The sequence below is a fragment of the Kitasatospora papulosa genome, assembly GCF_000717245.1.
In the GTDB taxonomy this organism is placed as follows: domain Bacteria; phylum Actinomycetota; class Actinomycetes; order Streptomycetales; family Streptomycetaceae; genus Streptomyces; species Streptomyces papulosus.
In genome coordinates this window covers 1-113421 of the sequence record NZ_JNYQ01000008.1, presented here as the reverse complement: position 1 = coordinate 113421, position 113421 = coordinate 1, and the positions used below count along the sequence as shown (strand labels likewise).

Genomic DNA, 113421 nt, shown 5'->3' with positions numbered 1-113421 from the left:
GCTCGCTCGAACGGTCGCAGGCGCGTGCCACCGCTGTCGTCGACCTGCTGGAGGTGCCGCCCGGCGGCACCGTCCTGGTCGTCGGCGTCGTGAACTCGCTCCTGTACGAACTGCGTTCGCGCGGCCTCACCGTCGTTCCCTGCGACCTGAAGGGAGGCACCACCGACTGGGGGGAGCCCATCGGCACGGACGCCCTGCAGGAGATCGAACGCTGCGACGCGGTGCTGGCCTCCGGCATGACCCTGGGCAACGGGACCTTCGACGCGCTGCGCGGGAGCGCCCTGAGGCACCGTAAGCCCCTCGTCATGTTCGCCCAGACCGGCAGCGCGGTGCTGCCCCGGTTCCTGGGCGCAGGTGTATCCGCGGTGTGCGCCGAGCCGTACCCCTTCTTCTGGCTCGACGGCGGACCCGGCACCATCCACCGCTACCGCGCGGGCGACAGCGGTCACGGCACCGTCCACCGCGGCCGCCCGGACGACGGAGGCACCTCGTGACCACGGCATCCCTGCCCGCTCTCGCCCCCAACCGTGAGCTCCTCGCACTCATCGGCCGCACCCCGCTCGCCAGGATCACCACCGGACTTCCGCTGTCCCACCCGGGCTTCTGGGCCAAGCTCGAAGGACATGCCGTCGGCGGCATGAAGGCACGGGCCGCCGTGTCCATGCTCCTCGGCGCCGAGGAGCGAGGTGAACTCCTCCCCGGCGCGCCGGTGGTGGAATCGACCTCCGGCACGCTCGGCATAGGCCTCGCGTTCGCCGGCCAGGCCCTCGGACACCCCGTCGTCCTCGTCGGCGACAGCGAACTGGAGCCCTCGATGCGACAGTTGCTCCGCTCCTACGGAGCGCGCCTCGAACTCGTGGACCGTCCCAAGGCGAACGGCGGATGGCAAGGAGCCCGCCTCGACAGGCTGCACGACCTCCTGGCCCGGCTGCCCGGGGCGTACTGGCCCGACCAGTACAACAACCCCGACAACACGGCGGGTTACGCCTCACTCGCGGCCGAACTGGCCGGCCGGCTCGCCCATCTCGACATCCTCGTGTGCAGCGTCGGCACGGGAGGGCACAGCGCCGGGATCGCCGCGCCCCTGCGACGGCACTGGCCGGGACTGCGGCTCATCGCGGTCGACTCCACCGGCTCCACCATCTTCGGGCAGACCGCGGCGCCCCGGCTGATGCGCGGCCTCGGCAGCAGCATCCATCCGCGCAACGTCGCCTACGACGCGTTCGACGAGGTCCACTGGATCGGCCCCGCCGAGGCCGCCGACGCCTGCCGGCGGCTCGCCCGCGGGAACTTCGTCAGCGGCGGCTGGAGCACCGGGGCCGTCGCCCGCGTGGCCGCCTGGGCCGCCCGCACCCACCCCGGTGCCGCCGTCGCCACCGTCTTCCCCGACGGACCCCACCGCTACCTCGGCAGCGTCTACGACGACGACTTCATGACCGCCCATCGACTGGACCCGGACCTCGCGGCCGTCCGTCCCGTCGACGTACGGCACCCGCGTGTCCCGCACTCCGGAGGCTGGACCAGGTGCACCACCGTCACCGATCCGCTGGCGGACAGCATGGAGAGGCAGCCGTGAAACTGACCCAGCACACCGTGCGGCTCACCCTCACCGAGCCGCTGCGCATCTCGCGATCGACGATGACGGCCCGCGACGCCGTATGCCTCACCCTCGAACACGACGGGTCGAGCGGCCACGGGGAGGCTGTCACCAGCCACTTCTACGGCCTCGACACCCCCACCCTGCAGCGCCTCGCCGTCCGGACCGGTGAGCGGCTCGCCCGCTTCGCCGACCCGGAGACCGCCCTGCACGCCCTGCGCGCCGGCGAACTCGACGAGCCCGGCACCCCCGCCGCGATGACCGCCGCCACCGAATCGGCGCTCCTCGACCTCGTCGGGAAGCGCACCGCCACCCCCGTGCACCGCATCCTCGGGGCCGCGGCTGCGCCGAGGACCGCCACCGCCCGGACGATCTCCCTCACCTCCCCGGGGGTAGCGGCCGCCCAGGCCCGCGCACTGTCGCGCGCCGGGTTCTCCGTCATCAAGATCAAGGCAGGGGACCGGGACCACGCGACCGATCTCGACCGGGTGCGCGCCGTCCGCGCCGCCGCCCCGGCGGCCCGGCTCCTCCTCGACCCCAACGGGGCCTGGTCGGAGGCCCGGGCACGCGCGCTCCTGCCCCGGTTCGCCGAACTGGGCGTCGAAGCGGTGGAACAGCCGCTGGCCCCCGGAGACCCGGAAGCACTCGCCCGGCTCGCCGCCCGCTCGCCCGTGCCCGTCATCGCGGACGAGGACGCGGTCACCTACGAGGACGCGCGCCGGCTCGCCGGACGCGTCCACGGCATCAACGTCAAACTCGCCAAATGCGGAGGCGTCCACGCGGCCCTGCGTATCGCCGTCCTGCTCGAAGGCAGTGGCACAGACCTGATGCTGGGCTGCCTGACCGCCAGCACCCTGGGCATCGCCCCCGCCGTCCACCTCGGCGACCGCGCCCGCTGGACCGATCTCGACGGCCACCTCCTGCTGGCCCACGACCCCTGGGCCGGCATCGGAGGCGCCGACGGGTTCGTCGCGGCCGCCGAACGGCCGGGTCTCGGCGTCCACCCCCGCTCCGAAGCCCGGATCGGGAGCGCGGCCCCATGAACACATGGAACGAGATCCGCGGATTCCCGCTCGCCATCCGCCTGCTGCTCGTCAACCAGCTCGGTGTCAACACCGGCTTCTACCTGCTCGTCCCCTACCTCGCCACCCACCTCGGCGACGACCTCGGGATGTCGGCGGCCGTCGTCGGGATCGTCCTCGGCGTACGCAACCTGAGCCAGCAGGGACTCTTCCTCATAGGCGGCTCCGCCGCCGACCGGCTCGGCGCCCGCGGCGTCATCATCGCCGGCTGCGCGATACGCACCGTCGGCTTCGCCCTCTTCGCGCTCGGCGACGGTCTGCTCGTGCTGCTCGCCGCCTCCGTACTCAGCGGCCTCGCGGGCGCCCTGTTCAATCCCGCCGTCCGCACCTACCTCGCCCAGGAGGCGGGCGAACGCAGAGCCGAGGCGTTCGCCCTGTTCAACGTCTTCGCGACGACCGGCGCGCTCATCGGCCCCCTGCTGGGAAGCGCCCTGCTCCTCGTCGACTTCCGGGCCTCCGCACTCACCGCCGCCGGGATCTTCGCGCTGCTCACCGTCGCCCAGGCTCTGGTGCTCCCCGCCCGGCAGGTCCCACCGGCCACCGGCAGCGTCACCGCCGACTGGCGCGAGGCGGTCGGCAACCGCGCCTTCCTCGCCTTCGCGCTGGCCATGGTCGGCATGTTCACCCTCGAGAACCAGCTCTACCTCCTGCTCCCGGCCGGCGCACGGCACGCCACCGGGTGGGACGGCGCCGCCGGACTCGTCTTCCTGGTCGGGACGATCGCGGGCATCGCCTTCCAGCTGCGGATCACCCGCGCTCTGTCGCGACGCGGAACGCGAGGGCGCTGGATCGCCGCCGGACTGGTGCTGATGGGGCTGGCCTTCGTCCCGCCGATGCTCGTCGCCGGTACCGGTACACCCCCGGACGGGCCCCTCGACGCCACCCTGCGCGCCCTGCCCGTGCTGGCCGGAGCACTCCAGCTCCACCTGGGAGTGATGGTGGCTCAGCCGTTCGTCATGGAGCTGATCCCGGGCTTCGGGCGCAAGGAGCTGACAGGCACGTACTTCGGGATCTTCTACGCCGTCTCCGGCATCGCCGCGGCCGTCGGGAACGCGGCCGTCGGCCGGGCCATGGACGCCGCACCGGGCGGGGGAGGCAGCCCCGCCGCCCTGCTCCCCTGGGCCTGCTGCCTGGCGGCCGGACTCGTCTCGGCGGGCGCGGTGACCTGGCTGCACCGCAACGGCACCCTGCCCACGACACGTCCCGTCCCCGTGGCGGTGGCGGCATGAGGGACCGCACCGGAAACCTGCTCACCGACCACCCGGAGCTGTACGAGGCCAGGTTCCCCGACCCCGAACACCTCGCGGGGCGGTGGGCGCAGGACGTCCTGTGCCGCCACGCCGCCGGCCCCACCGTCCTCGACCTGGGCTGCGGAACCGGCCGGGACGCCGCCTGGCTCCACCGTGCGGGGCGCAGGGTCACCGCCGCCGACCTCTCCGGGACCATGCTCGCCCACGCCCGCGCACACCACCCGGGACCGGCGTACGTGACGGCCGATCTCAGCCGGTTCGATTTCGGTCAGCGGGTCTTCGACGCCGTGGTGTGCCTGGACAGTTCGCTGCTCTACTGCCACACCAACGAACAGCTCGACGGATTCCTGAGGTCCTGCCGCCGCACCCTGGTGCCCGGCGGGCTGCTGGTCGCGGAGATGCGCAACGGCGCGTACTTCCTCGGCCGGGACGAACCCCCGGCCGCGCCGTCCACGGCCCGCTTCACCTGGCACGGCACGACGTACCGCTCGACCACCGCACTGCGCGTCGACCGGGCCGCCCAGCTCCTGCGGCGCACCCGGAGCTGGACCGCCGACGACGGCAGCCCGCCCGTCGTGGAGCACTCCGCGTGGCGGCTGCTCCTGCCCCAGGAACTGCGCCACTTCCTCGCCGTCCACGGCTTCGACGTCCTCGCCCTGCACGACGGACCCGGCCCGCGCACCGAACCCGCCTGGCAGCCGGGCGCCGGAACCGGGGACACCGCCGACGGCGACCGGCTCCACCTCGTCGCCAGGAAATCCACCGGGAACCCGGCCCGGACGCCCGCCGGCGACCCGGCACACCCAGCAACAGGAGAACGACCATGACCGAATCGGCCGACAGACACGATCGCTTCCCCGGCCTGCGCAGACGCGGCTTCCTCGCAGCGGCCGGCGGAGCGGCCGGCTTCGGCGCCCTCGCGCTCGCCGGATGTTCCGGGCCCGAGGCCACCGGATCCGCGGCGGGCAAGGGGGACGGCACCCCCCGGCGCGGCGGACGGGTGCGCGCCGCCTTCGCCGGAGGCGGCGCGAGCGAGACGCTCGACCCGCATCTGGGCAACCTCTTCGCCGACGCCGCCCGGAGCAAGGCGCTGTTCGACAAGCTCGCCGACTACGGCGCCGACCTCGCAGCCGTGCCACGCCTCGCCGAGGCATGGGAGCCGAACGCCGGCCTCGACCGCTGGAACGTCACGCTGCGACAGGCGCAGTTCCACGACGGGAAGCCGGTGACGGCCGCCGACGTCCTGTACAGCTACCGCCGCATCGCCGACCCCGACAAGGCGTACCGGGCCCGCGCCTCCCTGGAACCCATCGACCTCCGGGCGAGCCGTGCGACCGGGGAGCGGACCGTCGAGTTCGTGCTGAAGCGGCCGACCGCCGAATTCCCCAACGTGATGGCCGCCTTCGGCACCTACATCGTGCAGGACGACGCCACCGGCTTCGACCGTGCGCCGATCGGCTCCGGCCCCTTCCGGTTCGTCTCCTTCGCACCCGGACGCTCCACCGTGCTACGCCGCCACGACGCCCACTGGGACGGCGCCCCCCACCTGGACGAGCTCGAATTCGTCGTCGCCAACGAGGAGTCCGCCCGGATCAACGCCCTCCTCGGCGGACAGGTCGAGTACGCGCACGAACTCAACCCCGCCACCGGGCGCGCCCACGAGAAGTCGGGCGGCATCACGATCGTCCGGCTCCGCAACAGCGCCATGCAGGCCTTCGCCATGAAGACCGATCGCCCGCCCTTCGACGACCCCCGGGTCCGCGAGGCGTTCTTCCTCCTCGCCGACCGCGAGGAACTCGTGAAAGGCGCCCTCTCCGGCGCGGGAGAGACGGGCAACGACCTCTTCGGAAAGGGATACGAGTACTACGCCGACGAACTCCCGCAGCGTGAACAGGACATCGACCGCGCCCGCCACCTCCTCCGGAAGGCCGGTGCGGAGAAGCTGAGGGTCACACTCGACACCTCGGCCGTCGCCGCCGGATTCACCGAGGCCGCCGGGATCTTCCGCGACCAGGCGGCACGCGCCGGGGTCACCGTCGACGTACGGATGGGCAGCAAGGACTCCTACTGGAAGGACATCCTCGACTCCGGCACCCTGTGCTGCTACCGGTCCGGAGCCATGCCCATCGAGTCCCACATCTCCCAGCGGCTGCTCACCGACTCCACCACCAACGCCACCAAATGGCAGGACAAGAACTTCGACGCCCTCTACCGGCAGGCCCAGTCCACCCGCGACCGTACGGCACGGGCCGCGCTCTACACCCGTATGCAGCGACGACTGCACGCCGAAGGAGGCTTCCTGGTCTGGGGATTCGGCGACTGGATCCTCGGCACCGCCTCCTCCCTGCGGGGCGTCGCCCGGGAGGCACCCGCCAACACCCTGGACTGGGCGCGCTTCGACAAGGTCTGGCTGGCGTGAACGCACTGCGCTCCTGGATCGCCCGGCGGCTGCTCCTCGGCGTCCTGCAGACCGCGGCCGTCGTGCTGCTGGTCTTCGGGCTCACCGAGGCGCTGCCGGGCGACGCCGCGGTGGCCTTCGCCGGTGACCAGCCCGACCCGCAGCGCATCGCGGCCGTACGCGAGGCGATGGGACTGGACCGCCCCGCCCACGAGCGGCTGACCGACTGGGTCGTGGGGCTGCTGCACGGCGACTTCGGGACCTCGCTCACCTCGGGGCGGCCGGTGGCCGGATTCCTCGCCGACGGCTTCGGCCCGACCCTGCTCCTCGCCACCCTCACGGTCCTGATCCTGGTTCCCGTGTCGGTGGGCCTCGGCGTACTCGCCGCCCGGCACGAGGGCCGCCTCACCGACCGGCTGATCAGCTCCGCCACCCTCGGCGTCTACGCCGTGCCGGAATTCGCCCTCGGAGTGCTCCTGGTGAGCGTCCTCGCGCTGCGTCTCGGCTGGCTGCCGCCGACCGCCGTGGGGTACGGCACCGATCTGCTCGCCCACCCCGCCGCGCTCGTCCTGCCCGTCCTGGTCCTGCTCGCCCGGCCCGTCTGCTCGCTCGCGCGGCTGGTCAGGGCGGGCATGATCGACGCGCTCGCCGCCCCCTGGACCGCCCATGCCCGGCGGTACGGAATCCCCGGGGCCCGCATCCGCTACGGACACGCCCTGCCCAACGCCCTCGCCCCCGCCACCCAGCAGCTCGCCCGCACCATCGACTGGCTGCTGTGCGGCGTCATCGTCGTGGAGGCCCTCTACGTGATCCCCGGACTCGGCACCGTCCTGATGAACGCCGTCGCCGACCGCGACATCCCCGTCGTCCAGGGGCTCGCGGTGGTCTTCGGTGTCGCCACCGTCCTGCTCAACCTCGGTGCCGACCTCGTCACCCACCGGCTCGCACCACGCTCGGGGGCCGCGGCATGAAGCGACTGGGCGGATACGGCCCCGGGGCCGCCGTCGTCGCCGTCCCGCTCGGCATCGCCCTGGCCGGCCCTCTCCTGGTGGGGGAGCCCACGGCCCGCGCCGCCTCCTTCACCCTCGACGCCGGCCACCGGCTCGGCACGGACTTCGTCGGACGGGACGTCGTGCAGCAGGTGCTGCTCGGTGGACGGCCCGTGGTGCTCGTCGCCCTGGCCGCCACCGTGCTCGTGTACCTCGTGGCCCTGCCGGTCGGGCTGGCCTGCGCGCTCACCCACCGCAGATGGCTGGAGGAGGTGCTGATGCGCCCCCTGGACGTGCTGCTCGCCGTCCCCTCGCTCCTGATGATCCTGCTGGTGGCCGCCGCCTTCCCGCCGGGGAAGGCGGGACTCGCGCTGCTGGTGGCCTTCGTCTCCGCCCCGGACGCGACCCGGATCGTGCGCGCGGCAGCCGCGGAGGCGGCGTCCCGTCCCGCGGTCGAGGCGCTGCGCATGCAGGGCGAGAGCTGGTGGCGCCTCGCCGTCGGATACGTGGGCCGGTCCATCCTGCGCACCCTGGCCGCCGACGCCGGAATCCGGCTGACCGGGGTGCTCTACCTGGTGGCCACCGCGGCCTTCCTGGGCATCGGGGTCGCCCCCGACGCAGCCGACTGGGCCGTCATGGTGGACCGCAACCGCACCGGGCTGATCGTCCAGCCCTGGGCGGTGGTCGTTCCGGCCCTGCTCATCGTCGCGCTGACCATGGGCGGCAACCTGCTCGTCGACGCCGCCATGGAACGCCGTACACCGGTCCGGAAAGGGCGCCGTACATGAAGGAGAACCCCGTGATCGCCGCCGTCACCGGACTGACGGTCGAGGTCGACGGCCGCGCACTCGTCGACCGGGTCTCGCTCCGCATCCGCCCCGGCACCGTGACCGCCCTGGTCGGCGCCTCCGGCAGCGGCAAGACCACGACCGGCCTCGCCCTGCTCGGCGCGTTCCCGGCGGGCGCGCGCGTGACGGGCGAGGTGACCGTACACGGCACCCGCGTCGGACACGTCCCACAGCACCCCGCCGCCGTCCTCAACCCCGCCCGCCGGGCCGGGGCCCTCCTGCGCGACATGGCGCGGCAGCAGGTGCGTGACCTGCCCCGGTCCCGGCGCCGCGCCGCAGCCCGGCAGCGCGTCGCGCGGGCACTCGCCGACGCCCAGCTCGACGACGCCGGAAAGCTGCTGAGCCGGTACCCGCACCAACTCTCCGGAGGCCAGCAGCAGCGCCTCGTCCTGGCCCAGGCCCTGCTCCTCGGCGCCGGGATCATCGTGGCCGACGAACCCACCACCGGACAGGACGCCCTGACCACACGTCGGATCGTCGAGCAACTCGCGGCCGTGGCGGGGCGGGGCATCGCCGTACTGCTGCTCAGCCACGACCTCGACGTGGTACGGGCGCTGGCCGACGAGGTGCTCGTGATGCGCGGCGGCCGTGTGGTGGAACAGGGACCGGCGTACCGGGTCCTGGACGCGCCCGCAGACCCGTGGACCAAGGAACTCCTCGCCGAACCGCGCACCCTGCCGTACGCGGATTCCGGGCAGGCCGGTACCGAACTGCTCACCGTCGAAGGACTCACCGCGCGTCACCGGACCGGCGGCGCCCGCGTCCCGGTGCTGAGCGTCGACCGGCTCACCCTCCGCAGCGGTGAATGCCTGGCCCTCGTCGGGCGCTCGGGCAGCGGCAAGACCACCCTCGGGCGCTGTCTCGCCGGCCTCCACCGTGATCACACCGGGCGGATCACGCTCGACGGCACGGAACTGCCACGCAGCCTGCGGGACCGCAGCCGTGCGCAGCTCGCCGCCGTGCAGTACGTCTTCCAGGACGCCCGGGCGGCCTTCGACGAGCACCGGCCTGTCCTGGACCAGGTGGCCCGTACGGCGGTGCGCCTGCGCGGCGCCGAACCCCGGGAGGCGGTCGCCCGGGCCCGGCGGGTACTGACGGACCTCGGGCTGGCCGGGGAACTCGTCCGCAGGCGGCCCGGCCTCCTGTCCGGCGGCGAACTCCAGCGCGCGGCCCTGGCCAGAGCGCTCCTCGCAGAGCCCCGGGTCATCGTCTGCGACGAGATCACCTGCGGGCTCGACCCGGTCACCAGGCGCTCCCTGCTGAACCTGCTGGGCGCACTGATGAGCCGTCAGGACGCACCCGCCGTCGTACTGATCACGCACGACCTCGACACCGCCGCGCCGGCCGACAGGGTGGCAGTGCTGGACGGCGGCGCGGTGGTCGAGGAGGGCACGAGCGAACAGATCCTGAACGCTCCCCGCCACCCGTTCACGGTCGCGCTGGTCGGTGCGTCGGGAAGGAGGGGAGCCGCAGTACGCCGCTGACGCGGAATCCGGACCGCCCGTCCGGACGTACACTCGCCCCATGGGTCACACCGGCGTCCTGGGCGAGTGGGTGCGCCAGGCCACCTCCGGTGCGCCGGTGAGCTGCCGCATCGTCCTGGACGGACACGGCTGACGGCCCTGGGTGAGGGCGTCCCCGTCCGCCGATGATGCCTGCTCCGCCTCTCCGCCGTCCTTCCACGCCTCACGCGGTCACGGCGCCCACCGCTTGTACACCGCACACGCCCGACTTCACCACCGCTGCTTCGGCGCACTGCCGTCGCGGCGTTCCGGCGACGGCCGTACCAAGGCTCGAGCCACCCTCGAAGGGACCACCTTGAAGCTGAGCGAGCTGCTGGCCGGACAGAACCATCACATCCGCCAGGGAGACCCGGAGAAGGCGCTCATCACCGCCGGAACGGCCTTCGATGCGGACCGGGTGGTGCCGGGGTCGCTCTTCATCGCGGTGCCCGGACACTTGGAGGGCGGCCCCGGCGCGGTCGCCCCCGCCCTCGCGCGGGGCGCGGCCGCGGTCGTCGTCGAGGACGGCTGTGTGGTGCCCACGGCGGCGGGGGACGTCTGTGTCGTACAGGTCCCGGACGCCCGGCGCACGGCCGCCGTGGCCGCCTCCCGCTATTTCGGCGAGCCAGGGCGACGGATGGACATGGTGGCGATCACGGGCACGAACGGAAAGACCTCCGTCTCGTACATGGTCGAGTCCGCGCTGCGGATCTCCGAGGGAGCGAGGGCGGGGGTCATCGGCACCGCCGGGAGCCGTATCGGCGACGAGCTGATCCCGATGCCCCGGTCGGTGCTGAGCACCCCGGAATCGCCCGACCTGCAGTACCTGCTGGGGTACATGCGCGACCGTGGGGTGGGCACCGTCGTGCTGGAGGCCACGTCCATGGGGTTGCTGACGCACCGGATCGACAGGACCTTCATCGACGTGGGGGTCTTCACCAATCTGAGTCAGGACCACCTGGACGACCACGGCACGATGGAGAACTACCGGGACGCCAAACTCCGGCTCTTCCAAGGGCTGTGCGAGCACGCCGTGGTCAATGCCGACGATCCGGTGGGTGCGCGTATCGGCGCGATGATGCCCGGAGCGGTGACCACGTACGCCCTGGACGCCGAGGCCGACTTCCGCGCCACCGACCTGACCGCTGACGCCTCGGGCACCCGCTTCACGCTGCACCACCAAGGCCGCAAGTACCCTGCGGCGATTCCCACCCCCGGCCGTTTCTCCGTGTCCAACGCGCTGGCCGCGATGGCGGCCTGCCACACCCTCGGGCACGACCTCGCGGGGCTTGTCTCCGCCCTCGGACGGATGCCGCAGATCCCGGGCAGGTTCGAACGTCTCACGACCGTCGGGGGAACCTCGGTGATCGTGGACTACGCACACTCACCGGACTCGCTGGAGAAGGTGCTCGGCGCCGTCCGCGGCTTCGCCCGCTCCGCGGTCGTCACCGTCTTCGGCTGCGGCGGCGACAGGGACACCACCAAACGAACCGACATGGGGAGGATCGCAGGGACGCACTCCGACCTGGTGGTGCTGACCTCGGACAATCCGCGGACCGAGGACCCGGAAGTCATCATGGACCAGGTCGTCCCCGGTATCGAGGCGACCGGCACCCCGTACGAACGCTTCACCGACCGCCGCACGGCCATCGAGTTCGCCCTGTCGGCCGCCGGCCCGGACGACATCGTCCTGATCGCAGGCAAGGGCAGCGAGCCCTACCAGATCGTCGGCGACGTGCTGCTGCCCTTCAGCGACGTGGCCACCGTGCGGGACCTCGCCGACATCCGGGTGGCCGCCACCCGGTCCTCCCCGGCGCCGGCGAAGGTGTTCCCCTCCCCAACAGGGCTGCCGCCGCAGCGCTGACGGGAAGGCGGAGGTGTGGACGGAGCCGCCCGTCACTCCGGCCACGGCGACTCGAGAACGGTGCGTACGAAGTCCCCGCGCTCGAAGCCGGGAACGTAGTGCTGGAGCACGTCGGCCTTGACGTTGCCGAAGGTCGTCTCCGGCTTCGGGCGGATTCCCTCCGTGAAGGAGGCGAGGATCCGCCGCTTGAAGTCCGGCCGTGGATGCAGCGCGACGACCGCCGCGCGGTCCGCGTCGGAGATGTCACCGTAGCCGATGCCGAGGACGTCGTACTCCACACCGGCCGTCACCAGCGCCACCTCGGGTTCCATGAACGCCGGGATGCCCGGGGTGGTGTGCAGGGCGATGGCGGTCCACACCCGCCGCACGCCGTCCTCCGGCACCCCGCGGGCCCGCAGGAAGCCGCGCGCCTCGTCCGCGCTGTCCACCTCGAAGCGCCGTCCGCTGGACCGGAAGCGCTCGCCGAGCCCGAGATCATGGAACAGGGCGCCGACGTAGAGGAGTTCGGGGTCGAAGGACAGATCCCGTCGATGCCCCTGCAGAGCGCCGAAGAGGAAGACCCGGCGGGAGTGGTGGTACACGAGGTCGTCGGTCGTGTCCCGTACGAGCTCGGTCGCCTCGACCGCGAGCTTCGTGTCCGGTACGCGCACGCCTGCCGCAGCGGACGGATCGGCTGCCATGGTGTCACCCAGCTTTCTGTACGACGGATCGCGGCGGGGACGCCCAGGATCCGTGTACGCAGGCCCCGTGCGACGGCCGACAGGCCGCACGTCCCCCGACTGACGCACATCCGACTCACAACAGAGGTGCGTCGATCGCCGCGACACGGGTGTTGGCGGGTGCTGCCCGACGGGTGCGAGGCTGGATCCGCGTCCCGGACAGGGGCGGAACGGGGGAAAATGAAGATGAACGTGTTCACGACGGCGGCCGGAGCGGTCGCCGGGCGACGCGCCGTCCGGGATCCGGGAGTCGTCGTCCTGCGCGGAATCCCCTACGCGGCGCCGCCCTTCGGCGCGGACAGGTTCCGCGCCCCGCGGCCTGCCGCGCCCTGGAACGGAGTCCGCGACTGCGCTTCGTTCGGGGCCGTCGCCCCCCAGTCGGCCGAGCTTCCCGGCGCGCCTGTCTGGTCACCGGGCGACGAGGACGTCCTGAGCCTCAACGTCTGGACCCCGGACGGCGACGGCGGGAGGCTCCCCGTGCTCGTGTGGATCCACGGCGGCGCCTACGTCTTCGGTTCCTCCGCACAGCCCGACTTCGACGGGACGTTCCTGGCCGGTCACGGAGTCGTGGTCGTCACCCTCAACTACCGCCTCGGCTTCGAGGGATTCGGCCACGTCCCGACCGCGGACGGGGAGGAAGCCCGGCCGGACAACCGTGGACTGCTCGACCAGATCGCCGCGCTCCGGTGGGTGCGCGACAACATCGCCGCGTTCGGCGGCGATCCCGGCCGGGTCACGGTGGCGGGACAGTCCTCCGGAGCGACCTCGGTTGCCTGCCTCATGGCGATGGGCGCGGCGCGCGGCCTGTTCCGCCGCGCCCTCGTCCACAGCGCCGTGAACGCCTGCGCCACCCCGGAGTCCGCCGCCCGCACCACGGCGGAGGTCGCCGCGGCCGCCGGTGTCCCCGCCACGTACGCCGGGCTGGCCTCGGCCTCCCCGAAGGCCCTCGTCGAGGCTTCGGACCGGGTCGCCGAGGGCTACAGGCGGGACCCCGGGTCGGGGCACCGCCACTACGATCCGGCGATCTACGGACCGGTGGCGGGCGTGGCAGGACTGCCGGCCGACCCGCTGACGGCGTGTGTGGCGGGAGTGTCCCGCGAGGTGGACCTGATGGTCTGCCACACCGCGGAGGAGTACTGGCTGCTGGACGCCGTGGGCAGCTGTGCGAAGGTCACCACGGAGCAGCAACTCACCGCGTTCGCCGCCGACCACCGCCTCCCGCGCTCCCTGCCGGCCGACTACCGCGCGCTGATGCCCGGGGCATCCGTGAACGAGATCTACCTGGCCGTGTACGGGGACCTGATGTTCGGGGAGTACAGCAGCAGGCTGGCCGAGTCCCACGCGCGGGCGGGAGGGCGTGCGTACCTCGCCCGCTTCGTCCGCCGGCGCGACGGGCACGGGGCGCCTCTCAGGGCCTGGCACTGCGCAGACATCCCGTTCGCCTTCGGCACCCTGGACGACGAGAACGTCCGTTTCCTCGTCGGGGGGAATCCGGGCGCCGCCGACCGTGAACTCGCCGGGCGCATGGCGCAGGCCTGGGCGGACTTCGCCGCCACCGGCGATCCCGGCTGGCAGCCGATTGGATCCGTCACCGGTGATGCCGTACGGATCTGGGACACCTCCCCGGAGAGCGGCGGCAGCGGGTGGGACGACTTCCGGGAGCCGTGGCGAGCGGCCGGGCTTCCGCTGCGGGCCCCCTGACCTCACCGAGAGGGCCGACGCGCACCTGCCCGTTCGCGGGACCGCACGGGTGGCACGGGCGGATCGACGGACGCACGGCGGGGCAGCCGCGGGATGTCATTGGCATGGACCTGCCCGTCGAACTGGACTACAGTCCGTGGCGGCACTTCTGAGAGCGCTCTCAGACGGCTTTCGGATGCTTCCTGTTCCACCCCCACGATGCTGGAACAACACGAAGGGGCACTCCCTTGAGACATACGACGATGGTGCGGACCGGTCTGTCCGCACTGCTCATCATCGGCACCTGGGCGACCGCCGGCTTCACCCAGGCGACGGCGGCCGACTCCCGTTCCTCCGCCGAACCCCAGGCGTCGGCCGGGATCATCACGGCCATGCAGCGCGACCTCGGGCTGACGAAGAGCCAGGCCGAGGCTCGGCTCACCGCCGAGAAGAAGGCGACGGCCCTGGAGGGAACCGCGCGGAGCGCGGCCGGTGCCTCGTACGGCGGCTCCTGGTTCGACGCGAGCAGCGGCAGGCTGACGGTCGCCGTCACCGACGATGCCAAGGCGGGTGTCGTCCGGGCGGCCGGCGCGCAGGTCCGCGTCGTCGAGCACACGGCGCGGGAGCTCGACGCCGTGAAGAACCGGCTGGACGCACTCACCGCGCCCAGTGGCGTGAGCAGCTGGCACGTCGACCCCCGGGCGAACAGTGTCGTCGTGACCGTGGTCGCCTCCGAACAAGGTGACAACGATGTCCGGTCCTTCGTCGCCAAGGCGCGCGAGGCCGGCCCGGTCACGGTCGAGCAGACCTCCGAGGCGGCTCGGACGTTCGCCGCGGGAACGGTCGGCGGCGACCCGTACTACACCGGCAACGTCCGCTGCTCCATAGGCTTCTCGGTCCACGGCGGCTTCGTCACGGCGGGCCACTGCGGCCAGGCGGGCGGAGCGGTCAGGGGCTGGGACGGATCGGCCATCGGCAACTTCCAGGGATCGTCCTTCCCCGACAACGACTACGCCTGGGTGAACGTGGGCAGCGGCTGGTGGACCGTCCCCGTGGTCCTCGGCTGGGGCACCGTCTCCGACCAGCTGGTCCGTGGCTCGAACGAGGCCCCGATCGGCGCGTCGATCTGCCGCTCCGGCTCCACCACCCACTGGCACTGCGGAAACGTCCTCGCCAAGAACGAGACCGTCAACTACAGCCAGGGCGCCGTCCGTCAGATGACCAAGACCAGCGTCTGCGCCGAAGGGGGCGACTCCGGCGGTTCGTTCATCAGCGGCGACCAGGCCCAGGGTGTGACCTCGGGAGGCTGGGGCAACTGCAGCAGCGGCGGTGAGACCTGGTACCAGCCCATCAACGAGATCCTCAACCGCTACGGGCTGACTCTCCACACGGCCTGACACGCGACTCCGCCGGCCGCTACGGTCCGGCGGGCAGCCGACCGGGTCTGCTGCGGCAGCAGGGTGGCCCCCTGCCGCAGCAGGCCTCGGCCGAATTCGACACCGGCCCTGCCGCAGGCGGCGGGGCCGGACGGGCTTCACCCCCTCCCGCCGCGCTCGCCACCCCCCCATCGGGCCGGGGCACCCCGACGCAGGCGGCCCGGGTGATCGCCGAGCCCGTTCGCGCGCTGATGCCGCCACGGGAAAGCCCCGCCGATCCGCTCCTTGCAGGTCCGCCCGCGGCGACCGCGTGTGTGACAGGTCCGTCCACTGCGAGCGCGTGTGCGACAGGGCCGTCCACGGTCACTCCGCGCACGGCGAGGGTCATGTGGTGCGGATCCGCATCACCGGCCACCTGTGAGCCGCCGGTCTCTTACCCCCACCACGTGTCTGCGTTCCTTCCGTGCCCGGGCGGCGATGCCACCCCCGCACCGCCCTCGGACAGTGATCCCTTCCCAGGCCCTGCCGTGCGCACCGGCCTCCGGCGGTCTCGAGTCACCTGGGTGAGGGGCGCCGCAGGGCCAACTGCCCGTGCAGCGGCCGCCGTTCACGAACTATTGACATGTTCTCGGCGGCGGCGTAACACTGACAGCACGTGGGAGAGCGCTCTCCCAATGTTCCGTACGACGCACCGTCCAGCTCCACTCTCCCCCCACCGCGCACCCGATGTGCGCGGGCGCAGAGCGGCATGGAGGTCCGCATGGCCGAAAGAATCAGCAGATCCACCCTGGTGTCCGCCCTGGTCGTCATCGCCGCACTGGCCCTGGTGGTCACGGGGTTCACGGCGATCACCCGTGCCGGTGCCCCGGCAGAGGCGGTGCCCGGGGCCGGCGCACCCGCCCAGGTCTCGCGCGTCATGCAGGGGGCGCAGCACACGCAAGGTCACGCCGTGGCGGCCGCCCCTGTCCCCTCGGGGGACGACCCCGACGGTGACGGGTACATCCCCGCGATCCCGCCGGTCACCGGGGTGCAGCCGTCCACCGAGATCCCGCCCCACCGGTACTTCCACGAGTTCCAGGCGAACTGCTCGGTCGACCACACCGGATCGGTCGACCCGATCGTCTACCCGGGCCAGACCGGCAAGTCGCACCACCACACGTTCATGGGGAACGACACCACGGACGAGAACAGCACCACCGCGTCGCTCGGTGCGGGAGGCACCGCCTGCAAGGCTCCCGGTGACCTGTCCGCGTACTGGATGCCGACCCTGTACAAGGGCGACCAGGAGGTGCGCCCGGTCGGCCCGCAGACCATCTACTACAAGGCAGGTGTCACCGACTACCGGACCGTGCGGCCGTTCCCGAAGGGGCTGCGCTTCGTCGTCGGAAGCCCGACGCAGACCGCCGCGGAGTTCCGCGACCATCCCGGCACGGTCGAGGGGTACGAGTGCGGCGAGAGCTACCACAACTACGAGTTCCCGGCGACGTGTCCGACCAGTCGGGACACCCAGCTCAACCTCCGTATGCAGGCTCCCAGTTGCTGGGACGGCAAGCATCTGGACACCCCTGACCACAAGGCCCACATGGCCTATCCGATCGTCATGGGTGCGAACCAGGACGTCTGCCCGGCCAGTCACCCCGTCGCGCTGCCGATGATCGAGTTCAAGATGGCCTGGCCGGTCAACGGAGACATGTCGCAGGTGAGGCTGGCCAGCGGCACGGGCCACTCCTTCCACTACGACTTCTTCAACGCCTGGGACGGCGCCACGCTGGACGCGATGGTCGGCCACTGCATCGTGGGCGGCCTCCAGTGCGACGCCCGGGGCTACGACCAGAACAACCCCGGCGAGGGTGCCGCTCTGGACGAGAACTACGAACTGCCCTGACCGTCACCGCTCTCCCTCATGGGTGAACCGCGCCCATGAGGGAGAGCGCTCTCCCATTCACTCCCCCCACGAGGAGCTGTCACCCTCATGAAACTGCCACGTCTCACCCCCTCGGCCCGCGGCCGCAGACGCACGACGGCGCGCCTCGCCGTCGCCGCGCTCGTCGCCGCCGGAGCGGCCACCCTCCCCGTGCCCGCCGCGCAAGCGGCCGGAAGCGTGGTGAAGGTCGAAGGATCACAGGGGGCTTGGAAACTGACCGTCGACGGAGCGCCGTACACGGTGAAGGGCCTGACCTGGGGGCCGGCCGTGGCCGACGCCGGGACGTACATGCCCGACGTCAGGTCGATGGGCGTCAACACCATCCGGACCTGGGGCACCGACGCCACCACCAAACCCCTGCTGGACAGCGCGGCAGGCCAGGGCATCAAGGTCATCGCCGGTTTCTGGCTCCAGCCGGGCGGCGGACCCGGCAGCGGCGGGTGTGTGAACTACCTGACGGACACCCAGTACAAGAACGACATGCTGGCCGAGTTCCCCAAATGGGTGGAGACCTACAAGGACCACCCCGGCGTCCTCATGTGGAACGTGGGCAACGAGTCCGTGCTCGGGCTGCAGAACTGCTACAGCGGTGACGCCCTGGAGCAGCAGCGCGACGCGTACACGACCTTCGTCAACGACATCGCCGAGAAGATCCACGCCGTCGACCGGAACCACCCGGTGACCTCGACCGACGCCTGGACCGGAGCCTGGCCGTACTACAAGAAGAACGCGCCGGACCTCGACCTGTACGCGGTGAACTCCTACGGCGCCGTCTGCGACATCCGGAAGACGTGGCAGGACGGAGGGTTCGACAAGCCCTACATCGTGACCGAGGGCGGTCCGGCCGGCGAGTGGGAGGTACCCGACGACGCCAACGGCGTGCCGGACGAGCCCACCGATCTCGCCAAGGCCGACGGCTACAGCCGGGCCTGGCAGTGCGTCACGGGGCACACGGGGGTCGCGCTCGGCGCCACCCTGTTCCACTACGGCACGGAGTACGACTTCGGCGGTGTCTGGTTCAACCTGCTCCCGGCGGGCCAGAAGCGGCTCGCGTACTACGCCGTGAAGAAGGCGTACGGAGCCGGAACCTCCGGGGACAACACCCCGCCCGTGATCACCGGTATGACGGTGGACGACGCCTCGGCCGTCCAGGCGGGCAGGCCCTTCACCGTGAAGGCGTCGGTCTCCGACCCCGACGGTGACCGGATCACGCACCAGATGCTGCTCGGCAGCAAGTACGTGGACGGCAGCGGGCAGCTCGACGACGTGCGGTTCACGGACAAGGGCAACGGCACCTTCGAGGTCACCGCTCCCGACCGGCTCGGTGTGTGGAAGGTCTATCTCAAGAGTTCGGACGGCAAGGGCAACGTAGGCATCGAGACCACGTCCTTCAAGGTCGTGCCGCCGAAGGTCGGAGGCACGAACCTGGCGGCGGGCAAGCCGGCCGCCGCGTCCACCTCCCAGCCGGGCGGCACCGGCTGCCCGTGCCCCGCGGGCAAGGCGGTCGACGGTTCCTTCGACACCCGCTGGGCCAGCGACTGGTCCGACCGGCAGTGGATCCAGGTGGATCTCGGGACGAGGACCGCGTTCGACCACGTGCAGCTCGCCTGGGAGACCGCGTACGCCAAGGGCTACACCGTGCAGACCTCGGACAACGGCCAGGACTGGAGGACGGTCCACACGGTCACCGAGGGCAACGGAGGCATCGACGACATCGACGTGACGGGCGAAGCGCGCTACGTACGGGTCGACGCCTCCGTGCGCGGCACCCCCTGGGGCTACTCGCTCTACGAGTTCGGTGTCTACCGGCGCTGACCGGCGCTGAACCCGCCGCACCGTCCCACACCCCGCCGCCGGTGCGGCAGGACGGTCCGGGGTGGGGCCACGGGCCCCGTGGCCCCACCCCGGACTTCTTCACGGGCCGCGCACCCGCTCCCGGCCGACGCCTGACGGCGGGAGTCCGTCACCGTGCCGAGGGCGCCGTTCCGCCGTCGTGGAGCGCCGCCGTCACCCGGAACACGGCGTCCTGGGGCGCGCGGACCGCCAGCGTCGTTCCGGCCGTGGACCCGCGGACGGAACCCTCCAGCTCCAGGCGCTTCACGGCGCGGCTCCCCGCGGCGAGCACGTACCAGGCGCCGGCGGGCGACCTCCAGTGGGTACCGGCGACGACGTGCTGGCCGAACCGGCTGCACAGCGCGCTGTTGCGGCGGTCGGCCACCACCTCGGCCCGTGCGGAGGGGGAGACGGCGGGCGGCACGAACTGCACGAGGACCCGGCCCGGGCCGCGCCAGGTGTCCGCCCGGGTGCACACCCAGTCCGCGGTGGCACGGGTGCCGGGCAGCGGCTGTACCGCGAAGTGCCAGTTGTTGACCGCCCGGACCCCCGATCGCCGCAGGTCCCGCAGTGAACACGCCGTGCGGGCCCAGCCCACCAGGGCGTCGGCACCCGTCGCCTCGCGTGGCTGGCGGGCCGGTGCGCCGGAGCCGGGCGCCGGTGTCTGGGTGAGGTGCACCGGTGCGAGGTCGCCGAGATCCGTGACGAGGAACGCGTGCTTCTCCACGATCTTCTCCGACGACCGCAGCTGCATCGCGGGCCAGCTCCCGCATCCGCCGCCCTCCGCCGGACGGGGCACCGCAGCGGTGACACCGTCACCGTCCACGTCGAGCGGCCGTGCGGGGGAATCGGGTGCGAGCAGGTCCCTCGTCGCCGACTCCGCGACCCAGGGCGCCAGGAGATATCTGGCCGACGCCGCGGTCCGGCTGACGGCGAGCGCCGCCGCGGTGGTGACGTCCGCGCCGTCGGCCCGTGCGAAGTCCAGGGCGGGGGCGCTCCTTCCCGACAAGGTCTCGGTGTACCGGACGACGCGTACCCCGCCGTCGTGGAACAGCACCACGGCCCTTCCGTCCAGGTCGCCCGCGAACAGCAGTTGAGGGGGCTGGGCAGGGGCCACGACCGCGGTGCCGGGAGTGCGGGTGACGGTGACGTCCGGCCGGGGAGCGGCCCAGGTGTCCAGCGCCCGCCGCAGGAGCTCACGGTCGTCGAGCCGGCCGCCCCGTGACGGCCAGGCGCTGAAGTCCACGCGTGAGGTGTCCGCCCACTGCTCCGCGGACGTCCGCACCAGCGCCGTGGGATCGAGGGCCCCGCCCGGTACCGCCACACTCCGGGCGGCGGCGCGTGACGCGACGTCGTCGGAGTCCGCGCCGGCCGTGAGGGCCAGTCCGCCGGCCACGGTGAGGAGCGCCAGCGTGGCCGCCCCCGCCCGTACCCGGTGCCGGCGGCGCAGCAGATCGCCGGGGCGCGTCTGCACCGTGCAGGGATCGAACTCGCCCGACCCCAGCATGCGCCGGACCCGTTCGTGGTCGCTCCCGGCCACCCTGGCCGCGGCCCGCACGGCGTCGTCCGGATCCCGCACGCCGGCGTCGGCGAGCAGCGCCTGCGCGGCCTCGGGGGACAGCGACTCCAGCAGACGCAGACCCAACGCCGCCCGGACCGGTGCCCGGACGTCGGCCAGGGCCCGGTCCAGGGCGAATTCGTCCATGCCGCCGGCACGCGGGAAGAGCCTGAGGCCTCGTACGACCGGCATCGAGGGGAGCAGTGCCGCCGGTGCGGGCACCCTCCCCGGCCACCAGCGGGGCCTGTGCCCGTACGCCAGCGCGGAGCGCACGACCCGCAGTCTGACCGCGGCGTACGCGGGTGTGCGGGTGCTGTCGTTCGTGCCGCCCCCGGAGCGCGGAGCGGGGATGCCCTCCGTGCCCGGTCCCGGCGCGGGGCGGGCCCTGCCGTGCAGGGCGCGCTGTACCGCGGTGTGGGCCGCGAGCACCCTGCGGTGCCGGCCCAGGCTCGGCGGAAGGGCGAGGTAGGCCAGGCGCACGAGGCGCGGATAGTGCTCGACGAGTGCCGCCTCGGCCTCCTTCACACCGAGGCGCGCGCCGGGGCCGAGGGGGCGGAGCGGCGGGGGATGGAGCGGCATGTGCTGGTGCCTTCCGGGCCGTGGGCGGAGAACCTTCACCCCGGCAAACGAGCCAATCGTGTGACGGTCACATCGGACGTGTCACCCGCACCGCTCGTCGTCGTGGCCCCGCTCCGTCCGGAGCGGGGCGCCTGCTACTCAGGAGGCCCCTCCGGCCCTTCGTCACCCGAGCTCAGCTCCTCCGCGCGCAGCGCCAGGTCCTGCAGCACGTCGGACGAACTCACGTCCTGCTGACCGGAGTCGTGGATCTGCGCGAGCGCGATGAAGGCCAGTGTGAACGCTCCGACCAGCTGTTCGACGGCGCCGCCGACCTCGCGTCCCACCAGGGCGGCCATCTCCTCGACGGTGGCGTCGGAGGGGATGGCGATGTGCGGCATCGTCTCGTTGAGCAGGGTCGTCACCATGTTCCCGCCCACGTCCGGGTCGACGCCCTCGCTGTCACCCTCGGCGTGCCGCTGCATCTCGCCGGCCTCCGTGAGGATGCCGATCACTCGCTTGAGGACTTCGCTCTGCTCCATACGGTGAGCATAAGCGCCGGGCCCGCCCCGCTTGATCGCCCTCCTGCGGTGCGCCGGGCGGCGGACGCTCCCCGGCACGGCGGCCGGTGCCGCCGTGCCGGGGAGCGCTCCGGGGCCGTCACCCGGGACCTCCGGCACGGCTCCCTCGATCCGGTACGCGGCGGTGGCCACCCCCAGGTGAAGTTCCGGGGGAGAGCGCCGAGATCGTTCACCGGCCGCCTTTCCGTAGCGGTCACTTGACGGCTCCCGCGGTGAGCCCGGCGACGAGATAGCGCTGCAGCAGCAGGAATCCCGCCACGACGGGCACGCTGACGACGAGCGAGGCGGCCATGGCCTGGTTCCAGTACACGTCGTTCTGGGTGGCGTAGCCCTGGAGGCCCACGGCGAGGGTGCGGGTGGCGTCGTTCGTCATCACGGAGGCGAACAGCACCTCGCCCCAGGCCGTCATGAAGGCGTACACGGAGACGGCCACGATTCCCGGCACGGCGGCCGGGACGACCACCCGGAACAGCGCGCGCAGCGGGCCGCAGCCGTCCACCATGGCGGCCTCGTCCAGGTCCCTCGGGATGGAGTCGAAATAGCCGATCAGCATCCAGATGGAGAAGGGCAGCGAGAACGTCAGATACGTGAGGATCAGTCCGCCGCGGGAGCCGTAGAGGGCGACCCCCGTGCTGTTGCCGATGTTGACGAAGATCAGGAACAGCGGAAGGAGGAAGAGGATCCCGGGGAACATCTGCGTGGAGAGGACCGTGACGGTGAAGACGCGCTTGCCGCGGAAGCCGTAGCGGCTCACGGCGTAGGCCGCGAACACCGCGATCACCACCGAGCACACCGTCGCCGCCCCCGCCACGATCAGGGAGTTCACGAAATACCTGGCGAGCGGGACGGTGTCCCAGATGTCGACGTACGGCTGGACCGTGAGGCCGCGGGGGATCCACCGGAACTTCCCCGACACGTCCTGGAGCGGTTTGAGGGAGCTGCTGATCATCACGTAGACCGGCAGCAGGACGAAGCCCGCGAGGAGAGTCAGGACCACGCGCCGGGTCCACAGGAAGGACCGTGGTGCGGCCATCGGGGACCGGCCGGCTCGGCGGCCGTCGCGGCTAGGCATGGGAGCCCTTCCTTCCTCGGGACGTGAGGAACAGGTAGACGGCGGTCACGACGAGGAGGAACAGCAGCAGGAGCACGGACATCGCCGAACCGGTGCCGAAGTTCCAGGTGACGAAGGACGACTGGTAGATGTGGATCGAGATGAGGTCCGCGCCCGCGGGAGCCGCCTTGCCGAACAGCACGTACGGCGTGTTGAAGTCGTTGAACGTCCACAGGAACAGGACCAGCACGAGGACCTGGTTGACGGGCCGCAGGGAGGGCATCGTGATCCTGCGGATCTGCTGCCAGACGCCCGCGCCGTCGATGGCGGCGGCCTCGTACAGCTCGCGCGGGATGTTCTGCAGCGCGGCCATCAGCATGAGGAAGGCGAACGGCCAGCCCTTCCAGACCGAGACGACGATGAGCGCGTAGATGCTGTTGTCGCCGATCAGCCAGAAGGACGGCTGGTCCGTGATGCCCAGTTGGTCGTGCAGGACGTGGTTCACCAGCCCGTTGTCCCGCTGGAACATGAAGGCCCAGGTGATGACGGCGGCGTAGACCGGCAGGGCGTACGGGACGAGGAAGAGCGTGCGCAGGAAGCCCCTGCCGCGGAAGCTCTCCTGCAGCATGATCGCCGCTGTGACGCCGAACAGCCATGCCAGGCCGACGGCGAAGAACGTGAAGACGCAGGTGACGAAGAAGGAGTGGAGCAGGGCCTCACCGATCGGCGCGTCGAAGTCGACGGCGATCTCGTAGTTCTCCAGGCCCGTCCAGGGGGCGGCACCCCAGTTGCCGATGAAGAACTGTGTGAGCTGACGGAAGCTCATCACGATGCCGACGACCATCGGGATCAGGTGGATGAGGAGTTCGAGCAGGACGGCGGGGAGGAGCAGGAGATAGGGCAGTCCGCCGCGGCGGATCCGGTCGGGGATGCGCGGTATCCCGCGGCGCGCACCCCCGCTGCCCCGGGTCGTACCCCTGGCCTGCTTGCCGGTCCCGGGGTCCGTGGTCACGGTGGCGGTCATGGACGGAGCCTCAACTCTGCATCGTCTGCTGGGCCTTTTCGAGGCGCGCCTTGACCGATTCGGTGGTGACGGGGCTGCCGGCCGCGGCGTCCGCGAACAGTTCCTTCACCGCGGTTCCCACCGCGGTCTCGAACTGCGACTCGTTCGGCACCTGGGGGAGCGGAGCGGCACTGGTGGCGAGGGTGTCGCGCAGGACCTTCAGCTCGGGCGCCGCGAACGCGGGATCCGACTGCGCGGCCTTGACGGGCGGGATCGAGCCGTAGGTCTTGCAGAGGATCTTCTGCTCGGCGTCGCTCGTCATGAACTTCACGAACTTCTTCGCACCGTCGATGTTCCTGGTGTTCCTGAACACCGCCATGTTGATCCCGGCCACCATGGAGTTGGTCTGCTTGCCCGCGCCCGGCGCGCCGGCGGGCACGGGGACGGGGGCGACGCCCCAGTCCTCCGGCTCCATGCCCTGGGCGGCGAACGTGGTGGCGGCGGCCTGCCACAGGACCATCGCGGTCCGGCCCTTGGCGAAGTCCGTCAGGGACTGGTTCCGGGCGTACTCGGCGTTGCCCGGAGCGATGATCCTGTCCTTGGCCATGAAGTCGACGTACTGCTTCACGGCGGCGACGGCTCCGTCCGAGGTGAAGTCCGCCTTGCCCTGCTCGTCGAAGAAGTCAGCGCCGTGCTGCTGCCCCAGGACGAACGTCTGGTGGATGTTGTTGGAGAGGTTGGAACCCTCGGCGCCCAGGGCCCACTTGCCGTCCTTGGACAGCTTCCTGCCGTCCTCGACGAGCTGGTCCCAGGTGGCGGGCGGGGCGGTGATGCCCGCGTCGGCGAACATCTTCTTGTTGTAGTAGAGGGCGTACGAGAGCGAGTAGAGGGGCACCGCGGCGGGCGGCTCGCCCTCCTTGCCCGCGGAGGCCACCGCCGAGTCGATGAAGCGGTCCCGGCCGCCGATCGCCTCGAAGTTCTCGTCGTCCCAGGGGAGCAGCGCCCCCGTGGACTGGAGCGAGGCCGACCAGGTGTTGCCGATGTTCAGCACGTCCGGGCCCTGACCCGAGGTGGTGGCTGCGAGGATCCGGTTCAGCAGATCGGCCCAGGGGACGACCTCCAGCTTCACCTTGATCCCGGTCTCCTTCTCGAACTTCTTCAGCTCGGGGGTGAGGATCTTCTTGTCGGCCTCGATGCTCGGGCCCTGGTTGGACGCCCAGTAGGTCAGCGTCTTCGGGGACTCGTTGCTCCCGCCGTCCGACGACGTACCGCCGCCGCAGGCGGTGACACCGGCGACGACGGACACGGCGAGGGTGATCGCTGCTGCGGCTCTGAGGTGGCGCATGAAAGGTGGCCCCTTTCCGGGGAGGGCGCGGTTCGGGATCCGAACGCCCCTTCCGTTCTTAATTTAAGATGTGATTTAAGAGGTGAAGAAAGTGCGCGTCAAGAGCCGGGGCCGGGGTATGTTGCCGGGACGAAGGGAGCAACATGGCTGAGCGCAGCAGGCGGACCGTGCGTGACCTGCGGAGGGGCAATCGGGCGCGGGTATTGCAACGGTTGTATTTCGACGGCCCGCTGAGCCGTCAGGAGCTGGGGCCCGCCACCGGGCTGAGTTCGGGATCCATCAGCAACGTGGTCGCCGAGCTGGCCTCGGAGGGGCTCCTGGAGGAGGCCGGCGTCGTCGACTCCGACGGAGGGCGCCCCCGCACCCTGCTGCGGATCGCCCCGGGCGGCGGGCTGTTCGTGGGCATCGACATCGGCGAGACCCGGGTCCGGGTCGAGCTGTTCGACCTCTCCCTGACGGAGCTCGCGCGCACCGACCGGCTGCTGGCCCAGCACGGGTACGACGTCGAGCGCATCGTCGGTCATGTCCGCTCGGGGGTCTCCGACGTCCTGCGCGACGCGGGCGCCGACCCGCGCATGCTGCTCGGCATCGGGATCGGGGTGCCCGGCATCATCGAACGCGACGCGCCGGAGGCCGTCGGCGGCCCGGGTGCGGTCGTGCACGGTCAGACCATCGGATGGAGCGCCGTTCCCTTCGAACGGCTGCTCCGGGAGGCGGTGCAGATCCCGCCGGAGGTGCCGTTCTTCATCGACAACGGTGCGAAGACGCTGGGACAGGCCGAGATGTGGTTCGGCGGCGGCCGCGGCGCCGGAGCGGCGGCCGTCGCCCTGATCGGTTCCGGTGTGGGGGCGAGTGTGAGCCGGGGGGACATCCTCGACGAGGACCTCTCGAACGCGGCCCTGGAGTGGGGGCACACCACGGTCCAGCTGCGGGGCCGCCGGTGCCGCTGCGGTTCCATAGGGTGCCTGGAGGCGTACGCCGGCGCGGAGGCGATGCGGGAACGCTGGCACGAGGCCGGGGGCCCGTTGCCTCCGGACGCCGACGACGAGACCGCCCTCGCCGCACTGCTCGCGGCGGCGTATCCGGGGCCCGGGGGCGCCGCACCGGACCCGGTGGCCGTCGCGATCCTGGACGAGACGGCGGAGTGCCTGGGAGCGGCCCTGGCCGATCTGGTCAACCTCTTCCTGCCCGAACGCATCCTGCTCGGCGGCTGGGCCGGCCTGCTGATCGGCCCGCACCTGCTCCCGCAGATCCGCCGGTACGCCCAGGAGTACGCCCTCGAGCACGCGGTCGCCCGTACCACCATCGGCCTGGGGCATCTGGGCCCTGACGCGGTGACGGTGGGCGCCGCGACCCTGCCGCTGTCCGACTTCCTGGCGCGCGGCGGCACACGGCCCGCGCCGACGGTGCGGCCGGGCGCCGGGGTGGCGTCGGCCCGTGCGGCGGCACCGGTGCGGGGCCGCTCCGCAGCAGGCTGAGGGGGCGGGTCCCGAACGTCCTCCGCCCCCGTGCTTCGTGCGTGGGAGGGGCCCGGCGGCCGGTCTCCCGGCCTACGCGGAATCCCGGACGATCAGCACCGGTTCGAAGACGACCGACGTCACCGGCCGGTCCGGTGCGGCGAGCCGGTCCAGCAGGAGTCCGGTCATCTCCGCCGCCATGTCCTCCACCGGCTGTCGCACCGTGGTGAGCGGCGGCCGGCAGGCCGACGCGGCACTGCTGTCGTCGAAGCCGATCACGGCCACGTCCTCCGGCACCCGCCTGCCGTGCTCCCGCAGCACGTGGCAGGCTCCGGTCGCCATCAGATCGTTCGCTGCGAACACCCCGTCCAGACCCGGGTGTTCGGCGAGCAGCCGTTCCATGGCGATCTCCCCGCTCTCCTGTGTGAACCCCCCCTCGACGACGGGCGGCTCGGATGCCCCCTGCTGCGCCAAGGCCTCCTGGAAACCCGCCAGCCGCTCCTGCCCGGCGGCCACGTCCAGCGGTCCCGCGATGGTGGCGATCCGCCGGCAGCCGCGTGCCAGCAGGTGCTCCGCGGCCAGCCGGGCGCCGTCCCGGTGCGCGAGGTCGACGTAACTGATCCCGACCGGCCGGGCCGGGCGCGCGTACAGCACGGCGGCCAGGCCCGCCTCCGTGACCAGCCGCGGCAGCGGATCCTCCGCGTGCGTCGACACGATCAGCGCCCCGTCCGCGCTGCCCTGCCGCAGATACTCCACCACCTCCTCGCGTGCCCGCGACGTCTCGGCGAACATCAGCACCGGGTGCATCCCGCGCGGCCGCAGGGAGTCGACCACCCCGGTGACGACCCGGCCGAAGAACGGGTCCGCGAAGACCTGGGCGGTGAAGGATCCCCGCCCCGCGGCCCCCTCGTCGTCCGGCTCGGCTCCCGCGCCCGACACCACCAGGGCGACGGCGTCCGTGCGCCGGGTGACCAGGGAGCGGGCCGCGCGGTTGGGCGCGTAGCCGGTGACGGAGACCGCTCGTCGCACGGCTTCCTGGATCGCGGGGTCGACGTTGCGTACCCCGTTGACGACGCGGGAGACCGTGGCGCGCGAGACGCCGGCCGTCCGTGCCACGTCCTCCAGGGTGGGGGCCGTGCCCGCCGGTCGCAGAGCATCCGTCATGAGCGCATTTATAGCATCGGACGGACGCCGGGATAGAGCGCTCTCCTGCTCGCCCCGCCGTCGCCTTCCGCGGCCGTCCGTACGGTTCGCGCGCCGGGGCGCACGCTCGGCAGGCGCAGACTGTTACTTGTCATCACCCGCTGTGTGCCCATAAGTTGACGGCTTGTGACGTGTCCTACAGCCAGTGGGGGAGCCTGAAGATGGCCGCGACCGGACGGCACCGCAGATACCAGCCCAGCCGGATCAACCGTGCCTCGCTCACGGTGACGGCGGGAGGCGCGGGCATCGCGCTCCCGCTCCTCACCGCGGCCTCGGCGGGGGCCGCCACGACCGATGTGTGGGAGAAGGTCGCCGCCTGCGAATCGACCGGGAACTGGCACATCAACACGGGCAACGGCTATTACGGAGGCCTGCAGTTCACCCGGTCCACCTGGGCCGCCTACGGGGGCACGGCCTACGCCGCCCGGGCGGATCTCGCGACCAAGGACCAGCAGATAGCCGTGGCCGAGAAGGTTCTCGAAGGGCAGGGCCCGGGAGCCTGGCCGACGTGCTCCGTGAGGGCCGGACTGGAGCAGGGCGACGACGCCCCCGGCCTGGCCCCGCAGTCGAAGCGTCAGGTGGCCGTCGACGGGGGGAAGGACAAGGCCCCGGAGTCCGGGCCCGCGGCGAGGACCGCCCGTGACGGCGCGACGGTGAAGGCGTCACCCACCGCCGTGCCCGGCGCACGTGAGTCGTACACCGTCGCGCGCGGCGACTCGCTCTCCGGGATCGCGTCCGCCGAGCGGGTGCGGGGCGGCTGGCAGCGGCTGTACGCGGCCAACCGCACCGTGGTGGGGAGCGACCCCGATCTCATCATCCCGGGACAGCGGCTGAGCCTCGACGGCGCCGGAACGCCGTCGACCGCGGCGGACCGGAAGGCCACCCCCAGGAGTACCGCCCCCGAAGCCGCGGGGAAGAAGGCGCCGAAGGCCGCAGAAAGGGCCCGGCCCGCCACCCCCAAGCCCGCTCCCGAGGCGACGGAGAAGACGAGGCGCGCCGCCGAAAAGAAGGCGTCCAAGCCGCGGTCCGGCTTCACCGCACCCGTGTCGGCCGGCACCGGGACCCCGTACCACCAGGCCGGTTCATGGTCCAGCGGCTACCACACGGGCGTCGACTTCCCGGTGCCCACCGGCACCTCGGTCAAGGCCGTCGCGTCCGGCAAGGTGGTCTCGGCAGGCTGGGCCGGCGCCTACGGCTACGAGGTCGTCGTGCGCCACGACGACGGCAGGTACAGCCAGTACGCGCACCTCTCCTCGCTGCACGTGCGCGCGGGGCAGCAGGTCGGCACCGGCCAGCGGATCGCACGCTCCGGATCCACCGGCAACAGCACCGGTCCGCACCTTCACTTCGAGATCCGTACCGGCCCTGGCTACGGCTCCGACATCGACCCCCTGGCCTACCTCAGGGCAGGCGGCGTCAGCGTCTGAACGTTCCCCGCCCGGCCCTCTAAGTCACCCCGGCGGGCCGGGCCGGAGGCGGCCTGCCGACCGTCGAACTCGACCCGCCCGCCGCCGTGGTCCAACGGCAGGGTCAACGGGAGGGAGAGTGCCGTCGGAGCCGGGAACGGGTCCGGCAGCACCGCCGCCCCCTGGGGAACCACCGGCTTCGCCGGCTCGGGCAGCACCACCGCCCGAGACCCGTCGGCGTCCCCGGCAGGCGCGTCGACGTGTTCCTCCGTCCTCCGTCCCCCGGACCCCGTTCCCCTCTGCGCGTTCCGCTCGGCCCCCACGCGCTCCGTGGTCAGCAGCACCAGCCCCGCCGCCGCCAGCGCGCCGCAGCCGAGGGCGATCAGGGTGCCCGTCGTCCCGAAGCGGAACCGCTCGCCGAACATGGTCAGACCCACGGCCGCCGCGACGACCGGGTTGACCACCGTGACCGTCGCGAGCGGAGCCGTCAGCCCGGCGCCCCGGTACGCGGCCTGCGAGAGCAGCAGCCCCGCGGCGGCGAGCCCCGCGATCACCAGGAGGGTCGGCAGCCCGGAGGTCACCGAGCCGGAGGTCCACTCCACCGCCACCGTCTTCGTGAACACCGACGCCATGCCGAAGGCGATACCGGCGCCGGTGGCCAGCACCACGCTGCGCAGCATCGGCCGGTGGAACCCCTTGGCGAGGACCAGCAGGACCAGCACGGCACCGGCCGTCCCGGTCGCGAGCGCGAACTGCTCCGGGCCGGCCAGCGTGTGGGAGCCCGTGCTCCCCGTGAGAGCGAGCAGCCCGGCCAGCCCGACGGTGGCCATCACCGCGCCACGCCACGCCGTGCGCCCGGCCCGGCGGTGGACGAAGAGCGCGGCCATCGGCAGGGCGAAGACGATCGTCAGAGCTCCGAGGGGCTGTACGAGGCTGAGAGGCCCGTACGCCAGCGCCACCACGTGCAGCACCGCCCCCACGCCGTTGAGCGCCACCGCGACCCACCAGGCTCCGTTGCGCAGCGGAGCGTACGGGCGGCTGTCGCCGGCCGCGGCCACTCGCTCCTGGACGATCGCGCCCGCCGCGTAGGCGACGGCGGAGACCAGGGAGAGCAGCACGGAAAACGCGAGGGAACTCATGTACACCACGATGTCCCGTCGGAGCCGCCGAGTCGTCGTCCCTGAGGCGGCGATTCGGCGTACTGCTCCAGTAGTACGTCGATCACTCCGGGGTCCTCCTCTCGACGGTAGTCCTCCTGGCCCGAGGGCTCAGAAGTTCGCCGGGGGAGGTCGCACGCTGCCACCGGTCGACCGCGCCAGGTGTCCGGAAGGGCTCGCTACGGGCGGGTGCCGCCGGATCGGAGGAGAGACGTGGGGGACGTTGCTCAGGTGCTGAGCATGAACTCGGCGCGGATGCGCTTGCCGACCGGCACCCGCTCCGCCGTGAGCCGGTCGCAGAGAGCGACGACGATCTCCATGCCGTGGCCGCCGAGGCGCGCAGGGTCAGGGGAGTAGAGCACGGGGAGTGCCGTGCTGCTGTCGTACACGGTGACGCTGATGCGGCGCGCGTCGCCTTCGAGCTCCAGCAGGTACGGGCCGTGGCTGTAACGGTCCGCGTTGGTGACCAGCTCGCTCACCGCCAGCATCAGATCGCTGCGGGTGTTCTCGCCGAGCTCCGCGAGCCACTCGGCCACCAGCCGGGCGAGGAAGCGGTCGGCGAGCGCGCGGGCCTGCGCGATGCATCCGGGCTCGCCGTCGAACACCTCGGCAGCGAGCAGTACCTCCGTGGACGGGGGCACCTGTACGGGGCCGTCCGGCCGTGAGATGGCCTGTTCGTTCATGTGCTCCAGCCAGGGCGCCGCAGGGGAGGTCAAGGACCTCTTCTCGCCGTTCGTCTACCCGTGTCGAGAGATCCCACTCCGGGGGATCCTTTCAGATCTTACGCACGCCGGGGCAGCCGGACCACGCTGACGAAGAAGTCGTCGATCTGGCGCACCGCGCCGATGAACTGTTCCAGGTCCACCGGCTTGGTGACATAGGCGTTGGCGTGCAGTTTGTAGCTCCGCAGGATGTCCTCCTCGGCCGAGGACGTGGTGAGGACGACCACCGGGATCAAGGCCAGCTCGGGGTCGGTCTTGATCCGCTCGAGCACCTGCCGGCCGTCGTACCTCGGCAGGTTCAGGTCGAGGAGCACCAGGTCCGGGCGCGGAGCCTCGGTGTACTCACCCTGGCGGTAGAGGAAGTCGAGTGCCTCCTGCCCGTCACGCACCACGTGGAGGGTGTTGCGGATCTTGTTGTCCTCGAAGGCCTCACGGGTCATCAGCTCGTCGCCGGGGTCGTCCTCGACCAGCAGGACCTCGATGGGCTTGACGGCGTCGTTCACGGGGTGTCTCCCGACCGGGGGGTGAGCGCGGCGGGGGCGAGCAGCTCCGCCGTGGTGTGTGTGGGCGCCTCAGGAAGGACAGGCAGGGTGAAGTGAATCAGTGTGCCCTCCGGAGGCTTCGGGTCCAGCCAGATCCGGCCACCGTGGAACTCGATGATCTTGCGGCAGAGGGACAGTCCGATTCCGGTTCCCTCGTACTCGTCGCGGGCGTGCAGGCGCTGGAAGATGATGAACACCTTGTCGGCGAATTCCGGAGCGATCCCGATACCGTTGTCGGCGACCGTCAGATGCCAGACGTCGCCCTCCCGGACACACCCGACGGTGATCCGGCACGGCACGTCGGGCCTGCGGAACTTGACCGCGTTCCCGACGAGGTTCTGCCACACCATGGTGAGGGACGTCGAATCGCCCAGCAATTCCGGCAGCGGCTGCTCACGGACGACGACGACTCCGGACTCCTCGACGGCGAGGGTGAGGTTGGTCAGGGCCCGGTCCAGGGACGCGTCGAGATCCACGGGCTTCCAGCTCTGCTGGACCCGTCCCACCCGGGAGAAGGTCAGCAGGTCGTTGATGAGCACCTGCATCCGCTTGGCGCCGTCGACCGCGAAGTCGATGTACTGCCTGCCCCGGTCGTCCAGTTCCGCGCTGTACCGCTTCTCCAGCAGCTGGCAGAAGGAGGCGACCTTCCGGAGCGGTTCCTGGAGGTCGTGCGACGCCACGTAGGCGAACTGCTCCAGCTCGGAGTTGGACCGGCGCAGCTCCGTGGTCTGCTCGGCCAGCAGCGTCTCGCGCTCCTGGGACTCGGCGAGCTCGGCCACCAGACGGCTGCGCATGGCTTCGGCCGCCTCGGACACCGCCCGGACGTCCGACGGGCCCCGGACGTCGATCTTCTCGGTGAAGGCGCCCGCCCGCACCCTGTCCGAAGCGGCGGTCAGGGCGCCGAGGGGCCGGCCCACCACGCGGTGCAGCAGAAGGCTCAGCGACACCACGGCCAGCACGAAGCCGACCACCAGGGCGACGAGCACCCAGTCGCGCGTGGTGCGCGTGTCGCCCAGTTCCGCGCGTGCGGTGTCACGCGCGTCGTCCAGGTGGCTCTGCTGGGCGTTGTACAGCGCCCGCAGGGAGTCGAAGTCCGCCTTGCTCCGCATGATCGGGGCGGAGGTGGCCGCGGTGGGCCCGTTCTCCCGCACGGCGGCGATCAGCGGCTCGGCCCGCAGGGTCCGCCACTGCTGCGCGGCCCGCTCGATCCGTTCCACGTCCCCGGCGTACGGCTGCTCGTCACCGGTCAGCGAGCGCAGCCGGGCCAGCCGCTCCCGCTCGGCGCGCATGCCCTCCTCGTAGGGCTCCAGGAACGTGGTGTCACCGGTGAGCGCGTAACCCCGCACCCCGGTCTCCTGGTCGAGGAGCGAGTTCTGCAGCTGGAACGACGCGGAGCGGGCGGGCTGGATGTGGTCCACGAGCTCGGTGGTGCGGTCGGAGATACGTGAGAGGACGAGCCCGCCCACCACGAGGCAGCCGCAGACCACCACGACGAAGCCGGCCAGGATCAGATGGACCCAGTTCTGCACCGACAGTCCGGCTATCGGCCGCCCGGACGCGGGTTCCTCGGTGCTCATGCGTTCGCCTTCCAGCCCAGATGAAGTACGGCGACGTCGTCGGCCAGACCGCCGTACGGTGAAGCGCTCTCGGTGGCCTCGGCGACCAGCGCGTCGACGAACGCGCGGGGCTCCAGAGCGCCGTACCTGCCGGCCATGGCGAGCAGGCCGTCCTCGCCCAGCCGGGAAGTGGGCCCCGTGCGCCCCTCGAACAGGCCGTCGGTGAACAGGACGAGCTCGCTGCCGGGGGAGAGCTCCAGCTCCGTGATCGTCCACCGGCCGGCCCCGGGCAGCAGTCCGAGGGCCATCCCGGCCTCGGGCTCCACCCACCCGACGTCCTTGCCGCGTCTCAGCAGCAGTCCGGGGTGCCCGGCCCGGGCGACGAACACCCGGTCCCTGTCCGGAGGGAAGACGAGCGTCGTGACGGTGGCGAAGACATGGGGATCGGACCGCTCGGCGACGAGTATCTTCTCCAGCAGCCCGATCTTCTCGCGCTGCGAGACACCGGTGAGTACGGCCGTGCGCCACGCGACCCGGAGACAGACCCCCAGGGCCGCCTCCGCGGCCCCGTGCCCCGACACGTCACCGATCACCGCGTGGACGGCGCCGTCCGAGGTCTGCACCACGTCGTAGAAGTCGCCGCTCAGGAGCCCGTGCGCGCGTCCTGCCTCGTAGCGCGCGGCCACCAGGAAGCTGTTGTCCAGCAGCAGCGGGATCGGCAGCAGGGCCCGCTCCAGGCGGGCGTTCTCCTGGGCGATCAGCTGACCGGCGCGCATGGCCGCCGCCGACCGCTCGGCGTGCTTGCGCTGGAGGGCGTACCGGACCGCGCGGCCCAGCACCTCGGGGTCGATCCGCCCCTTGACCAGGTAGTCCTGGGCGCCCTGCGCCACCGCGGACAGCCCGGTCTGGGACTCGTCGAGACCCGTCAGGACGATGACGGCCGCGTCAGGGGCCGACTCGACGAGCTGGCGGACGGCGTCGAGGCCGTGGACATCGGGGAGATGCAGATCCAGCAGGACGCAGACCGGGGTGCGGCAGCCGAGCAGGAACCGCCGGGCCTCCGCCATCGTCTTGCACCACGTGAGCGGGGCGTCGAGCTCGCTGTCGGAGAGCATCTCCTCGACCAGCAGTGCGTCCCCCGCGTCGTCCTCGACGAGGAGCAGGGTCGCGTCGACGTCCCAGACGGACGCGTCGACGTCCGGCAGCCCCTGCTGTTCGGGAATCACGCCGGGCCGTACACGCGCAGAGGTGCCCAACGGTGACTCGCTCACTCTCCACTCCCTCGTCCGGACGGCACAGGAAAACCCACGGCCGTATCGGCAGGAAGCATATGTGACGGAGGCCCGGCACTGGGCCGGGCCTCCGTCGTTCCGATCGTGGGCCGAGGGATCAGGCCTCGACGCTCATTCCCGCGCGCAGCCGCTGCACGATCCGGCTGAGCAGACGCGACACGTGCATCTGGGAGACGCCCAGCTCAGCACCGATCTGCGCCTGCGTCATCTCCTGGCCGAAGCGCATGCGGACGATCTTGCGCTCGCGGTCGTCCAGCTGCCGCAGCAGCGGGGCCAGCGTGTGCAGGTTCTCGACGCTCTCCATCCCGGGGTCGTCCTCGCCCAGCAGATCGGCGTAGGCGCGCTGTTCACTGCCCGAATCGCTGTCGGCGTTCGGGGTGTCCAGGGATCCCGCGGAGTAGCCGTTGGCGGCGACGAGACCCTCGATGATCTCCTCCTCCGGAAGATCGAGGTGCGCGGCGAGCTCCGCGACCGTCGGGTCGCGGTCGAGCTTCGTCGACAGCTGCTCCTTGGCCTTGGCCAGCTCGACCCGCAGCTCCTGCAGGCGTCGCGGCACGTGCACGGACCAGGTCGTGTCACGGAAGAACCGCTTGATCTCGCCGACGATGTACGGCACCGCGAAGGTGGCGAACTCGACCTCGCGCGACAGGTCGAAGCGGTCGATGGCCTTGATCAGGCCGATCGTGCCCACCTGGATGATGTCCTCGGTGTCGTCACCGCCCCGGTTGCGGAACCGCGAGGCGGCGAAGCGCACCAGGGAGAGATTCATCTCGATCAGGGTGTTGCGCGCGTACTGGTACTCGTGGGTCCCCTCCTCGAGGACCTGGAGCTTGTCGAAGAAGATCTTCGACATGGCCCGGGCGTCCTGGGGAGCCACCTTGCCGGCGTCCTCGATCCACGGAAGCGCGGCGGTGTCGGCAACCGTGCCCGCCTCGTGGTGCCGCGTCGCCGCCGCGCCGATCGCCTCGGTGGTTCGCACTGACGTCGTCATGGTGTCGCCCTCCCTGGACTCCGCTTGAGTGACGGGCGCATGCCCCGACATCCGGAAGTAATGCCTGCCGATGCGGAAAATCTTTCAGGAGACACGCGATTGGACCGGACGGAGGCGGTGATCATGACGTTCCGTGCGCGATCGGGTACTCCTGGTGGTGCCCCGGGGTGAGGGTGTGACTCCCGCCTCGTTCGGGGCACCCGTGTGTTCCGAAGCGGAGGAGGGGCCATGAGCGACACCGGTACGGCGGGCGGGCGTACGGTCACGACCAGGATCCCGGCACGGCTGGACCGGCTGCCCTGGTCGCGCTGGCACTGGATGATCGTGATCGGCCTGGGCACGGTCTGGATCCTCGACGGACTCGAGGTCACGGTCGTCGGCAACATCGCCAGCCGGCTCTCCGAGGACGGCAGCGGACTCGCGATCACCGACGCGCAGGTCACCGGTATCGCCGCCGCGCTGTACGTGGCGGGAGCCTGCTCCGGCGCACTGGTCTTCGGCTGGCTCACCGACCGCTTCGGGCGCAAGAAGCTCTTCCTGATCACCCTCGCGGTCTATCTCGCCGCGACCGCGCTCACCGCGATCTCCTTCTCCGCGTGGTGGTTCTTCCTCTTCCGCTTCCTGACGGGCTTCGGGATCGGCGGGGAGTACGCGGCGATCAACTCGGCCATCGACGAGCTCATCCCCAGCAAGTACCGGGGCCGCGTCGACCTGATCATCAACGGGAGCTTCTGGCTGGGCGCCGTCGCCGGTTCCCTGCTCTCGGTCCTCGCGCTGAACACCGACATCTTCCCCAAGGACATCGGCTGGCGGCTGACCTTCGCCCTGGGCGTCGTCCTCGGACTCGTCATCCTGCTGGTGCGCCGGCACGTGCCGGAGAGCCCTCGCTGGATGTTCATCCACGGACACGACGAAGCGGCGGAGAAGCTCGTCGACGGGGTGGAGCGCGAAGTGGAGGCGGAGACCGGGAGCACCCTGCCTCCCGCCGAGCCCGCCATCACCGTGCGGCAGCGCACGAGTGTCGGGTTCGGGCTGATCGCCCGGACCGTCTTCCGCTCCTATCCGAAACGGGCCGTCCTCGGGATCGCCCTCTTCATCGGCCAGGCGTTCCTCTACAACGCCATCACCTTCGGCTTCGGCTCGATCCTGGTGACGTTCTTCGACGTCTCCAGCGGCTACTACTTCGCCGTCATCGCGTTCTGCAACTTCCTCGGGCCGCTTTTCCTGGGCCGCCTCTTCGACACGGTCGGGCGCAAACCGATGATCGCCGGGACGTACATCCTGTCCGGCCTTCTCCTCTTCGGCACCGCCTGGCTGTTCGGCGTCGGCTCGCTGACCGCCGTCACCATGACCGGGTGCTGGTGCCTGGTCCTCTTCGTCGCCTCCGCGGGCGCCAGCTCCGCCTACCTGACGGTCAGCGAGATCTTCCCGATGGAGACCCGGGCGATGGCGATCGCGTTCTTCTACGCCGTCGGAACCGCGGCGGGCGGCATCACCGGTCCGCTGGTCTTCGCGAGCCTGACGTCGAGCGGGGTGGTCGGTGACACCGTCCTGGCGTTCTGCATCGGAGCGGGCCTCATGGTGGCCGCGGGCCTCGTCGCCGTCTTCTTCGCGGTGGCGGCCGAGCAGAAGTCGCTGGAGGACATCGCGACCCCCCTCTCGGTCAGCGGAAGCGGGGAATGACGGCCGAAAGGAGCAACGCCCGACTCGTGGCAGACTTGACCGGGGCGTTCGGCCCGTGCGCGCCTGCCCTCACCGGCTCCCGGCCGGATCACTCCCCACCGACCCCGGCAGCGGCACGAGTGACAGAGGAACGGCAATGACGGTGACAGAGGACAGCCAGGAGTTCGCTCCCGGCGTCGTGGAGTTCGGCCCCGGTATCGACCCGGAGCGGCTTGCCGTCTGCCTGAGCGTGCTCGACGAGCTGGACACCATCGACGTCGACCACCCGGACGCCATCACGGTGCGCCGGGCCACCGCCGGCATCTACCGCACCGTGAAACAGCGTCGCCGCCAGGAACGCCGGGCCTCCAAGACCGCCCACGACAAGGCCGTCACCGAAGCCACGGCGACCGGCTCCGCCGAGCGCATCGACGACGAGACACAGGGGGTCCTCCCGTCCTCCTCGGCCACCGCCGAGATCGCGGGCATACTCCAGCGGCCCAGGTCCTGCTACATCTGCAAGACCCGGTACGTCGAGGTGGACGCGTTCTACCACCAGCTCTGCCAGCCGTGCGCCAAGGAGAACCGCAGCCGCCGCGACGCGCGCACGGACCTCACCGGACGCCGCGCCCTGCTCACCGGCGGCCGCGCGAAGATCGGCATGTACATCGCGCTGCGGCTGCTGCGCGACGGCGCGCACACCACGATCACCACCCGCTTCCCCAACGACGCCATCCGCCGCTTCAAGGCGATGGCGGACAGCGACGAGTGGATCCACCGGCTGAAGATCGTCGGCATCGACCTCCGTGACCCCGCCCAGGTCGTCGCCCTCGCCGACTCGGTCGCCGCCGAGGGCCCCCTGGACATCCTCATCAACAACGCCGCGCAGACCGTCCGCCGCTCCCCGCAGGCCTACAGCGAGCTGGTCGCCGCCGAGTCCGCCGCGCTGCCGTCGGGAGAGCTGCCCGCGGCCGAGGTGATCGGCACGTTCGGCAGCGGCACCGTCGACCGCGTCGCCGCTCTGCCCGCGGCCCGCAAGGAGGGCGAGGGCCTCAGCGCGCAGGACGTCACGGGTCTGGCCCTGGTGACCGGGTCCGCCTCGCCGGCCCGCATCGCCGCGGGCACCGCGATCGACGCCGGCGGCCTGGTCCCCGACCTGCACGACACGAACAGCTGGATCCAGACCGTGGAGGAGGTCGAGCCGATCGAGCTCCTCGAGGTCCAGCTCTGCAACTCCACCGCGCCCTTCATCCTCATCAGCCGGCTCCGCCCGGCGATGGCGGCGGCCGCGGGGCGCGCCTACGTGGTCAACGTCTCAGCGATGGAGGGGGTGTTCGGCCGCGGCTACAAGGGCGCGGGACACCCGCACACCAACATGGCCAAGGCCGCGCTGAACATGCTGACGCGGACCAGTGCCCAGGAGATGTTCGAGAAGGACCGCATCCTCATGACGGCCGTCGACACCGGCTGGATCACCGACGAGCGGCCCCACCCGGACAAGATGCGTCTCGCGGAGGAGGGTTTCCACGCCCCCCTCGACCTCGTCGACGGGGCGGCCCGGGTCTACGACCCGATCGTGCGCGGCGAGCAGGGCGAGGATCTGTACGGCTGCTTCCTGAAGGATTACGCCCCCGCCGGCTGGTGAGCCCGTCCGGCCACCCGTCGCCGGTCCCACCCGCACCACCCGCCACCTGCGATGACAGAAGTCACGACGGCGGCCCCGCACGACGGGGGCCGCCGTCCTCCTGTTGGCTGAAAGTGACCCAGGCCACACGTTCTGTCGAGCGGGACGGCGCTCATTTGGTTACTCTGATGGGAACGGACGCCACCAAGGAATCCACGAAGCTTCCTCGGCCGTCCTGGGACAGGTCTGTAAGCATTCCGCCGTCCCACCCCGTACCGGCGCCACCGCGACCGAACTGTTTCTGCCCCTGCCCCGCAGAGGGCGGTCGACACGGTTCCCACAGCCGCAGCGTCGCCACCGCCCCGGGGTTACGCGACGCAAAGGAGTCCGCGGTGACACCTGAAATGACGAAGACCGAGACGCGCCCGGCCGAACCGGCCGCAGAACGCGGCCGTCGGCCCGAGAAGCTCCGGAACATCGAGGTCTGGGCCAGGTCGGCACCGATCAGGCTGGCCGGCTACGAGGACGATCTGGCCGAGCCCCACATCCTGCCCGGGATCGACTGACCGTCCCACCGCTTCCCGCAGCGCCTCGGTCCTGCCCCCGCCCTCGGACGGGGGCAGGAACATGTCCGGCCCCACCGGGACCTCACCGGCGGTCGTCCCCCTCGCGCGGGGGCGGCCGCAGCGGCACCGGCCGGGCCACCGGCCTCATGAAGTCGCGTACGTAGGTCCGGTCCCACCAGCATCCGGTCTCCCGCAGCTCCCGCAGGTCCGTGAACCGGTAGCGGAAGACCCGTGCCCGGATGTGCGCGGGCGGGCCCCCGGGGAACGGATCGTGCCGAAGGAGGCGCAGGGTGTCGCGGTCCCCGCGGAGCAGCCGTTCCACGAACGGGCCGAACCAGGACCTGGCGTAGGCGGGCGAGAGCGCCGCGAACCACATCATCCAGTCCAGCCGCAGATGGTACGGAGCGAACTGGCGCGGCAGCCGGCGCGGATCGCCCGGCTTGCCGCGGAAGCCGTACTCGAGCCAGCGGGTCCCCTCGTGGATCACCGCCTCGTCGGTGCCCTCGACCACGACCTCCAGCCGCACCCTGCTGATGCTCCCGAACGCGCCGTAGGTGTTGACCAGGTGCAACGGATCGAAGGACCGGTTCATCACCTGGCGCCGGGAGACCAGATTGCGCGCCGGACGGTAGCTGAGGCCGAGCACGAGGGCGGTGACGGCGATGACCACCACCTCGTACCAGAGAGGTGCGTCCGGCTGTGCGGGCGCGGGGCCCGTGAGCGGTGACCAGTCGACGGCGGCCAGGGCGAGGACGATGGTCAGCCAGTTCAGCCAGGCGAAGTTTCCCGACAGCACGAGCCACAGCTGCGTCACCACCATGAGCCCGGCCGCGGCGCTCGCCACGGGCTGCGGGGTGAACAGCAGGAACGGCACGACGAGCTGGGTGACGTGGTTGGCGGCCACCTCCACCCGGTGCACCGGCCGCGGAAGCCGGTGGAAGAACCAGCTCAGCGGCCCCGGCATCGGCTGTGTCTCGTGGTGGAACTCCAGGCAGGTCAGCTTCCGCCAGCACTCGTCCCCCCGGATCTTGATGAGGCCGGCGCCGAACTCCACCCTGAACAGCAGCCAGCGCAGCAGCCACAGCACGAGCACCGGGGCGGCCGTGTCGGCGTTGCCCAGAAAGACGGCGAGGAAGCCCGTCTCCAGCAGCAGCGACTCCCAGCCGAAGCCGTACCAGACCTGTCCGACCTGCACGATCGACAGGTACAGCACCCACGGAACCGCCCACAGGACCATCGCCGCGCCCAGGGGAAGACGGGCGTCCAGGCCGGCCAGGAGGGCGACCGACACCGCCGCGCCCGTCCAGGCGGCCAGCGCGAAGAAGCGGTCCGAGTAGTGCAGCCGGAACAGGCCGGGCGCGCCCCGCCACGAGGTCCGGCGCAGGAGGTCGGGCACCGGGAGCATGCCCCGGGAACCGATCAGCGCCCGGAACTGGAGCGCCGCGGCGACGAACGCGACCAGGTACACGGCGGCCAGTGAGCGCTGGAAGACGAGCCTGCTCAGCCAGTAGCCGTCTGCGGTGAACCACTCCACCGTCCCCAGTATCCGGTGCGCCGCCCGGGTCAGGCGGCCGACACGATGCGGCGCAGCACCTTTCCGAGCCGGCGCGCGTACCAGTGCTGGGCGAGCGGCACGAGAGGGCCCGCCAGGCGTGCGTACCAGCAGGCCGGCCGGGAGAACGCCGTCACGGTGAACCAGACCGTTCCGTCGTCCGCGAGCTCCACGACGAAGCTTTCCTCGCCGCGCTCGGGGTGCCGCGCCCGGGTGCCGTAGGCGAACCCGATGCGGTCGTTCTCGTAGGCCGTCCAGACGATCTCGCAGAGGGCGCGGACGCGGAGCCGCCCGACGCCCGCCGACACCTCGACGGCGACTCGGGGTTCCGCCCTCGGTGCGGAGGACTTCACGCCCGCCCCGGCCGCGCGGTGCATGCGCCACTCGGTGACGGCGGCGCCCGCCGCCTCGAACTGCGCCCTTCCCCGGCCGACCGCGGCACGGTGGTGGAGGTGGTTGTAGCCCTCCGGGAGGGGGCCCAGCCGGGTGGCGCCGACCTCGGGGTACGTCAGGGTGCTCATGCGGTTGTGCCTTCCGTTCGGGTCAGGTCCTGGAGGCGGCGGCGTGCGAGCAGCGCGCAGAGCGCGAAGCCGAGCGCGTTGCCGAGCCCGTGCGTGGCCGCCATCCAGGTCAGGGTGGGGTGGGGCAGTCCGGTGGCCTCGCCGAGAGCCCAGCTCAGCGCGAGCACCATGGTCGCCGCCAGCACTCCGGCCGAGACGGCGAGCAGCAGACGGGTGACGCGGTCCGGTCCGGCGACGCGCACGGTGCGCCAGGTCAGGAGGGCGACCGTCCACATCCCGGCGGTGAGTACGACCGCACCGGCCAGCTCGGTCCGCTCGCCGGTGAAGTAGCCGACGAGGACGAGCAGGGTGCCCAGCGGCACGCTCAGGGCGGCGAACCGGCCCGCCGGGCCGTCCTGCGCACGGCAGACGAGGCCGGCGACGAGGGCGGCGGCGAAGCCGGCGAAGTGGAAGTGGGGGACGGTCAGCGCCAGGATCCCGAGCTCGAACCCGAACAGCTCGTGGCCAAAACGCTCGGCGACGAGCGCGAGCGCGGCGACCGACGGGGTGACCAGCGCGGTGAGCACCGCGGCCTCCGCCGGACGCGCGCTGCGGAGACGGGCCAGCCGCCGCGGCGCGTGCGAGGCGAGGAGCAGGGTCCCTGCCGCGTAGCAGAGGGCGAGTGCGGTGGCGGCGTCTCCGCGGGGCAGCCACAGGGAGACGGCGCCCGGCACCGCGAAGAGCGGCCACAGCCGTCGTACGCGGTCGAGTGCGGGGTCCTGGACGAGTCCCAGACCCAGCGGAACGATCACCAGCATGCCCAGCATCACGATCGACCCGACCAGTACGGACATCGCGCCCACCCCTGCCCTCGCCTAGGGACCCCCGTCGAATTGAACATGTTCAATTCATGTTGTGGCCAGCATAGGCGGCTCCTCGAGCGCGTTCAAGGAGCTGGTTCGGTCGAGGAATCGGACAAATAATGGCAGAGTGGCGCACATGGATGACCGGGTAGCGGGTTCCCTGTCACTCCCGGACGACTGGCCCGCCCACCCGGACCTGAGTCTCGCCCTGAACCGAATGGGCAGCTTCGACTGGGATCTGGACAGCGGGCTCATGCACATGGACGAGCCCGCCCTCGAGGTGTTCGACCTGCGCCCGGAGGAGTACGACGGTCACCCGGCGACCCTCTCCCTGCGGGTCCCCGCCGACGAGGCGATCCGGCTGGACGGCATGGTCTCGCAGGCGCTCAAGAGCGGCCGCAGCAACTACGGCGCGTACTTCCGCAGGTCACGGCGGGACGGCTCCCTCTGCTGGACCCACACCCAGGGGTTCATCCGCCGCGACGGCACCGGGCGGCCGCGCCGCATCATCGGGATCATCCGTGACGCCACCCAGGAACTGGCCGAGTCCACCGCCCGCCGCACCGTCGACGAGGAGCGCCGGCGCCGCACCAGCCTGGTCGAGGGCACCACGGCTGCCCTCGCCCACGCCCGTACGGTCGAGGACGTCACGGAGGTGCTGAAGAGCTCCAGGGGCCTGGCCAACCTCGGTGCCACCAGTCTCGTCATGGGGCTGCTGGAGTCGGGGCGCATCCATCTGGTGGCGGACGGTCCCGAGGGGGCGTTCGTGCAGGGCACCCGCTACACCCGGACGGACGAGCCCTATCCGATGAGTGAGGTGATCCGTACGCTCACGCCACGGTTCATCGAGACGCCCGAGGACTTCGCGACGTCGTACCCCCTGCTGTGGCCGCACATCAGTCACCTCGGTATCACCGCCGCCGCCTACATGCCACTCATCGCCCAGGCCCGGCCGATCGGCGCGCTCGGGCTCCTGTACGGCAACAAGGCGGGCTTCACCGGTGACGAGCGCAACCTCCTGGTGGCTCTCGGCAGCTCGATCGCCCAGAGCCTCCAGCGGGCCATGCTCTACGAGCAGGAGCACGATCTCGCCGAAGGACTCCAGCAGGCGATGCTGCCGCGCCGGATCCCCGACGTGCCAGGGGCCCAGGTCGCCGTCCGCTACCGCTCCGCACGGCTCGGGAGGGACATCGGCGGCGACTGGTACGACATCATCCCCCTGCCCGGCGGCCGGGTCGGTGCGGTCATCGGCGACGTGCAGGGACACGACACGCACGCGGCGGCCGTCATGGGGCAGCTCCGTATCGTGCTGCGCGCCTACGCGGCCGAGGGGCACAGCCCGGCCACGGTCATGGCGCGGGCGTCCGTGTTCCTCCACGAGCTCGACACCGACCGCTTCGCCACCTGTACCTACGCCGAGGCCGACATGACCACCGGGGTGGTGCAGCTGGTCAGGGCCGGTCATGTCGACCCGGCCCTGCGTGGCGCCGACGGCAGCTGCCGCAGGCTGCCGTCGGACGGCGGGATGCCGCTGGGCCTCAGCGCCGAGTTCGGGCGGCTCGAATACCCGGTCAACACCGTGGACCTGGACCCGGGCCAGACCCTGATCCTCTACACCGACGGAATGGTGGAGCTGCCCGGCACCGACCTCGACGAGGGCATGGGGCTGCTGGCGGCGACCGTGCGCGACGGGCCGCAGGACCTGCAGAAACTGGCCGACCGGCTCTGCGAGGTCGTCGACGAGCGCGGCGGCGAGGACGACATGGCGGTGCTGCTGCTGCGCCGCGACGCGGCCCACGCCCCGCACCCGGGCGGCCGGCTCCAGCAGCACGTCGCGCAGAACGACCCCGAGGCGCTGACGTCGGCCCGCCACATGATCCGGGCGGCTGTCCGTGCCTGGGGCGCCAAGGACCGGGCCGACGAGGTCGAACTCGCGGCCGACGAGCTGATCACCAACGCGCTGATGCACACCGACGGGGGCGCCATCGTCACCATCCGGGTGCTCACCGGCCCCGAGCGCCGTCTCCGGGTGGACGTGGAGGACCGCTCCAGCGCCCTGCCGCGCCGCAGGGACGCGGGGGAGTCCGGCGTCTCGGGCCGCGGACTCATGCTCGTCGACCGACTTGCCGACATCTGGGGAGTGGAGTCCCGGGGGAACGGCAAGTGCGTGTGGTGCGAATTCGTCGTCCCCGAGCGCCGGTAGCACCGCCGCCCGGACGGCGCGAGACTGTAACAGTACGTAACATGTCCATACTTGACCGTAACCGATCGTGCGGGATTGACTGCGATCCCGCCGTTCCGCCGTCGACGACGCGAGGCCCCGTTGAGTACCGAGCTCCTGGCACCTCTTGATCTGGCTTTCTGGCATCTCGAGTCCGATGCCCATCCGATGCACCTCGGCGCCCTCGCGGTCTTCGACCCGGCGCCCGGCGTCTCGGCGCCTCAGCTGCTCGACCTCCTCGGAGCCCGGGCGGCGGCCATTCCCCGGCTGCGGATGCGGGTGCGTGACGTCCTGCTCCCCGTCGGCGGCGCGGCCTGGTTCACCGACAAGGACTTCGAGGTGCAGCGGCACGTCACGCGGGTCGTCCTCCCCGAGGGCGACTTCCTGACGGAGGCCGGCCGGCTGGCCGGTGAACTCATGGAGCAGCCGCTCGGGCGCGGACTGCCACCCTGGCGGATGTACCTCCTCGACAGTCCGGGCGACGGCCCGTTCGCCGTACTCGTGAAGCTGCACCACGCGCTCGCCGACGGGATGCGGGCCGTCGCCATCGGTGCCGGCATCTTCGACCAGATCGCCTCCGCCGGTGCCGGCCGAGGCGCGGTGAACCGGCGGACGCCCGTCCCGCCCCGCTCCTGGCTGCCCGGCCCCTACGAGGTCGCAGGCATGGCGAGGGAGCGGCTCGGTGAAGTCGGCCGGGCGCTCGGGGTCGGAGCCTCCGTCGTGCGCGCCAGCCGGCTCGACCTGCGCGCGACCACCGCACTGGCCGCCCGCTCCAGCGGTACACGCCGGCTCGCCACCGCCGAGCTCGACGCCGCGACGGTGCAGCGCATCCGGCGCACCGAGGGCGGTACGGCCAACGACGTACTGCTCGCTGTCGTCGCCGGTGCGCTGCGCCGCTGGATGCTCGAACGGGGTGAGACCCTCCCGGACGCCGACCCCCGTGCCCTGGTCCCCGTCTCCCGGCGCCGACCCGGCGGGGCGGCCACCGGCAACAAACTGTCGGCCTACCTCCTCGGTCTGCCCGTCGGCGAGCCCGACCCCCGCGAACGGCTGCGCCTGGTGCGCACCGGCATGAACCGCAACAAGGCCGCGGGGCCCCTGCGCGGCGCGGGCGCGGTCGCCGTCCTGGCCGACCAGCTGCCCGCACTGGCCCACCGGTTCGGAGCGCCACTGGCGGGGAACGCCGCCCGGATGCTCTTCGACATCCTGGTCACCAGCGTGCCCCTGCCCCGCTCGGCCCTCTCGCTCGGCGGGTGCCCGCTGCGAGCCGTCTACCCCATGGCGCCACTGGCCCGCGGACAGGCACTGGCCATCGCCCTGTCCACCTACGGGGGACGGGTACAGGTCGGACTGGTCGCCGACGGCAAGGCGCTGCCGGATCTCGACCGGCTGGCCACCGCGCTCCGTGAAGAGCTGCGCGACCTGCACGCACTCGTGCCCACGGTGCCCGCACCGGCCTGAGAGCCGATCCGTCTCACCCTGTTGACGCAGCCGATTGATCCGATGAATAGTCCTGTACGGACCATCAGATCACCGGCGGGGGCGGCATGCGGCGCATCAGGATCGGAAGCAGCGCGGTCGAGATCACCGAACTCTCCTTCGGGGCGGCGGCGATCGGCAACCTCTTCACGGAGGTCTACCCGGGACAGGCCGCGGCCGCGGTCGACGCGGCGTGGGAGGAGGGCATCCGCTACTTCGACACGGCACCGCACTACGGTCTCGGGCTCTCCGAACGCCGCCTCGGCGAGGCCCTGCGCGACCGGCCACGGGCGGAGTACACGATCTCCACGAAGGCGGGCCGTCTGCTCGACCCGCTGCCCCCCGCCGGGACGGCGGCCCACTCGGGACTCTCCGACGGATTCGCCGTGCCGCACACCCACCGGCGCCGCTGGGACTTCAGCGCCGACGGCATCCGCCGCAGCATCGAGGACAGCCTGGGGCGCCTCGGTCTCGACCGGGTCGACATCGTCTATCTCCACGACCCCGACGACCACGCGGAAGCGGCCTTCCGCGAGGGCTACCCGGCACTGGAGAAGCTCCGCGCGGAAGGCGTGGTCGGAGCCATCGGCGCCGGTATGAACCAGACCGCGATGCTCACCCGCTTCCTGCGCGAGACCGACGTCGACGTCGTCCTCTGCGCCGGCCGCCTCACCCTCCTCGACCACAGCGCCCTCGACACGCTCCTGCCGGAGGCCGCCGCCCGCCACCGCGACGTGGTCGTCGGAGGCGTCTTCAACTCCGGGCTGCTCGCCGACCCCCGCCCCGACGCCGCCTACGACTACGCCGCGGCCCCCGCACCCCTCCTGGACCGGGCCCTGCGCATCCGTGACGTCGCCGAAGGCCACGGTGTCCCGCTGCGCGCCGCCGCCCTGCACTATCCGCTGCGGCACCCGGCCGTCGCCGGGGTCCTCGTCGGAACCCGCTCCCCGGAGGAGGTGCGCGACGCGGCGGCCCAGCTCCGCAGACCCGTCCCGGACGCGCTCTGGGACGACCTGCGCGCGGAAGGACTGCTCTGACATGACGCCCCCGCCGGTCGTCGACGCCCACCACCACGTGTGGGACCTCGCGGTGCGCGACCAGGACTGGATCACCGGTGAGGAACTCGCCCCCCTCCGCCGCACCTTCACCCTCGCCGACCTGGAGCCCGAGGCGAGGGCGGCGGGGGTGGTGTCCACCGTGCTCGTCCAGACGGTGACCGTCGCCGAGGAGACCCCCGAGCTCCTCGCCCTCGCCGACGCCGGCACACTCGTCGCGGGCGTCGTCGGCTGGACCGATCTCACCGCCCCGGACGTCTCCGGCACCCTCGCCTCGCTCCGTGCCCTGCCCGGCGGCGACCGGCTCGTCGGAATCCGGCACCAGGTCCAGGGCGAACCCGACCCGGAGTGGCTGCTGCGCCCCGACGTCCTGCGCGGTCTGGCGGCCGTCGCCGCCGCCGGCCTCGTCTACGACCTGATCATCCGGCCCCACCAACTGCCCGCGGCGGTCCGGGCGGCCGCCCTGCTGCCGGAACTGACCTTCGTGCTCGACCACGCGGGCAAGCCACCGGTGGCACGGCGCGCGACGCACCCGTGGGCCGACGGCCTGCGGGCCCTCGCCGCGCTCCCCAACACCGTCTGCAAACTCTCCGGGCTCGTCACCGAGGCGGACCGGCTGTCCTGGACCGTGGAAGACCTGCGCCCCTACGCGGACACGGTCATCGAGGCCTTCGGACCCACCCGGCTGATGTACGGCTCCGACTGGCCCGTGTGCCGGCTCGCCGCCGGATACGCCGACGTCCTGGCCACGGCGCGCGAGCTGACCGACTGGCTCGGCGACGCCGACCGGCAGTCCGTCCTGGCCGGCACCGCACAGCGCGTCTACGGGCTCCGGGAACCCGCCGGCTGAACACTCCCGAGGCGTCCGCCGGGCATGCGCGGCCCCCTTGCGGCAGGCTGGGGACATGCCCGAACTGCCGGAAGTCGAAGCCCTGCGGGACTTCCTCGGCGACCATCTGGTCGGCAAGGAGATCGCCCGGGTGCTGCCGCTCGCGATCAGCGTCCTGAAGACGTACGACCCGCCGGTCACCGAGCTGGAGGGCGCCGACGTCTCCGCCGTGGCCCGGCACGGGAAGTTCCTCGACATCACGGCGGGGGATCTCCATCTGCTCATCCACCTCGCGAGGGCCGGCTGGCTCCAGTGGAAGGACGGCTTTCCCGCGACCCCGCCGAGGCCGGGCAAAGGACCCCTCGCCCTGCGTACGGTCCTCACGGGCGGCGACGGCTTCGACCTGACGGAGATGGGCACCACCAAACGCCTCGCCGTCCACCTGGTGCGCGACCCCGCCGAGGTCCCCGGCGTCGCGCGCCTCGGTCCGGACCCGCTCGCCGACTCCTTCGACCGCGACGCGTTCGCGGCGGTGCTCGGCGGGGCACGCCGGCAGATCAAGGGAGCACTGCGCGACCAGTCGCTGATCGCGGGCATCGGCAACGCCTACAGCGACGAGATCCTGCACGTCGCGAAGATGTCGCCGTTCAAGCTCACGTCCGCCCTCGGCGACGAGGACGTCACCCACCTGTACGACGCCATGCGCACCACGCTCCAGGACGCGGTCGAACGCTCCCGCGGGGTCGCGGCGGGCCGGCTCAAGGCCGAGAAGAAGAGCAGCATGCGCGTCCACGGCCGGACGGGGCAGCCCTGCCCCGTCTGCGGCGACACCGTGCTGGAGGTGTCGTTCAGCGACTCCTCGCTCCAGTACTGCCCCACCTGTCAGACCGGCGGCAAGCCCCTCGCCGACCGCCGGCTGTCCCGCCTGCTCAAGTAGCGGCCCGGCCACCACCGCCGACGGGCCGGACGCCGGGCTGGCCAGGGCGGGGCGCAGCGCGCGTACGCCGCCAGAAGGCCCACCACCGCGCCGAGCTCACGCACCTGGACCACGCACGCGGCGCACTCCGTCAGATGCTCCTCGAACCGGCGGACGTCGGCAGCCCCGAGCACCCCGAGCGCGTAGGCTCCGGCGTCGCGGTGCGGTTCGGTGGCGCGCATGTCCTCACGTACGTGACGAACCCCGGAACGACTCACGCCGTCCCGCCGCCGGAGCACCTAAACTCCGGCCTCATGCTGCGCGTACTCGCCGTCGACGACGAAGAACCCGCCCTGGAGGAGCTCCTCTACCTCCTGCGCGCCGATCCCCGCATCCGGAGCGCAGAGGGCGCCACGGGAGCCACCGAGGCGCTGCGCCGCATCGGGGCCGCAGTCGACGCCGGGCCCGACGACCCGTCCGCGATCGACGTGGTGTTCCTGGACATCCACATGGCGGGGCTGACCGGGCTCGACGTCGCCCAGCTCCTGGCAGGGTTCGCCGCGCCGCCGCTCATCGTCTTCGTCACCGCCCACGAAGGCTTCGCCGTCCACGCGTTCGACCTCAAGGCCGTCGACTACGTGCTCAAGCCCGTGCGGCGCGAGCGCCTCGCCGAGGCCGTCCGGCGCGTCGCCGAGCAGGTCGGTGAGCGCACCGCGTCCGTCCACGACGCGGCCGCCGACCAGATCGCGGTGGAACTGGGCGGGGTCATCCGCTTCGTGCCCGTCGACGACATCGCGTACGCCGAGGCACAGGGGGACTACGCCCGGCTGCACACCTCCTCCGGCAGTCACCTCGTCCGGATACCGCTGACCACCCTGGAGGAGCGCTGGCGCTCCCGGGGGTTCGTACGCATCCACCGCCGCCATCTCGTGGCGCTGAACCGGATCGACGAACTCCGGCTCGACGCCGGCAGCATGAGCGTCCGCATCGGGGACGCGGAGCTCGCGGTCAGCCGTCGTCACACCCGCTCCCTGCGCGACCTCCTGATGCGGCAGACCGGCCGCTGACCTGCCCCTACCGGACGGCGGCCCTTCCCAGCGGGGCCCCGTGCCGCCTACACTCCGGGCCCATGTCCGCAGAGAGCACGCCCCGGCGCGAAGTGGTCACGGGCGAGCCGCGCCGGGTGCGTCCGCTGCCCCGCTACCGCGCCCAGTCGGAGATCGACGAACAGACCGCCCTCGGCGGCGCCTACGTCCGGTCACTGATGCGCAGCCAGCTCCGCGCCGGGCTCACCGTCTTCGCCGTACTCGCCACCGTGGCCGGCACCCTGCCCCTGCTCTTCGAGGCGCTGGGCAGCGACGCGCTCGTCTGGGGGGTGCTCGGCTTCGCCACCTGTCCGCCGCTCACCCTGGCCGCCTGGTGGTACGTGCGCAGGGCGGAACGCAACGAGCGCGACTTCGCCAGACTCGTGGAAGGCCTCCCCTCACCGTGAGCGCACCCGGCCACCCGGCATCGGTGGTGGCGGTCGCCCTCGTCGTCCTCGCCACCGTCCTCGTCGGCGGATTCGGGCTGCGGATCTCCCGTACGACCTCCGACTTCTACGTCGCCTCGCGCACCGTACGCCCGCGGCTCAACGCGGCGGCGATCAGCGGGGAGTACCTGTCCGCCGCCTCGTTCCTCGGGATCGCCGGCCTGGTGCTGGTGCACGGGCCCGACATGCTCTGGTACCCGGTCGGATACACCGCCGGATACCTCGTGCTGCTGGTGTTCGTCGCCGCCCCGCTGCGCCGCTCCGGGGCGTACACGCTTCCCGACTTCGCCGAGGGACGGCTGGAGTCCCGGCAGGTGCGCAGGCTGGTCAGCGTGTTCGTCGTCGGCGCGGGCTGGGTCTACCTCGTGCCGCAGCTCCAGGGCGCCGGTCTCACCCTGAAGATCCTCACCGGTGCGCCCGGCTGGCTCGGCGACGTGCTCGTCGCCTCCGTCGTGGTGATCGCCGTCGCCGCGGGAGGCATGCGTTCGATCACGTTCGTCCAGGTCTTCCAGTACTGGCTGAAGCTCACCGCGCTCCTGGTCCCGGCGATCTTCCTGGTGCTCGCCTGGCAGGGCGACGGACGGCCCCGGGTCACGTTCGACGAGCAGATCTCCGTCTTCCGGGCCGACCATCCGCTCTACGCGACGTACGGACTGATCATCGCGACCTTCCTCGGCACCATGGGCCTTCCCCATGTGGTGGTCCGCTTCTACACCAGCCCCAACGGACGGGACGCACGCCGTACCACGGTCGCCGTCCTCGCCCTGGTCGGGCTGTTCTACCTGCTGCCCCCGGTGTACGGGGCCCTGGGCCGGCTCTACGCACCCGACTTCATGCACGGCGGGGACGCCGACGCAGCGGTACTGCTGCTGCCGGCACGGGTGATCGGCGGCCTCGGTGGTGACCTGCTCGGCGCACTCCTCGCGGGGGGCGCCTTCGCCGCGTTCCTGTCCACCGCGTCAGGGCTGACCATGGCCGTCGCCGGCGTGATCACCCAGGACGTCCTTCCCTCGCGAGGCGTACGGCACTTCCGGCTGGCCACCGTGCTCGCCATCGCCGTGCCGCTGGCCGGCTCACTGCTCGTCAGCCGGGTGCCGGTCGCCGACGCCGTGGGGATGGCCTTCGCGGTGTCCGCCTCGTCGTTCTGTCCGCTGCTCGTGCTCGGCATCTGGTGGCGGCGGCTCACCCCGCCGGGGGCGATCGCCGGGCTGCTGCTCGGCGGCGGCTCCGCGCTGCTGTCGGTCGCCATCACCGTCAGCGGCGCGGTGCGTCCGCCCGGCTGGCCGCACGCCCTGCTGGCCTGGCCCGCCGTATGGTCCGTGCCGGTCGGCTTCCTCGCGATGATCCTGGTCTCCCTGGCCACCCCCGGACGCATACCACCCGGCACCAACGCCGCCATGACCCGCTTCCACCTGCCGGAGGCACTGGCCGCGGGACGTGTGCGGTGACCGGGGCCGGGATCGCCGTCATCGCGCTGCTGGCGCTGCTGCTGTTCGGCACGGGCTTCCTCCTCGGCCGCACCGCCCGCCCCGTGCGCACCAGTGACGTGGGCACGCCCGTCGAGCACGCCACCTTCGAGACCCTGCACACCGCCTCCCTCGCGGCGCCCCCGCTGCGCTCCGGACTCACGGAGGAGAGCGCCCGCAGGTCGGCGCGCCGGCTGCGCTCGCTGCTGGGCACCGACGCCCTGTGCCTCACCGACCGGGACCGGGTGCTGGTGTGGGACGGCGAGGGGGACCATCACGGCAAGGACGTGATGGAGCAGGTCGAGGGGCTGCTCGCCAGCGGGAGGGACACCGCCTTCCACAGCGACTGCGGCGACCTCGACTGCACCCTGCGCTGGGCCGTCGCCGTCCCGCTCACGGTCGACCACCGGGTGCTCGGCACGCTCGTCGCCTACGCACCCCGGGAGTCGGCGGTGCTGGCCCGGGCGGCGGGGGAGGTGGCCCGCTGGGTCTGCGTGCAGCTGGAACTCGCCGAGCTGGACCGCTCCCGCACGCAGATCGTCGAGGCCGAGATCAAGGCGCTGCGGGCCCAGATCTCCCCGCACTTCATCTTCAACTCGCTCGCCGCCATCGCCTCGTTCGTCCGGACGGATCCCGAGCGGGCACGTGAACTCCTCCTGGAGTTCGCCGACTTCACCCGCTACTCCTTCCGCCGGCACGGGGAGTTCACCACCCTGGCCGACGAACTCCACTCCATCGACCAGTATCTGGCACTGGTCAGGGCCCGATTCGGTGCACGTCTCTCCGTGACCCTCCAGGTCGCGCCCGAGGTGCTTCCCGTCTCGCTCCCGTTCCTGTGCCTCCAGCCCCTGGTCGAGAACGCCGTCAAGCACGGCCTCGAGGGCGCGGTCACCCTTCCCCGGCCCGACGGGCCCGTCCGGGCGGTCGACGCCCCGATCCGCGTCACGATCAGCGCGCTGGACGCGGGTGCCGAGGCCGAGGTCGTCATCGAGGACGACGGCACGGGCATGGACCCGGAGCGCCTGAGGCGCATCCTGCGGGGGGAGGGCGGCGCCTCCGCCGGCATCGGCCTGCTCAACGTGGACGAGCGGCTCCGCCAGGTGTACGGGGACGACTACGGCCTCGTCATCGAGACGGGCGTCGGAGCGGGCATGAAGATCACCCTGCGACTGCCCAAGTACCGTGCCGGCGTGCACGGTTCGTGACGCGCCGAGGGCTCAGTGGAGATGGACGGCCAGGTGTCCCAACGGCAGTCCGAGCTGCCAGGCCGGGGTCCACACCCGGACCTCGCCCGCCTCGTCGTCGGCGTCCGACGGCTCCCACGGCGGCGGTCCGATCGCGTCGAGGTCCGCGGCCAGGAGCTCGGTCTCCTCCAGCCACCGCCAGGCGGCCCGCGCCAGCGCGAGGCCGGGATCCGGGAGCCCGGCCGGAGCGGTCGGCCGCTCCAGTGCCTCCAGGCGCGCGCACACCCAGTGCCTCCAGGAGGCGCCGTACGCCGTGAGCAGCCGCAGTTCGTCCACCCGGGCGACGGGGAGCTCCTCGGTGGCCGCTCCGTCGGACAGGAAGATCGTCAGGGCGAGCGCGTCGCGTCCCGCCCGGTACTCCAGGGTCGTCGGCTCCATCAGGTCGCCGGTCACCAGCAGCTCGTCGGCGATGTATTCGGAGTACATCCAGGCCATCGGGACCAGCAGCCCGTCCCCACCGGATTCCTCGTAATGTTCGGGACGCATCCCGTCTCGCCTCTTTCGTCGACTCGGCACCGGGCTGTACGCAGCATTGAACCGGGGGCGCGCGCCCCGCGTGGGCAGAAGGGCAGGATCCGTCGGGAGAGGCGAGGCGCGATGACCACCGACCGCGGCGACGACCCGCATGTACGGCAGACGCTGGGAGCCTATGTGCTCGACGCCCTCGATGCGCGGGAGAGCGGTCAGGTCGCCCGGCACCTCCAGCGCTGCGAGGTGTGCGCGGCGGCCTACGTCGAGGTCGTGGACGCGGTGTCCCTGCTCGCGCTGCTCGACGTGGACGACCTGCTGGAGTAGCCGGGCAGAGTGCGGCTCAGCAGTCGCAGCGCGTAGTACGAGCGGGACTTGACGGTTCCCGGGGGTATGCCGAGGACCTGCGCGGTCTCGCCGACGCTGAGCCCCCGGAAGTAGATCTGCACGAGTACCGCGCGGTGCTCGGGGCTGAGCGTCCTCACGGCTTCGCGGACGTCGAGGCTGTGGACCGCCGCGGCCGCGGTGTCGTCCCGGGCGGGCGCGCTCTCCAGGACCGCGTCACTGACCTCCGTCGGCCTGGCCTGGCGGGACCTGCGGGCGTCGATGGCGAGGCGCCGGGCGACGGTGAAGAGCCACGGACGCATCGATTCGTAGGGGGCGTCGAAGGCCTCCGGATGCTGCCAGGCGCGTACCAGCGTCTCCTGCAGCAGGTCCTCCGCCCGCTGCCGGTCGCCGAACGTCAGTCCCAGCAGGAAGTGGAACAGGGCGGGCCCGTGCTCCCTCTGCAGCTCCGCGAGAGCCCGCTCATCGGTTGTCGCCGTGGTCATCGTGAACGTCCTTTCCCGAAGAGGCCCCTGACGCCTCGCTCCCGCCTGGCGAATACGAACGCATCAGGGCGCGGGGGAACAGGCGGTGCACCGGGGTGTGCGTTGAGCGGTCGCACGGAGCGGCGAGTGGTGCGGTGAACGGTCGACGGACGGCGATACGGCCGATTAAGGTATTCCGGACTCTTTATCCTTGACTTGCCGGTATGAATATATGTGTATTCGGATGGTAAAAATCGTCCGAATCCGGGAGTCGTGCAGATGACGAAGCGCATCCGACAGGGCGCGGCGATCGCCGTCGCCGGTCTGCTCGCCACAGCAACAGCCTGTACCGGCCAGCAGTCGTCGACCCCCGGGTTCGCCGGGCGGCACCTCTCCGCCGGGCCCGGGGCGAACGGGGCCGGAGCCGGGGGAGAGGACGGCGCGGACAGCTTCACGCTGCTGGCCTCGGGCGACGTACTGCCGCACTCCTCGATCATCGACCGGGCGGCCGCCGACGCGGGGGGCGCGGGCTACGACTTCCGCCCGATGCTCAAGGGCGCCGCCCCCGCGGTCTCCGGAGCGGATCTGGCCATCTGTCACATGGAGACGGTGTACGGCCGGAACGGCGGCCCTTACACGGGGTATCCGGACTTCAGGTCACCGCCCGAGGTGGCGACCGCGCTGCGCGCCACCGGCTACGACTCCTGCTCCACCGCCTCCAACCACACCCTGGACGACGGCACCCAGGGAATCCGCCGCACACTCGACGCACTGGACCGCACCGGCATCGCCCACGCGGGATCCGCGCGCTCGGCGGAGGAGTCCTCCCGCCCGACGATGCTCAGGGCCGGCAAGGGGAAGGACGCGGCGAAGGTCGCCCACCTCGCGTACACCTACGGCACCAACGACAGGACGCTGCCCGACGGGCAGCCCTGGGCGGTCAACCTGATCGACAAGGACCGCATCGTCGCGGACGCCCGCACGGCACGCGAGGCGGGCGCCGACGTGGTCGTCGTGTCCCTGCACTGGGGTACCGAGTGGCAGGAGCGGCCCGACGACGACCAGCTCGACCTCGGCCACGCGCTCACGGCCTCGACCACCGGGAAGCGCCCTGACATCGACCTGATCATCGGCACCCACGCCCATGTGCCGCAGGCGTACGAGAAGGTCAACGGCACCTGGATCGTCTACGGCATGGGCGACCAGGTCGCCGGTGCCATGGTCGATGACGCGGGGGTCCGGGACCCGCGTGCCAACGAGAGCTCGATGGGACGCTTCACCTTCGAGCGGCCGGCGGAGCCCGGGCGGCGATGGGAGGTCAGGAAGGCGGAGTTCCTGCCCCAGTTGTTCGACCCCGAGGCGGCGCGCGTCGTCGGCCTGGACCGGGAAGCGGGCCGTCTGCGCGAGATCCGCGAACGGATCCAGGGCGTCGTCCTCAGCCGTGGGGCGGCCCAGGACGGTCTCGTCGCAGGGAAGTGACGCGTGCCCGGCTCCCGGCGGCTGCCGGGGCCGGTGCGCCGCCGGGGGGTCGTCACGGCACGACGGTGACAGGCCAGCGGCCGGCCTTCACGAGCCGCACCGCCACCGAGCCGATGAAGCGGTGCCCGGCGGACTCCGAGGCGCCCACGATCACGGCGTCCGCCTTGAGCTCGTCGGACGCCGTCACGAGCCCGTTGTACGGATCGCCGTGGAACGTGTGGAACTCCCAGCGGACGTTCCAGGTGTCCTTGAGGCGTTCCGCCGCGGTCCTTATCTCGTTCACCAGCTCCTCGGCGACCTCACCGGTGGCGTCCGCGACCGGGGCTCCCAGAGCGGCACCGGCCGACAGCACGGGCTGCACGTAGACGAGGGCGAGCATCGCGTTCTGCCGGCGGGCGAGACCCGCCGCGTACGCCGCCGCCCGCATCGAGGACTGGGAACCGTCGATGCCCGCGACGATCACCTTGGGGCCGTCCGTGCCGCGCTCGAACCGGTGTTGTTGCTGGTCTGTCACGGCCCCGAGGGTAGTCGCTCCCGTGCACAGGGCTCCCGGCGCCTCCGCGTGACCGGCATGCGTGACCGGCATTCCCCTCGCCGGAGCCCCGCGGGGGCGCTCCATCCATCGGGTGCAAAACATCTGATCATGGGTGTCGACGTCGGACACGGGAGTGACGCCGTGCGAGCAGTTGGTCATGAAGCATGATCAGATTCCAGCGGAACGACGCACCTTTCTGCGCCTGGCCCTCGCGCTGGGCGCTGCCACCGCGGTGCGCATGATCGCGGCGGATCCGGCCGGGACGCCCACGCGTCCCGGCGGCGAGCCGCCCGCTCCGGCGGCCGGGCCCCCGGCCAGGGCGCAGGCGGGCCCGGGCTCCTACCGGCTGCGGCCCATGACCTCGGGCACACCACCCCGCTTCCGCCCCGCCCCGCCGCCCGTCCGCACCCGGCCGTTCGAGGAGATGCCCGGACTGGGGAGCGACGCGATGGTGCTGAGCTTCGACGACGGCCCCGACCCGCGATACACCCCGGACATCCTGGCCACGCTCCGCAGGTACGACGTCCGGGCGATGTTCTTCGTCTGCGGCGAGATGGCGGCTGACAACCGCGACCTGCTGCGCGAGATGTCCGACGACGGACACGTGGTCGGCAACCATTCCTGGTCGCACCCGCTGATCCCCAAGCTGCCCCGGGGTGCCATCCGCGACGAACTCGGCAGCACCAGCGAGGTCGTCGAGCGGACGCTGGGAGTCCCGCCGCTGTGGTACCGGGCCCCGTACGGCGCCTGGAACCGCAATTCCTTCGAGATCGGTGCCGCGCTGGGCATGGAACCGATGGCCTGGACCGTCGACACGCTGGACTGGACCGAGCCGGGCACCGACACCATCGTGCGCCGGGTCGAGAAGGGCGCCGCACCCGGCGTGGTGGTCCTGTCGCACGACGCGGGCGGAAACCGGTCCCAGAGCGTGGCCGCCCTGCGCCGGTACCTGCCCGCGCTCCTGGAGAAGGGGTACCGCCCCACCGTCCCGCGCCGCAGCTGACGGGGCGTCGCGTGTCCGGCGCGGCTAACGCGTCTCCACCAGCCGGGCGAAGACCACGACGTTCCCGTCGTAGCCGGCGGCCTTCGTGTAGCCGCCGCCGCACGTGATGACCCGCAGCTCGGCGTATCCGGTGTCGCCGTAGACCCTCGATCCGGGGAAGTCGTTCTTGGAGAAGACCTCGACGCCGTAGATCTCGAACACCGCGACGCGGCCGTCGTAGCGGGACACCTCGATCTGCCGGCCCTTGTCGAGGGAGCCCAGTCCGTAGAAGACCGCCGGGCCGGCGAGGTTGTCGACGTGGCCGACCATGACGGCGGTGCCCCGCTGCCCGGGAGCGATGCCGTTCTGGTACCAGCCGGCGAGGTTCGGGTCCTGGGCGGGCGGCGCCTCGATCCAGCCGGCCGGGTCCAGGTTCACGTCGACGACGGGCGCGTCGACCTCGATCGACGGAATCCGGATGCGCTCGACGGGGGCGTAGGCGAGCGGCTGGACCGGTTCACCGTCGAGCGGGGCGGAGACCGCGGCCTCCCGGGGGCCGGCCACCGAGGCCGCGGCGGCCGGCTGCGGAGGGCCGGGGGACGTCTCCGCACCGTTGCGCATGAGAGCGAGTCCGGTGAGCATCACCAGGGCGATCGCGCCCCACGGTGTGCGTCTGCTCCGCTCGCCGCCCCACTGGTCCCGGCCCATGGTTCTCCCTTCGTCGCGACACGGCCACGCTAGGCGGGGGCCCGTGCGGCGGCGATCAGAGAAGTGCGAACGGGTGGCGGCCGATCGTGCCCCGATCACGGCGTCTTCTCTTCGGAGTAATGGTCGGATAAAAGTTCTGACGGCCCGTGACCTGCGGCTCCGTCAGCTGGCGAGGCCGACTGACGGCGTGTCGGATCACCGTGGTGGAGCAGTGCCGAAGTGCGACCCATGCGGTATCTGGTGAGGGTTCGTCATGGGATGCGTTCTTCGTCGACTGATCCCGGGGAACAAGTCTCCGGGGCGCTTCCCGCTGGAGGTTCAAAGATGCGTGCTTCACGCGCTCTCGCGGTGACCGCGACCGCCTTCGCGGCGGTCGGTCTCGCTGCCCCGCTGGCCGCCGCCGGCGGCGGCCCGGGCAGCAACCCGAGCAATTTCCCGACCAACGTCACCGTCAACCCGTCCTCGGTCTTCCAGGGCGCCACGATGCACGTCAGCGCGGAGGGCTGCGGTCGTTCCGGCGGAAAGGTGTGGTCGAACGCGTTCCCGACGGTCAACCTCTCGCCGGGCCGGGCCGGCTACGCCACGCCGCGCATCCGGGACAACGCGACGCCGGGGCAGTACAGCCTCTCCGTGCGGTGCAACGACAGCGACAACAACTTCGGCGGCGGCAACGGAGGTGACGGCGGCCAGGGCGGTAGCGGCGGCCAGAGTGGCCAGAGTGGCCACGGTGGTCAGGGCGGTAACGGCGGCAACGGCGGTCAGGGCGGTGGCAACGGCGGCCAGGGCGGTAACGGCGGTCAGGGCGGTGGCAACGGTGGCCAGGGCGGTAACGGCGGTCAGGGCGGTGGCAACGGTGGCAACGGCGACCCGGTGGCCACGGCCCGCTTCACCGTGCTCCCGTCGCGCGGCGCGCATGGCGGCCTCGGCGGCTCGATGGGCCCCAGCTCCGTCGAGATGCAGGTGGGCGGCGGTCTTGTCGCGGCAGCGGCCGTCGGCGGTGCCGTGTTCGTGGTCCGTCGCCGGATGAACAATGCGGCGATCTGACGCCTCGAACCTCCTCCCCGGCCCGATACGCCCGTCGCCCCGAGTCCTGGATCAGGACCCGGGGCGACTGCCGTATCCGTATGCGGTGCGCGGCGTCAGTGCTGACGGCCCGTGCGGCGCTTGCGCAGGACGTAGAGGGCGCCGGCCGAGGCCACCGCCACCAGCGCGGAGCCGGCCGCGATCTCCGTGGGGTCCATCGTGTCGACGCTGCCGCCGAGTCCACCCAGCACACCGCTGGGAGACGACGTGGAGCTGGTCGTGGGGGCCGTGGTGGGAGAGGTCGTGGGGGAGCTGGTGGCACCGCTCGTAATCGTCAGATTGGCGGACCGCGTGGTGGTACCGCAGCGGAAGGTCACCTCGTAGACGGCACCCCGCCGGGCATCCTGGTCGACGGTCGTGGTGGCCGACCTCCCGCTCGGGATGGTGGTCGTGTCGAACACGCCCGAGAACGCGGTCGCGTCACTGGTGCACCCCATGGCGCCGAGAGTGACCCGGCCTCCCGGCGCGACCGTCGACGGAGTGATGGTCGGCGTGAACGAGGTGGACGTGCCGCCGTTGAGGACATCGGCCGATGCGGCCGGTGCCATCAGCAGGCAGGCGGCGGCGCCCAGCAGGGCGACGGGTGCGACACGTATCGCGCGCATGGTTGTTCCTCCGGGTCCCGAGGGGCAGCCGCGGAACGGATTTCCGCGAGGCATGAGAGATGCCCCTCGATGACCGAAACGGTAGGAGCGCCTCATATCACCCGCTATCGGTGTCAGGCGAATGGGGCAGCCGTGTCCCCCGGCCGGCGCACCGGACGGGGGAGCGGCAGCGCCGCGGGCCGGGCGTTCCTATCCGCCCGTGGCCCGTGGGAACAGATCGACGAACGGAGCCGTCGTCGCGGAGATGCCCCGGCCGAAGGGGGCGTCGAAATCCCAGATCAGGAAGAGCAGGAACGCGATCAGGACGCTGAAGAGACCGGCCAGCAGCAGTTCGCGGAAGGTTCTGCGGATCTGGAGCGTGAAGATCAGCCCGACCGTGACGACAGCTCCGGTGATCAAACCGAACCAGACGACTCCCGGCATGGTCGCGCCCGCGTTCTGCCCCCGGGACCCGCGTGCGTCGTCGGCCGCCGCCACCTGGTCCACCAGCGGCTGGTACGCCTGCCCTTCGTGGTCCGTCCGCGGCTTGTACTCGGTCACGTCCGCCCGTACCCGGTCGAGCAGCCTGGTGCCCTCCTCGGTGAGATTCCCGTCATCCGTCATCGACTTCCACTCGGCGCCGACGACATGGGCCACGTACGCGTCGACGTCCTTGCGGATGCGGTCGCGCACCTCGACCGGATAGACGGCCGATCGGGCGCTCACCTCGTGCAGTGCCTGGGCCTCCAGGCGTACGGACTCCTGGGCGGCGCTACGGCCCTCCCACACACCCGCGATGGCCAGGCCGAGCACGATCGCGTACACCACGCCGATCATCATCGTCATGTACTCGATGACGTCCGGCGTCTGGGACGGATCGTCGTCATCGGCGATACGACGGTTGCTGAGCACGGCGGTGGTGAGGACGACGGCACAGGCCGACGCCATCGCAATGGTCAGAACAAGCCATTCCGACATGGGTTCCCTTTTTCGGTCAGCGGGACGAGCGAGGCCGCAGCACTGCCACGGCGAAGACGGCGGGTGCGGTGATCAGCAGGGTGAGTGAGACCAGTGACGGCCCGCTCCTGGGCTGCTTGCGGGGTGGCTTCCGGTAGGTGGGGAGCGCGACGGGTGACGGAGCCGGCGGGGTCGGTCGCACGCGGGCAGGCGCCGGTGCGGGTTCCGGTTCCGGCTCCGGTTCCGGTGCGGGGGCCGGGGGTGGCGGAGGCGGCGGAGGCGGCGGTGGTGGCGGAGGCGGTGGCGGAGGTGGCGGAGGTGGGGGAGGCGGAGGCGGTGGCGGAGGTGGGGGAGGAGGCGGCGGTGGTGGCGCCGGCTCCGGCTCGGGCTCGGCGATGACCGCCCCGCACCGCCCCTGGCCCGCGATGGCGACGGACGAGCCGCCGTCCCCCTGTCCGATGGAGGCGACCGCGCAGTCGTCACCCGCCGCCGGCAGCGGGACGGCGAGCAGCAGGAGCAGGGTGGCGGCCGTCAGCCGCCATATGCGTGATCCGTACACGCCGGGGAGCATGTTCCCCGCAGTCGCCGGGCACGCCGTGCGGGCATCTGATTCGCCTGATGGAGGGGATATCCGGCGATTCACGTTTGCGTCCGCCGTAACTCGTCCGGTCCACCGTTGAACGCCGGGGCACCGTCCGGCCGTACCTAGGGCCACCGAAGGCGCGGACTCGCGTCGCGGACGGCAGAGGGACAACGGGAGTCGACATGAATACCTGGCGGAACGCCTCGCTCGCGGTGACGGCGGCGGCCCTGTTGGTGCTGACGACGGCGTGCGGTCAGGAGCGGGGCGCCGAGGCCCCGGGCGGTCAGGCCGTCGGGAACGCGGCCCCCGCGCGGCAGCCGGCCGACGGGGGCTACGGTTCGGACGGCGGCTACGGCTCCGAGGCGGCCGCGGGTGCGGCGCCGAAGGAGGCCGGACAACTCGCTGTGTGGGACAGCAAGAAGCTCGGCGAGGTGCTGACCGACAGCGAGGGCTTCACGCTCTACCGGTTCGACAAGGACACCGCCGAACCGCCCGCCTCGCGGTGCGAGGGCGACTGCGCGGAGACCTGGCCCGCGGTGCCCGCGCGGAACGCCGAGGCGGCCGCGGGGACCGACGCGTCACTGATCGGCGAGGTCACGAGGGGCGACGGGACGAAACAGCTGACCGTCGCGGGCTGGCCGATGTACCGCTACGCCCAGGACACCGGCCCCGGTGAGGCCAAGGGGCAGGGTGTCGGGGGAACATGGTTCGCCGCCGCTCCGGACGGAAAGAAAGCGGTGGTGAACGCGGACGGTCCCTCCGCCGGAGAGCAGGCCGACCTCGCCGGACTTTCGGTGCGGAAAGATCCGCAACTCGGCGACATCGTCGTCGACAAGCGCGGTATGACGGTTTACCGGTTCAAGAAGGACTCGGCCTGGCCGATGAAGTCCGCGTGCACGGGTGACTGCCTCAAGAAGTGGCCGGTCGTCCCGCCGGTGTCGAAGAATGACGTGGAAGGTGTCACCACGAAGGGATTCGTGACCTTCGGCCGGCCGGACGGGATCCAGCAGCAGTCACTCGACTGCTGGCCCCTCTACACCTTCTCCGGGGACTCGGAGCCGGGGGACACCAACGGTCAGGGAGTCGGGGGAACATGGTACGCGGTCTCGCCCGGCGCGAAGCTCGTCGGTGCCCCCAAGTAGCACCCGGGCAGGCCTGGTTGTACCGGTCCGTCGCCGAGTGCGCACACGCAGCGACGGACCGGTCGCAGGTGCCTCCGGTGTGTGACCAATAACGGATCTCTAATTTCCGTTTCCACTCGCTCTCTTGGCGGTCGATCAGTAGCCTCTGGTCAACACTGACCATGAACATGGCCGGATCGCCGTGGCGACTTGTTGGAGACATCGATGGAGCGTCCCGCCTGGGCACCGCAGGGCATAGACATCTCGGTGCCGAGCGTGTCTCGCATGTACGACTTCTATCTGGGCGGTTCGCACAATTTCGAGGTGGACAGGGAAGCGGCCCGTAAGGCCATGGAGTTCATGCCGGGGCTGCCCAAGGTCATGCAGGCGAATCGTGCCTTTATGCGGCGGGCCGTGCACCATGCCACCACTCTGGGCGTCAATCAGTTCCTGGACATCGGTTCCGGTATCCCGACCTTCGGCAATGTTCACGAAGTCGCCCAGGCGGCCGATCCCGAGGCCCGGGTCGCCTACGTCGATCACGACCCGGTCGCCGTCGCACACAGCCAGGCGGTCCTCGAGGGCAACGAGCGGGCCGTCATCGCCGCCGCGGACCTCCGCAAGCCCAAGGACATCCTGGACAACCCCGAGGTCAACGCCCTCCTCGACCTGGACCGGCCGGTAGCGCTGCTCCTCGTGGCGGTGCTCCACTTCATCGAGGACGCCGACGGCCCGTACGCGGCGGTCGCGGAACTGCGCGACGCGCTCGCGCCCGGCAGCCTCCTGGTCCTGACCCACGCCTCCTACGAGGGCATCCCGCTCCCCCAGGAGGAGGCGGGCGGGACGGTCGACGTCTACCGCACCATCCGCAACCCGCTGATCATGCGCACGCGCAAGGAGATCAGCCGGTTCTTCGAGGGGTACGAGATGATCGACCCGGGGCTCGTCGCGATGCCCGAGTGGCGCCCCGAATCCGCCGAGGCACTCGCACAGGAAGACCCGTTCACGTATTCGGGCTTCGCCGGGGTGGGGCGCAAGGCGTGAGCATCCCCTCCCAGCCGTCCGGCGCGCCGGACGCGGAACCCGACGGTGCCGAGGGCCGGCTCCGGAGATTCGCCACCATCTGGAGCCGGGCGATCTTCCCGTCCACGGCCACCTCCCTGACCCGCCCGGAGTTCGAGGAGCATCTGCTTCCGCTCGCCCGGGAACTCAGTGACACCCTGCACGGACGGGTCTTCGACGCCGCCCCGGCGCACCGCGTGGGAGCCGGGCTCGTCGCCGCCCACTGCACGGACCCCGACGCGCTGAGCTCCACGCTGGGCGTCGTCGACTCCTACCTGGTCCTCTACTGCGGCGGCAACGGCCCGGTGGAGCTCTCGACCGAGGACAGCAGAGCCCGCTGCGCCCGGATTCAGCACGCGCTCGCCGGCGGCTTCACCCAGGCACTGCGTGAACGGACCCTCGCGGAGCAGGAGGCCATAGCCCGCTCGGCGCTCACCGCCCGCTCGCACGCCGAACAGGCGCTGCACGCCACCGAGGCACGCTTCCGCGCCGTGTTCAAGGACGCCGCCGTCGGCATCGGCATCGCGGATCTCGACGGCAACATCCTGGAGATCAACGACACCCTGACCAGGATGTTCGGCGGTCTGGAGAACCATGTCCGCAGCCACAAGGTGAACGAGTGGGTGCACCCCGAGGACTCGCCGCACGTCTGGAAGTACTACGAGGAACTGGTACGCGGCGAGCGCGAGCACTACAGCGTCGAGAAGCCGTACTACCGCAACGACGGCACCGTCCTGTGGACGAACCTCACGGTGTCCCTGCTGCGGGACCCGGAGGGCCGGCCCGAATACCAGCTCGCCCTGCTGGAGGACACCACCGAGCGGCGGCTGCTCAACCTGCGCCTGCGCTACGAGGCCACCCACGACGCGCTCACCGGCCTGCCCAACCGGACACTGTTCTTCGAGCGTCTGGAGAAGGCGCTCGCGCCCAGGGAGGGCATGCGCTTCGGGCTCTGCTACCTCGACCTGGACGGCTTCAAGGCGATCAACGACAGCCTGGGCCACGCGGCGGGGGACCGGCTCCTGGTCGAGGTCGCGGACCGGCTGCAGAGCTGCGCGACGGCTCCGGGCGAGATGGTGGCCAGGCTCGGCGGCGACGAGTTCGTCGCGCTCACGACCGGGCCGCGGACCGAAGACGAGGTCCACGAGCTCGCCGGACGCATCCTCCTGGCTCTCGCCACGCCCGTGCGTCTCGACGGGCGGGAGCTGACGGTACGCGGATCCATCGGCGTCGTCGAAGGCCCGTCGGGTGAACGCACCCCCGCCGAGGTGCTGCGCAGTGCCGACATCACGATGTACCGGGCCAAGGCGGCCGGCGGGAACCGCTTCGCGCTCGCCGACGCCGAGGCCGACGCCCGGGCCATCACCCGGCACGGGCTGACCACGGCGCTGCCCACCGCGCTGGACCGCGGCGAGTTCTTCATCGAGTACCAGCCGCTGGTCCACCTCGGGGACGGCAGCGTGCACGGTGCCGAGGCGCTGGTGCGCTGGTGCCATCCGCAGCACGGGGTCCTCGGCCCGGACCGGTTCATCCCGCTGGCCGAGCACACCGGACTGATCGTGCCGCTCGGCCGCTGGGTCCTGGAGGAGTCCGTCCGGCAGGCGAACTTCTGGAAGGAACGGCACACCGACGGCGGGCCCCTGCGTATCAACGTCAACCTCTCCCCGACACAGCTGCACCATCCGAGCCTGGTCGCCGAGACCGTCGACGTACTGGAACGCTCGGGTCTGGAACCCGGTGCCCTCTGCCTGGAGGTGACCGAGTCCGCGTTGATCGGCGCGGACGACGACCTGCTCAAGCCGCTGCGCCAGCTGGCGGAGATGGGCGTCGACATCGCGCTGGACGACTTCGGGACCGGCTACTCGAACCTGGCGAACCTGCGACGCCTGCCGGTGAGTGTGCTCAAGCTGGATCGTTCCTTCACGCAGGGAATGCAGCATCACCCGGCCGACCCGGTCGACCTGAAGATCGTCGAGGGCATCGTCTCGCTCGCCCACAGCCTGGACCTCGCGGTCACGGTGGAGGGCGTCGAGACCGGCGCGCAGGCCGAGCAACTGCGGCAGATCGGCTGTGACACCGCTCAGGGCTGGTACTACGCGCGACCGGGTGCGCCCGACCGCATCCACTCGCTGCTGCTCGCGGACGCGGTCTGACGGGTCCGTCCTCAGCCGTCGGCCGGGCGGGGCCCGTCGGCGGCCGAGGGCACGGCGGGGTGCCCGGAGCCGAGGAGCATCCGCTGCAGCTCGCGTGCCGCCCGCGGTGGTTCGACGTCGCTGCGGTGCGCCAGCGCGATCGTGCGCCGCAGGCCCGGCGAGGCCAGCGGCGTCGTCCGCAGGTCCTGGCCCGCCCGCACGGCGACCATGCGCGGCACGACGGCGATGCCGAGCCCCGCCCGCACGAAGCCGAGTACGGCGTCCATCTCGCCGCCCTCCACCGTGAACGACGGCTCGAAGCCCTCCGCCCGGCACGCCGCGACGGTCAGTTCGCGCAGGTCGTAACCGTGCCGGAACATCACCAGGGGCTCGTTCTCGAGATCGGCTACGTGCACGGAGCCCTTGCGCCCGGGTGCCGGCCGGGACGCCGGCGACACCACCACCAGGTCCTCGTGCAGCAGCTCCACCGTCGTCAGCGCGGGGGAGGCGGCGGGTAGCGGCAGCACGAGCAGGGCGAGGTCCAGCGCGCCCCGGGCGAGCTGTCGCACGAGGTCGTGGGAGCCTCCCTCCTCGATGAGGAGCTGGATCCCGGGGTGGGCTCCGTGGAAGGCGCGCAGCACATCGGGCAGCAGGCCGGTGCAGACGCTCGGGGTGGCGCCGAGTCTGACGCGCCCCCGGCGCAGCTGGACCAGCTCCTGCACCTCGTGCCGCGCGGTGTCCGCGTCGGCCAGGATCCTGCGGGCGAGCGGCAGCAGCGCCTCACCCGCGTCCGTCAGCGCGATGTTGCCGCGCGCACGGCTGAACAACTCGGCGCCCAGCTCGTTCTCCAGCGCCTTGATCTGCTGGGAGAGGGAGGGCTGCGACACGTGCACCTCCTCGGCGGCCCGGGTGAAGTGCCTGGCCTCGGCGACGGCCACGAAGTAGGCGAGCTGCTGGAAGTGCATGGCGACGACGATAGCGGACTCGATAGGCCAAGCCTATGGAGATGAGACGTTTCATGTCTTGGACTGATGAAGACTTCCCCTCTAGCGTCGTGTCCATGGCATTGGCAACGCGGACGGACCGACGGCCGTCCATGACGCGTACGCTCTGGGACTCGTCCGTCGGCAAGAAGACGATCATGGCTGTGAGCGGCCTGGTCATGCTGGGTTACCTGGTGGTCCACATGCTGGGCAACCTGAAGATCTTCTTCGGATCCGACGAGTTCAACCACTACGCGCACTGGCTCCGGACCCTCGGCGAGCCCTTCCTGCACTACGAGTGGGCCCTGTGGATCGTCCGCGTGGTCCTCGTCGCGGCCGTCGTCCTGCACGCCGTCTCCGCGTACCAGCTGAGCCGCCGCGACCTCAGGGCACGCCCCACGGCGTACGTCCACAGGAAGGCGCGCTCCAGCTATGCCACACGCACCATGCGCTACGGCGGCGTCATCCTCGCGCTCTTCATCGTCTGGCACATCCTGGACCTCACGACGGGCACCGTGCACAGCGGCGGATTCCAGTCCGGGCACCCCTACCAGAACGTGCTCGACACCTTCTCGACCTGGTACGGCAACGTCATCTACATCGTCGCCGTGCTCGCCCTGGGCCTGCACGTCCAGCACGGGTTCTGGAGCGCGGCGCAGACCCTCGGCGTGGGCAGCGCGACCCGGGACCGGGTCCTGAAGACCCTCGCCAATGTCCTCGCAGTGGTGCTGACGGCCGGTTTCGTCTCCGTGCCCGTCGCCGTGATGACCGGAGTGGTGAGCTGACATGCCTGACCTGAGTGACTACACGAACTACCGCACCGGTGAGCCCCTCGTCGACGCCAAGGCGCCCACGGGGCCCGTCGCCGAGCGCTGGGACACCCGCCGCTTCGAGGCGAAGCTCGTCAACCCGGCCAACCGCCGCAAGCACACCGTGATCGTCGTCGGCACCGGCCTGGCCGGCGGCTCCGCCGGTGCCACACTCGCCGAGCAGGGCTACCACGTCATCCAGTTCTGCTTCCAGGACTCTCCGCGGCGGGCCCACTCCGTCGCCGCGCAGGGCGGTATCAACGCCGCCAAGAACTACCGCAACGACGGTGACTCGGTGCACCGCCTCTTCTACGACACGGTCAAGGGCGGCGACTTCCGCGCCCGTGAGTCGAACGTGCACCGGCTGGCCGAGATCTCCGTGGAGATCATCGACCAGTGCGTCGCCCAGGGCGTCCCCTTCGCCCGTGAGTACGGGGGCCTCCTCGACAACCGCTCCTTCGGCGGCGTCCAGGTGTCCCGTACCTTCTACGCCCGTGGCCAGACGGGGCAGCAGCTCCTCCTCGGCGCCTACCAGGCGCTGTCCCGTCAGATCGCCGCCGGCAACGTCGAGCTGCACTCCCGTACCGAGATGCTCGACCTGGTCGTCGTCGACGGGAAGGCCCGCGGCATCGTGGCCCGCGACCTCGTCACCGGGAAGATCGACACCTACTTCGCCGACGCGGTCGTCCTGGCCAGTGGCGGTTACGGCAACGTCTTCTACCTGTCGACGAACGCGATGAACTCCAACGCCACCGCGATCTGGCGCGCCCACCGCCGCGGCGCCTGGTTCGCGAACCCCTGCTTCACCCAGATCCACCCCACGTGCATCCCGCGCACCGGCGACCACCAGTCCAAGCTGACGCTGATGAGTGAGTCGCTGCGCAACGACGGACGCATCTGGGTCCCGAAGGCCAAAGGCGACGACCGCCCCGCGAACCGGATCCCCGAGGACGAGCGGGACTACTACCTGGAGCGCGTCTACCCGGCGTTCGGCAACCTCGTGCCCCGCGACATCGCCTCCCGCGCGGCGAAGAACGTCTGCGACGAGGGGCGGGGGGTCGGCCCCGGCGGCCAGGGCGTCTACCTCGACTTCGCCGAGGCCATCGAGCGCATGGGCAGGAAGAAGGTCGAGGAGAAGTACGGCAACCTCTTCGACATGTACGCCCGCATCACCGCGGAGGACCCCTACGAGACGCCGATGCGCATCTACCCGGCCGTCCACTACACGATGGGCGGTCTGTGGGTCGACTACGACCTCCAGACCACGATCCCCGGCCTCTTCGCGATCGGCGAGGCCAACTTCTCCGACCACGGGGCCAACCGCCTCGGGGCCTCCGCGCTGATGCAGGGCCTCGCCGACGGCTACTTCGTCCTGCCGTCGACCATCAACGACTACCTGGCCCGCAACCCGCACACCGAGGAGATCGACGCCGGCCACCCGGCCGTCGCCGAGGCCGTCGCCGAGACCGAGGACCGGCTGAACCTGCTGCTCGCGGTCGACGGGGACCGGACCCCGGACTCCTTCCACCGCGAGATCGGTGAACTCATGTGGGAGTTCTGCGGGATGGCCCGCACGGAGGAAGGGCTGCGCAAGGCCCTCGGCCGGATCCCGCAGATCCGCGAGGAGTTCTGGCGCCGCATCAAGGTGCCGGGCACCGGCGAGCAGTTCAACCAGTCGCTGGAGAAGGCCAACCGCGTCGTCGACTACCTGGAGCTCGCCGAGCTCATGTGCCTCGACGCGCTGCACCGCGCGGAATCCTGCGGCGGCCACTTCCGGGAGGAGTCGCAGACCCCGGACGGCGAAGCCGCCCGCCGGGACGAGGAGTTCTCCTACGCCGCGGCGTGGGAGTTCAGCGCCACCGGCGACGCCCCCGTCCTGCACAAGGAAGACCTCGTCTTCGAGTACGTCCACCCCACTCAGCGGAGCTACGCATGAAGCTCACCCTGCGCGTCTGGCGCCAGCAGAACGCCGAGGCGCCCGGCGCCATGGCCACCTACGAAGTCGACGGCATCTCGCAGGACATGTCGTTCCTGGAGATGCTCGACACCCTCAACGAGGAGCTCATCCTCGGCGGGGACGAGCCCGTCGCCTTCGACCACGACTGCCGCGAAGGCATCTGCGGAGCGTGCAGCCTCGTCATCAACGGCGACGCCCACGGCCCCGAACGGACCACCACCTGCCAGCTCCACATGCGGTCCTTCGACGACGGCGACACGATCGACATCGAACCGTGGCGCGCCTCGGCGTTCCCGGTCGTCAAGGACCTCGTCGTCGACCGCTCGTCCTTCGACCGGATCATCCAGGCCGGCGGATACATCTCGGCACCCACCGGCACCGCGCCCGACGCGCACGCCACCCCGGTGCCCAAGCCGGACGCGGACTCGGCCTTCGAGCACGCCGAGTGCATCGGCTGCGGCGCCTGCGTCGCGGCCTGCCCGAACGGCTCGGCGATGCTCTTCACCTCCGCCAAGGTCAACCACCTCAACGTGCTCCCGCAGGGCGCGCCCGAGCGGGAGACCCGGGTGCTCGACATGGTCGCCACCATGGACGACGAGGGATTCGGGGGCTGCACCCTCACCGGTGAATGCGCCACGGCCTGCCCCAAGGGTATCCCGCTGCCGTCGATCACCGCGATGAACAAGGAGTGGCTGCGCGCCACCCGCAAGGTACGCCGCTGATCCGGCCGCCCGCCGCGGGGAGTCAGCCCGGCCGCAGCGCCTTCGCCAGGTACGCGGCCGTACGGCTCCCCGCCGCGCGTGCGACCTCCCTCGGCGTGCCGGTGGCGACGATCCGCCCGCCCCCGTCCCCGCCGCCGGGCCCCATGTCGACGACCCGGTCCGCACCGGCCACCACCGTCATGTCGTGCTCCACGACCACCACCGAGTTCCCCGCGTCCACCAGGCCGTGCAACTGCCGCATCAGGACCTCCACATCGGCGGGGTGCAGACCGGTGGTCGGCTCGTCCAGCAGATAGAGGGTGTGCCCGCGGCGGGCACGCTGGAGCTCCGTGGCGAGCTTGATCCGCTGCGCCTCACCGCCCGAGAGTTCCGTCGCCGGCTGTCCCAGACGCAGATAGCCGAGCCCGACGTCGAGGAGGGCACGCAGACTGCGCTCGGCCGCCGGAGTGCCCGCCAGGAACCCGGCCGCCGCCTCCACCGTCAGGTCCAGCACCTCCGCGATCGTGAGACCGCGCAAGGTGACCTCCAGGGTCGCCGGGTTGTAGCGCGCGCCGTGACAGTCCGGGCAGGGGGCGTACGTACTGGGCAGGAAGAGCAGCTCGACCGAGACGAACCCCTCGCCCTGGCAGGTCTCGCACCGCCCGCCCGCCACATTGAACGAGAACCGGCCCGCCCGGTACTTCCGTGCCCGGGCCGTCTCCGTCTCCGCGAAGAGCTTCCGCACGACGTCGAACAGCCCCGTGTACGTGGCCAGGTTGGAGCGGGGCGTACGGCCGATGGGCCGCTGGTCGACCTGCACGAGCCGGTCCACCGCGTCCAGGCCCTCCGCCGACGCGCAGCCCCGCGTCACCGGGACGGCCGGACCGTCGGCCGACTCCGCGGGCCGCCGGTCGGCGAGCACGCCCGCCAGGACCTGTCCGACGAGGGTGGACTTGCCGGATCCCGACACACCGGTGACCGCCGTCAGCACCCCGAGCGGGAACGTCGCGTCGACGCCGCGCACGTTGTGCAGGTCCACCCCGCCGAGGGTGATCCACCCGGTCGGTACGCGCGGTTCGCGCGCCGGAGCCGGGTCCTCGTCGAAGAGGAACCGCCGGGTCGCCGACCCGTCCACCCCGGCGAGGCCGGCCGGAGGGCCGCTGTGCAGGACCCGGCCCCCGTGCTCGCCGGCCAGCGGGCCCACGTCCACCAGCCAGTCGGCCCGTCGCACCACGTCCATCTGGTGCTCCACCACGAACACCGAGTTGCCCGCCTCCCTGAGCCTGCCGAGCACGCCGAGCAGCGACTCCGTGTCGGCCGGGTGCAGACCCGCCGACGGCTCGTCCAGCACGTACACGACTCCGAACAGCCCCGACCGCAGCTGTGTGGCCAGCCGCAGCCGCTGCAGCTCGCCGGAGGACAGGGTGGGGGCCGTCCGGTCGAGGCTGAGATACCCGAGGCCCAGCTCCGTCACCGGCTCGATCCTGGCCAGCAGGTCGGCCGTGAGTACCCGCGCCGTGTCGCTGCCGCCGCCCGACTCCAGCAGCACCTCGGTCAGGGCCGTGAGCGGGAGCGCCACGAGCTCGGCGATCGTACGGCCGGCGAAGGTGACCGCCAGCGCCTCACGCCGCAGTCTCCCGCCCCCGCACACCGGACAGGGCGCGCTCGTCAGGAACCGCTCCGCCTTTGCCCGCAGGGTCCTGCTCCTGGAATCCGCGAACGTGTGCATCACATGTCGCCGTGCGCTCATGTACGTGCCCTGGTAGGGGCGTTGGATCCGGCCCGCGTCACGCACCGGGTGGACCGTCACCACCGGCTGCTCGTCGGTGAAGAGGATCCACTCGCGGTCAGCCGTGTCCAGCTCCCGCCACGGACGCTCGACGTCGTACCCGAGGGCGTCCAGCACATCGCGCAGGTTCTTGCCCTGCCAGGCCCCCGGCCAGGCCGCGATCGCTCCGTCCCGGATCGACAACGACGGGTCGGGGACGAGCAGTTCCTCGGTGGTGCGGTGGATCAGTCCCAGGCCGTGGCACTCGGGGCACGCACCGGCCGCCGTGTTCGGCGAGAAGGCGTCGGAGTCGAGGCGCTCCGCGCCCGGCGGGTAGTCACCGGCACGGGAGAGCAGCATGCGCAGGGAGTTGGACAGGGTGGTGACCGTGCCCACCGAGGAGCGCGCCCCGGGCGCCGACCGGCGCTGCTCCAGCGACACGGCGGGCGGCAGACCGGTGATCTCGCCGACGTCGGGTGCCCCGACCTGATGGATCAGCCGGCGTGCGTACGGCGCGACGGACTCGAAGTAGCGGCGCTGGGCCTCGGCGTAGATCGTCCCGAAGGCCAGGGAGGACTTTCCCGATCCCGAGACGCCGGTGAACACCGTGAGGGTGTCGCGCGGGATGTCGACGTCCACGTCGCGGAGGTTGTGTTCGCGCGCGCCGCGCACCCGGACGTACGGATCATGGGGGGTGGACATCGCGGTACGGCTCCGTGGGGGATCGGTGGGGTGAGCATGCTTCTGCCGGTGATCCTCCCTCACAGGTGAGGACCACCGGCAGCGTGGGCCGGACCTACACCATCGGGTCCATGCCGCGGTCGTTCATCGAGCTCTCCTGCTCGCTCTGCTCCCGCAGCCTGCGGGCCTTGTCCTGGAGCCGCTGCCGCTGCTCGGGATCGGTGGCGCGATCCGCGGCCTCGTTCAGTTCCTGCGCCTTGGCACGCAGCTGCCGCACACGGCCACCGGACTCACCTGCAACGCTCATGATCACTCCTGCATCTGTGGGGGAGCGGGACACCTTCAGCGAAACAGCGCGGGAGCCCCCCTGCATCTCGAACGGTCACGCCCCGCGACCGGTCCGGCTGCGCGCGCCGCCCCGTTCGGGCCTCCCGCCCGGCGCGCGGGGGCGCCAGGGTGTGGGGTGGTGGGTGCGGCGGTGCGTCACCGCCGTGTCCGACAGCGAGGAGGGACGTCATGCCGGCAGGATCCAGCTCCAAGCGGGAACGCCAGTACGAGCACATCAAGGAGGGTGCGGAGAAGCGCGGTACACCGACGAAGCGCGCTAAGGAGATCGCGGCACGCACCGTCAACAAGGAGCGGGCCCGCTCGGGGGAGTCCGGGACCGCGAGCCCGGCGTCGCTCCGGGACCCCAAGTCCTCGTCCGAGCGCGGCGGCCTGCGTTCCCACCGGGGAGCGCAGGGGCCGACGAGGGACCAGCTGTACGAGGAGGCCAGGAAGCGCAACGTCGAGGGCCGTTCGTCGATGAACAAGGAGCAGCTGCGCAAGGCCCTCGGCCGCTGAGCGACCGTGCTCCCGCCACGGGCACCCTGCTGCCCGTGGCCGCACGGGCCCCGCCGTGACGGACCGGGCGGGCGATGGGACCGGCCGTCGGCGGCCCGGGTCAGGCCTTCTCGTCCAGCCGGAAGCCGACCTTGAGCCCCACCTGGTAGTGGGCGATCCGGCCGTCCTCGATATGCCCGCGCACCTGTGTCATCTCGAACCAGTCGAGATGGTGCAACGTTTCGGAGGCCCTTGCGACGCCGTTCCGGATCGCCGCGTCGAGGCCCTCCTCGGAGGTACCCACGATCTCCGTGACCCGATAGGTGTGATTAGACATCTATTGTCTCCTTTCGTGATTCCACGGTGCCTCACTCCGGGGCGGGGCGCGAGGTGTCGGCCTTCCGGCCCGTGACCTGGGCCCGGAGTTCCGTGACCCGGACAGGGCTTGACCTGCCGATTGGTCCATACCAAACTCCCGTCCATACGCCCGTGCGAGCGCCGCCCGCAGTCCCCCCATTCGGGTCCTGTCATTCCGTCGTGCCGTTACGCAGAAGGTGACCCCCGTGAAGATCCGCATACTGGCCGGAGCCGTCGCGCTCGTTTCCTCCGTCGCGCTGACCGGCTGCGGCTACCTTCCCGGCGTGGACGCCGACAGCGGCACGGTGACGGTGTGGCTGATGAAGGGCAGTGCCTCGCAGGGCTTCCTCGACCGCTTCAAGGAGTCCTACGAGGCCGAGCATCCCTCTGTCGAACTGGAGTTCGTCCTGCAGGAGTGGGGCGGCATCGGTCCCAAGGTGCTGAAGGCACTCGACGGCGACGACGCACCGGACGTCATCGAGGTCGGCAACACGCAGGTCGCCCAGTACGCCCAGAGCGGTCAACTGCGCGACCTCACCCTGGAGTCGCTGCGTGACCTGGGCGGCGAGGACTGGCTGCCGGGACTCGCGGAGCCGGGCAAGGTCGACGGCGCGCAGTACGGAATCCCCTGGTACGCGGCGAACCGCGTGGTGATCTACAACAAGGACCTCTTCGCGCAGGCGGGGATCACCGAACTCCCCACGACGCGCGACGAGTGGGTGGAGGTCACGGAGAGGCTGAACACCACCGGTCAGCAGGGCATCTACCTCGCCGGGCAGAACTGGTACGTACTCGCCGGGTTCATCTGGGACGAGGGCGGCGAGCTGGCCGACGAGAGCGGCGGCGACTGGCAGGGCGCACTCGACTCGCCCGCCGCTCTGCGCGGCATGGACTTCTACAAGACGCTCCAGGCACTCGGCGACGGACCCAGGGACGCCGACGAGCAGACACCGCCCGAGACCGACGTCTTCGCCGAGGGCACGGTCGCCCAGATCATCTCCGTACCCGGGAGCGCCGCGCTCATCGAACAGCAGAACCCCGAACTCAAGGGGAAACTCGGCTACTTCCCCATCCCCGGCAAGAGCGCGAAGAAGCCGGGGGCGGTCTTCACCGGAGGATCCGACCTGATCGTGCCGGAGAGCGCCGACCGGCGGAGCGAGGGCGTCGAGGTCGTCAAGGCCCTCGCGGGGGAGGAATGGCAGACGGAGCTCGCCCGGGCCATGAGCTACGTGCCTAACAAGCCGGCCCTCGCCCGCGTCGTCGAAGGGCAGGAAGGGACCTCCGCGATGGCTCAGGGCGCCACCGAAGGCCGCGCCACGCCCAACTCCCCCTACTGGCCGGCCGTCGAGGCGGACAACCCGATCAAGCCCTACATGACGGCGGTGCTCGAGGGCGGCGACCCCGCGGAGGAGGCGAAGAAGGCGTCCGACCGCATCAGCGCGAAACTGGTCACCGGCTGACGGGGAGGGGCCGCACCCCGGACGATCCGGGGATTCAGCCGTCGCACATCCGCTCGCTCCACAGCGGTCATGTCGAATCAAGCCGGTCACGGAAGAAGTAGGGGACCGGGCTGTCGCACCCCCGCGGCGGCCCGGCAGCCGCTGCCGATCCGTACCCGGAGACCGTCATGACCGTGCTGCCCCTCGCCTCTCCCACCTCCGCGCCCGCCGGCGTCCCCGCGCCCCGCCAGGCCGCCCCCTCGGGGTACCGGGTCGCCCTCGCCACCTGCCAGGACGACGTACGCGCCGCCCAACGGCTGCGGCACCTGGTCTTCGCCGGTGAACTCGGCGCCCGGCTCGACAGCGCCGAACCCGGCCTGGACAGCGACGCCTTCGACGCCCACTGCGATCACCTGCTGGTGCGTGAGGCGGCCACCGACGAGGTCGTCGCCACCTACCGGCTGCTGCCGCCCGAGGGAGCCAGGCGCGCGGGAGGCCTCTACGCCGAGAGCGAGTTCGACCTCGGGCGCCTCGCCCCGATCCGGGACGACCTGGTCGAGGTGGGGAGGTCCTGCGTCCACCCCGCCCACCGGGACGGAGCCGTCATCGCCCTGATCTGGGCCGGGCTCGCCCGCTACATGGAGCGCACCGGCCACACCTGGCTGGCCGGCTGCTGCTCCGTCCCCCTCGCCGACGGTGGAGCGCTCGCCGCCAGGAGCTGGGACACCGTACGCACCCACCACCTGGCACCCGAGGAGTACTGGGTCACGCCCCACCGGCTCTGGGACACCACCGGCCACCCCGGTGGCGGCGCGGGCGGGCGCGCCGCGCTGCCGCCCCTGCTGCGCGGCTATCTGCGCCTGGGAGCCTGGGTCTGCGGCGCCCCCGCCCACGACCCGGACTTCGGCGTCGCGGATCTCTACGTCCTGCTCTCGATGCGCCGCACCGACCCGCGCTACCTGCGCCACTTCCTCTCGCTGGCCCCGCTGCGATGAACGCCTGGCTGCCCGTGGCCCCCTGCACCCCACGCGACTGCGCGCGCCACGAGGGGGCGAGGCGCGCCCCGCTGCCCGCGGCTGCCCTGCTGCTCGCCGGCTGCGTCGTCACCCTCCTCGGCGTGCTGGCCGTCCCCGCGGTGCTGCTCCTGACGCCTGCCCATCGGGACCCGCTGACCCGCCGCTGGGCGTACACGGTGGTACGCGCCTTCGGGGTACGCATACGTGTCACCGGGGCGGCCGTGGAATCCGCTCGGCCGGAAGCCGGCGAACTCGTGGTCGCCAACCACGTCTCGTGGCTGGACATCCCCCTCGTGGCCGCGGTGCTGCCCGCCCGGATGGTCGCCAAGAGCGAGATACGGAAATGGCCCCTGCTCGGGCCGTTCGCCGCGCTCGGCGGCACGCTGTTCATCGAGCGGGACCGGCTGCGGGCGCTGCCCGGCGCGGTGCGGACGCTGGCCGGGGCACTGGCCTCCGGATCACGGGTCGCGGTGTTCCCGCAGGGCAGCACCTGGTGCGGCCGCGGAGGGGGCGGCAGATTCAGACCCGCCGCCTTCCAGGCCGCGATCGACGCCGGAGCCGCCGTCCGCCCGGTCCGCATCAGCTACCGGACGGCAGGGACGAACACGGCGGGAGCCGCCGCGTTCGTCGGCGACGACCCGCTCGCCGCCTCGCTGTGGCGCGTGGTCACCGCCGCCGGGCTCACCGCCGAGATCCGGATCCTGCCGCCGGTGCCCGCCGGTCGTGAGCCCGACCGGCGGGCACTGGCGCGGGCCGCTCAGTCGGCCGTCGCCAGCGACAGGGCGAACCTGCCCGCCTCGTCCGTCCACCACTGATCCAGCCGCAGACCCGCCGCGGCCAGTTCCTCCCGCACCCTGCGCTCACGGAACTTCGCCGAGATCTCGGTGCGGAGCTCCTCGCCCAGCTCGAACTGCACCACGAGGTCCAGCTCCCGGATCTTGACCGTCAGGGCCCGACGGGCCCGCAGCCGCATCTCCATCCACTCGTGCTCGGGGTCCCAGAGGGCGACATGGGCGAAGTCGTCGAGCGGGAAGTCCGCCCCCAGCTCGCGGTTCACCACCGCCAGGACGTTCTTGTTGAACGCGGCCGTCACCCCGGCCGCGTCGTCGTACGCCGCGACGAGGGTCGCCTCGTCCTTGACCAGGTCCGTGCCGAGCAGCAGACCGTCCCCGGGCGACAGCCGCGCGCGCACGGACCGCAGGAACTCGGCGCGCTCCGCGGGGAGCAGGTTGCCCAGCGTCCCGCCGAGGAACACCACGAGCCGGGGACCGGGGCTCTCCGGCAGCTCCAGGACATGGGTGAAATCGGCGACGAGCGCGTGCACGGAGAGTCCGGGACGTTCGGCCAGCAGGGCCTCGGCGGCGCCCGCGAGGGCACTTTCGCTGACGTCCACCGGCACGTACGTGTGCAGCGCCGGCAAGGCGTCCAGCAGGTGCCGCGTCTTCTCGGAGGAACCCGAGCCCAGCTCGATCAGGGTCCGGGCCCCGGACAGGGCGGCGATCTCACCGGCGCGGGCGATCAGGATCTCCCGCTCGGCCCGCGTCGGGTAGTACTCGTCCAGACGGGTGATCTCCTCGAAGAGATCGCTGCCGCGCGCGTCGTAGAACCACTTGGGCGGCAGCGTCTTCGGCTGCCTCGTCAGACCGCTCAGCACGTCGGCGCGCAGCGCCGCGTCCGTCGCGTCCGCAGGCAGGGTGCGGGTCAGCAGGAAGGGACTCACGCGGTGGGCTCCTTGAGCGGGGTCAGCAGGACATCGGTGCGTGTCGCGGCCAGCAGAGTGCGGTCCGGGACCTCGCGCCAGTACGGATCGTCGTCGTACGGCTCCGAGGCCACCACCGTGCGGCGGCCCGGGTCGTGCAGATACCAGAGGGAGTCGCCCCATGCGGTCGCCACGATCGTGGAACCGTCCGTGAGCAGCAGGTTGAGGCGTGAGCCCGGGGCGGCGGCGCCTGCGTCGAGAACGGTGTCGGCGACCGCCTGCCCTATCTCGTCACCCTGCGCCGTGCGGTGCAGCACCAGCGCCCACAGCAGGGCCGAATCGCTCCGCGCAGCCAGGGCGAGCAGCCGCTCGGGCGGCAGCCCGGCCGCCAGTGGTGCCAGGGAACCGGGCCACCCCCGGACCGCGCCGTTGTGACTGAACAGAAGACGCCCCTCGGCGAACGGGGCGGCGGCGGCCTCCCCGTCCGCCCCGGCGAACGTCGCGTCCCGGACGGCCGCCAGCAGCGCCGTGCTCCGCACCACGCGGGACAGGTCCGCGAAGGTCTCGTCGCCCCAGACCGGCCCGCTCCTGCGGTAGCGGCCGGGGACGGGATCCCCCTCCGCGTACCAGCCGACCCCGAACCCGTCGGCGTTGACCGTGCCGTTCCGCTGACGCCGTGGTTCCCAGGACTGGCGCACGAGCCCGTGAGCGGGGGAGACGAGCAGCTCTCCCAGCGGCACGGAGGGACCGAGGTACGCGATGTGACGGCACATCAGGCATCCCTCGCCGTACGGAATCCGGAGAAGATCTGCCGCCGTACCGGGAGGTCCCAGTTGCGGAACGTGCCACGACAGGCGACCGGGTCCACGGCGAACGAACCGCCGCGCAGCACCTTGTGCCCGGGGCCGAAGAACACCTCCGAGTACTCGCGGTAGGGGAACGCCGCGAAGCCGGGATACGGCAGGAAGTCGCTCGACGTCCATTCCCACACGTCGCCCACCATCTGCCCCGCGCCCACCGGGGACCGGCCCGCGGCGTACGCACCCGCGGCGGCGGGCCGCAGGTGGCGCTGGCCCAGATTGGCCCGCTCGGGCGTCGGGTCCTCGTCGCCCCACGGGTAGCGCAGGGAGCGCCCCGATCCGGGGTCGTGGCGGGCCGCCTTCTCCCACTCCGGCTCGGTCGGCAGGCGCCGGCCCGCCCAGCGGGCGTAGGCGTCCGCCTCGTACCAGCTGACATGGAGCACCGGCTCGTCCGCCCGCACGGGTTCGGTCACCCCGAAACGCCTCCGCAGCCACTGTCCGGCGTCACGGTGCCAGAACAGGGGTGCCGTCAGGTCGTGTTCACGGACCATCGCCCAGCCCTCCGGCGCCCACCAGCGTGCGTCGGTGTAGCCGCCGTCCTCGATGAAGGCCTGGTAGGCGCCGCAGGTGACCGGGGCCGTGTCGATGTGGAAGGCATCCACCTCGCGCCGGTGCGCCGGCCGTTCGTTGTCCAGCGCCCAGGGCTCCGTGGACGTCCCCATGGTGAAGGGGCCCCCGGGGACCAGGACTTCGGCGGGGAGCGGGACGGTACCCGTGGGTTCCGGAGGCTCCGGGGCGCTGAGCACCGCCGGTCCGGAGCGGAGCTGATGGGTGATCAGCATCGTCTCGTCGTGCTGTTGTTCGTGCTGGGCGACCATGCCGAAGGCGAAGCCCGCACGCTCCAGCGGGCGGCCCCCGCCGTGCAGCGGGGCGCCGCCGAGGATGTCCAGCGCCCGGCCGCGTACGTCGGCGGCGTACGTCCGCGCCTCGGCGGGTGCCAGCAGCGGCAGCGAGGGACGGCTGGCCCGGGAGTGCTCGAAGGCGTCGTACAGCCCGTCGATCTCGGGGCGCATCGCCTCACGGCCGCCCACGGCCCGCAGCAGCCACAGTTCCTCCTGGTTGCCGATGTGCGCCAGGTCCCAGACCAGGGGCGACATCAGGGGGGAATGCTGCGCGGTGAGCTCGTGGTCGTCGACGCTGTCGGTGAGCAGGGCCGTGCGCTCACGGGCGGTGAGGAGCGCGGCCAGGGCGCGCTCGCGCAGGGCCTCAGCGTCGGTTTCCTGGACGGTGTGCGGAGCGGGTGTGTCAGTCATCGGACCAAGCCCTTTCCGTGAGGCTCCTGTGCCGGGTCGGGAAGATCGTCGGCCGGACATCGGCCCCGGGCGACGTAGCGCTCGTGGAAGGCGGCGACCGTCCCGAGGACGTGACCGCTCGCCCCCATCCTGGGCAGAGCCTCCAGCGCTGCCGTGAAACAGGCCGCCGCCGCCGCGGCCAGCTCCGGGTCACGCAGCCCGTCACGGGCGGCAGCGGTCCACAGCGGGTTGCGCGGGGCGGGAGGGAGGCCGGCGGTCTCGGCCAGCGGTTTCACCGTGCGGTACACGGTCTCCGCCGCTTCCGGGTCGTCGAACAGCGCGGTGGTGACGGCCAGGGGAACCAGCCAGCCGTCGGTGCCGGACTGGGCGTCGATCATGCGCAGTTCCAGGTGCCCGCGCGGGCGCACCGGGGGGAACAGGGTGGTGAGGTGGTAGTCGAGATCGGCCCGCACCGGTGGCCTCGGTCCGCCGCCACGGATCCAGTCCCGGAAGGTCAGCGCCTCGGGCACGTCCCACGGGCCCTCGGCGTTGCGGACACACATCAAGGGAGTGGCGAGCACATGGGCGGCCCAGGCGTCCCGGGGGTCGAGGCGGCCCTGTGGTGCCAGCGTCCTGGCCGGGTCCAGATCCGCCCACAGCGCCTGCCGGGTCGACTGCCAGCCGGTGCGCCGCCCCTGCCGGAACGGCGAATTGGCGAAGGCGGCCACCAGCACCGCGCCCAGCAGATGCCCGAGCTGCCACCGTCGTCCGTAGCCCAGCGGGCCCGGCTCCTCCTCACCGGCGTCCAGGCAGACCTGTACGGAGGCGGAGGTGCACATCATCGCGCGGCCGGCGGAACCCGAACGGTCCAGCGCGGCCTCCATGGCGTCGTAACGCGGTTCACGCAGCAGGCGACGGGGCGGATTCCACGGGTCGACCCCGATGCCTGCGAGGGTCAGCCCCGACCGGCCCAGGGTGTCGCGCACGGCGGCCAGATCCGCGGCCGTGGCGTCCACGCACTCCATCAGGGAGCCCTTGGGCTGCGAGCTCAGTTCCAGCTGGCCACCGGGCTCGAAGGTCAGCGCGGCGTCGAGCGGGGTCGCGCGCACCGCGTCGGCCGCGGCGCGCAGTCGGTCCTCGGGGACAAGGGCCTCGGGGTGTTCACGGTCGTGGACGAGCCATTCCAGCTCCACACCGACCGTCCGGGGCGGTCCCGTCTTGAAACATATGCCGCGGAGCAGATCCTCCGCCTCCTCCTCGCCGAGCGGTGCCGCGTCGACGGGCGGGCCGTGCTGACCGAGAGTGTCCGGGGGCATGCCGGGCCTCCTCCAGAGAGTGCTTCCTTCCCACCCAAACCCTTACCGGGAGTTCGCACAAGGGTGCCCCCGTACGACGGAAATATGGTTGCGTCCATGCCGCCGCGACGGTCAGCATGCCCCGTATGCACCACACCACGGGGGAGCGGCGATGAGCGCACGGCTGCGCGGTATCGCGCGCGAGACGGAGTCCATCGTCCTGGCCGGGCGCTATCGCACGTCCGAGGGCCGCGAGGTGTCGATCGGCCGTGAGGTGGCCGCGGCGCTCTCCGGGACCCGGCTCCACGGCCCCGGTCCGGTACCCGTGGCCGCCCTGGACACCGACCGCACCCCGGTGGTCGAGGTGACCGGTGAGACGAGTCTGCAGGCGGCGCGCCGGATGACTGCCGGGGCGACGGGCAAGGTCGCCGTGCTCAACTACGCCTCCGCCCGCAACCCCGGCGGCGGCTACCTGAACGGCGCGCAGGCGCAGGAGGAGTCCCTGTGCCGCGGCTCCGCGCTGCACGCCACGCTGCTGCGAGCCCCGGACTTCTACGCGCACCACCGTGCCGAACGCAGCGCCCTCTACACGGACCGGGTCATCCACTCGCCGGGCGTGCCCGTCTTCCGCGACGACCGGGGAAGACTGCTGGAAGCCCCGTACCTCGCCGGTTTCCTCACCTCGCCCGCGCCCAACGCCGGAGTCGTCCGCCGCCGTGACCCCGAGCTGGTCCCGCTCATCCGCACGGCACTGGCGAGCCGGGCCGAACGCGTGCTCGAAGTCGCCGCCGTGAGCGGCTACCGGCGGCTGGTGCTGGGGGCGTGGGGCTGCGGCGTGTTCATGAACGACCCCGCCGAGGTGGCCGGCGCCTTCCGCGCCCTGCTCCGTGGCGACGGACGGTTCGCGGGGCACTTCGAACAGATCGTCCTCGGCATCCCGGACCGTGACCCCGACTCCGCCGTCCGGGCGGCGTTCACCCGTGAGTTCGGCGGTCAGCTCCAGCCGTAGCGCTCCCGCAGCCGCCCCACGACCAGGTCGTACCTGCCCCGGTCCAGCGCACAGGCCTCGCGCCGCATCCCGTCCTCGTGCACCCGCAGCACCCGGTCCAGGTCCACCCATGACGGCCGCCCCGAGCTGTCCCACGGGCCCGCGCCCAGTGCCACCCACTCGTGGTCCCCGTGGTGCTGCTTGCTGGACAGCTGCACGGCGAGAAGGGTGCCCTCGTCCTCCCGCGCCACCACGAGAACCGGCCGGTCCTTGCCCCGGCCGTCGTTCTCCTCGAACGGCACCCAGGTCCACACGATCTCGCCCGGGTCCGGATCACCGTCCCGGTCGGGGGCGTACGAGGTGCGGACGGTCCCCACCTCGCGCGGTTCGGCCTCCGCGGTGGCCGCCGGGCCGCTCCGGCCCGGGAAGTCGGTCGTGCTGTCGCTGCTGTGGTTGTGCTCGAACGTCATCGCAACACCGTAGAACCTCCACGGCCCTGACCGCGGAGCGGGTCGGCGGAACGGGACACGGCTCGACCTCGTGATCACCTCATCCACCGTCATACGCGTGGCCCGCGCCGTCATCGTCCGCCGACCCCTCGCGACGGCTCCGTGTCCGCGGGGACGCCCCGCACCCCTGGCACGGCGTCAGGACCGCCGGAGCCGGCGCCCGCGCCGGTCAACGCCATCCGGGCGCGGGCGGGTGCCGCACCGTCGACGCGCCCGGTGCGGTGCCCCGGCCCGCAGGCCGGGGCGACGGGTCTGGAAGACTGCCGCACGCCATGAGCCAGTTATCCCCTCAGCCCGCCGGCACCTCCCTACCGACCAGCGCCGACGTGGCGCGGCTGGCAGGGGTCTCCCGGGCCACCGTGTCCTACGTACTGAACAACAACACGACCGTCCGGATCAGCGACTCCACGCGCCGCCGTGTCAGGGAAGCCGCCGCGGACCTCGGCTACGTTCCCCACGCGGCGGCCCGGAGCCTTCGGGCCGGGCACTCCAGAACGGTGCTGCTGCCCGCCGGGCAGGCCCCGGCCGGCGCGCTGTACCAGCGCTTCCTCACCCAGCTCGAATCAGGTCTGCGCCGCCTCGACTACACCGTCGTACGGTACGGCGGTGTCGGTCAGGACGCCGACGAGGCGGCCATGACCTGGGCGGAGCTCCGCCCCGTCGCCGTCGTGTCACCCGACGACCTCGCCCTCACCCCGTACGGCATAGGCGTCCTCACCCGTTCCGGGGCCAGGGCCGTGATCACTCTCGGGTCCCAGCCGGTGGACGGGGCGCACGCCCTCGTCGTGGACCAGCGGGAGGTAGGCGCGCACGCGGTCCGGCACCTGCTCGCGCGTGGACGTCGCAGCATCGGGGTGGTCGTACCGCAGGAACCCGGGCACGCCCTGATCGCCCGGCCGCGGCTGGCCGGTGCCCTGAGGGCCGTGGAGGAGTCGGACGCGGACGCCGGTGTCCGGGCGCTTCCCCTGCGGTACCAGGAGGATTCGGCCCAGGACCTCGCCTCACGCTGGCGGACGCTCGGCCTGGACGCCGTGTTCGCCTACGACGACGAGTACGCGATGCTGCTGACGCGCGCCCTCCAGGACGCCGGCCTCGTCATACCCGGCGACACGGCCGTCATCGGTGCCGGCGACCTGATGCTCGGCAGGCTCCTCAGGCCCCGGCTCAGCAGCGTCGCCATGGAACTGACGTGCGAGCAACGGCCCGCCGAGATGATCGACCGGCTGGTGCAGAACCCCGGAGGCCCGCCGGAGCGCCACCATCTCCTGCGGCCCGCCGTGGTGGCGCGTGAATCCAGCTGACCGGTCCCACGACGTGCGGGGCCGCGTCCGGATGTCTAGCGTCGTCGGCATGAGCCATCCGCAGAGCTACGAGATCCTGCTGTTCCCCGAACCGGAGGAGCCCGACGCGGGGGGTCCCGAGCCCGGCACCGCGATCCGCTCCGCAGTCGTGGCGGCCACCGGGAAGACCGGGGCTTCGGGTTACCCGCGTTACGAGGGCGGAGGCATGGAGGCGGACGTCGATCCCGCCACGCACACCGTGGAGGCCCTTCTCGTGGACGGCGCCGAGATCGACTACGGGCTCACCGTCCGGATCGCGGAACGCATCCGCGGGACGGGAGGAGCCCAGGAGTACGACGGCAGCGGTGAGGCGCCGGAACCACCCGAGGAGAGCGCCACGGCTCCCGGGCAGCAGGGGAACGGATGACCCCGTGACCTGCGGATCCGGCGCACGAAGAGGGCCCGGCCGTCCGGCCGGGCCCTCACCGCGACGGTCGCGGATGTGCAGGGACTACTGAGGCTCCTGCTGCGCCTGCTTCTGCTCCTCGACGGACTTGCGCACCTCGTCCATGTCCAGGTTGCGCGCCTGGCCGATGACGTCCTCCAGCGCCGCCTCGGGGAGCGCCCCGGGCTGGGAGAAGACCGCCACGTTGTCACGGACGATCATCAGCGTGGGAATCGACCGGATCTCGAAGGCCGCCGCCAGTTCCTGCTGCGCCTCCGTGTCGACCTTGGCGAAGACCAGGTCGGGGTGACGCTCGGACGCGGAGTCGTAGACGGGGGCGAACTGCCGGCACGGACCGCACCAGGAAGCCCAGAAGTCGATCAGCAGGAATTCGTTGTCGCTCACGACCTGATCGAAGTTTTCCTTGGTGAGCTCTACGGTGCTCATACTCTGTTACCTCTTCCTGGGACAGTTCGGACCTGTCCGGCACAACGGTGACGTCACTTGCGGTATTCCGCCTGCCCATGTGGCCGCTCCGCACACCCACGAGGACACTGTTCCCATGACAGATCTTGATGGTGTGAAGAGCGGTGAATACGACGTCGTCGTCATCGGGGCCGGCCCGGTGGGCGAGAACGTGGCGGACCGTGCCAGGGCCGCCGGACTGAGCACCGCGGTGATCGAGTCCGAACTCATCGGCGGCGAATGCTCCTACTGGGCCTGCATGCCCAGCAAGGCGCTCCTGCGCCCGGTCGTCGCGCGGGCCGACGCACGCCGGGTCCCCGGTCTGAGCGACGCGGTGCAGGGACCGCTCGACGTGGACGCCGTACTGGCCCACCGCGACTACGAGACGTCCCACTGGAAGGACGACGGCCAGGTCGGCTGGCTGGAGAGCATCGGCGCGGACATCTACCGCGGCAAGGGGCGGCTGACCGGCGTCCGGCAGGTGTCCGTCACGGGCGCCGACGGTACGGAGCGGCACCTCACCGCACGGCACGCCGTCGCCGTCTGCACCGGCAGCCGGGCCGTCGTCCCCTCCCTGCCCGGCATCGCGGACGTCCGCCCCTGGACCAGCCGCGAGGCGACCAGCGCCAAAGAGGTGCCGGGCCGGCTCGTCGTCGTCGGCGGGGGAGTGGTCGGCGTGGAGATGGCCACGGTCTGGCAAGGGCTCGGAGCCGAGGTGACGATGGTGGTCCGGGGCAGCCAACTGCTTCCCAGGATGGAGCCCTTCGCCGGTGAGCTGGTCGCCGAGGCGCTCACCGAAGCCGGCGCACGCATCCTGACCGGGGTCTCGACGACGGCGGTGAGCAGGTCCGGACATGACGGTCCGGTCACCGTCGAACTGGACGACGGCCAACGGCTGGAGGCCGACGAGATCCTCTTCGCCACCGGCCGTGCCCCGCGCACGGACGACCTGGGCCTCGACACGGTGGGACTCGAGCCCGGCTCCTGGCTCACCGTCGACGACAGCTGCCGTGTCGACGGCAGCGACTGGCTGTACGCCGTCGGAGACGTCAACCACCGTGCTCTGCTGACCCACCAGGGCAAGTACCAGGCGCGCATCGCGGGAGCGGCGATCGCGGCCCGCGCACAGGGCACACCCCCGATGGAGACGGACCCGTGGGGCGCGCACGCGGCCACCGCCGACCACGCGGCCGTCCCCCAGGTCGTGTTCACGGACCCGGAGGCGGCCTCGGTCGGCCTCACCCTCGCCGAGGCGGAAGCGGCGGGCCACCGGGTCCGCGCCGTCGACCACGACCTGGCCGCGGTCGCCGGTTCCGGTCTGTACGCCAAGGGCTACAAGGGCCGGGCCAGGATGGTCGTCGACCTCGACCGCCGGATCCTGCTCGGCGTCACGTTCGTCGGACCGGGCATCGGAGAACTGCTGCACTCGGCGACGATCGCCGTCGCCGGGGAGGTCCCCGTCGAGCGGCTGTGGCACGCGGTACCCGCCTACCCGACGATCAGCGAGGTCTGGCTGAGGCTGCTGGAGTCGTTCAGGGGGTAGCGGCCCGGGCGCCGCCGACGAGCCGCTGCGGGAGGTGGCGGACCGGGTTTTCCGTGGCGCCGGGCGGTGGTGTCTGCGCGGGGCCTGTGGTCACGCGTGCGTCCGGCGGTACCGCGCCGGTGCTCCCGCCGCGGTCCGGCCGGGCCGGTCGGGCCCGGCCGGAACGGCGGATCAGATGTCGACGACCCGGTAGGCGAGGGTGTAGACGCCACCGGATCCTTCCAGCACCCGGTACTGCGTCTCCGCTCCGACCTCGTTGCCCGTGACCGTCACCGAGCCGAGCCGGTCGTCGCTGCTGGTGCTGTCGTAGTCCCACAGCGAGAGCGTGCGGGACTCGGTCCTGCCGAGGACCAGCAGCGCGTTGCCGTTGCTCCCGTCCAGGGCACGGCGGTAGCCGGTGCCCATGGTCTGGTACGACGCGTTGGCGGGCCAGAGCCTCACGGCCTTGCCGCCGTTCGCCGCGATGTTGAGGTAGGCCTCGTCGTGGTCGCCCTCGCTCTCGTCGCCGCAGTACAGGTCGACGAGCTGGATCTGCACGTAGTCGACCGGATCGGCCTGCGCGGCGCCGGCGGCGCCCACCAGCGAGGTGAGGCCCAGCGCGCCCGCAAGGGCGAGGGTGGTCAGTCGTCGGACGGTCATCGTGTCCCCCGTGGTCTCAGTGTTTCCGGCCGGTCATCCGACCGGCTCGAAGAACAGACTGCCGGACCGCCGTGCGCCGTTCTACGCGCGTTCCGCTGAGCGGAACCGGCGCGCGGAGAGGGACGGACCGCGTCAGGAGCTCCGTACCCGGCGATGCGTCAGTAGTGCAGGACGGGAGGCAGACGGGGCGGGGCGCCGGCCCGGACGAGGGCGGCGGTGACGGCCGCGGCCGCCCGGGCCGCCTCCTGGGCCGCTCGCTGCAGTCCCTGGGCGGACAACGTCATGACGGCGATCGCGGCAAGGGTCCGGTCGTCCCGCCCTCGCACCGGCAGCGCCGCGCAGCACACCCCGTCCATCACCTCCGCGCACTCCAGCACCGCCCCCGGCAGCCGGCCCCCGGAACCGGCCCGGCCCCGACCGCTCAGCACCTGGCCCGCCGCGGTGTCCAGCAGGAAACTCATCCCGTTCCGCACCGGCACCAGCGGCTCCGCCTCACCCGGCACGGATGCCACGGTGAGTGCCCGGCCGTCGTGCAGGACGGTCAGCAGGGCGCTCGCCCCGGTGGCCGCCCGCAGCCGGTGCAGCGGGTGACGGGCCGCCACCCGTAAGCCCGGGTGCGGCTCCCACGCCTGCCCGAGACGGTAGAGCTGCGAGCCGACGCGGTAGCGGCTGCCCCGCCGCTCCACCGCTCCCACCAGCAGCAACTGCTCCAGCAGCCGGTGCGCGCTCCCCTTGGGCAGGGCGCAGGCCGCAGCGATCTCGGTGAGCCCTGCCTCCCCGCCGCACCGGCGCAACGCCTCCAGGAGCGCGAACGCCCCCTCGATCACGCCTCTCCCGCGGTCCGTTCCCCGCTCCTGCTCCCCGCCTGCGTGTCGCGACATCTCTCCCCCAGCCGGTCCACCGGGCCGTACCCCTTCGCACGGCCGCCGAGAGAGAATGCCCGACCTTCACAGCAGGGGCACACCCCGCCACGCGTGAACGTGACCCACGGCACATCGGACCCCGCTACCCGTGGGACGGGAGGAGCGCGGGAAGGCTCCGGGGCCCGGTGGGGCCGGCCGCTGACGCTGTCCCTGGAGGGGGATGCTCGCCCTGTCCGCCGTCGGAGCGTGCGGGGCGGGACGCCGTCTCCACCTGTGCGGGCGGTCGCCGCTACGGCCGGGTGAAGGTCATGTGCGTGACGCCGCCGGGGGTCGTCACGGACTCGGCCCTGAAGCGCTTCTCGAGCCCTTCGAGCCCGTCCCACAGGCGCTCGCCACGGCCCAGGACGATCGGGACGACGGCGACGTGCAGATGATCGACGAGGTCTTCCGCGAGGAACTCGCGGACCGTGGACGGCCCGCCACCGATCCGCACGTCCAGGCCGCCCGCGGCCTCGCGGGCCTGACGGAGGGCCTCCTGCGGTGTGGCGTCGATGAAGTGGAACGTGGTGCCGCCCTCCATCTCCACCGAGGGGCGGGGGTGGTGGGTCAGGACGAACACCGGGGTGTGGAAGGGCGGATTGGGCCCCCACCAGCCCTTCCAGTCGTCGTTCTCCCACGGCCCGCGCAGAGGGCCGAACTTGTTGCGGCCCATGATCTCCGCTCCGACGCCGGCCTCCCAGGTGCTCGCGATGGCGTCATCGGCCCCGGTGCTCCCGCCCGGCTTGCCCAGCATCCGCTGGAAGGTCCTGGTCGGGAAGAACCATTCGTGGAGCCGTGTGCCGGCGTGGCCGAACGGGGCGTCGGGGCTCTGCCCTTCACCGGTGGCGAATCCGTCGACGGAGACGGAGAAGTTGTGGACGCGCACGCGGGACATTGCGTGAAATCCTGTCGTCGAAGCGATGTGATGGCGAACCGAGGAGCGGTCATCCGGACGGTCCCCATCATGGCCGCGCTCGGCTCCAGGGAAGCGCGACACCGCTGGACCGCACCCGAACGCAGTGCCCGCGCCCGCCTCTCGACGGGTGAAGTATCTCAAATGATGGACGCGATGTAACCGGTCCGTGAGATGCGTGAGAGCGTTACCGGGCCCGCACGGGTCGCGCGGCCTTGCCACGAGGGGGACCTGCACCGCCCGCGGGACCGCCGGCGCCCCTACGTCGACGGCCGCACTACGCCCTCGTGGGAAAGTCCCAGAGATGTACGCTCCCACCACCGGGCCGGCCCAGGCCCCGTCGCACTCCCAGGCCGCTCCCGGCAACTCGCGGTCCCGCGTCCTGATCGCCAGCCTCATCGGCACGACGATCGAGTTCTACGACTTCTACGTCTACGCGACCGCCGCGGTCCTGGTCTTCCCGAAGCTCTTCTTCCCGAGCAGCGACCCGACCACGGCCCTGCTCTCCTCCTTCGCGGTGTTCGGCGCGGCCATGGTCGCCCGCCCGATCGGCGCCATCGTCTTCGGCCACCTCGGCGACCGTCTCGGCCGCAAGGGCACACTGGTGGCCTCGCTGCTCACGATGGGCATCGCCACCTTCCTGATCGGCGTCCTGCCGACGTACGCGCAAGCCGGCTGGGTCGCCACGGCGCTCCTGGTGCTGATGCGACTCGCCCAAGGCTTCGCGCTCGGCGGCGAGTGGAGCGGCGCGGCCCTCGTGGCCACCGAGAACGCACCCGCCGGGAAGCGCGCGCTGTGGGGCACGTTCCCGCAGTTGGGCGCCCCGCTCGGGTTCATCATCGGCAACGGACTCTTCCTGGTCATCGGCGCGCTGCTGCCCTCCGCGGCCGGCGCCGACCCCTCCCAGCCCTCGGACGCCTTCCTGAGCTGGGGCTGGCGGATCCCGTTCCTGTTCTCGGCGGTGATGGTCGCGATCGGTCTGTGGGTGCGCATGCGCCTGGTCGAGTCCCAGGTCTTCGCGAAGACGCAGGAGACCGGCAAGGTCCGCAAGCTGCCGCTGGCCACCGTCTTCCGTCACCACTGGACGCAACTGGTCCTGGGCAGCTTCGCGATGCTGGCGACGTACGTCCTCTTCTACCTGATGACGACGTTCTCGCTGAGCTACGGCCGCACCGCCGAGGACGCGGACGTGCCAGGCCTCGGTTACAGCTACACCACGTTCGTCCTGATGATGATCTTCGGTGTGGTCTTCTTCGCCGCGTTCACCCTGATCTCCGGTCCGCTCGCGGACAAGTACGGCCGCCGCAAGACCCTCGCCTGGGTCACCGTGGGCATCATCGTCTTCGGCCTGGTCTGGGTGCCCCTGATCGACCTGGGAACGCTCGGCGTCGTCCTGTGGCTCGTCCTCGGCTTCACCCTGATGGGTACGACGTTCGGTCCGATGGGCGCGATGCTCCCGGAGCTCTTCCCGACCAGCGTCCGCTACACGGGCTCCGGCATCGCCTACAACGTCAGTTCCATTCTCGGCGCGGCCGTCGCCCCGTTCGTCGCGGTCGCCCTCTGGGAGGCCGGCGACGGCTCCCCCTGGCTGGTCGGCGTCTACCTCTCCGTGATGGGCGTCCTCACCCTGACCGCCCTCCTCATCGGCAAGGAGACGAAGGACGTAGCTCTTGACGAGGGCGAGGTCCCGGCAGCCCCCGCCCGCACCGAGGCCCCGTCCGTCTGACGCGGACCTGCTGCCTCGGCGGGGGCCGACCGGACGGTGGCCGACGTGCGGTCAGCTCCCGTCCGGTGTGTCGTGCAGGAACTCCAGACGCTGCTGCGCCACCGTCAGGTGCCTGCGGTCGAGCGAGGGGAGCGCCCGCAGCAGGCTGATCAGTTCCGGGCCGCACTCCCGCGCCCGGGCCGCGTCCTGCAGCTGGGTCCAGCAGTAGTGGGCGCTCCGGGCCGCGGAGAGGACTTCCGGGGCGTCTGGTGACTGGTGCACGAGCCTGGTCCGTCCGGCACCGACCCAGAGCTGCGTCGCGAGCAGGAAGTTGCCGGACATCTTCGCGAGGTCGGCCCGGATCTCCACCCACTCGGTGGCCTTCGGCGAGTCGAAGCCGTCGGTCTGCAGGATGTACTGCTCCCACATCTGTGCCATCTGGGCGGCCTCCGTGTGCCGGCCCGACTGCGCGAGGGCGTGGATGTGGGGACGGGGGTCCTGCGCCACGAAGACCGGGTGGGCGGGCGGCGGCTGAGTCGACGGCGCGGCATCGGTCTGCGGCACGACGACGGTGCCGGTCCGCGGAGCCGGCCCCGCCCCGCGGCCGCCACCCGGCTCGTGGGCGGGCCGGGGAACCACCGGCTGGGGGGCGGGGCCGTCCGTCCTGCCCTGAGGCCGGTCCGTCGCCGGATGGCCGAAGGCGTATCCCGGCGCCGTGATCTCCCTGATGCCGGGGAGGACGAGTGCCCCCGGAGGCAGAGCGGCGGACGCCACGGTCAGTGCGTGCAGCCGGGAGTTCGACGGCCGCTCCGGGGCGTGACGCAGTTGCTCGATCCAGTGCCTGGTGTACGAGCTCACCCCCTCGTCCCCGGCGAACCCGGGCGGGGTGACGACGCCGTACACCTCGGCCGCCGTCGAGGCGGGCAGCGTCCCGTACTCCCGCAGAAGAGGCCAGGCGGCCTTGTCCGCCGCCAGGTCGAAGACCACCGTGGTGAGCCCCTGGGGGCGGGTCCGCAGTTCCGTGCCCAGCCATTCCCAGGGGAGCGCGGTGTAGCGGGCGGTGGAGGCCGTGGTCCTGGAGAGGGCGAGGTAGAGCTGTTGTCCCCGACGGTCGGTGGTGAGCCGGCCGGAGAGGTAGACGAGCAGCGGGCCGGGGGTCGCGGCGGCCGTGCGCAGTCTTACCTGAAGGGCGTTCTGGTCGTGGATGCCGTCGAGATACGTGGTGTCGCTCGGCACGTTGCTGCCCAGCAGGGCGGAGACGGGGACCATGGACAGCGCCGCGAGGTTCTTCGACGGGAGCACCTGGACCGTGCGGCGCCGGGTGGCGCTGTCCCCCGCGATCAGAAGTACGTGCCCTCGTTGTTGCTTCGCCCCGTTGATCTGCATGGACAGCACCGTACCCATAGGGCGGCAGACCTCTGCGGTCGCTCTGCCGGGCCGCCTGCTGAGAGGCAGTCATATGTCCGCATGCAGGGGGTTTCTGCCCGGCTCGCCCCGTGGGCCGATGCCCGGTGTCCACCGGCGACGAGGAAGGACGCGGACCCGGGCGGGACGCCCTGGCGGCCGGGTCCGTCGCCGTCCTGGCGACAGGTCCCGGCCGCCACCGCCGACGACCGTCCGAGCCGCTGCCCGCCCACGGTGGAGCAGGCCCGGCGACGGGACGGTCAGCCGGCCGGCGGCCCGTCAGGTCCCCCGTCGCCGGGAGGGGCGACGAAGGATGCCCTCACCGGCGTCCCCTGGCGCGGCGCACCAGCAGGACGACGGCGAGCAGGGCACCGCCCGCCAGGAGCGGCTTGCGGTTGGCCCGTGCGATCGACGTCGCTCGCCCGGCCTTCTCCAGGACGGGATCGGGCGTCTTGTCCGCCGCGTACTGTCCGGCCCTGCTCGCGGTCTCCCGCACCTGCGCGGCGGCCTGGGCCGTCTTCTCCAGGACCGGGTCGGGTGTCCTGTCCTTCACGCGCTCGGTGGCCTGCTCCGCCTTCTCACGGATCTGATCCGCCACCAGGGAAGCCTTCTCCGAGGCCTGCTTCCTGGCAGCGGCCGACTTCTCCTTCGCCTGCGCCTTGACGTCGGCCTTGGCACCCAGGGCCTCGGCCGTCCTCCCGAGTTCGTCACGGGTGCGCTCGGCCTGTTCACGCAGCTCGTCTGTGCTGGAGGCGTCGGGGACCGGGGTGCCTATGTCGGCCCGGGATTCTTCCTTCATCGTCATGCCCTTTCCTCGGTCTCGGCCTGATCGGCCTCGACACTGTCGACGGTCGGCTCGGGTGAGCGGGTGCCGGCCCCGTCCGGCGGCACCGGCGCGGGAGCCGCGACGCGTGGCCGCGATCGGAGCCCGGGTCGTCAGGACCCGATGCCGGCGGCGGCGACGAAGCGGCCACCGTCCGTCCCGTTGCAGCTCGTCCGTACGGAGCCGTCTTTGCCGTTGTACCGGCTCGACTACCCCCGAACCCCGCTCGCACCCACCCCGTCGGGAGGTGACACCTCCGCACGGACGGACCGGGTACGCCAGGTGCTCCTGGGACCCCGTCCTCCAGCCCTGCGGACCGCCGGTCGGCAGACTTGGGGTCGGCGGTCAGCGGTCAGCGGTCAGCGGTCGGTGGTCGGCGGGAAGGGCCTGTTCGGTCCAGAGGGTCTTGCCGGAGCGGGTGTACCGCGTCCCCCACCTCTGGACGAGCTGGGCCACGATGAAGAGGCCGCGCCCGCCCTCGTCGTCCTCGCCGCTGTGGCGCAGGTGGGGTGAGGTGTGGCCGGTGTCCGCGATCTCGCACAGCAGGGTGCGATCACGGATGAGGCGCACGTGGAGAGGCCCCTCGGCGTACCGGACGGCGTTGGTCACCAGCTCGCTGACGACGAGCTCGGTGGCGAACGACAACTCGTCGAGACCCCAGCGGTGCAGCTGTGCGGTGGTCAGTTCCCGGGCGTGGCCCGGTGCGACCATCTCCGCGTCCAACTCCCACTCGGCCACCTGCGAAGCGCCCAGCTCGCGCGTGCGGACGAGCAGCAGAGCGGTGTCGTCGGCCGCCGGGCCGTTCGGCAGGAGTTCTTCCACCGCCCGGTCGCACAGTTCTCCGAGCGCCGTCCGGCGGTCGTCCCCGAGAACGTGTCCCAGGATGTCCAGCCCGTGATCGATGTCCCGGTCGCGGGACTCGACCAAGCCGTCCGTGAACAGCGCCAGCAGACTGCCCGCCGGGAGCTCCATCTCCAGGGGCTCGAACGGCAGTCCGCCGAGCCCCAGCGGCGGGCCGGCCGGCAGGTCCGGGAAGGAGGGCTCGCCCCGCGGTGGCACGACGGCAGGCGGAAGGTGCCCGGCCCTGGCCATGACGCAGCGGCGGGAGACCGGGTCGTAGACCGCGTAGAGACAGGTCGCCCCGGTGGTCACGTCGAAGTGGGCCCCGTCCGCCGAGCCCGCCCCGCCCCACTGCTCCTCCGCCGACTGCCGCACCAGATCGTCGAGCCGTGACAAGAGTTCGACGGGATCCAGGTCCATCTGGGCGAACGCCCGTACGGTCGTGCGCAGTCGTCCCATCGTGGCGGCCGCCTGCAGACCGTGCCCGACGACGTCACCGACCACCAGTCCGACCCGGGTCCCGGACAGGGGGATGACGTCGAACCAGTCGCCGCCGACCCCGGTCATGGCATCGGTGGGCAGGTAGCGGTAGGCCACGTCGACCGCGGACTACTCGGGCACGTGCCGCGGCAGCAACTGGCGCTGGAGGACGAGGGAGGCGGCACGTTCGCGGGTGAAGCGGCGGGCGTTGTCGATGGACACCGCCGTCCGTGCGGCCAGCTCGTCCGCGAGCGCCACCTCCCCGCCGTCGAAGACGGCCGAGCGGACGCCGCGTACGAACGTCACGAGTCCCAGCGAGCTGTTCCCCGCCCGAAGAGGTACGACCAGGGTCGTTTCGTCGAGCACCAGCCCGCCGGAGGAGAGGCAGCGGTCCTGCGGCGAACCGGCCGGGTACCGCACGGGTGGCCGGTCCGCCACCGGAGCAGGAGCCGGCCGTCGCCCGACGTCCGCCGCCGAGCGCCGGGCGACCCGGATCAGGGACATGGCCGCCGCGTCACCAGGGGCGGGCATCTCGCCCTCCAGCACCGCCTCGGACAGGTCCACCGTGACGGTGGTGGCGAATTCCGGTACGGCCACCTCGGGGATGGTCTCGGCCGCGGCCAGCACATCGAGGGCGGTTCCGATGCCGCGGCCCGCCTCGACGAGGAGGGCCAGCCGCCGCTGGGCCTTGAAACGGTCCGAGATGTCGAAGGTGTCCTCGCAGACTCCGAACACGTGCCCGTCCGGGTCCTGGAGCCGGTAGTAGGCGCAGGACCAGAGGTGGTCCGTCTCCGGGTCGCTCGGTGGCCGGCCCTGGAAGTGCAGGTCCAGAAACGACTCCCCGGTGTCCAGTACGTGCCGTAGGACCGCGTCGAGTGTGGGCGGGTGCCCCTGGGTGACAAAGTGTCCGTCGAGGTACAGCTCATCGGCCCGGGTGCCGCGGAACTCCGCGAGCGGACGCCCGATCTCGTCCTCGAACGCCGCGTTGCACCAGGTCAGGCGCAGATCGTTGTCATAGATGGCCAGACCGACGGGTGACCGGGTGGTCAGTCCGTGCAGCAGCGCGAGCCGTGACTCCCACTGCCGCAGATCCTGCAGCTCCGTCATGACGAGGACGCGCGCCGCCGTGCCCGCCCCCGGGAGAGGACACACCGTCGCCGCGACGATCAGCTCGTGTCCGTCGCGATGGCGGGCGACGCGCACCTCGTTCCCCCGGAACGGAGTGGTGAGAGGAGGCGTGGACCCGGGGGGACCGGGTGACAGGAACATCCCCAGCGGTCTTCCGACGATCTCGTGCGCCGGGTGGCCCAGGAGACGCGTCGCCGCCGGGCTCCACCCGATGACGGTGTCCTGGGCGTCCACGACCACCGTGGCCGCCCAGGTGACGTCGAGGGGACCACGGAAGTCGGCACTCCGCTCCGTGTTCCCAGCAGTCATGGCGCCGGACCAGCCCCGTTCATCTCCTCCAGAATCCGCCGTCCCCGGAGTCGGCACAACCGCGGACGCCTCGCCGGAGCGGTCCATCGCCCGGAGGCGGGTGCGGACCGCCCACGGCGGATCCCCGGCCGGCCGACGGCCTTCCCGCCCGCGCCGCACCAGCGCTCCGTCACGTGCGGCGGCCCGCCCGGTCCATCAGGTCGAAGAACGTGTCACCGCGGACCACCTCGAACGGATCGCCGAGCAGGTCACAGAGCTCGGCGATGTCAGCAGGTGTCCAGCTCCCCCGTGCGCCTCCCCGTGTGGCGACCGTCCGGCACGCGGACGGAGAATCATGAGCCGGCACGGGACGCCGGCCGCCGAATCCACCGACCGGGAGTGCGCGCGTGCGACTGCTGCTGACTTCGGACACCCACCTGCCCGAGCGGGCCAGGGAACTGCCCCCGTCCCTCATCGAGGAGATGGACACGGCCGATGTCGTCCTGCACGCCGGTGACTGGGTGGACGTGGCGACCCTGGACCTGTTCGAGACGCGTGCGCGCCGTCTCGTGGGTGTGTACGGCAACAACGACGGTCCCGGGCTGCGGTCCAGGCTTCCCGAGGTCGCACGCGTGGAGTGCGGAGGACTGCGCTTCGGCGTCGTGCACGAGACAGGGGCGACGCGGGGGCGGGAGAAGCGGTGTGCGGACCGCTTTCCCGACCTCGACGTCCTGGTGTTCGGACACAGCCACATCCCCTGGGACACCACCGCTCCCGGCGGACTGAGACTGCTCAATCCCGGCTCGCCGACCGACCGGCGGCGTCAGCCGTACCGTACGTACATGACCGCCCAGGTGGCGGACGCCCGGCTCACCGACGTGCGCCTGCACCGGATTCCGCCCCGTACGTGACGAAGCGGCCCGTCTTCCCGGCGGCCCTCGTGTGCCCCGGTCGCAGGAGGCGCGGGCGGGGTGCGGGGCACCGATGCCGCAGGGCGGGCCCCGCACCGGGGCGGGTCACCAGTCGTGGACCGACCCGTCGTGCAGCCGGTTGACCGGGAGGTAGGCCGCCTCGTAGGGGTGCGCGGCCGCCAGTTCCTCGTCGAGGTCCACACCGATCCCCGGCGCCTCGCCCGGGTGCAGGTGTCCGTCCTCGAACGTGTAGGCGTGGCGGAAGACCTCCTCGGTGAGCGGGGTGTGGCCCGAGTACTCCTGGATCCCGAAGTTGTGTACGGCGAGGTCGAGGTGGACAGCGGCCGCCATGCCCACCGGGGAGATGTCCTCCGGACCGTGTATCGCGCTCTTGATCTGGTACTGCGCCGCGAAGTCGAAGAGCTTGCGCAGGGGGGTGACCCCTCCGAAGTGGGTCACGGCCGAGCGGACGTAGTCGATCAACTGCTCGGTGATCAGGCCCTGGTAGTCGTACACCGTGTTGAAGACCTCGCCGACGGCCAGCGGCGTGGTGGTGTGGCGGCGCACCGTGCGCAGGGCCTCCTGGTTCTCCGCGGGGGTGCAGTCCTCGAGCCAGAAGAGGTGGTACGGCTCCAGCTCCTTGCCGAGGCGGGCCGCCTGGACGGGGGTGAGCCGGTGGTGGGCGTCGTGCAGGAGAGGGAGCTCGGGGCCGAACTCGGCACGCACCGCCTCCAGTACGTCCGGCATGTGACGGAGATAGGCGTCGGTGTCCCAGTCCTCCACCAGCGGCCTGGCCTGCTGGTGCAGCACGGGTGAACCGTCGTCGGCCGTGCTCGACACGCCGTACACGGCCTTGAGCCCGGGGATGCCGGACTGGACGCGGACGGCGGGGTAGCCCTCGGCGAGCCGCGCACGCACCGAGTCGAGCAGTTCGGGGATGTCACGCCCGTTGGCGTGGCCGTAGGTCCCGACGCGGTCCCGGCTCGCGCCGCCGAGGAGCTGGTAGAGCGGGAGGCCCGCGGCCTTCGCCTTGATGTCCCACAGGGCGACGTCGACCGCGGCGATCGCGGCCATCGTGACCGGCCCCCGCCGCCAGTAGGCACCGCGGTACAGGGACTGCCAGGTGTCCTCGATCCGGTGCGGGTCGAGCCCCAGCAGGAGGGGCACCACATGGTCCTCGAGATAGCTGACCACGGCCAGTTCCCGGCCGTTGAGCGTGGCGTCGCCGAGACCGGTGAGACCCTCGTCGGTCGTCAGTTTGAGGGTGACGAAGTTGCGGCCCGGGCTGGTGACGAGGACCTTCGCGTCGACAATCTTCATGGAGTTCTTTCTTCCGGATGCGGTGGGGGAGGGGCCGGTCAGCCCTTGGTGGCGCCGGAGGTCAGGCCGGCGACCAGGTACTTCTGGCCGAGGACGGCGGCCAGCACGACGGGGACGGTGATGAGCGTCGCGGCGGCCATCAGACCGCCCCAGTCGGTGCTCGCGTACGAGATGAAGTTGAAGAGGGTCACCGGAACGGTCTGGGTCCGGTCGTCGGCGAAGATCAGCGCGAACATGAAGTTGTTCCAGCTGAAGACGAAGGCGAGCAGGGAGGCGGTCGCCGTGCCGGGCGCCGCCAGGGGCAGCGCGATGCGCCGGAACGCGCCGAAGGCGCTCAGCCCGTCGGTGCGCGCGGCCTCCTCCAGCTCGACCGGCAGACCGGCGAAGAAGCTGATCATGATCCACATGATGAGCGGCACGGAGACGAACATCTGACTGAGGGTCAGGACGGTGTAGGAGCCGACGAGGCCCATCTGCGCGAAGAGGTAGTACCAGGGGACGAGCAGCGAGATCGCCGGCACGATGCGGGCCACCAGGATCAGCGATCCCGTGCGGTGCATGCCGAACCGCCCGACCGCCCACGCGGCGGGGACCGCGATCACCGCGGAGAGCACGGTGGAGACCACGCCGACCAGGAGCGAGTTCCCCATCGACCGCAGGATCTGCCCCGCCTCGACGATGTTCCTGAAGTTCTCGAGGGTGGGGCTGAACCACAGCCCCACGGACGGATCGGTCACCTGCACGTTGGTCTTGAACGCGGCTGCGAACATCCACACCAGCGGGAGCGCGAAGACGAGCGTCACGACGCCGATGGTGATGCCGCGCAGCCACGATCCGGCTGTGCGCCGTCGCAGGCGTGCCGCGGCGGGCACGGGGGAGACGGTGGCGCTCATGCGGTCTTCCTTCCGCCCCGGCGGCGCAGCAGCACCACGACGCCGATGATGAAGAGGGTGAACAGGACCAGGACGGCGGCGGCCAGGCCGTACTCCTGGTAGTCGAAGGTGAGCCCGTAGGCGTAGACGTTCAGGGTCTCCACCTCGAAGTCGGAGCCGCCGCCCGCCCCCTTGGTGGCGTAGAGGATGTCGAAGGTCTTGAGGGCGTCCACGGCGCGCAGCACCAGGGCCGTCGCGAGCGTCGGACCGAGCATGGGGAGCACGATGTGCCGGAACCTCTGCCAGCCGTTGGCCCCGTCGACGCGCGCCGCCTCCTCGGGCTCCTCGGGCAGTGTCGTGAGCCCGGCGAGCAGCAGCAGCGTCATCATGGGCGTCCACTGCCAGACGTCGATGAGCATGAGGGTGGGCAGCGACTGGCCGACCGATCCGAGGAACTCCTGGCGGGGCAGCCCGATCCCGGCGAGCAGATGGTTGGCTATGCCGTTGGTGGGATCCAGTATCAGCAGCCAGAGGATGCCGATCGCGACCGGTGTGGTGAGCAGCGGGATGATCAGGACGGTGCGCACCCACCGCATGCCCCGGAACGGCTTGCGCATCAGCATCGCCAGCGCGAGACCGAGGACCGTCTCCAGGATCACCGCTCCGACCGTGAAGACCAGGGTGCGTCGCGCCGCAGGCCAGAACCGGCGGGTGTCACCGAGAGCGTCGGCGAAGTTCTGCAGGCCGACGTACCCCTTGCCCGCGTTCACCGCGCCGAAGGCGTCGGTCAGGCTGAGGTCGACGGTGTAGACCAGCGGGAAGACGATCATCAGGCCGACGAACAGCAGGGCCGGGGTGAGCATCGCCCACTTGAGCCTCCTGTTGGCCTGTTCGAAGGTACGGGGGCGGCGCGCGGGGGCCGGTCCGCCCTCTGACGCGGCGGCGGGGCGCGCCGGGGAGACCTCGGTGGTGGACATCAGGACTCCTTGTGGCGGTTGTCGCGGACGAGGAAGCCGGCGAACTCCGCGTCGGCGTCACGGGCCACGGGCCGTACGTCGTTGCCGAGGATGCCCGCGACCAGCGGCCGCCCGACGATGTCGCGGGCCCGGCCGACCTGCAGGACACGCGGCCGGTCGTAGCCGAGGCCCCGTTCCGCGTTGAGCCGCATGGCCTCGGCGAGATCCGGCGGGAAGGAAGCCAGCGAGCGCGGGTCCGACCACACCGAGGTGCGAGCGCCGGGGATGCCGTCCCTCTGGAGCTCCGCGGTCATCTCGGGGCCGGCGGCCCACCTGATGAACTCCCAGGCGTCGTCGCGCAGCAGACTGAACGTGCTGATGCCGAGACTCCAGGACGGGATGTTGTGCGGCCGGGCTCCGGCCGGTCCGGCCGGGAAGGGGGCGAAGCCGACGGTCTCGCGCACGGTCGACACCTGGGGATCCAGGAAACTGCTGTAGATCGCGTCGGCGTCGACGTAGAAGGCGGCCTTGCCCTGGGCGAAGATCGGCATGGCCTGTTCGAGGCTCATGTTGGTGGCACCGGGCGGGCCCGTCCTCGCCAGCAGCCGGCCGTAGTACTCGTACGCCGCCAGGGCCTCGGGCGTACCGATGCCCGACCTGCCCCCGACGACGAAGTCCCCGCCGTGGGAGTAGAGGAAGCTGGACCACTGGGACACGGCGCCACTGCGCTGGCCCCTGCCCACGAAGCCGTAGAAGCCCTTCCTCTTGTCCGTGAGCTCCTGGGCGGTCGCCATCAGCTGCTCGAGGGTGGGCGGCGGTCCGCCGTGGTCCTCCACGAGGTCCTTGCGGTAGTACAGCGCCGGACGCTCGGTCACCACGGGAACGCTCAGTACCCTGCCTCCCGAGACGGAGGCGTCGCGCGGGGCCTTCTGGAAGTCCGGCCAGGCGAACTCCTCGTCCTGCGCGACGCGGTCGCTCAGGTCGGCCAGCCAGCCGTTGTGCGCGAAGAGCAGCTGCTCCTGGAGCGCGCGGACCATCATGACGTCCACGTCCGTGCCCGATGCGTTCAGCTTCACGTTGTAGCTGCTCGCCAGCTGGTCCGCGGTGAGCAGGGTCATGGAGACCCGTCGGCCGATGAGTTCCTCGAACTCCTCGGTCCTGCGCCGGATCGCCTGCGACCACACGTGGTTGATCGCCATGATCCGCAACGGGGTGTCGGCGGAGGGCCTGCCGCCCCCGGTCGTACACGCGGTGAGCGCCCCCGTCCCGACGGCTCCCGCGACTCCTGCCGCCAGCCTGCCGAAGGAGCGCCGGCTGAGGAGCTGGCTGCTCGTGGACATCGTCGTCCTCGTCTCTCTGCGCTGTCGTGCGTTCGTGCTCCCCCGGGACCTGACGTCTCCGGGGGAGTCCCGGCTCGGTTGGTCCAACTGGTAGGACCAGTTGGACCAGAGGGACGTTAGCAGGAGAGAAGCGGACCGAACAGCCCCTGCGCGGGACCGGTTCCGCGCGAGCCCCGACCTCCGGGACGCGGGGGAGGGGCTGCTACTGGCCCGTGCCGCCGGCGCCGTGCCGGTTCCCCGTCTCGTCCAGCAGCGCCTCGATGTGGTTGCGCGCCATGACGTCGACCTGGATGTCGAGATCCTTGCCGTAGGTGCGCAGGCCGAGCATCAGGTGCTCCCGCATCCGCTCACCGGCCAGGTCCGCGTCGCGCGCCTCGATCGCCTCGAAGATCTCGGGGTGGTGCGGAACGCCCGGTTCGCCGATGGACGGATCGGAGTTGGAGCGCAGCATCATCTCGAACATCATCCCGCTGATCGAGGAGAGCATGATCCGCAGAACGGGATTCCCGCTCGCCTCGGCGATGGCGTCGTGAAAGGCCATGTCGGCCCGCGCCTTGACGACGACGTCCGTCGCCGACTCGAGGGTGTCCCGCGCGGACCTCAACACCTCGATGTCCGCGTCCGTGGCATGCTCCGTCGCCAGTCGCACGGTCTCCACCTCGAGCGGCAGCCGCGCTTCGATCAGCTGCCGGACGGTGGGCCGGCCCGCCCGGTACAGGGCGTCGTACCCCCTGGCCTGACCCGGCGTCTGCTCACGTACGAAGGAACCGCGGCCCGGTGCCACCTCGATCAGGAGCTGCGCCTCGAGACGCCGCAGGACCTCCCGCACGACGTTCCTGCTGGCGCCGAACTGGGCGGCCAGCTCCCGCTCCGAAGGGAGCTTCGTCCCGACGGGGATCTCACCGGAGCGGATGTCGTGCTCGAGTTCCCGCGCGATCCGTTCCGTCAGGAGCCCGCGCTGGGCGGGGGCGGCGGCCCGACCGGACCGCGCGGAGGAGGGGGAGGAGCCGGGCGACTGCATCCCCGCAGCGTACAGGCTGGTCGCAGGCCGTACACGGGCGATCGGACCGCCGGACCGCACCCGTGCGTCGCCCGGCGGCCGGGGTTACTGCCTGCCGGAGGCGGACGTGCCCGCCCTGGTGGCGTCCGTACCCCAGCTCGCGAGCAGCCGGAGCGCCTCGGCGGACGCGGAGCCCGGCTCCGCGTGATAGGCGACCACCGACTGCTCCGCGTCGTCGGGCAGGGTGAATGTCTCGAACCCGAGTGCCAGCTCACCCACCAGCGGGTGGTGCAGACGCTTCACGCCGTGGCTCTTCTCCTTGACGTCGTGCCTGGCCCACAGCCGCCGGAACTCATCGCTCTTCACGGACAGTTCACCGACCAGTGCGGAGAGGCGGGGGTCGTCCGGGTGGCAGCCCGCGTCCATCCGCAGATAGCTGACGATGTCCGACGCCTTCTGGTCCCACTCCACGAACAGCTCCCGGTACTCCGGGTCCAGGAACACCAGCCGCGCCCAGTTCCGCTCCGGCGGCTGCAGCTGGGACCAGTCGCCGAAGACCGCGGCGGCCATACGGTTCCAGGCCAGGATCTCCGAACGCCGCCCCACGACGTACGCCGGGACTCCGTCCATGGTGTCGAGCAGCCGGGACAGGGCCTCGCGCACCCGCTGCTGCCGTGCCGACGGCTTCTTCCGGTGCCGCTTCGGCTTCGCCAGATGACTGAGATGGGCCTGTTCCGCGTCCGTCAGCCTCAGCGCGGACGCGATCGCGGCCAGCACCTCCCCGGAGACGTTCTGGCCGTTGCCCTGCTCGAGACGTGTGTAGTACGCCACGGACACCCCGGCCAGCTGGGCCAGCTCCTCGCGGCGCAGCCCCGGGACCCGGCGGTGCCGGCCGAAGTCCGGCAGGCCCACGTCCTCCGGCTTCAGACGGGCACGGCGGCTGCGCAGGAACTCGCTGAGCTCGGCGCGCCGGTCCAGAGCGGGTCCCGCGTTCCCGCCGGGACGGGGATCACCGACGGGGTGCCCCTCGGTCACAGGCTGTTCCTCCATGTGTCCAGTATCCACGGTCGTACGCACACCATCCTGACCCCGCCAGTAGTAGGACCACTGGTCGTAGGCACAACCGTGGCCTGGGTGAACACCGCGAGGTGGGGCAGGCTGGAGGACGTGCCCGGACCGAAGGCTGCCGGGCGCAGGACCCCTCCTTAGGAGAATTCCGCATGACCACTGTCGCCGCGTACGCCGCCCCCTCGGCGAAGGCTCCGCTGGAGCGCACCACCGTCGAGCGTCGGGCGGTCGGCGAGTTCGACGTCCTGATCGACATCAAGTTCGCCGGCATCTGCCACTCCGACATCCACCAGGCCCGGGACGGCTGGGGCGAGGGCATCTTCCCGATGGTCCCCGGCCACGAGATCGCCGGCGTCGTCACGGAGACCGGTTCCGGCGTCACCAAGTTCGCCGTGGGCGACCGTGTGGGTGTCGGCTGCATGGTCGACTCCTGCCGGGAGTGCGACAACTGCAAGGCAGGCCTCGAGCAGTACTGCGCCAAGGGCAACACCGGCACCTACAACGCCCTCGACAAGAACGGTGACCCCACCTACGGCGGTTACTCCACGCACATCGTCGTGGACGAGAAGTACACCCTCCGCATCCCCGACGGCCTGGCCCTGGACGAGGCCGCGCCGCTGCTCTGCGCGGGCATCACCACGTACTCCCCGCTGAAGCACTGGAACGCCGGACCCGGCAAGAAGGTCGCAGTCGTCGGCATGGGCGGCCTCGGTCACATGGGCGTCAAGATCGCGCACGCCCTGGGTGCCGAGGTGACCGTCCTCTCGCAGTCCCTGCGCAAGCAGGAGGACGGCCTGAAGCTCGGAGCCGACCACTACTACGCCACCAGTGACCCGAAGACCTTCGAGACCCTTCGCGGCACGTTCGACATCATCCTGTCCACGGTGTCCGCGCCGCTGGACTTCGGTGCCTACCTCTCCCTCCTCAAGACGGACGGTGCGCTGGTGAACGTCGGCGCCCCCGAGGAGCCCATCTCCGTCAACCTCTTCTCCCTGATCGGCGGACGGAAGTCCCTCTCGGGTTCCGGCATCGGCGGCATCCAGGAGACCCAGGACATGCTGGACTTCTGCGCCGAGCACGGATTCGGCGCCGAGATCGAACTGATCGGCGCGTCCGAGATCAACGAGGCCTACGAGCGTGTGCTGAACAGCGACGTCCGGTACCGCTTCGTGATCGACGCCGCGACCATCTGACGCTCCCCGCCCGCCTGCCGGGCGGTGCGACCGCTTCCCTGACAGGCCGGCCCGGTACGACCGGGCCGGCCTGTCGGCGTGCTCCGGCGCCCTCCGCCGCGCGGGCCGCGTCCACGGCGCCGGCGCCCCCGTCGGCGTCGTGGCGGACCCGTGGGGAACACCCGCCGTGCACGACCGTTGACACCCCGCATCACGCGTCACTACCGTCTCGGCAGGATTTCGGACGCATGACGAGATCTCGAACGTGACGAAGAGGCAACTTCCCCACGAGGAGCCGCATTGACATGAGAACCAGGAGCGCCGGGCAGGGCGGCGGACACGGCCGGACGGGCGCACGCGGCCACCGGGGCAGGTCCGGTCCCTGAGATCACGCCCGGTACACCGACGGCACCGCACGGAACACGACACGCCCACGCGCCGCACCGACGCACGCGGCACGGTCATCCCGAGGGGTCCTCAGCCATGCAGCACCCGTCCTCCCCCCACCAGCCGGTCCACCCGTCCCGGAGTGTCAGCCGTCGCCGGATCCTGGAGGGCGGTGCGGCGGGTTTCGGCGCGCTCGCCCTCTCCGCCCTCCCGGCCGTCGTGTCCGCCGGAGCGACGGCACACGCCGATCCCGCCTCCGCCGGCTGGGGTCCCACGGCCGACGGCCATCCGGAGTGGAACAACAACATCGCGATCTTCGACATCGGTTCGGAGCCGCCCCACACCACACTCATGCCGTACGCGGACGTGGACGCGGCCCTGACCGGTGACCGGACACGGTCCCCGTGGCGGCTCGACCTCGACGGGACGTGGAAGTTCGCCTACGCGGACTGTCCCGACGACCGGGACCCCGACTTCCACCGCACCGACCTCGACGACCGTTCCTGGGACACCGTCCCGGTGCCGTCGTGCTGGCAGCTGCACGGCTACGACTTCCCGATCTACTCCAACATCACGTATCCCTGGGCCGGACCCAACGGGCTGGGCGAGGAGGCGCAGCCGCCGTACGCGCCCACCCGGTACAACCCCGTCGGCCAGTACCGCCGCACCTTCACCGTGCCGCGGAGCTGGGACGGTCGGCGGGTCTTCCTGCACTTCGAAGGGGTCAAGTCCGCACACTACGTGTGGATCAACGGGGTGCCGGTCGGCTATCGGGAGGACTCCTACACCTCCGCCGAGTACGACATCACCCCGCATCTGCGGCCGGGCCGCAACCAGATCGCCGTGGAGGTCTACCGCTTCTCCGACGGTGACTGGATGGAGGACCAGGACATGATCAGGCTGAGCGGGATCTTCCGCTCGGTCCACCTCTTCTCCACCCCCACCGTCCATCTGCGGGACTTCAAGCTCGACACCCCGCTCAGCGACGGCTGGACGGCAGCCGAGCTGTCCGTCACCGCCTCCGTGCGAGCCTACGGCGACAACCCGCCGGGGAAGGGGGAGTACACCGTCGAGACCCAGCTCTACGACGCCGCCGGACACCCCGTCTGGTCCCGGCCGCTGCGGCAGACCGCCGGCCTCGGTGCCGCCCGGGCCGGTGACGACGTGACCGTGCGCGCCTCCAAGGCCGTCCCGAAACCCGCACTGTGGTCCGCCGAGCACCCGAACCTGTACACCGCCGTACTGCGGTTGCGCGACCCCGCCGGCAAGGTGACCGAGACACTGTCGCACCGGGTGGGCTTCCGCGAGTTCGCGATCGTCGACGGCCTGATGCGCATCAACGGCAAGCCCGTGTCCCTGCGTGGCACGAACCGGCACGAGATGCACCCCGACCGGGGCATGTCGCTCACCCGTGCGGACATGGTGGAGGACATCGGGGTCGTCAAGCGGCTGAACATGAACACCGTCCGCACCTCCCACTACCCCAACAACCCGCTCTGGCTGGAACTGGCGGACGAGTACGGCCTGTACCTCGTGGACGAGACCAACCTCGAGACCCACGGCATCCGCGACAGCTACCCCGGAAACCACGCCGACTGGACCGAGGCGTGCGTGGCCCGCGCCAGGAACATGGTCCACCGCGACAAGAACCACGCCTCCGCCGTCATCTGGTCGCTCGGCAACGAAGCCGGCACCGGCTCCGCCTTCGTCGCCATGCACGACTGGATCCGTGCGTACGATCCCACGCGGGTCATCCAGTACGAGGGCGACGACCGGCCCGCCCTCAGTGACGTCCGCTCGGAGATGTACACCAAGCCGGACCAGGTCGAGCAGCGCGCCGAGGACACCGGCGACACCCGGCCCTTCGTCCTGATCGAGTACTCCCACGCGATGGGCAACTCCAGCGGGAACTTCAAGAAGTACTGGGACGTCATCCGCGCCCACGACGTGCTGCAGGGCGGCTGGATCTGGGACTTCGCCGACCAGGCGCTCACCTGGCCGACACCGACGCGCACGCTCTTCACCGAGACCGGCCCCGGTGAGGTGACCGGCGAGCTCCTCGCTCCCAGTGGCCGTTTCGACCGTGACAAGGGGGTCTCCGGGGGCACGGTCTTCCGGGACGACGCCGGCCTGGACATCACCGGTTCACTGACCCTGGAGGCCTGGATCACGCAGAAGGTGACCGGCCGTCACCAGCCCATCCTCGCCAAGGGCGACACCCAGTACGCGCTGAAGCAGACGGACGGCAGCCTGGAGTTCTTCGTCCACGCCGCCGGCCGGTGGACCACCGCGAGCTGGGCGCTGCCGCAGAACTGGACCGGCACCGAGCACCACGTCGCAGGCGTCTTCGACGCGGCGGCGGCCACCCTGACCCTCTACGTCGACGGCGAGGCCAAGGCCACCAGGACCGCCGCCCAGCGCCCCGACAGCAACAACGCGCCCGTCGCCCTCGCCACCGACGCGGACCGCCCTACCCGCGAGTTCAGCGGCACCGTCCGGCGGGCGCACGTCTACGCCCGGGCCCTGACCGCGGCCGAACTCGCGTCCGGCTCACGCGGCCCCGGCGACGAGGGCGTGCGGCTGTGGTTCGACGCCGCCACCGTCGGCCTCGAAGAGGTCCGGCCCCCGGAGCCGACGTTCCGCGCCTACGGCGGCGACTTCGGCGACAACCCGAACGACGGCAGTTTCAGTGCCGACGGCATCGTCCTGGCGGACCGCGGGCACACAGGCAAGGCCGCGGAGATCAAACGGATCCTCCAGGCGATCGATGTGACGGCGGACGGCGGAGGTGACCCGCGCCGCTTCACCGTCACCAACGAGTACCTGTTCACCAACCTCCGTGAACTCGACGCCGACTGGACCGTCGTCGCCGACGGCAAGGCGGTGCGGCGCGGAAGGCTGACCCGCGCCCAGCTCGACATCGCCCCCCCTGTCCAGCAAGGGCATCACGGTCCCCTTCACCCTGCCCGACCGCCCCGCTCCGGGCACCGAGTACTTCCTCGAGCTGTCGTTCACCACCAGGGAGGCCACGAAGTGGGCCGAGCCCGGATTCGAGGTCGCCCGGCAGCAACTCCCGCTCGACGCCGGCAGCCCGGCCGTGAAGCCCCGGCCGCTGGACTCCGTACGGACGCTCAGCCGCCGGGACGACGACGGCTCGGTCACGGTGACCGGCCACGACTTCTCCGTGCAGATCGACAGGAGGACCGGCCTCATCACCTCCTGGGAGGCGGGCGGCGAACGACTGATCATCTCGGGTCCCGCCCCCAACTACTGGCGGGCCCCCACCGAGAACGACATCGGCAACGGTCAGCCCGCCCGGAACGGCACCTGGCGGCACGCGGGCAGCGATCGCAAGGTGACGGGATTCGAGGTCCGTGAACTGCGCGACCGGGCCGTCGAGATCGCCGTCAGCGGCACCCTGCCCACCACCACGGAGTCGGCGTACACCACCACGTACACGGTCTTCGGCAACGGCGAGATCAAGGTCGACCACACCCTGCACCCGGGTGCGTCCGGCCTCCCGTACATCCCGGAGATCGGTTCGCTGCTCCTGCTGCCCGGCCGTCTCAGTCATGTGCACTACTACGGCCGCGGCCCGGAGGAGAACCACTGGGACCGCAACAACGGCACCGATGTGGGCCTCCACTCCGCCACCGTCGCCGAGCAGTGGACCCCTTACGTCCGCCCGCAGGAGAACGGCAACAGGACGGATGTCCGCTGGGTGGCGCTGACGGACGGCGCAGGCAGGGGGCTGCTCGCCACGGGCGAACCGCTGCTCGAGGTCAACGCCTCGTACTTCACCCCCGAGGACCTGTCGGCGGGCGCGCGCCACGACTACCAGTTGACTCCGCGGAAGGACGTCGTACTGCGCCTGAACCACCGGCAGATGGGAGTGGGCGGTGACGACAGCTGGGGCGCCCACACGCACGACGAGTACAAGCTGTTCGCGGACCAGGACTACGCCTACACCTACCGGCTGCGCCCGCTGAACGGCCTGGACAACGCGACGGCGGCGTCGAGGCGGCCGACGGCGACGGAGTAGGAAGCCCGGGAACGACGCGGGCGGCCTTCCGGACGTGGGAGGCCGCACGCGCGCCCTCGGCCCCGCGTGCTTCAGGCCTCGTCGCCCGGGTGCGGCGGAAGCGTCGTGGCGGTGTCGAGGAAGAAGGAGTCGATGCTCTGGACGGTCTGCATGAACTCGTCGAGGTTGACCGGCTTCGTGACATAGGCGTTGGCGTGCTGACGGTAGGCGTCCTCGACGTCGTCCGGCGCCGCCGACGTGGTCAGCACGACGATCGGGATGCTGGACAGCGCGGTGTCCTTCTTGAGGACGTTCAGCAGCTCGCGGCCGTTCATACGCGGCATGTTCAGGTCCAGGACGATCAGGTCCGGCCGGTCGGTGTGCGGGTCGCGGAGGTACTCGAGCGCCGCGACCCCGTCGTCGGCCCGCTGGATGCCCCTGGCCATCCCGTGCTCCGTCAGCGCCTCCTCGATCAGCATGGCGTCGGCCATGTCGTCCTCGACGAGCAGGACGGTGTACGTGCGGGGGGCGAGGCCGTTCATGAGCGAGCTCCGGGTCTGGTCGTGGGGTAGCGGTCGTGATGCGGGGCGTGCGGTGAAGACGAGGCCGGGCCAGCGCTTGCGGGCCCCCTGGCGGCTGACCCCCCAGGCTCTTCCCAGCTGCGGGTAGCCCGCGCCCTCCTGGGCCGCGGCGCGGGCGGCCAGGGTCGCGCACTCCTCCACGGCCCTGCTCAGGTGGGCGAGGGCACGCAGGGACGCCAGGGCGTCGCTCCGCGGGGCGTCCGGATCCTCCTGGCCGTCCTGCGGCCCGGGGGCGCCGAGGACGAGCTTCCGGGCGGCCTCGGCGACGGCCTGTCGTGCGCGTTCGGCCAGCTCCTCCTGCTCGGAGCTCGCCGGGGTCTCCACTGCCATGGGTGCACCGTAGACGCCGGGGGACCCCGTCGACAACCACGGTTGTCCCCGGAGGTAGGGTGACGCCGCCCGGTACGCCGCCGGGCAGGGAGGGCGGACGACGTGGAGACCGACACCGTTCAGCAGGCCTCGGCCACCCGCGCGCCCGGGTCCGCCGGCGGCGGCTGGACCACCCGCGGCTGGCTGGGCGCCGGCTCCGGGGCGGTACTGGTGCTCCTGCTCGTCCTGACCGCGGGCGGGGGCTGGGTCCTCGCCCACGCCACGGACGTCAACAAGAGGCTCACCGACCGGTGGTCGCCCGCACTCATCGCCTCCGTGCGGATGGAGAGCGCGCTCATCAACCAGGAGACCGGGATCCGCGGATACGGCATGACGGGGAAGCGTGAATTCCTCGAGCCGTACCAGGACGGCGTCGCCCAGGAGAGAGCGGCGGCACGGGAGCTGGCGCGTCTGACCGAGGGCGACGAGCGGGCGACCGCCGACCTGACCCGGGTGCGCGAGGACTCCGAGCGCTGGCAGACCACCACGGCACGTCCCGTCAGCGAGGCTGCCGAACCCACCGCCTCCGCCCGGCAGCGCACCGAGTCGGGGAAGTCCGCCTTCGACGCCCTCCGCGCCTCGCTGACCGAGCAGCAGAACCACATCGAGGCCGAGCGGGACCGCGCGCGCGACGACCTGCAGGCGGCGCGCACGCTGCGCAACACGGCGTTCACCGCCATCGCCTGCGTCGTCCTCGCGGTCATCGCACTCGCCTTCGCGGGCCTGCGCAGGGGCGTCCAGCTACCGCTGGACCGGCTCCGCACGGATGTCCGGCAGGTCGCGGACGGCCGGTTCGGGCACACCATCACCTCCTCCGGTCCCGCCGACCTGCGGGCGCTGGCGAGGGACGTGGACGGGATGCGGCGCCGACTGGCCGGGGAGCTGGAGTTCACCGACCGCGCCCGCGCCCGGCTCGACGAGCAGGCCACGGAGCTGCGCCGGTCCAACGAGGAGCTGGAACAGTTCGCCTACGTGGCCTCGCACGACCTGCAGGAGCCGCTGCGCAAGGTCGCCAGTTTCTGCCAGTTGCTGGAACGCCGCTACGCGGATCAGCTCGACGACCGCGCCAAGCAGTACATCTCCTTCGCGGTCGACGGTGCGAACCGGATGCAGACCCTCATCGGTGATCTCCTGGACTTCTCCCGTGTCGGCCGTCTGCACGCCGAGGACACCGACGTGAGCATCGAGGCCGTCCTGCGCCGCACCACCAACTCCCTCGGCATGGTGATCGAGGAGAGCGGCGCGGTCATCACCCACGACCCCCTTCCCGCGGTCCACGGCGATCCGACCCAGCTCGGGGTGCTGCTGCAGAACCTGATCTCCAACGCCATCAAGTTCCGCACCCCGGGCGAGGTGCCCCGTATCCACCTCGGCGCCCGCGAGCAGGAGGACTTCGCGGACGGTGCCGAGGGTTCCGGACCCCGCTGGGAGTTCGCGGTGAGCGACAACGGCATCGGGATCGGCCCGGAGTACGCCGAGCGCATCTTCGTGATCTTCCAGCGCCTCCACACCCGTGACACCTATCCGGGCAACGGCATCGGTCTCGCGCTCTGCAAGAAGATCGTGGAGTACCACGGTGGCACCATCGGCCTCGACACCGCCCACACTCCCGGCACCCGCTTCGTCTTCAGCCTCCCCTCCGCCCGCCAGGAGGCGTCCGCCACCGGCGCCGTGAGCTGAACGCCGGCGCCCGCTCCGGTCCCTCCTCCCGGGCGGAGAGATGGCGGGTCTCAGGCCGGCGGTGCCTCCGACGCCTCCCAGGCGGTGGCCAGACCGTCCAGCCAGGCCGGGGGCAGTTCGGCGTGCTCCCACTCCGCCCGGAGCGCCGGCCCGGCGGCGGCCAGCCGTTCGAGGACGGCGATGCTCGTGGGGGAGTGGAGGAGGGAGTAGCGGCCGTGTACGGCGATGTGGCCGCGTGGCCCGTAGTGGGCGTACAGCCGGGCCAGACGCTCCCGGCCGGAGGCGGTGAACTGTTCGAGCTGTCCGGCGTACCCGACCCGGCCCACGACGTTCATCGTGCCGAGCACTGCGGTCAGGACCTCGTCGGAGACCTCGGGGTCGAGCTCCGACAGGTCGCTGAACTCGAGGTAGAGCGGTATCACGGCGACCTTCGCACGTTCCACGTCCACCCTCCCCACCGGGTGACGGTCCCGGGCGACGGCCCCGGACGATCCGGACAGCGCCGGGCCGAGAGCACGTTCGAGGGCACGCTCGGCGGCGTGGCCGAGTTCGTCGCTCGTGGCCAGCGCGCCGTCACGCCAGCCGCTGCCGTACGCCTCACCGCTGCCGGCGGGGGCGTCCCGCGGCTTCCCGATCTCGTGGTGCGCGCCGGCGATCGCCCCGGCCTCCACGAGGGCGACGAGTTCCTCGGCCTCTCCCGGGAACATGCCCGCGCGGCCGAGGAGCTCCAGGACGGTCCTCTTCGCGTTCATCACGCTGGTGGAGTCCAGCGGGTGCCGGCCCGTTTCGGCGGTGTTGATCGTGGCCCCCTCGTCGACCTCGGTCCGGTGCTCCAGCGGGACGCGGAGCAGCTCTCGCAGCCTCCGCGCGCCGGCTGACGCCTTCCACCGGCGGCGGCTGCCGCCAGTCTCTCAAGTCTCCACGACGTGAACGGCCATTGCCGCACACCGAACAGATCCGTGCCGCCCCCGTCCGCGCACACCGAGGCAGCCGCCCGGGCCGGTCGCATCCCGGCCCCGGCCCCGCGACCGCATTCCGGCCGACCGCGCGCCGGCCGTGGCGTGAGGCGCCAAGAGGTGTACGCGGTCCCGGTCCATACCAAGCCCTTGACATGCTCGGCCTTCATTCCTTAAATCACGTAGTGAACTAAGTCCCTCCGCCCGCCGTCCCCCCTGCCTGCCGGCAGGGGCGTGCGGAGAGGGCTCGGTGTGGTCCCCGCACGACCCACTCGGATATGACATGTCCATGTCTGTCCATCACCCTCCCCGAAGGGAGAGGCATGAGATCCCCCCGCCTGCCTCGGCGCCTGATCCTGTCCCTCGCCATGGCGCTCGGCCTCGCGACCATGTCGACCGGTCTGGCGCAGAGCGCGCCCACCCCCGTCACCACGGCGGCCGAGCAGTCCGCCGGCACGACGGCAGCGGCCGCCGTCACCTTCTCCGACGAGTTCGACGGCGCCGCGGGCTCGGCCGTGAACGGTGCGAAGTGGCAGATCGAGACCGGCGACAACGTCAACAACCACGAGCGGCAGTACTACACCGCCGGCAACCGCAACGCCGTCCTCGACGGCCAGGGGCACCTGGTCATCACCGCCCGCAAGGAGAACCCGGGCAACTACCAGTGCTGGTACGGGCGGTGCGAGTACACCTCCGCCCGGCTGAACACCTCCGGCAAGTTCAGCACCACGTACGGCCGTGTCGAGGCCAGGATGAAGATCCCGCGCGGACAGGGCATATGGCCCGCCTTCTGGATGCTGGGCAGCGACATCGGCAGCGTCGGCTGGCCCAACAGCGGTGAGATCGACATCATGGAGAACGTCGGCTTCGAACCGGGCACCGTGCACGGCACGTTGCACGGCCCCGGCTACTCCGGCAGCGGGGGCATCGGCGCCGGATACTCCCTGCCGGGCGGGCAGGCGTTCGCCGACGCGTTCCACACCTTCGCGGTCGACTGGAGCCCGAACGCCATCACCTGGTCCGTCGACGGCACGGTCTACCAGCGCCGCACCCCCGCCGACCTCGGCGGGAGGCAGTGGGTCTTCGACAAGCCCTTCTTCGTCATCCTGAACCTCGCGGTCGGCGGGTACTGGCCCGGCGACCCCGACGGAAGCACGGTCTTCCCGCAGCAGCTCCTCGTCGACTACGTCCGGGTCAGCAGCGACAGCGGCCAGCCGGGCGGCGGAGGCCCCATCACGGGTCTGGCGGGGAAGTGTGTGGATGTGGCCGGGGGTGCGGTGGCGAACGGTACGGCGGTGCAGTTGTACGACTGCAACGGTACGGCC

Annotated in this window: 98 protein-coding genes and 2 pseudogenes (1 of these 100 only partly in view); 53 read left to right on the top strand and 47 right to left on the bottom strand. The window is 71.6% G+C overall.

Annotated elements, in window-relative coordinates:
* The 10 genes from IA22_RS0121795 to IA22_RS0121745 all read left to right on the top strand — a co-directional run.
* Window positions 1–494, top strand: the 3' portion of a protein-coding gene (locus IA22_RS0121795) for a Rossmann-like domain-containing protein (protein WP_030124570.1). Its footprint begins 385 nt before the window's first position; 494 of the gene's 879 nt are visible here — the last part of the coding sequence; its start codon lies off the left edge, out of view; the stop codon is at window positions 492–494.
* The gene (locus IA22_RS0121790) at window positions 491–1576 is read left to right on the top strand and encodes a PLP-dependent cysteine synthase family protein (protein WP_030124569.1); all 1086 of its coding nucleotides are present in this window, start codon (window positions 491–493) and stop codon (window positions 1574–1576) included. Before IA22_RS0121795 ends, IA22_RS0121790 begins: the two co-directional genes overlap by 4 nt.
* Entirely contained in the window at window positions 1573–2640 is a 1068-nt protein-coding gene (locus IA22_RS0121785; protein WP_030124568.1) for an enolase C-terminal domain-like protein, read from the top strand. Before IA22_RS0121790 ends, IA22_RS0121785 begins: the two co-directional genes overlap by 4 nt.
* Entirely contained in the window at window positions 2637–3908 is a 1272-nt protein-coding gene (locus tag IA22_RS0121780; RefSeq protein ID WP_030124567.1) for an MFS transporter, read from the top strand. The genes IA22_RS0121785 and IA22_RS0121780 overlap by 4 nt, the downstream gene beginning before the upstream one ends.
* Window positions 3905–4756 carry a class I SAM-dependent methyltransferase gene (locus IA22_RS0121775; protein WP_030124566.1) on the top strand — a complete coding sequence of 284 codons (852 nt, stop codon included), beginning with the start codon at window positions 3905–3907 and terminating at the stop codon, window positions 4754–4756. The genes IA22_RS0121780 and IA22_RS0121775 overlap by 4 nt, the downstream gene beginning before the upstream one ends.
* Window positions 4753–6348: an ABC transporter substrate-binding protein gene (locus IA22_RS0121770; protein WP_030124565.1), complete on the top strand. Its 1596-nt coding sequence runs from the start codon at window positions 4753–4755 to the stop codon at window positions 6346–6348. Before IA22_RS0121775 ends, IA22_RS0121770 begins: the two co-directional genes overlap by 4 nt.
* Window positions 6345–7298: an ABC transporter permease gene (locus IA22_RS0121765; protein WP_015579914.1), complete on the top strand. Its 954-nt coding sequence runs from the start codon at window positions 6345–6347 to the stop codon at window positions 7296–7298. The genes IA22_RS0121770 and IA22_RS0121765 overlap by 4 nt, the downstream gene beginning before the upstream one ends.
* Window positions 7295–8104, top strand: a complete 810-nt coding sequence (locus IA22_RS0121760) for an ABC transporter permease (RefSeq protein WP_030124564.1) — start codon at window positions 7295–7297, stop codon at window positions 8102–8104. The genes IA22_RS0121765 and IA22_RS0121760 overlap by 4 nt, the downstream gene beginning before the upstream one ends.
* Window positions 8101–9648, top strand: a complete 1548-nt coding sequence (locus IA22_RS0121755) for an ABC transporter ATP-binding protein (RefSeq protein WP_030124563.1) — start codon at window positions 8101–8103, stop codon at window positions 9646–9648. Before IA22_RS0121760 ends, IA22_RS0121755 begins: the two co-directional genes overlap by 4 nt.
* Window positions 9649–9982: 334 nt before the next feature.
* A complete protein-coding gene (locus tag IA22_RS0121745) occupies window positions 9983–11530 on the top strand; it encodes a UDP-N-acetylmuramoyl-L-alanyl-D-glutamate--2,6-diaminopimelate ligase (protein ID WP_014152607.1) in 1548 nt (515 codons plus the stop codon).
* 32 nt (window positions 11531–11562) lie between these two features.
* On the opposite strand, the gene IA22_RS0121740 is transcribed toward IA22_RS0121745, so the two are convergent.
* The gene (locus IA22_RS0121740; protein WP_015579919.1) at window positions 11563–12210 is read right to left on the bottom strand and encodes an HD domain-containing protein; all 648 of its coding nucleotides are present in this window, start codon (window positions 12208–12210) and stop codon (window positions 11563–11565) included.
* A gap of 225 nt (window positions 12211–12435) precedes the next feature.
* Between IA22_RS0121740 and IA22_RS0121735 the strand changes: the two genes are divergently transcribed.
* The 4 genes from IA22_RS0121735 to IA22_RS0121720 all read left to right on the top strand — a co-directional run bounded on the left by IA22_RS0121735 (window position 12436) and on the right by IA22_RS0121720 (window position 19044).
* Window positions 12436–13950 (top strand): carboxylesterase/lipase family protein, encoded by a 1515-nt coding sequence (locus tag IA22_RS0121735; protein ID WP_030124561.1) that lies wholly within the window; start codon window positions 12436–12438, stop codon window positions 13948–13950.
* A 242-nt stretch (window positions 13951–14192) separates the two neighbouring features.
* Window positions 14193–15326, top strand: coding sequence for a S1 family peptidase (locus tag IA22_RS0121730; RefSeq protein WP_030124560.1), 1134 nt, complete (start codon window positions 14193–14195; stop codon window positions 15324–15326).
* 739 nt (window positions 15327–16065) lie between these two features.
* On the top strand, window positions 16066–17190 hold the full coding sequence (locus IA22_RS0121725; RefSeq protein WP_030124559.1) for a DUF1996 domain-containing protein: 1125 nt from the start codon (window positions 16066–16068) through the stop codon (window positions 17188–17190).
* 87 nt (window positions 17191–17277) lie between these two features.
* On the top strand, window positions 17278–19044 hold the full coding sequence (locus IA22_RS0121720) for a discoidin domain-containing protein (protein ID WP_030124558.1): 1767 nt from the start codon (window positions 17278–17280) through the stop codon (window positions 19042–19044).
* A 148-nt stretch (window positions 19045–19192) separates the two neighbouring features.
* On the opposite strand, the gene IA22_RS0121715 is transcribed toward IA22_RS0121720, so the two are convergent.
* The 5 genes from IA22_RS0121715 to IA22_RS0121695 all read right to left on the bottom strand — a co-directional run bounded on the left by IA22_RS0121715 (window position 19193) and on the right by IA22_RS0121695 (window position 25155).
* Window positions 19193–21199: a hypothetical protein gene (locus IA22_RS0121715; protein ID WP_030124557.1), complete on the bottom strand. Its 2007-nt coding sequence runs from the start codon at window positions 21197–21199 to the stop codon at window positions 19193–19195.
* 134 nt (window positions 21200–21333) lie between these two features.
* Entirely contained in the window at window positions 21334–21717 is a 384-nt protein-coding gene (locus IA22_RS0121710) for a hypothetical protein (protein ID WP_030124556.1), read from the bottom strand.
* 232 nt (window positions 21718–21949) lie between these two features.
* Window positions 21950–22828, bottom strand: coding sequence for a carbohydrate ABC transporter permease (locus IA22_RS0121705; protein ID WP_081889871.1), 879 nt, complete (start codon window positions 22826–22828; stop codon window positions 21950–21952).
* Window positions 22821–23831, bottom strand: a complete 1011-nt coding sequence (locus tag IA22_RS0121700) for a carbohydrate ABC transporter permease (RefSeq protein WP_030124554.1) — start codon at window positions 23829–23831, stop codon at window positions 22821–22823. Before IA22_RS0121700 ends, IA22_RS0121705 begins: the two co-directional genes overlap by 8 nt.
* Before the next feature lie 10 nt (window positions 23832–23841).
* Window positions 23842–25155: an ABC transporter substrate-binding protein gene (locus IA22_RS0121695; RefSeq protein WP_030124553.1), complete on the bottom strand. Its 1314-nt coding sequence runs from the start codon at window positions 25153–25155 to the stop codon at window positions 23842–23844.
* A gap of 143 nt (window positions 25156–25298) precedes the next feature.
* On the opposite strand from IA22_RS0121695, the gene IA22_RS0121690 reads away from it, so the two are divergent.
* The gene (locus tag IA22_RS0121690; protein WP_078468444.1) at window positions 25299–26633 is read left to right on the top strand and encodes an ROK family transcriptional regulator; all 1335 of its coding nucleotides are present in this window, start codon (window positions 25299–25301) and stop codon (window positions 26631–26633) included.
* 72 nt (window positions 26634–26705) lie between these two features.
* Here the strand turns inward: IA22_RS0121690 and IA22_RS0121685 are convergent, their stop codons facing one another.
* On the bottom strand, window positions 26706–27776 hold the full coding sequence (locus tag IA22_RS0121685; protein ID WP_030124551.1) for a LacI family DNA-binding transcriptional regulator: 1071 nt from the start codon (window positions 27774–27776) through the stop codon (window positions 26706–26708).
* A gap of 200 nt (window positions 27777–27976) precedes the next feature.
* Here IA22_RS0121685 and IA22_RS0121680 point away from each other — a divergent pair, with 200 nt between their 5' ends.
* Entirely contained in the window at window positions 27977–29242 is a 1266-nt protein-coding gene (locus tag IA22_RS0121680; RefSeq protein ID WP_030124550.1) for a transglycosylase family protein, read from the top strand.
* Here IA22_RS0121680 and IA22_RS0121675 read toward each other — a convergent pair.
* From IA22_RS0121675 to IA22_RS0121650, 6 genes are all read right to left on the bottom strand, one after another.
* Window positions 29212–30360, bottom strand: a complete 1149-nt coding sequence (locus tag IA22_RS0121675; RefSeq protein WP_209443743.1) for a DMT family transporter — start codon at window positions 30358–30360, stop codon at window positions 29212–29214. The genes IA22_RS0121680 and IA22_RS0121675 overlap by 31 nt on opposite strands.
* A gap of 245 nt (window positions 30361–30605) precedes the next feature.
* Window positions 30606–31061: an ATP-binding protein gene (locus IA22_RS0121670; protein ID WP_030124548.1), complete on the bottom strand. Its 456-nt coding sequence runs from the start codon at window positions 31059–31061 to the stop codon at window positions 30606–30608.
* A 98-nt stretch (window positions 31062–31159) separates the two neighbouring features.
* Window positions 31160–31603 (bottom strand): response regulator, encoded by a 444-nt coding sequence (locus IA22_RS0121665; RefSeq protein WP_014152591.1) that lies wholly within the window; start codon window positions 31601–31603, stop codon window positions 31160–31162.
* Entirely contained in the window at window positions 31600–33219 is a 1620-nt protein-coding gene (locus IA22_RS0121660; RefSeq protein WP_030124547.1) for a sensor histidine kinase, read from the bottom strand. Before IA22_RS0121660 ends, IA22_RS0121665 begins: the two co-directional genes overlap by 4 nt.
* The gene (locus tag IA22_RS0121655; protein ID WP_014152589.1) at window positions 33216–34469 is read right to left on the bottom strand and encodes a PP2C family protein-serine/threonine phosphatase; all 1254 of its coding nucleotides are present in this window, start codon (window positions 34467–34469) and stop codon (window positions 33216–33218) included. The genes IA22_RS0121660 and IA22_RS0121655 overlap by 4 nt, the downstream gene beginning before the upstream one ends.
* A gap of 118 nt (window positions 34470–34587) precedes the next feature.
* The gene (locus IA22_RS0121650) at window positions 34588–35481 is read right to left on the bottom strand and encodes an RNA polymerase sigma factor SigF (protein ID WP_014152588.1); all 894 of its coding nucleotides are present in this window, start codon (window positions 35479–35481) and stop codon (window positions 34588–34590) included.
* Window positions 35482–35709: 228 nt separating this feature from the next.
* On the opposite strand from IA22_RS0121650, the gene IA22_RS0121645 reads away from it, so the two are divergent.
* The 3 genes from IA22_RS0121645 to IA22_RS37170 all read left to right on the top strand — a co-directional run bounded on the left by IA22_RS0121645 (window position 35710) and on the right by IA22_RS37170 (window position 39333).
* Entirely contained in the window at window positions 35710–37164 is a 1455-nt protein-coding gene (locus IA22_RS0121645) for an MFS transporter (RefSeq protein WP_030124545.1), read from the top strand.
* Window positions 37165–37300: 136 nt separating this feature from the next.
* The gene (locus IA22_RS0121640) at window positions 37301–38788 is read left to right on the top strand and encodes an SDR family NAD(P)-dependent oxidoreductase (RefSeq protein WP_030124544.1); all 1488 of its coding nucleotides are present in this window, start codon (window positions 37301–37303) and stop codon (window positions 38786–38788) included.
* A 371-nt stretch (window positions 38789–39159) separates the two neighbouring features.
* Complete coding sequence (locus IA22_RS37170) at window positions 39160–39333, top strand: hypothetical protein (RefSeq protein WP_014152585.1); 174 nt, start codon at window positions 39160–39162, stop codon at window positions 39331–39333.
* An 82-nt stretch (window positions 39334–39415) separates the two neighbouring features.
* On the opposite strand, the gene IA22_RS0121630 is transcribed toward IA22_RS37170, so the two are convergent.
* From IA22_RS0121630 to IA22_RS0121620, 3 genes are read right to left on the bottom strand one after another with little or no spacing between them, the layout of a single operon-like run.
* A complete protein-coding gene (locus IA22_RS0121630; protein ID WP_030124543.1) occupies window positions 39416–40867 on the bottom strand; it encodes a lipase maturation factor family protein in 1452 nt (483 codons plus the stop codon).
* A 29-nt stretch (window positions 40868–40896) separates the two neighbouring features.
* Complete coding sequence (locus IA22_RS0121625) at window positions 40897–41406, bottom strand: DUF1990 family protein (protein ID WP_030124542.1); 510 nt, start codon at window positions 41404–41406, stop codon at window positions 40897–40899.
* Complete coding sequence (locus tag IA22_RS0121620; RefSeq protein WP_014152582.1) at window positions 41403–42239, bottom strand: YndJ family protein; 837 nt, start codon at window positions 42237–42239, stop codon at window positions 41403–41405. The genes IA22_RS0121625 and IA22_RS0121620 overlap by 4 nt, the downstream gene beginning before the upstream one ends.
* 145 nt (window positions 42240–42384) lie before the next feature.
* Here IA22_RS0121620 and IA22_RS0121615 point away from each other — a divergent pair, with 145 nt between their 5' ends.
* The 5 genes from IA22_RS0121615 to IA22_RS0121595 all read left to right on the top strand — a co-directional run bounded on the left by IA22_RS0121615 (window position 42385) and on the right by IA22_RS0121595 (window position 48769).
* Window positions 42385–44451, top strand: coding sequence for a SpoIIE family protein phosphatase (locus IA22_RS0121615; protein ID WP_030124541.1), 2067 nt, complete (start codon window positions 42385–42387; stop codon window positions 44449–44451).
* A gap of 120 nt (window positions 44452–44571) precedes the next feature.
* A complete protein-coding gene (locus tag IA22_RS0121610) occupies window positions 44572–45930 on the top strand; it encodes a wax ester/triacylglycerol synthase family O-acyltransferase (protein WP_030124540.1) in 1359 nt (452 codons plus the stop codon).
* Window positions 45931–46016: 86 nt separating this feature from the next.
* The gene (locus tag IA22_RS0121605; RefSeq protein WP_030124539.1) at window positions 46017–46985 is read left to right on the top strand and encodes an aldo/keto reductase; all 969 of its coding nucleotides are present in this window, start codon (window positions 46017–46019) and stop codon (window positions 46983–46985) included.
* Window position 46986: 1 nt separating this feature from the next.
* Window positions 46987–47853, top strand: coding sequence for an amidohydrolase family protein (locus tag IA22_RS0121600; protein WP_030124538.1), 867 nt, complete (start codon window positions 46987–46989; stop codon window positions 47851–47853).
* Window positions 47854–47908: 55 nt separating this feature from the next.
* On the top strand, window positions 47909–48769 hold the full coding sequence (locus tag IA22_RS0121595) for an Fpg/Nei family DNA glycosylase (protein WP_030124537.1): 861 nt from the start codon (window positions 47909–47911) through the stop codon (window positions 48767–48769).
* Here the strand turns inward: IA22_RS0121595 and IA22_RS38290 are convergent.
* The gene (locus IA22_RS38290) at window positions 48715–48990 is read right to left on the bottom strand and encodes a zf-HC2 domain-containing protein (RefSeq protein ID WP_081889869.1); all 276 of its coding nucleotides are present in this window, start codon (window positions 48988–48990) and stop codon (window positions 48715–48717) included. The genes IA22_RS0121595 and IA22_RS38290 overlap by 55 nt on opposite strands.
* A 72-nt stretch (window positions 48991–49062) precedes the next feature.
* Between IA22_RS38290 and IA22_RS0121590 the strand changes: the two genes are divergently transcribed.
* From IA22_RS0121590 to IA22_RS0121575, 4 genes are all read left to right on the top strand, one after another.
* Complete coding sequence (locus IA22_RS0121590; RefSeq protein WP_030124536.1) at window positions 49063–49815, top strand: LytR/AlgR family response regulator transcription factor; 753 nt, start codon at window positions 49063–49065, stop codon at window positions 49813–49815.
* Window positions 49816–49877: 62 nt separating this feature from the next.
* Window positions 49878–50240, top strand: a complete 363-nt coding sequence (locus IA22_RS0121585; protein ID WP_014152575.1) for a membrane protein — start codon at window positions 49878–49880, stop codon at window positions 50238–50240.
* A complete protein-coding gene (locus IA22_RS0121580) occupies window positions 50237–51727 on the top strand; it encodes a sodium/solute symporter (RefSeq protein ID WP_014152574.1) in 1491 nt (496 codons plus the stop codon). The genes IA22_RS0121585 and IA22_RS0121580 overlap by 4 nt, the downstream gene beginning before the upstream one ends.
* Window positions 51724–52950 (top strand): sensor histidine kinase, encoded by a 1227-nt coding sequence (locus tag IA22_RS0121575; protein WP_030124534.1) that lies wholly within the window; start codon window positions 51724–51726, stop codon window positions 52948–52950. The genes IA22_RS0121580 and IA22_RS0121575 overlap by 4 nt, the downstream gene beginning before the upstream one ends.
* A gap of 12 nt (window positions 52951–52962) precedes the next feature.
* Here IA22_RS0121575 and IA22_RS0121570 read toward each other — a convergent pair whose 3' ends face one another.
* Window positions 52963–53475, bottom strand: a complete 513-nt coding sequence (locus tag IA22_RS0121570; RefSeq protein WP_014152572.1) for a hypothetical protein — start codon at window positions 53473–53475, stop codon at window positions 52963–52965.
* 111 nt (window positions 53476–53586) lie between these two features.
* Between IA22_RS0121570 and IA22_RS35355 the strand changes: the two genes are divergently transcribed.
* A complete protein-coding gene (locus IA22_RS35355; protein WP_030636890.1) occupies window positions 53587–53784 on the top strand; it encodes a zf-HC2 domain-containing protein in 198 nt (65 codons plus the stop codon).
* On the opposite strand, the gene IA22_RS0121565 is transcribed toward IA22_RS35355, so the two are convergent.
* On the bottom strand, window positions 53718–54287 hold the full coding sequence (locus tag IA22_RS0121565) for a sigma-70 family RNA polymerase sigma factor (protein WP_015579947.1): 570 nt from the start codon (window positions 54285–54287) through the stop codon (window positions 53718–53720). The two genes, IA22_RS35355 and IA22_RS0121565, sit on opposite strands and share 67 nt — an antisense overlap.
* 258 nt (window positions 54288–54545) lie before the next feature.
* Between IA22_RS0121565 and IA22_RS0121560 the strand changes: the two genes are divergently transcribed.
* Window positions 54546–55745 (top strand): CapA family protein, encoded by a 1200-nt coding sequence (locus IA22_RS0121560; protein WP_030124533.1) that lies wholly within the window; start codon window positions 54546–54548, stop codon window positions 55743–55745.
* Between the two features lie 52 nt (window positions 55746–55797).
* On the opposite strand, the gene IA22_RS0121555 is transcribed toward IA22_RS0121560, so the two are convergent.
* Window positions 55798–56259 (bottom strand): universal stress protein, encoded by a 462-nt coding sequence (locus tag IA22_RS0121555; protein ID WP_015579949.1) that lies wholly within the window; start codon window positions 56257–56259, stop codon window positions 55798–55800.
* Between the two features lie 178 nt (window positions 56260–56437).
* On the opposite strand from IA22_RS0121555, the gene IA22_RS0121550 reads away from it, so the two are divergent.
* Window positions 56438–57283 (top strand): polysaccharide deacetylase family protein, encoded by an 846-nt coding sequence (locus IA22_RS0121550; RefSeq protein WP_014152567.1) that lies wholly within the window; start codon window positions 56438–56440, stop codon window positions 57281–57283.
* 24 nt (window positions 57284–57307) lie between these two features.
* On the opposite strand, the gene IA22_RS0121545 is transcribed toward IA22_RS0121550, so the two are convergent.
* Window positions 57308–57970, bottom strand: coding sequence for a class F sortase (locus IA22_RS0121545; RefSeq protein WP_014152566.1), 663 nt, complete (start codon window positions 57968–57970; stop codon window positions 57308–57310).
* A 324-nt stretch (window positions 57971–58294) separates the two neighbouring features.
* Between IA22_RS0121545 and IA22_RS0121540 the strand changes: the two genes are divergently transcribed.
* Window positions 58295–59014, top strand: a complete 720-nt coding sequence (locus IA22_RS0121540) for a hypothetical protein (RefSeq protein ID WP_030124532.1) — start codon at window positions 58295–58297, stop codon at window positions 59012–59014.
* A 95-nt stretch (window positions 59015–59109) separates the two neighbouring features.
* On the opposite strand, the gene IA22_RS0121535 is transcribed toward IA22_RS0121540, so the two are convergent.
* Together IA22_RS0121535 and IA22_RS0121530 are read right to left on the bottom strand one after the other, a co-directional pair.
* Complete coding sequence (locus IA22_RS0121535; protein ID WP_030124531.1) at window positions 59110–59658, bottom strand: hypothetical protein; 549 nt, start codon at window positions 59656–59658, stop codon at window positions 59110–59112.
* Between the two features lie 189 nt (window positions 59659–59847).
* Window positions 59848–60615, bottom strand: a complete 768-nt coding sequence (locus tag IA22_RS0121530; protein ID WP_030124530.1) for a bestrophin-like domain — start codon at window positions 60613–60615, stop codon at window positions 59848–59850.
* Between the two features lie 153 nt (window positions 60616–60768).
* On the opposite strand from IA22_RS0121530, the gene IA22_RS37335 reads away from it, so the two are divergent.
* The 4 genes from IA22_RS37335 (at window position 60769) to IA22_RS0121510 (ending at window position 65513) form a co-directional block, all read left to right on the top strand.
* Entirely contained in the window at window positions 60769–60993 is a 225-nt protein-coding gene (locus IA22_RS37335; RefSeq protein WP_051694824.1) for a hypothetical protein, read from the top strand.
* Window positions 60994–61359: 366 nt separating this feature from the next.
* On the top strand, window positions 61360–62319 hold the full coding sequence (locus IA22_RS0121520) for an SCO0930 family lipoprotein (RefSeq protein WP_030124528.1): 960 nt from the start codon (window positions 61360–61362) through the stop codon (window positions 62317–62319).
* 204 nt (window positions 62320–62523) lie between these two features.
* The gene (locus IA22_RS0121515) at window positions 62524–63342 is read left to right on the top strand and encodes an SAM-dependent methyltransferase (RefSeq protein WP_014152561.1); all 819 of its coding nucleotides are present in this window, start codon (window positions 62524–62526) and stop codon (window positions 63340–63342) included.
* Window positions 63339–65513, top strand: a complete 2175-nt coding sequence (locus tag IA22_RS0121510) for a putative bifunctional diguanylate cyclase/phosphodiesterase (protein ID WP_030124527.1) — start codon at window positions 63339–63341, stop codon at window positions 65511–65513. The genes IA22_RS0121515 and IA22_RS0121510 overlap by 4 nt, the downstream gene beginning before the upstream one ends.
* 11 nt (window positions 65514–65524) lie before the next feature.
* Here IA22_RS0121510 and IA22_RS0121505 read toward each other — a convergent pair whose 3' ends face one another.
* Window positions 65525–66457 (bottom strand): LysR family transcriptional regulator, encoded by a 933-nt coding sequence (locus tag IA22_RS0121505; RefSeq protein ID WP_030124526.1) that lies wholly within the window; start codon window positions 66455–66457, stop codon window positions 65525–65527.
* 95 nt (window positions 66458–66552) lie between these two features.
* Between IA22_RS0121505 and IA22_RS0121500 the strand changes: the two genes are divergently transcribed.
* Genes IA22_RS0121500 through IA22_RS0121490 form a run of 3 tightly spaced genes read left to right on the top strand, consistent with a single transcriptional unit; the run spans window position 66553 to window position 69963 of the window.
* On the top strand, window positions 66553–67260 hold the full coding sequence (locus IA22_RS0121500; protein WP_078468442.1) for a succinate dehydrogenase: 708 nt from the start codon (window positions 66553–66555) through the stop codon (window positions 67258–67260).
* A gap of 10 nt (window positions 67261–67270) precedes the next feature.
* The gene (locus IA22_RS0121495; protein WP_389821249.1) at window positions 67271–69220 is read left to right on the top strand and encodes a fumarate reductase/succinate dehydrogenase flavoprotein subunit; all 1950 of its coding nucleotides are present in this window, start codon (window positions 67271–67273) and stop codon (window positions 69218–69220) included.
* On the top strand, window positions 69217–69963 hold the full coding sequence (locus tag IA22_RS0121490) for a succinate dehydrogenase/fumarate reductase iron-sulfur subunit (RefSeq protein ID WP_014152556.1): 747 nt from the start codon (window positions 69217–69219) through the stop codon (window positions 69961–69963). The genes IA22_RS0121495 and IA22_RS0121490 overlap by 4 nt, the downstream gene beginning before the upstream one ends.
* Before the next feature lie 22 nt (window positions 69964–69985).
* Here IA22_RS0121490 and IA22_RS0121485 read toward each other — a convergent pair whose 3' ends face one another.
* Window positions 69986–72412 carry an excinuclease ABC subunit UvrA gene (locus IA22_RS0121485; RefSeq protein ID WP_014152555.1) on the bottom strand — a complete coding sequence of 809 codons (2427 nt, stop codon included), beginning with the start codon at window positions 72410–72412 and terminating at the stop codon, window positions 69986–69988.
* 94 nt (window positions 72413–72506) lie between these two features.
* Window positions 72507–72698 carry a DUF6381 family protein gene (locus tag IA22_RS0121480; RefSeq protein ID WP_014152554.1) on the bottom strand — a complete coding sequence of 64 codons (192 nt, stop codon included), beginning with the start codon at window positions 72696–72698 and terminating at the stop codon, window positions 72507–72509.
* 209 nt (window positions 72699–72907) lie between these two features.
* Between IA22_RS0121480 and IA22_RS0121475 the strand changes: the two genes are divergently transcribed.
* On the top strand, window positions 72908–73234 hold the full coding sequence (locus IA22_RS0121475) for a hypothetical protein (protein ID WP_014152553.1): 327 nt from the start codon (window positions 72908–72910) through the stop codon (window positions 73232–73234).
* A 100-nt stretch (window positions 73235–73334) separates the two neighbouring features.
* Here IA22_RS0121475 and IA22_RS0121470 read toward each other — a convergent pair whose 3' ends face one another.
* A complete protein-coding gene (locus tag IA22_RS0121470) occupies window positions 73335–73550 on the bottom strand; it encodes a dodecin (RefSeq protein WP_014152552.1) in 216 nt (71 codons plus the stop codon).
* 226 nt (window positions 73551–73776) lie between these two features.
* On the opposite strand from IA22_RS0121470, the gene IA22_RS0121465 reads away from it, so the two are divergent.
* The 3 genes from IA22_RS0121465 to IA22_RS0121455 all read left to right on the top strand — a co-directional run bounded on the left by IA22_RS0121465 (window position 73777) and on the right by IA22_RS0121455 (window position 76840).
* Window positions 73777–75030, top strand: coding sequence for an extracellular solute-binding protein (locus tag IA22_RS0121465; RefSeq protein ID WP_014152551.1), 1254 nt, complete (start codon window positions 73777–73779; stop codon window positions 75028–75030).
* 167 nt (window positions 75031–75197) lie between these two features.
* Window positions 75198–76004, top strand: a complete 807-nt coding sequence (locus IA22_RS0121460) for a GNAT family N-acetyltransferase (protein WP_030124524.1) — start codon at window positions 75198–75200, stop codon at window positions 76002–76004.
* Window positions 76001–76840 carry a lysophospholipid acyltransferase family protein gene (locus tag IA22_RS0121455; protein WP_030124523.1) on the top strand — a complete coding sequence of 280 codons (840 nt, stop codon included), beginning with the start codon at window positions 76001–76003 and terminating at the stop codon, window positions 76838–76840. The genes IA22_RS0121460 and IA22_RS0121455 overlap by 4 nt, the downstream gene beginning before the upstream one ends.
* Here the strand turns inward: IA22_RS0121455 and egtD are convergent.
* The 4 genes from egtD to egtA are packed head-to-tail and all read right to left on the bottom strand — an operon-like array spanning window position 76783 to window position 81132.
* Complete coding sequence (egtD, locus tag IA22_RS0121450; protein WP_030124522.1) at window positions 76783–77745, bottom strand: L-histidine N(alpha)-methyltransferase; 963 nt, start codon at window positions 77743–77745, stop codon at window positions 76783–76785. The two genes, IA22_RS0121455 and egtD, sit on opposite strands and share 58 nt — an antisense overlap.
* Window positions 77742–78497, bottom strand: coding sequence for an ergothioneine biosynthesis protein EgtC (gene egtC / locus IA22_RS0121445; protein ID WP_030124521.1), 756 nt, complete (start codon window positions 78495–78497; stop codon window positions 77742–77744). Before egtC ends, egtD begins: the two co-directional genes overlap by 4 nt.
* Window positions 78497–79837 carry an ergothioneine biosynthesis protein EgtB gene (gene egtB / locus IA22_RS0121440; RefSeq protein WP_030124520.1) on the bottom strand — a complete coding sequence of 447 codons (1341 nt, stop codon included), beginning with the start codon at window positions 79835–79837 and terminating at the stop codon, window positions 78497–78499. Before egtB ends, egtC begins: the two co-directional genes overlap by 1 nt.
* On the bottom strand, window positions 79834–81132 hold the full coding sequence (gene egtA / locus IA22_RS0121435) for an ergothioneine biosynthesis glutamate--cysteine ligase EgtA (protein WP_030124519.1): 1299 nt from the start codon (window positions 81130–81132) through the stop codon (window positions 79834–79836). Before egtA ends, egtB begins: the two co-directional genes overlap by 4 nt.
* Window positions 81133–81283: 151 nt before the next feature.
* Here egtA and IA22_RS0121430 point away from each other — a divergent pair, with 151 nt between their 5' ends.
* A complete protein-coding gene (locus IA22_RS0121430) occupies window positions 81284–82120 on the top strand; it encodes a TIGR02452 family protein (RefSeq protein ID WP_030124518.1) in 837 nt (278 codons plus the stop codon).
* Here the strand turns inward: IA22_RS0121430 and IA22_RS0121425 are convergent.
* Window positions 82105–82569 (bottom strand): type II toxin-antitoxin system PemK/MazF family toxin, encoded by a 465-nt coding sequence (locus IA22_RS0121425; RefSeq protein WP_015579970.1) that lies wholly within the window; start codon window positions 82567–82569, stop codon window positions 82105–82107. The two genes, IA22_RS0121430 and IA22_RS0121425, sit on opposite strands and share 16 nt — an antisense overlap.
* Window positions 82570–82880: 311 nt before the next feature.
* Here IA22_RS0121425 and IA22_RS0121420 point away from each other — a divergent pair, with 311 nt between their 5' ends.
* Entirely contained in the window at window positions 82881–83909 is a 1029-nt protein-coding gene (locus IA22_RS0121420; protein WP_030124517.1) for a LacI family DNA-binding transcriptional regulator, read from the top strand.
* Window positions 83910–83958: 49 nt separating this feature from the next.
* Window positions 83959–84315, top strand: a complete 357-nt coding sequence (locus tag IA22_RS0121415) for a hypothetical protein (protein WP_037659376.1) — start codon at window positions 83959–83961, stop codon at window positions 84313–84315.
* 84 nt (window positions 84316–84399) lie between these two features.
* Here IA22_RS0121415 and trxA read toward each other — a convergent pair whose 3' ends face one another.
* A complete protein-coding gene (gene trxA, locus IA22_RS0121410) occupies window positions 84400–84780 on the bottom strand; it encodes a thioredoxin (RefSeq protein ID WP_014152540.1) in 381 nt (126 codons plus the stop codon).
* 115 nt (window positions 84781–84895) lie between these two features.
* On the opposite strand from trxA, the gene IA22_RS0121405 reads away from it, so the two are divergent.
* A complete protein-coding gene (locus tag IA22_RS0121405) occupies window positions 84896–86341 on the top strand; it encodes a dihydrolipoyl dehydrogenase family protein (protein WP_030124515.1) in 1446 nt (481 codons plus the stop codon).
* Window positions 86342–86512: 171 nt separating this feature from the next.
* Here IA22_RS0121405 and IA22_RS0121400 read toward each other — a convergent pair whose 3' ends face one another.
* The 3 genes from IA22_RS0121400 to IA22_RS0121390 all read right to left on the bottom strand — a co-directional run bounded on the left by IA22_RS0121400 (window position 86513) and on the right by IA22_RS0121390 (window position 88777).
* A complete protein-coding gene (locus IA22_RS0121400) occupies window positions 86513–86980 on the bottom strand; it encodes a hypothetical protein (protein ID WP_014152538.1) in 468 nt (155 codons plus the stop codon).
* A 158-nt stretch (window positions 86981–87138) separates the two neighbouring features.
* Entirely contained in the window at window positions 87139–87861 is a 723-nt protein-coding gene (locus tag IA22_RS0121395; protein ID WP_014152537.1) for a helix-turn-helix domain-containing protein, read from the bottom strand.
* 271 nt (window positions 87862–88132) lie between these two features.
* Window positions 88133–88777: a dihydrofolate reductase family protein gene (locus IA22_RS0121390; RefSeq protein ID WP_030124514.1), complete on the bottom strand. Its 645-nt coding sequence runs from the start codon at window positions 88775–88777 to the stop codon at window positions 88133–88135.
* Between the two features lie 322 nt (window positions 88778–89099).
* Between IA22_RS0121390 and IA22_RS0121385 the strand changes: the two genes are divergently transcribed.
* Window positions 89100–90521: an MFS transporter gene (locus IA22_RS0121385; protein ID WP_014152535.1), complete on the top strand. Its 1422-nt coding sequence runs from the start codon at window positions 89100–89102 to the stop codon at window positions 90519–90521.
* 51 nt (window positions 90522–90572) lie between these two features.
* On the opposite strand, the gene IA22_RS0121380 is transcribed toward IA22_RS0121385, so the two are convergent.
* The 3 genes and pseudogenes from IA22_RS0121380 to IA22_RS34215 form a co-directional block, all read right to left on the bottom strand.
* Window positions 90573–91886: a hypothetical protein gene (locus tag IA22_RS0121380; protein ID WP_245229595.1), complete on the bottom strand. Its 1314-nt coding sequence runs from the start codon at window positions 91884–91886 to the stop codon at window positions 90573–90575.
* A 337-nt stretch (window positions 91887–92223) separates the two neighbouring features.
* Window positions 92224–92703 carry a DUF3618 domain-containing protein gene (locus IA22_RS0121375; RefSeq protein WP_030124512.1) on the bottom strand — a complete coding sequence of 160 codons (480 nt, stop codon included), beginning with the start codon at window positions 92701–92703 and terminating at the stop codon, window positions 92224–92226.
* Window positions 92704–93072: 369 nt separating this feature from the next.
* Window positions 93073–95484 (bottom strand): annotated as a pseudogene (locus IA22_RS34215) (SpoIIE family protein phosphatase).
* A 386-nt stretch (window positions 95485–95870) separates the two neighbouring features.
* On the opposite strand from IA22_RS34215, the gene IA22_RS0121360 reads away from it, so the two are divergent.
* On the top strand, window positions 95871–96374 hold the full coding sequence (locus tag IA22_RS0121360) for a metallophosphoesterase family protein (RefSeq protein ID WP_030124511.1): 504 nt from the start codon (window positions 95871–95873) through the stop codon (window positions 96372–96374).
* Between the two features lie 105 nt (window positions 96375–96479).
* On the opposite strand, the gene manD is transcribed toward IA22_RS0121360, so the two are convergent.
* From manD to IA22_RS0121330, 6 genes are all read right to left on the bottom strand, one after another.
* Window positions 96480–97694: a D-mannonate dehydratase ManD gene (gene manD, locus IA22_RS0121355; RefSeq protein WP_014152530.1), complete on the bottom strand. Its 1215-nt coding sequence runs from the start codon at window positions 97692–97694 to the stop codon at window positions 96480–96482.
* A 38-nt stretch (window positions 97695–97732) separates the two neighbouring features.
* Window positions 97733–98587, bottom strand: a complete 855-nt coding sequence (locus IA22_RS0121350; protein ID WP_030124510.1) for a carbohydrate ABC transporter permease — start codon at window positions 98585–98587, stop codon at window positions 97733–97735.
* A complete protein-coding gene (locus IA22_RS0121345; RefSeq protein ID WP_030124509.1) occupies window positions 98584–99543 on the bottom strand; it encodes a carbohydrate ABC transporter permease in 960 nt (319 codons plus the stop codon). Before IA22_RS0121345 ends, IA22_RS0121350 begins: the two co-directional genes overlap by 4 nt.
* Entirely contained in the window at window positions 99543–100862 is a 1320-nt protein-coding gene (locus tag IA22_RS0121340; protein ID WP_030124508.1) for an ABC transporter substrate-binding protein, read from the bottom strand. Before IA22_RS0121340 ends, IA22_RS0121345 begins: the two co-directional genes overlap by 1 nt.
* Window positions 100863–101064: 202 nt before the next feature.
* Complete coding sequence (locus IA22_RS0121335; protein ID WP_015579982.1) at window positions 101065–101883, bottom strand: FadR/GntR family transcriptional regulator; 819 nt, start codon at window positions 101881–101883, stop codon at window positions 101065–101067.
* Window positions 101884–101967: 84 nt separating this feature from the next.
* Window positions 101968–102912 carry an MmyB family transcriptional regulator gene (locus IA22_RS0121330; RefSeq protein WP_030124507.1) on the bottom strand — a complete coding sequence of 315 codons (945 nt, stop codon included), beginning with the start codon at window positions 102910–102912 and terminating at the stop codon, window positions 101968–101970.
* Window positions 102913–103082: 170 nt separating this feature from the next.
* Between IA22_RS0121330 and IA22_RS0121325 the strand changes: the two genes are divergently transcribed.
* Window positions 103083–104123, top strand: a complete 1041-nt coding sequence (locus IA22_RS0121325; RefSeq protein ID WP_014152524.1) for an NAD(P)-dependent alcohol dehydrogenase — start codon at window positions 103083–103085, stop codon at window positions 104121–104123.
* A 462-nt stretch (window positions 104124–104585) separates the two neighbouring features.
* Window positions 104586–108531: pseudogene (locus IA22_RS34210) on the top strand (glycoside hydrolase family 2 TIM barrel-domain containing protein).
* Between the two features lie 71 nt (window positions 108532–108602).
* Here IA22_RS34210 and IA22_RS34205 read toward each other — a convergent pair.
* Window positions 108603–109421 (bottom strand): response regulator, encoded by an 819-nt coding sequence (locus tag IA22_RS34205; RefSeq protein ID WP_030124506.1) that lies wholly within the window; start codon window positions 109419–109421, stop codon window positions 108603–108605.
* Window positions 109422–109523: 102 nt separating this feature from the next.
* Between IA22_RS34205 and IA22_RS0121310 the strand changes: the two genes are divergently transcribed.
* Window positions 109524–111140, top strand: a complete 1617-nt coding sequence (locus IA22_RS0121310) for a sensor histidine kinase (protein ID WP_030124505.1) — start codon at window positions 109524–109526, stop codon at window positions 111138–111140.
* A gap of 50 nt (window positions 111141–111190) precedes the next feature.
* Here IA22_RS0121310 and IA22_RS0121305 read toward each other — a convergent pair whose 3' ends face one another.
* Complete coding sequence (locus IA22_RS0121305) at window positions 111191–111892, bottom strand: hypothetical protein (RefSeq protein ID WP_014152520.1); 702 nt, start codon at window positions 111890–111892, stop codon at window positions 111191–111193.
* Between the two features lie 527 nt (window positions 111893–112419).
* Here IA22_RS0121305 and IA22_RS0121300 point away from each other — a divergent pair.
* A partial coding sequence (locus tag IA22_RS0121300) for a glycoside hydrolase family 16 protein (RefSeq protein ID WP_030124503.1) occupies window positions 112420–113421 on the top strand: 1002 nt, incomplete at its 3' end.

What these genes read in the sequence shown, in the direction of transcription:
- IA22_RS0121780 (WP_030124567.1), top strand. Translation starts at nt 2,637, where the DNA reads ATGAACACATGGAACGAGATCCGCGGATTCCCGCTCGCCATCCGCCTG.
- IA22_RS0121775 (WP_030124566.1), top strand. Translation starts at nt 3,905, where the DNA reads ATGAGGGACCGCACCGGAAACCTGCTCACCGACCACCCGGAGCTGTAC.
- IA22_RS0121770 (WP_030124565.1), top strand. Translation starts at nt 4,753, where the DNA reads ATGACCGAATCGGCCGACAGACACGATCGCTTCCCCGGCCTGCGCAGA.
- IA22_RS0121760 (WP_030124564.1), top strand. Translation starts at nt 7,295, where the DNA reads ATGAAGCGACTGGGCGGATACGGCCCCGGGGCCGCCGTCGTCGCCGTC.
- IA22_RS0121755 (WP_030124563.1), top strand. Translation starts at nt 8,101, where the DNA reads ATGAAGGAGAACCCCGTGATCGCCGCCGTCACCGGACTGACGGTCGAG.
- IA22_RS0121740 (WP_015579919.1), bottom strand. Translation starts at nt 12,210, where the DNA reads ATGGCAGCCGATCCGTCCGCTGCGGCAGGCGTGCGCGTACCGGACACG.
- IA22_RS0121735 (WP_030124561.1), top strand. Translation starts at nt 12,436, where the DNA reads ATGAACGTGTTCACGACGGCGGCCGGAGCGGTCGCCGGGCGACGCGCC.
- IA22_RS0121730 (WP_030124560.1), top strand. Translation starts at nt 14,193, where the DNA reads ATGGTGCGGACCGGTCTGTCCGCACTGCTCATCATCGGCACCTGGGCG.
- IA22_RS0121725 (WP_030124559.1), top strand. Translation starts at nt 16,066, where the DNA reads ATGGCCGAAAGAATCAGCAGATCCACCCTGGTGTCCGCCCTGGTCGTC.
- IA22_RS0121720 (WP_030124558.1), top strand. Translation starts at nt 17,278, where the DNA reads ATGAAACTGCCACGTCTCACCCCCTCGGCCCGCGGCCGCAGACGCACG.
- IA22_RS0121715 (WP_030124557.1), bottom strand. Translation starts at nt 21,199, where the DNA reads ATGCCGCTCCATCCCCCGCCGCTCCGCCCCCTCGGCCCCGGCGCGCGC.
- IA22_RS0121710 (WP_030124556.1), bottom strand. Translation starts at nt 21,717, where the DNA reads ATGGAGCAGAGCGAAGTCCTCAAGCGAGTGATCGGCATCCTCACGGAG.
- IA22_RS0121705 (WP_081889871.1), bottom strand. Translation starts at nt 22,828, where the DNA reads ATGCCTAGCCGCGACGGCCGCCGAGCCGGCCGGTCCCCGATGGCCGCA.
- IA22_RS0121700 (WP_030124554.1), bottom strand. Translation starts at nt 23,831, where the DNA reads ATGACCGCCACCGTGACCACGGACCCCGGGACCGGCAAGCAGGCCAGG.
- IA22_RS0121695 (WP_030124553.1), bottom strand. Translation starts at nt 25,155, where the DNA reads ATGCGCCACCTCAGAGCCGCAGCAGCGATCACCCTCGCCGTGTCCGTC.
- IA22_RS0121690 (WP_078468444.1), top strand. Translation starts at nt 25,299, where the DNA reads ATGGCTGAGCGCAGCAGGCGGACCGTGCGTGACCTGCGGAGGGGCAAT.
- IA22_RS0121685 (WP_030124551.1), bottom strand. Translation starts at nt 27,776, where the DNA reads ATGACGGATGCTCTGCGACCGGCGGGCACGGCCCCCACCCTGGAGGAC.
- IA22_RS0121680 (WP_030124550.1), top strand. Translation starts at nt 27,977, where the DNA reads ATGGCCGCGACCGGACGGCACCGCAGATACCAGCCCAGCCGGATCAAC.
- IA22_RS0121675 (WP_209443743.1), bottom strand. Translation starts at nt 30,360, where the DNA reads ATGAGTTCCCTCGCGTTTTCCGTGCTGCTCTCCCTGGTCTCCGCCGTC.
- IA22_RS0121670 (WP_030124548.1), bottom strand. Translation starts at nt 31,061, where the DNA reads ATGAACGAACAGGCCATCTCACGGCCGGACGGCCCCGTACAGGTGCCC.
- IA22_RS0121660 (WP_030124547.1), bottom strand. Translation starts at nt 33,219, where the DNA reads ATGAGCACCGAGGAACCCGCGTCCGGGCGGCCGATAGCCGGACTGTCG.
- IA22_RS0121650 (WP_014152588.1), bottom strand. Translation starts at nt 35,481, where the DNA reads ATGACGACGTCAGTGCGAACCACCGAGGCGATCGGCGCGGCGGCGACG.
- IA22_RS0121645 (WP_030124545.1), top strand. Translation starts at nt 35,710, where the DNA reads ATGAGCGACACCGGTACGGCGGGCGGGCGTACGGTCACGACCAGGATC.
- IA22_RS0121640 (WP_030124544.1), top strand. Translation starts at nt 37,301, where the DNA reads ATGACGGTGACAGAGGACAGCCAGGAGTTCGCTCCCGGCGTCGTGGAG.
- IA22_RS0121625 (WP_030124542.1), bottom strand. Translation starts at nt 41,406, where the DNA reads ATGAGCACCCTGACGTACCCCGAGGTCGGCGCCACCCGGCTGGGCCCC.
- IA22_RS0121620 (WP_014152582.1), bottom strand. Translation starts at nt 42,239, where the DNA reads ATGTCCGTACTGGTCGGGTCGATCGTGATGCTGGGCATGCTGGTGATC.
- IA22_RS0121615 (WP_030124541.1), top strand. Translation starts at nt 42,385, where the DNA reads ATGGATGACCGGGTAGCGGGTTCCCTGTCACTCCCGGACGACTGGCCC.
- IA22_RS0121605 (WP_030124539.1), top strand. Translation starts at nt 46,017, where the DNA reads ATGCGGCGCATCAGGATCGGAAGCAGCGCGGTCGAGATCACCGAACTC.
- IA22_RS0121600 (WP_030124538.1), top strand. Translation starts at nt 46,987, where the DNA reads ATGACGCCCCCGCCGGTCGTCGACGCCCACCACCACGTGTGGGACCTC.
- IA22_RS0121595 (WP_030124537.1), top strand. Translation starts at nt 47,909, where the DNA reads ATGCCCGAACTGCCGGAAGTCGAAGCCCTGCGGGACTTCCTCGGCGAC.
- IA22_RS38290 (WP_081889869.1), bottom strand. Translation starts at nt 48,990, where the DNA reads ATGCGCGCCACCGAACCGCACCGCGACGCCGGAGCCTACGCGCTCGGG.
- IA22_RS0121590 (WP_030124536.1), top strand. Translation starts at nt 49,063, where the DNA reads ATGCTGCGCGTACTCGCCGTCGACGACGAAGAACCCGCCCTGGAGGAG.
- IA22_RS0121585 (WP_014152575.1), top strand. Translation starts at nt 49,878, where the DNA reads ATGTCCGCAGAGAGCACGCCCCGGCGCGAAGTGGTCACGGGCGAGCCG.
- IA22_RS0121570 (WP_014152572.1), bottom strand. Translation starts at nt 53,475, where the DNA reads ATGCGTCCCGAACATTACGAGGAATCCGGTGGGGACGGGCTGCTGGTC.
- IA22_RS35355 (WP_030636890.1), top strand. Translation starts at nt 53,587, where the DNA reads ATGACCACCGACCGCGGCGACGACCCGCATGTACGGCAGACGCTGGGA.
- IA22_RS0121565 (WP_015579947.1), bottom strand. Translation starts at nt 54,287, where the DNA reads ATGACCACGGCGACAACCGATGAGCGGGCTCTCGCGGAGCTGCAGAGG.
- IA22_RS0121560 (WP_030124533.1), top strand. Translation starts at nt 54,546, where the DNA reads ATGACGAAGCGCATCCGACAGGGCGCGGCGATCGCCGTCGCCGGTCTG.
- IA22_RS0121550 (WP_014152567.1), top strand. Translation starts at nt 56,438, where the DNA reads ATGAAGCATGATCAGATTCCAGCGGAACGACGCACCTTTCTGCGCCTG.
- IA22_RS0121545 (WP_014152566.1), bottom strand. Translation starts at nt 57,970, where the DNA reads ATGGGCCGGGACCAGTGGGGCGGCGAGCGGAGCAGACGCACACCGTGG.
- IA22_RS0121540 (WP_030124532.1), top strand. Translation starts at nt 58,295, where the DNA reads ATGCGTGCTTCACGCGCTCTCGCGGTGACCGCGACCGCCTTCGCGGCG.
- IA22_RS0121535 (WP_030124531.1), bottom strand. Translation starts at nt 59,658, where the DNA reads ATGCGCGCGATACGTGTCGCACCCGTCGCCCTGCTGGGCGCCGCCGCC.
- IA22_RS0121530 (WP_030124530.1), bottom strand. Translation starts at nt 60,615, where the DNA reads ATGTCGGAATGGCTTGTTCTGACCATTGCGATGGCGTCGGCCTGTGCC.
- IA22_RS0121520 (WP_030124528.1), top strand. Translation starts at nt 61,360, where the DNA reads ATGAATACCTGGCGGAACGCCTCGCTCGCGGTGACGGCGGCGGCCCTG.
- IA22_RS0121515 (WP_014152561.1), top strand. Translation starts at nt 62,524, where the DNA reads ATGGAGCGTCCCGCCTGGGCACCGCAGGGCATAGACATCTCGGTGCCG.
- IA22_RS0121505 (WP_030124526.1), bottom strand. Translation starts at nt 66,457, where the DNA reads ATGCACTTCCAGCAGCTCGCCTACTTCGTGGCCGTCGCCGAGGCCAGG.
- IA22_RS0121500 (WP_078468442.1), top strand. Translation starts at nt 66,553, where the DNA reads ATGGCATTGGCAACGCGGACGGACCGACGGCCGTCCATGACGCGTACG.
- IA22_RS0121490 (WP_014152556.1), top strand. Translation starts at nt 69,217, where the DNA reads ATGAAGCTCACCCTGCGCGTCTGGCGCCAGCAGAACGCCGAGGCGCCC.
- IA22_RS0121485 (WP_014152555.1), bottom strand. Translation starts at nt 72,412, where the DNA reads ATGTCCACCCCCCATGATCCGTACGTCCGGGTGCGCGGCGCGCGCGAA.
- IA22_RS0121480 (WP_014152554.1), bottom strand. Translation starts at nt 72,698, where the DNA reads ATGAGCGTTGCAGGTGAGTCCGGTGGCCGTGTGCGGCAGCTGCGTGCC.
- IA22_RS0121475 (WP_014152553.1), top strand. Translation starts at nt 72,908, where the DNA reads ATGCCGGCAGGATCCAGCTCCAAGCGGGAACGCCAGTACGAGCACATC.
- IA22_RS0121470 (WP_014152552.1), bottom strand. Translation starts at nt 73,550, where the DNA reads ATGTCTAATCACACCTATCGGGTCACGGAGATCGTGGGTACCTCCGAG.
- IA22_RS0121460 (WP_030124524.1), top strand. Translation starts at nt 75,198, where the DNA reads ATGACCGTGCTGCCCCTCGCCTCTCCCACCTCCGCGCCCGCCGGCGTC.
- IA22_RS0121455 (WP_030124523.1), top strand. Translation starts at nt 76,001, where the DNA reads ATGAACGCCTGGCTGCCCGTGGCCCCCTGCACCCCACGCGACTGCGCG.
- egtC (WP_030124521.1), bottom strand. Translation starts at nt 78,497, where the DNA reads ATGTGCCGTCACATCGCGTACCTCGGTCCCTCCGTGCCGCTGGGAGAG.
- egtB (WP_030124520.1), bottom strand. Translation starts at nt 79,837, where the DNA reads ATGACTGACACACCCGCTCCGCACACCGTCCAGGAAACCGACGCTGAG.
- egtA (WP_030124519.1), bottom strand. Translation starts at nt 81,132, where the DNA reads ATGCCCCCGGACACTCTCGGTCAGCACGGCCCGCCCGTCGACGCGGCA.
- IA22_RS0121430 (WP_030124518.1), top strand. Translation starts at nt 81,284, where the DNA reads ATGAGCGCACGGCTGCGCGGTATCGCGCGCGAGACGGAGTCCATCGTC.
- IA22_RS0121425 (WP_015579970.1), bottom strand. Translation starts at nt 82,569, where the DNA reads ATGACGTTCGAGCACAACCACAGCAGCGACAGCACGACCGACTTCCCG.
- IA22_RS0121420 (WP_030124517.1), top strand. Translation starts at nt 82,881, where the DNA reads ATGAGCCAGTTATCCCCTCAGCCCGCCGGCACCTCCCTACCGACCAGC.
- IA22_RS0121415 (WP_037659376.1), top strand. Translation starts at nt 83,959, where the DNA reads ATGAGCCATCCGCAGAGCTACGAGATCCTGCTGTTCCCCGAACCGGAG.
- trxA (WP_014152540.1), bottom strand. Translation starts at nt 84,780, where the DNA reads ATGAGCACCGTAGAGCTCACCAAGGAAAACTTCGATCAGGTCGTGAGC.
- IA22_RS0121405 (WP_030124515.1), top strand. Translation starts at nt 84,896, where the DNA reads ATGACAGATCTTGATGGTGTGAAGAGCGGTGAATACGACGTCGTCGTC.
- IA22_RS0121400 (WP_014152538.1), bottom strand. Translation starts at nt 86,980, where the DNA reads ATGACCGTCCGACGACTGACCACCCTCGCCCTTGCGGGCGCGCTGGGC.
- IA22_RS0121395 (WP_014152537.1), bottom strand. Translation starts at nt 87,861, where the DNA reads ATGTCGCGACACGCAGGCGGGGAGCAGGAGCGGGGAACGGACCGCGGG.
- IA22_RS0121390 (WP_030124514.1), bottom strand. Translation starts at nt 88,777, where the DNA reads ATGTCCCGCGTGCGCGTCCACAACTTCTCCGTCTCCGTCGACGGATTC.
- IA22_RS0121385 (WP_014152535.1), top strand. Translation starts at nt 89,100, where the DNA reads ATGTACGCTCCCACCACCGGGCCGGCCCAGGCCCCGTCGCACTCCCAG.
- IA22_RS0121380 (WP_245229595.1), bottom strand. Translation starts at nt 91,886, where the DNA reads ATGCAGATCAACGGGGCGAAGCAACAACGAGGGCACGTACTTCTGATC.
- IA22_RS0121375 (WP_030124512.1), bottom strand. Translation starts at nt 92,703, where the DNA reads ATGAAGGAAGAATCCCGGGCCGACATAGGCACCCCGGTCCCCGACGCC.
- manD (WP_014152530.1), bottom strand. Translation starts at nt 97,694, where the DNA reads ATGAAGATTGTCGACGCGAAGGTCCTCGTCACCAGCCCGGGCCGCAAC.
- IA22_RS0121350 (WP_030124510.1), bottom strand. Translation starts at nt 98,587, where the DNA reads ATGAGCGCCACCGTCTCCCCCGTGCCCGCCGCGGCACGCCTGCGACGG.
- IA22_RS0121345 (WP_030124509.1), bottom strand. Translation starts at nt 99,543, where the DNA reads ATGTCCACCACCGAGGTCTCCCCGGCGCGCCCCGCCGCCGCGTCAGAG.
- IA22_RS0121340 (WP_030124508.1), bottom strand. Translation starts at nt 100,862, where the DNA reads ATGTCCACGAGCAGCCAGCTCCTCAGCCGGCGCTCCTTCGGCAGGCTG.
- IA22_RS0121335 (WP_015579982.1), bottom strand. Translation starts at nt 101,883, where the DNA reads ATGCAGTCGCCCGGCTCCTCCCCCTCCTCCGCGCGGTCCGGTCGGGCC.
- IA22_RS0121330 (WP_030124507.1), bottom strand. Translation starts at nt 102,912, where the DNA reads ATGGAGGAACAGCCTGTGACCGAGGGGCACCCCGTCGGTGATCCCCGT.
- IA22_RS0121325 (WP_014152524.1), top strand. Translation starts at nt 103,083, where the DNA reads ATGACCACTGTCGCCGCGTACGCCGCCCCCTCGGCGAAGGCTCCGCTG.
- IA22_RS34205 (WP_030124506.1), bottom strand. Translation starts at nt 109,421, where the DNA reads ATGGCAGTGGAGACCCCGGCGAGCTCCGAGCAGGAGGAGCTGGCCGAA.
- IA22_RS0121305 (WP_014152520.1), bottom strand. Translation starts at nt 111,892, where the DNA reads ATGAACGCGAAGAGGACCGTCCTGGAGCTCCTCGGCCGCGCGGGCATG.